The organism is Anoxybacillus sp. P3H1B (assembly GCF_001560855.1).
Classification (GTDB): Bacteria; Bacillota; Bacilli; order Bacillales; family Anoxybacillaceae; genus Anoxybacteroides; species Anoxybacteroides rupiense.
Window position 1 is genome coordinate 1 of record NZ_LPUG01000020.1, and the last position, 103,142, is coordinate 103,142.

90 protein-coding genes and 5 pseudogenes are annotated in these 103,142 nt (G+C 40.4%); 71 read left to right on the forward strand and 24 right to left on the reverse strand.

Translation table 11 applies throughout. The annotated features are described in order from the left end of the window. Positions 1 to 207 precede the first annotated feature (207 nt). Entirely contained in the window at positions 208 to 369 is a 162-nt protein-coding gene (locus tag AT864_RS17665) for a hypothetical protein (protein WP_231734649.1), read from the reverse strand. A 241-nt stretch (positions 370 to 610) separates the two neighbouring features. Here AT864_RS17665 and AT864_RS12545 point away from each other — a divergent pair, with 241 nt between their 5' ends. Then, positions 611 to 949 carry a hypothetical protein gene (locus AT864_RS12545; protein ID WP_066149342.1) on the forward strand — a complete coding sequence of 113 codons (339 nt, stop codon included), beginning with the start codon at positions 611 to 613 and terminating at the stop codon, positions 947 to 949. An 844-nt stretch (positions 950 to 1,793) separates the two neighbouring features. On the opposite strand, the gene istB is transcribed toward AT864_RS12545, so the two are convergent. From istB to AT864_RS12565, 4 genes are all read right to left on the reverse strand, one after another. Continuing rightward, a complete protein-coding gene (gene istB / locus AT864_RS12555) occupies positions 1,794 to 2,519 on the reverse strand; it encodes an IS21-like element helper ATPase IstB (RefSeq protein ID WP_066149345.1) in 726 nt (241 codons plus the stop codon). Then, positions 2,516 to 3,202 carry a hypothetical protein gene (locus AT864_RS18740; RefSeq protein WP_369815556.1) on the reverse strand — a complete coding sequence of 229 codons (687 nt, stop codon included), beginning with the start codon at positions 3,200 to 3,202 and terminating at the stop codon, positions 2,516 to 2,518. The genes istB and AT864_RS18740 overlap by 4 nt, the downstream gene beginning before the upstream one ends. A 192-nt stretch (positions 3,203 to 3,394) precedes the next feature. After that, a complete protein-coding gene (locus AT864_RS18745; protein ID WP_369815557.1) occupies positions 3,395 to 3,931 on the reverse strand; it encodes a hypothetical protein in 537 nt (178 codons plus the stop codon). A 493-nt stretch (positions 3,932 to 4,424) separates the two neighbouring features. Further along, entirely contained in the window at positions 4,425 to 5,834 is a 1,410-nt protein-coding gene (locus AT864_RS12565) for an ISL3 family transposase (protein WP_066149347.1), read from the reverse strand. A 204-nt stretch (positions 5,835 to 6,038) separates the two neighbouring features. Between AT864_RS12565 and AT864_RS12570 the strand changes: the two genes are divergently transcribed. From AT864_RS12570 to AT864_RS12590, 5 genes are all read left to right on the forward strand, one after another. Next, the gene (locus tag AT864_RS12570; protein ID WP_066149349.1) at positions 6,039 to 7,118 is read left to right on the forward strand and encodes a recombinase RecB; all 1,080 of its coding nucleotides are present in this window, start codon (positions 6,039 to 6,041) and stop codon (positions 7,116 to 7,118) included. 297 nt (positions 7,119 to 7,415) lie between these two features. Further along, positions 7,416 to 10,661 carry a type I restriction-modification system endonuclease gene (hsdR, locus tag AT864_RS12575; RefSeq protein ID WP_066149457.1) on the forward strand — a complete coding sequence of 1,082 codons (3,246 nt, stop codon included), beginning with the start codon at positions 7,416 to 7,418 and terminating at the stop codon, positions 10,659 to 10,661. Beyond that, positions 10,662 to 12,116 (forward strand): type I restriction-modification system subunit M, encoded by a 1,455-nt coding sequence (locus tag AT864_RS12580; RefSeq protein WP_066149351.1) that lies wholly within the window; start codon positions 10,662 to 10,664, stop codon positions 12,114 to 12,116. Continuing rightward, positions 12,113 to 13,594 carry a restriction endonuclease subunit S gene (locus tag AT864_RS12585; RefSeq protein ID WP_066149353.1) on the forward strand — a complete coding sequence of 494 codons (1,482 nt, stop codon included), beginning with the start codon at positions 12,113 to 12,115 and terminating at the stop codon, positions 13,592 to 13,594. The genes AT864_RS12580 and AT864_RS12585 overlap by 4 nt, the downstream gene beginning before the upstream one ends. A 110-nt stretch (positions 13,595 to 13,704) precedes the next feature. Further along, the gene (locus AT864_RS12590; RefSeq protein WP_197431020.1) at positions 13,705 to 17,247 is read left to right on the forward strand and encodes a hypothetical protein; all 3,543 of its coding nucleotides are present in this window, start codon (positions 13,705 to 13,707) and stop codon (positions 17,245 to 17,247) included. Between the two features lie 467 nt (positions 17,248 to 17,714). Here the strand turns inward: AT864_RS12590 and AT864_RS18750 are convergent, their stop codons facing one another. Next, complete coding sequence (locus AT864_RS18750; protein WP_082741696.1) at positions 17,715 to 17,954, reverse strand: AAA family ATPase; 240 nt, start codon at positions 17,952 to 17,954, stop codon at positions 17,715 to 17,717. 232 nt (positions 17,955 to 18,186) lie between these two features. Continuing rightward, positions 18,187 to 18,342, reverse strand: a complete 156-nt coding sequence (locus AT864_RS17960; protein WP_156450537.1) for a hypothetical protein — start codon at positions 18,340 to 18,342, stop codon at positions 18,187 to 18,189. 539 nt (positions 18,343 to 18,881) lie between these two features. Here AT864_RS17960 and AT864_RS12595 point away from each other — a divergent pair. The 13 genes from AT864_RS12595 to AT864_RS12655 all read left to right on the forward strand — a co-directional run bounded on the left by AT864_RS12595 (position 18,882) and on the right by AT864_RS12655 (position 34,919). Beyond that, positions 18,882 to 19,733 carry a hypothetical protein gene (locus AT864_RS12595; RefSeq protein WP_156450538.1) on the forward strand — a complete coding sequence of 284 codons (852 nt, stop codon included), beginning with the start codon at positions 18,882 to 18,884 and terminating at the stop codon, positions 19,731 to 19,733. Positions 19,734 to 19,881: 148 nt separating this feature from the next. Next, positions 19,882 to 20,034, forward strand: coding sequence for an ATP-binding protein (locus tag AT864_RS18755; protein ID WP_369815558.1), 153 nt, complete (start codon positions 19,882 to 19,884; stop codon positions 20,032 to 20,034). 25 nt (positions 20,035 to 20,059) lie between these two features. Continuing rightward, positions 20,060 to 20,227 (forward strand): ATP-binding protein, encoded by a 168-nt coding sequence (locus tag AT864_RS18760; RefSeq protein WP_369815559.1) that lies wholly within the window; start codon positions 20,060 to 20,062, stop codon positions 20,225 to 20,227. Between the two features lie 609 nt (positions 20,228 to 20,836). Beyond that, the gene (gene cmr1 / locus AT864_RS12610; RefSeq protein ID WP_066149361.1) at positions 20,837 to 21,931 is read left to right on the forward strand and encodes a type III-B CRISPR module RAMP protein Cmr1; all 1,095 of its coding nucleotides are present in this window, start codon (positions 20,837 to 20,839) and stop codon (positions 21,929 to 21,931) included. A 71-nt stretch (positions 21,932 to 22,002) separates the two neighbouring features. Continuing rightward, complete coding sequence (locus AT864_RS12615) at positions 22,003 to 22,863, forward strand: alpha/beta fold hydrolase (RefSeq protein WP_082741697.1); 861 nt, start codon at positions 22,003 to 22,005, stop codon at positions 22,861 to 22,863. 250 nt (positions 22,864 to 23,113) lie between these two features. Then, entirely contained in the window at positions 23,114 to 24,148 is a 1,035-nt protein-coding gene (locus AT864_RS12620; protein WP_066149363.1) for a CBASS cGAMP-activated phospholipase, read from the forward strand. Then, complete coding sequence (locus tag AT864_RS12625; RefSeq protein WP_231734650.1) at positions 24,123 to 25,109, forward strand: cyclic GMP-AMP synthase DncV-like nucleotidyltransferase; 987 nt, start codon at positions 24,123 to 24,125, stop codon at positions 25,107 to 25,109. Before AT864_RS12620 ends, AT864_RS12625 begins: the two co-directional genes overlap by 26 nt. Beyond that, positions 25,093 to 26,874 (forward strand): ThiF family adenylyltransferase, encoded by a 1,782-nt coding sequence (locus AT864_RS12630; protein ID WP_066149367.1) that lies wholly within the window; start codon positions 25,093 to 25,095, stop codon positions 26,872 to 26,874. Before AT864_RS12625 ends, AT864_RS12630 begins: the two co-directional genes overlap by 17 nt. 1 nt (position 26,875) lies before the next feature. Beyond that, positions 26,876 to 27,700, forward strand: a complete 825-nt coding sequence (locus tag AT864_RS12635) for a ribosomal-processing cysteine protease Prp (RefSeq protein WP_066149368.1) — start codon at positions 26,876 to 26,878, stop codon at positions 27,698 to 27,700. Between the two features lie 136 nt (positions 27,701 to 27,836). Further along, positions 27,837 to 29,384 carry a class I SAM-dependent DNA methyltransferase gene (locus tag AT864_RS12640; RefSeq protein WP_066149370.1) on the forward strand — a complete coding sequence of 516 codons (1,548 nt, stop codon included), beginning with the start codon at positions 27,837 to 27,839 and terminating at the stop codon, positions 29,382 to 29,384. Further along, positions 29,381 to 30,616, forward strand: a complete 1,236-nt coding sequence (locus AT864_RS12645) for a restriction endonuclease subunit S (RefSeq protein WP_066149372.1) — start codon at positions 29,381 to 29,383, stop codon at positions 30,614 to 30,616. The genes AT864_RS12640 and AT864_RS12645 overlap by 4 nt, the downstream gene beginning before the upstream one ends. A 36-nt stretch (positions 30,617 to 30,652) precedes the next feature. Beyond that, complete coding sequence (locus AT864_RS12650) at positions 30,653 to 33,715, forward strand: type I restriction endonuclease subunit R (RefSeq protein WP_066149375.1); 3,063 nt, start codon at positions 30,653 to 30,655, stop codon at positions 33,713 to 33,715. 70 nt (positions 33,716 to 33,785) lie between these two features. Then, positions 33,786 to 34,919, forward strand: coding sequence for an SH3 domain-containing protein (locus AT864_RS12655; protein WP_066149378.1), 1,134 nt, complete (start codon positions 33,786 to 33,788; stop codon positions 34,917 to 34,919). Between the two features lie 40 nt (positions 34,920 to 34,959). On the opposite strand, the pseudogene AT864_RS18380 reads toward AT864_RS12655, so the two are convergent. After that, positions 34,960 to 35,743, reverse strand: a pseudogene (locus tag AT864_RS18380) (IS982 family transposase); the annotation flags it as partial. A 401-nt stretch (positions 35,744 to 36,144) separates the two neighbouring features. Between AT864_RS18380 and AT864_RS12665 the strand changes: the two are divergent. The 6 genes and pseudogenes from AT864_RS12665 (at position 36,145) to AT864_RS12680 (ending at position 40,542) form a co-directional block, all read left to right on the forward strand. Beyond that, positions 36,145 to 36,471, forward strand: a complete 327-nt coding sequence (locus tag AT864_RS12665; protein ID WP_066149381.1) for a PadR family transcriptional regulator — start codon at positions 36,145 to 36,147, stop codon at positions 36,469 to 36,471. A 5-nt stretch (positions 36,472 to 36,476) separates the two neighbouring features. Next, complete coding sequence (locus AT864_RS12670; protein ID WP_066149384.1) at positions 36,477 to 37,463, forward strand: permease prefix domain 1-containing protein; 987 nt, start codon at positions 36,477 to 36,479, stop codon at positions 37,461 to 37,463. Positions 37,464 to 37,795: 332 nt separating this feature from the next. Then, positions 37,796 to 39,291: pseudogene (locus tag AT864_RS12675) on the forward strand (TIGR02677 family protein). Positions 39,292 to 39,338: 47 nt separating this feature from the next. Then, a pseudogene (locus AT864_RS17680) lies at positions 39,339 to 39,567 on the forward strand (DUF2398 family protein); the annotation flags it as partial. Then, complete coding sequence (locus AT864_RS17965) at positions 39,507 to 39,704, forward strand: hypothetical protein (protein ID WP_197431022.1); 198 nt, start codon at positions 39,507 to 39,509, stop codon at positions 39,702 to 39,704. The pseudogene AT864_RS17680 and the gene AT864_RS17965, both read left to right, overlap by 61 nt. Positions 39,705 to 39,792: 88 nt before the next feature. Continuing rightward, on the forward strand, positions 39,793 to 40,542 hold the full coding sequence (locus AT864_RS12680) for an HNH endonuclease (protein WP_066149387.1): 750 nt from the start codon (positions 39,793 to 39,795) through the stop codon (positions 40,540 to 40,542). A 709-nt stretch (positions 40,543 to 41,251) separates the two neighbouring features. Here AT864_RS12680 and AT864_RS12690 read toward each other — a convergent pair. Then, the gene (locus AT864_RS12690; protein WP_044741662.1) at positions 41,252 to 41,599 is read right to left on the reverse strand and encodes a hypothetical protein; all 348 of its coding nucleotides are present in this window, start codon (positions 41,597 to 41,599) and stop codon (positions 41,252 to 41,254) included. Positions 41,600 to 41,919: 320 nt separating this feature from the next. On the opposite strand from AT864_RS12690, the gene AT864_RS12695 reads away from it, so the two are divergent. The 16 genes from AT864_RS12695 (at position 41,920) to AT864_RS12775 (ending at position 58,164) form a co-directional block, all read left to right on the forward strand. Then, entirely contained in the window at positions 41,920 to 43,167 is a 1,248-nt protein-coding gene (locus AT864_RS12695) for an NAD(P)H-dependent oxidoreductase (RefSeq protein WP_066149390.1), read from the forward strand. A 36-nt stretch (positions 43,168 to 43,203) separates the two neighbouring features. Further along, positions 43,204 to 43,629 (forward strand): transcriptional regulator GutM, encoded by a 426-nt coding sequence (locus AT864_RS12700; RefSeq protein WP_231734651.1) that lies wholly within the window; start codon positions 43,204 to 43,206, stop codon positions 43,627 to 43,629. Positions 43,630 to 43,654: 25 nt separating this feature from the next. Further along, positions 43,655 to 44,182 (forward strand): PTS glucitol/sorbitol transporter subunit IIC, encoded by a 528-nt coding sequence (locus AT864_RS12705; protein WP_044741664.1) that lies wholly within the window; start codon positions 43,655 to 43,657, stop codon positions 44,180 to 44,182. A 50-nt stretch (positions 44,183 to 44,232) separates the two neighbouring features. Further along, positions 44,233 to 45,264, forward strand: coding sequence for a PTS glucitol/sorbitol transporter subunit IIB (locus AT864_RS12710; RefSeq protein ID WP_044741665.1), 1,032 nt, complete (start codon positions 44,233 to 44,235; stop codon positions 45,262 to 45,264). Between the two features lie 20 nt (positions 45,265 to 45,284). Beyond that, on the forward strand, positions 45,285 to 45,644 hold the full coding sequence (locus AT864_RS12715) for a PTS glucitol/sorbitol transporter subunit IIA (RefSeq protein WP_044741666.1): 360 nt from the start codon (positions 45,285 to 45,287) through the stop codon (positions 45,642 to 45,644). 62 nt (positions 45,645 to 45,706) lie between these two features. Further along, positions 45,707 to 46,636, forward strand: a complete 930-nt coding sequence (locus AT864_RS12720) for a sugar-binding transcriptional regulator (RefSeq protein ID WP_231734652.1) — start codon at positions 45,707 to 45,709, stop codon at positions 46,634 to 46,636. Positions 46,637 to 46,935: 299 nt separating this feature from the next. Beyond that, on the forward strand, positions 46,936 to 47,916 hold the full coding sequence (gene pdhA / locus AT864_RS12725) for a pyruvate dehydrogenase (acetyl-transferring) E1 component subunit alpha (protein WP_044741667.1): 981 nt from the start codon (positions 46,936 to 46,938) through the stop codon (positions 47,914 to 47,916). 15 nt (positions 47,917 to 47,931) lie between these two features. After that, entirely contained in the window at positions 47,932 to 48,915 is a 984-nt protein-coding gene (locus AT864_RS12730; RefSeq protein WP_066149393.1) for an alpha-ketoacid dehydrogenase subunit beta, read from the forward strand. A 17-nt stretch (positions 48,916 to 48,932) separates the two neighbouring features. Then, the gene (locus AT864_RS12735) at positions 48,933 to 50,270 is read left to right on the forward strand and encodes a dihydrolipoamide acetyltransferase family protein (RefSeq protein WP_066149396.1); all 1,338 of its coding nucleotides are present in this window, start codon (positions 48,933 to 48,935) and stop codon (positions 50,268 to 50,270) included. A gap of 14 nt (positions 50,271 to 50,284) precedes the next feature. Then, positions 50,285 to 51,667: a dihydrolipoyl dehydrogenase gene (lpdA, locus tag AT864_RS12740; protein WP_066149398.1), complete on the forward strand. Its 1,383-nt coding sequence runs from the start codon at positions 50,285 to 50,287 to the stop codon at positions 51,665 to 51,667. Between the two features lie 302 nt (positions 51,668 to 51,969). After that, the gene (locus AT864_RS12745) at positions 51,970 to 52,917 is read left to right on the forward strand and encodes a sugar-binding transcriptional regulator (RefSeq protein ID WP_044741671.1); all 948 of its coding nucleotides are present in this window, start codon (positions 51,970 to 51,972) and stop codon (positions 52,915 to 52,917) included. 952 nt (positions 52,918 to 53,869) lie between these two features. Continuing rightward, positions 53,870 to 54,337 (forward strand): PTS sugar transporter subunit IIA, encoded by a 468-nt coding sequence (locus AT864_RS12750; RefSeq protein WP_044741672.1) that lies wholly within the window; start codon positions 53,870 to 53,872, stop codon positions 54,335 to 54,337. A gap of 36 nt (positions 54,338 to 54,373) precedes the next feature. Then, complete coding sequence (locus AT864_RS12755) at positions 54,374 to 54,649, forward strand: PTS sugar transporter subunit IIB (protein WP_044741673.1); 276 nt, start codon at positions 54,374 to 54,376, stop codon at positions 54,647 to 54,649. Between the two features lie 21 nt (positions 54,650 to 54,670). Next, positions 54,671 to 56,002 carry a PTS galactitol transporter subunit IIC gene (locus AT864_RS12760; RefSeq protein ID WP_044741674.1) on the forward strand — a complete coding sequence of 444 codons (1,332 nt, stop codon included), beginning with the start codon at positions 54,671 to 54,673 and terminating at the stop codon, positions 56,000 to 56,002. 727 nt (positions 56,003 to 56,729) lie between these two features. Continuing rightward, positions 56,730 to 57,275, forward strand: coding sequence for a hypothetical protein (locus AT864_RS12770; protein WP_044741675.1), 546 nt, complete (start codon positions 56,730 to 56,732; stop codon positions 57,273 to 57,275). A gap of 28 nt (positions 57,276 to 57,303) precedes the next feature. Next, positions 57,304 to 58,164, forward strand: a complete 861-nt coding sequence (locus AT864_RS12775) for a fructosamine kinase family protein (protein ID WP_369815560.1) — start codon at positions 57,304 to 57,306, stop codon at positions 58,162 to 58,164. A gap of 70 nt (positions 58,165 to 58,234) precedes the next feature. Here the strand turns inward: AT864_RS12775 and AT864_RS12780 are convergent. After that, a pseudogene (locus tag AT864_RS12780) lies at positions 58,235 to 58,743 on the reverse strand (alpha/beta hydrolase); the annotation flags it as partial. 152 nt (positions 58,744 to 58,895) lie between these two features. Between AT864_RS12780 and fumC the strand changes: the two are divergent. Next, the gene (fumC, locus tag AT864_RS12785) at positions 58,896 to 60,284 is read left to right on the forward strand and encodes a class II fumarate hydratase (RefSeq protein WP_044741677.1); all 1,389 of its coding nucleotides are present in this window, start codon (positions 58,896 to 58,898) and stop codon (positions 60,282 to 60,284) included. A gap of 300 nt (positions 60,285 to 60,584) precedes the next feature. Here fumC and AT864_RS17685 read toward each other — a convergent pair whose 3' ends face one another. From AT864_RS17685 to AT864_RS18390, 5 genes are all read right to left on the reverse strand, one after another. Continuing rightward, positions 60,585 to 61,037 (reverse strand): VanZ family protein, encoded by a 453-nt coding sequence (locus AT864_RS17685; RefSeq protein WP_082063418.1) that lies wholly within the window; start codon positions 61,035 to 61,037, stop codon positions 60,585 to 60,587. Beyond that, a complete protein-coding gene (locus AT864_RS12795) occupies positions 61,006 to 61,398 on the reverse strand; it encodes a DCC1-like thiol-disulfide oxidoreductase family protein (RefSeq protein WP_044741679.1) in 393 nt (130 codons plus the stop codon). Before AT864_RS12795 ends, AT864_RS17685 begins: the two co-directional genes overlap by 32 nt. A 152-nt stretch (positions 61,399 to 61,550) precedes the next feature. Then, a complete protein-coding gene (locus AT864_RS12800) occupies positions 61,551 to 62,822 on the reverse strand; it encodes an MFS transporter (protein WP_044741680.1) in 1,272 nt (423 codons plus the stop codon). 12 nt (positions 62,823 to 62,834) lie between these two features. Continuing rightward, positions 62,835 to 63,338, reverse strand: coding sequence for a SagB/ThcOx family dehydrogenase (locus AT864_RS18385; RefSeq protein WP_052660899.1), 504 nt, complete (start codon positions 63,336 to 63,338; stop codon positions 62,835 to 62,837). A 56-nt stretch (positions 63,339 to 63,394) separates the two neighbouring features. Then, positions 63,395 to 63,997: a hypothetical protein gene (locus AT864_RS18390; protein WP_231734653.1), complete on the reverse strand. Its 603-nt coding sequence runs from the start codon at positions 63,995 to 63,997 to the stop codon at positions 63,395 to 63,397. A 403-nt stretch (positions 63,998 to 64,400) separates the two neighbouring features. Here AT864_RS18390 and AT864_RS12815 point away from each other — a divergent pair, with 403 nt between their 5' ends. Next, a complete protein-coding gene (locus AT864_RS12815) occupies positions 64,401 to 64,877 on the forward strand; it encodes an N-acetyltransferase (protein ID WP_044741682.1) in 477 nt (158 codons plus the stop codon). A 344-nt stretch (positions 64,878 to 65,221) separates the two neighbouring features. Here AT864_RS12815 and AT864_RS12820 read toward each other — a convergent pair. Further along, positions 65,222 to 65,842, reverse strand: a pseudogene (locus AT864_RS12820) (IS256 family transposase); the annotation flags it as partial. Positions 65,843 to 66,357: 515 nt separating this feature from the next. On the opposite strand from AT864_RS12820, the gene AT864_RS12825 reads away from it, so the two are divergent. The 5 genes from AT864_RS12825 (at position 66,358) to AT864_RS12845 (ending at position 70,985) form a co-directional block, all read left to right on the forward strand. Next, positions 66,358 to 67,470: an NAD(P)/FAD-dependent oxidoreductase gene (locus AT864_RS12825; protein ID WP_044742073.1), complete on the forward strand. Its 1,113-nt coding sequence runs from the start codon at positions 66,358 to 66,360 to the stop codon at positions 67,468 to 67,470. Further along, the gene (locus tag AT864_RS17695) at positions 67,464 to 69,101 is read left to right on the forward strand and encodes a nucleoside recognition domain-containing protein (protein ID WP_197431021.1); all 1,638 of its coding nucleotides are present in this window, start codon (positions 67,464 to 67,466) and stop codon (positions 69,099 to 69,101) included. Before AT864_RS12825 ends, AT864_RS17695 begins: the two co-directional genes overlap by 7 nt. A 268-nt stretch (positions 69,102 to 69,369) precedes the next feature. Next, on the forward strand, positions 69,370 to 69,849 hold the full coding sequence (locus AT864_RS12835; RefSeq protein ID WP_044742075.1) for a DUF2975 domain-containing protein: 480 nt from the start codon (positions 69,370 to 69,372) through the stop codon (positions 69,847 to 69,849). 10 nt (positions 69,850 to 69,859) lie between these two features. Next, the gene (locus AT864_RS12840) at positions 69,860 to 70,081 is read left to right on the forward strand and encodes a helix-turn-helix transcriptional regulator (RefSeq protein ID WP_044742076.1); all 222 of its coding nucleotides are present in this window, start codon (positions 69,860 to 69,862) and stop codon (positions 70,079 to 70,081) included. 133 nt (positions 70,082 to 70,214) lie between these two features. Further along, the gene (locus AT864_RS12845) at positions 70,215 to 70,985 is read left to right on the forward strand and encodes a DUF817 domain-containing protein (protein ID WP_044742119.1); all 771 of its coding nucleotides are present in this window, start codon (positions 70,215 to 70,217) and stop codon (positions 70,983 to 70,985) included. Between the two features lie 560 nt (positions 70,986 to 71,545). Here the strand turns inward: AT864_RS12845 and AT864_RS12850 are convergent. The 5 genes from AT864_RS12850 to AT864_RS12870 all read right to left on the reverse strand — a co-directional run bounded on the left by AT864_RS12850 (position 71,546) and on the right by AT864_RS12870 (position 77,022). Beyond that, on the reverse strand, positions 71,546 to 72,352 hold the full coding sequence (locus AT864_RS12850) for an ABC transporter ATP-binding protein (RefSeq protein WP_066149406.1): 807 nt from the start codon (positions 72,350 to 72,352) through the stop codon (positions 71,546 to 71,548). After that, positions 72,353 to 73,357, reverse strand: coding sequence for a FecCD family ABC transporter permease (locus tag AT864_RS12855; protein ID WP_369815561.1), 1,005 nt, complete (start codon positions 73,355 to 73,357; stop codon positions 72,353 to 72,355). 23 nt (positions 73,358 to 73,380) lie between these two features. Continuing rightward, complete coding sequence (locus AT864_RS12860; RefSeq protein ID WP_066149410.1) at positions 73,381 to 74,421, reverse strand: iron ABC transporter permease; 1,041 nt, start codon at positions 74,419 to 74,421, stop codon at positions 73,381 to 73,383. Then, entirely contained in the window at positions 74,414 to 75,427 is a 1,014-nt protein-coding gene (locus tag AT864_RS12865) for an iron-siderophore ABC transporter substrate-binding protein (RefSeq protein ID WP_082741702.1), read from the reverse strand. The genes AT864_RS12860 and AT864_RS12865 overlap by 8 nt, the downstream gene beginning before the upstream one ends. A gap of 398 nt (positions 75,428 to 75,825) precedes the next feature. Further along, entirely contained in the window at positions 75,826 to 77,022 is a 1,197-nt protein-coding gene (locus AT864_RS12870) for an iron-containing alcohol dehydrogenase (RefSeq protein ID WP_066149416.1), read from the reverse strand. A 208-nt stretch (positions 77,023 to 77,230) separates the two neighbouring features. Here AT864_RS12870 and AT864_RS17970 point away from each other — a divergent pair, with 208 nt between their 5' ends. The 4 genes from AT864_RS17970 to AT864_RS12885 all read left to right on the forward strand — a co-directional run bounded on the left by AT864_RS17970 (position 77,231) and on the right by AT864_RS12885 (position 80,307). Next, positions 77,231 to 77,413, forward strand: coding sequence for a hypothetical protein (locus tag AT864_RS17970; RefSeq protein WP_156450540.1), 183 nt, complete (start codon positions 77,231 to 77,233; stop codon positions 77,411 to 77,413). A gap of 826 nt (positions 77,414 to 78,239) precedes the next feature. Beyond that, positions 78,240 to 78,644, forward strand: coding sequence for a hypothetical protein (locus AT864_RS12875; protein ID WP_231734654.1), 405 nt, complete (start codon positions 78,240 to 78,242; stop codon positions 78,642 to 78,644). A 310-nt stretch (positions 78,645 to 78,954) separates the two neighbouring features. Further along, positions 78,955 to 79,884, forward strand: a complete 930-nt coding sequence (gene glsA / locus AT864_RS12880; RefSeq protein ID WP_044742120.1) for a glutaminase A — start codon at positions 78,955 to 78,957, stop codon at positions 79,882 to 79,884. A 12-nt stretch (positions 79,885 to 79,896) separates the two neighbouring features. Then, positions 79,897 to 80,307 carry a cytosolic protein gene (locus AT864_RS12885; protein ID WP_066149419.1) on the forward strand — a complete coding sequence of 137 codons (411 nt, stop codon included), beginning with the start codon at positions 79,897 to 79,899 and terminating at the stop codon, positions 80,305 to 80,307. 133 nt (positions 80,308 to 80,440) lie between these two features. On the opposite strand, the gene AT864_RS12890 is transcribed toward AT864_RS12885, so the two are convergent. Beyond that, positions 80,441 to 80,845 carry a (deoxy)nucleoside triphosphate pyrophosphohydrolase gene (locus tag AT864_RS12890; protein ID WP_066149422.1) on the reverse strand — a complete coding sequence of 135 codons (405 nt, stop codon included), beginning with the start codon at positions 80,843 to 80,845 and terminating at the stop codon, positions 80,441 to 80,443. Between the two features lie 369 nt (positions 80,846 to 81,214). On the opposite strand from AT864_RS12890, the gene AT864_RS12895 reads away from it, so the two are divergent. Next, positions 81,215 to 82,264 (forward strand): hypothetical protein, encoded by a 1,050-nt coding sequence (locus AT864_RS12895; RefSeq protein WP_044742084.1) that lies wholly within the window; start codon positions 81,215 to 81,217, stop codon positions 82,262 to 82,264. Between the two features lie 346 nt (positions 82,265 to 82,610). On the opposite strand, the gene AT864_RS12900 is transcribed toward AT864_RS12895, so the two are convergent. Continuing rightward, positions 82,611 to 83,504: a LysR family transcriptional regulator gene (locus tag AT864_RS12900; RefSeq protein WP_044742085.1), complete on the reverse strand. Its 894-nt coding sequence runs from the start codon at positions 83,502 to 83,504 to the stop codon at positions 82,611 to 82,613. Positions 83,505 to 83,662: 158 nt separating this feature from the next. Between AT864_RS12900 and hpaI the strand changes: the two genes are divergently transcribed. The 16 genes from hpaI (at position 83,663) to AT864_RS12980 (ending at position 100,420) form a co-directional block, all read left to right on the forward strand. Further along, complete coding sequence (gene hpaI / locus AT864_RS12905; RefSeq protein ID WP_066149425.1) at positions 83,663 to 84,592, forward strand: 2,4-dihydroxyhept-2-ene-1,7-dioic acid aldolase; 930 nt, start codon at positions 83,663 to 83,665, stop codon at positions 84,590 to 84,592. Positions 84,593 to 84,646: 54 nt separating this feature from the next. Then, positions 84,647 to 86,167: a 5-carboxymethyl-2-hydroxymuconate semialdehyde dehydrogenase gene (gene hpaE / locus AT864_RS12910; protein ID WP_066149428.1), complete on the forward strand. Its 1,521-nt coding sequence runs from the start codon at positions 84,647 to 84,649 to the stop codon at positions 86,165 to 86,167. Positions 86,168 to 86,235: 68 nt separating this feature from the next. Beyond that, entirely contained in the window at positions 86,236 to 87,708 is a 1,473-nt protein-coding gene (hpaB, locus tag AT864_RS12915) for a 4-hydroxyphenylacetate 3-monooxygenase, oxygenase component (RefSeq protein WP_066149431.1), read from the forward strand. Positions 87,709 to 88,025: 317 nt separating this feature from the next. Next, positions 88,026 to 89,009, forward strand: coding sequence for a 3,4-dihydroxyphenylacetate 2,3-dioxygenase (gene hpaD, locus AT864_RS12920; protein WP_044742089.1), 984 nt, complete (start codon positions 88,026 to 88,028; stop codon positions 89,007 to 89,009). A 43-nt stretch (positions 89,010 to 89,052) separates the two neighbouring features. Continuing rightward, positions 89,053 to 89,517 (forward strand): flavin reductase family protein, encoded by a 465-nt coding sequence (locus AT864_RS12925; RefSeq protein WP_044742090.1) that lies wholly within the window; start codon positions 89,053 to 89,055, stop codon positions 89,515 to 89,517. 154 nt (positions 89,518 to 89,671) lie between these two features. Next, positions 89,672 to 90,568 (forward strand): cytidyltransferase, encoded by an 897-nt coding sequence (locus AT864_RS12930; protein WP_066149434.1) that lies wholly within the window; start codon positions 89,672 to 89,674, stop codon positions 90,566 to 90,568. Between the two features lie 102 nt (positions 90,569 to 90,670). After that, the gene (locus AT864_RS17975; protein ID WP_156450541.1) at positions 90,671 to 90,829 is read left to right on the forward strand and encodes a hypothetical protein; all 159 of its coding nucleotides are present in this window, start codon (positions 90,671 to 90,673) and stop codon (positions 90,827 to 90,829) included. A 27-nt stretch (positions 90,830 to 90,856) separates the two neighbouring features. Next, the gene (locus AT864_RS12935) at positions 90,857 to 91,201 is read left to right on the forward strand and encodes a DUF485 domain-containing protein (RefSeq protein ID WP_231734655.1); all 345 of its coding nucleotides are present in this window, start codon (positions 90,857 to 90,859) and stop codon (positions 91,199 to 91,201) included. Positions 91,202 to 91,203: 2 nt separating this feature from the next. Beyond that, a complete protein-coding gene (locus AT864_RS12940; protein ID WP_066149436.1) occupies positions 91,204 to 92,760 on the forward strand; it encodes a cation acetate symporter in 1,557 nt (518 codons plus the stop codon). 317 nt (positions 92,761 to 93,077) lie between these two features. Further along, positions 93,078 to 93,875, forward strand: coding sequence for a fumarylacetoacetate hydrolase family protein (locus AT864_RS12945; RefSeq protein ID WP_066149439.1), 798 nt, complete (start codon positions 93,078 to 93,080; stop codon positions 93,873 to 93,875). Continuing rightward, a complete protein-coding gene (locus AT864_RS12950; RefSeq protein WP_066149441.1) occupies positions 93,872 to 94,615 on the forward strand; it encodes a fumarylacetoacetate hydrolase family protein in 744 nt (247 codons plus the stop codon). Before AT864_RS12945 ends, AT864_RS12950 begins: the two co-directional genes overlap by 4 nt. A gap of 240 nt (positions 94,616 to 94,855) precedes the next feature. After that, positions 94,856 to 95,242, forward strand: coding sequence for a 5-carboxymethyl-2-hydroxymuconate Delta-isomerase (locus AT864_RS12955; RefSeq protein WP_044742096.1), 387 nt, complete (start codon positions 94,856 to 94,858; stop codon positions 95,240 to 95,242). A gap of 599 nt (positions 95,243 to 95,841) precedes the next feature. After that, a complete protein-coding gene (locus AT864_RS12960) occupies positions 95,842 to 97,347 on the forward strand; it encodes a malate:quinone oxidoreductase (protein ID WP_066149443.1) in 1,506 nt (501 codons plus the stop codon). 458 nt (positions 97,348 to 97,805) lie between these two features. Further along, positions 97,806 to 98,291, forward strand: coding sequence for a YfmQ family protein (locus AT864_RS12965; protein WP_082741701.1), 486 nt, complete (start codon positions 97,806 to 97,808; stop codon positions 98,289 to 98,291). A gap of 344 nt (positions 98,292 to 98,635) precedes the next feature. Further along, positions 98,636 to 98,830: a hypothetical protein gene (locus tag AT864_RS12975; RefSeq protein ID WP_044742100.1), complete on the forward strand. Its 195-nt coding sequence runs from the start codon at positions 98,636 to 98,638 to the stop codon at positions 98,828 to 98,830. Between the two features lie 144 nt (positions 98,831 to 98,974). Continuing rightward, a complete protein-coding gene (locus tag AT864_RS12980) occupies positions 98,975 to 100,420 on the forward strand; it encodes a PLP-dependent aminotransferase family protein (protein ID WP_066149445.1) in 1,446 nt (481 codons plus the stop codon). Between the two features lie 334 nt (positions 100,421 to 100,754). Here the strand turns inward: AT864_RS12980 and AT864_RS12985 are convergent, their stop codons facing one another. Next, positions 100,755 to 101,708, reverse strand: a complete 954-nt coding sequence (locus AT864_RS12985) for a carbon-nitrogen hydrolase family protein (RefSeq protein WP_066149449.1) — start codon at positions 101,706 to 101,708, stop codon at positions 100,755 to 100,757. A 385-nt stretch (positions 101,709 to 102,093) separates the two neighbouring features. Between AT864_RS12985 and AT864_RS12990 the strand changes: the two genes are divergently transcribed. Then, entirely contained in the window at positions 102,094 to 102,243 is a 150-nt protein-coding gene (locus tag AT864_RS12990; RefSeq protein ID WP_231734656.1) for a hypothetical protein, read from the forward strand. Positions 102,244 to 102,386: 143 nt separating this feature from the next. Continuing rightward, a complete protein-coding gene (gene fosB / locus AT864_RS12995; protein WP_066149454.1) occupies positions 102,387 to 102,809 on the forward strand; it encodes a metallothiol transferase FosB in 423 nt (140 codons plus the stop codon). The last annotated feature ends 333 nt before the right edge of the window (positions 102,810 to 103,142 follow it).

A 103,142-nucleotide genomic window follows, 5' to 3' on the forward strand; every position in this document is an offset into this window, starting at 1 on the left:
TGTCCATAGGCTTCATCCTTTATATTGGATTTGGACAGGGACCACCTGTACCATCCATTATAAAGGATTTTTTATGGACTTTTTTCAATTCGGAATTTTCGAATTAAATTAATGCAACGCTAGTGATCTAATATATAAAATCAATATGGATTTATATTCTAAAAATATATTTTAGAGGAGTTGTTATTCAATGTGTGGGATTTGTAACTAGACACAAAGAAGAAATAATAGTTGAAAAATCGATAAGCAAGAATAACCACAAGCCTTGATAATTCCAGCTTTTCTTAAATGTTTACCAATTTGTAATTCAGAAAATCCGTCTTTTATTTCTTTTGGTAATTGCGCAAAACACTCTTTTTTCGTTATCATAATGGTGACACCTTTCTTTCTTTGGTTTTTGGTTTGGACACCAATAGTTACCAAAAGAAAGAGGTGTCTTTTTGTTTTTTAGACGAATTTTTTCAGTGTCAAGTGAATATGAGATACCCAAAGAAACCTATCAAATCAAGGATTATTCATAAATTTTTCACTGCGAAAGTTGAGGTAGTAATTTATTATGGCTTCTCATCTGCATAAACATATATGTGAAATTCTAGAGAGGAAGATATATATGAAAAAGAGACAGCTAATAGTTGTTTTAATTACATTAACTATAGAAACTGTCTTGACATATCTGATTTCCCTAAAATTATCCATTCGATTTATAGAACTTATGTTTCCTGTGGGACTTGCTTGCTCGTTTTTTATTTTTTGGTTCTCAAGTAGTGGAGGATTGATTACCAATTTTATTAATAGCAAAATTAGTGCATTAACTCTCTATATTCAAGAGAGGGAAGAGCTTCAATTTCATAAAGGACCAGCATTTTATGCTTCGTTATTATTTTTATTCATAGGGCTGATATTCTTTATCCTTCTGGTCTCAGGAATAATACCACCTGCAAATAAGTAAGATTTATTGCCACAAAATATGCCTAACAAACGGTTATTGCTTTGAAATGAGGGCTCCGCATTAAGATGTATTTAACTTTTGTTTCTTAAATGCATAAATAAGTTAACAACCTACTTTTGCTGAAAAATCAATTACATTGCTTGGTCAATATCCGCAATTATAGAGGGACTTTAATAATTTGAATGTTTAATGTGAAAATTACATAACTATTTTTCAACACCGTTCGTATTTCCGAACGGTGTTATACATGTTTTGAACTCCAAAATTACACCACTTTTTTACAATTGTTAAGAAGATTTAGAGGATTTTTGCTAAAAGTTGATGAAGCTAAGCGGTTAATTGAAGAAGTAAAAGGGGCTTTTGGACTGCGACGAGCAACGATTCTGAATAAGGTGTTGAAGAGAAGTTTTATAGAAAAGGAAATAAAATCAATTGATTAAAAAGGGTAGGCATTCTTATTGAATATAATACCATTGTTGCTATTAGTGAGCTCCGTTCTTTTATTTATTTCTTCTGAAGGTTTTAATTTTTTTCTTATTATTCCAATCGCGGCAGTTGGATTCATTTGGGGAAATTTTTCTAAAAAACAATCAAAAGAAATGGTTTTAAAAATTGGTATTTGGGGAAACGCGATATGGCTTATCTTTCTAATTTGCTGGTACTCATTTATTTTCTATAGTTGGCATCAACAACCTTAAAAACAAAATGTATATAAGTTGGTGAATTCATGACAATCGCTGAGATTCACGGGAAGCTTCTAGAATATGAAGGGATGGATGTATTTTGCAATAGAAAAGTGCAGAAAAATGCAATCAAAAACGCAGAGTGTTGCCACCCTTATAGGCTACTTTCTCTTAGAAAGAGCGTTAGCCAACCTATAACTTTCTCCGTGAAATGAAAGTATATGAGCGTGATGGATTAAGCGGTCAACTAGTGCTGCTGTTAACCTCGAATCTGTAAAGATTCTATTCCATTGGCTAAATTCTAAATTAGAAGTGATAATTAAACTCTTCTGTTCGTAAAACTCTGAAATGAGTTGAAAGAGGAGCTCTGCTCCTTCTTTACTAAAAGGTAAATAACCCATTTCATCTAAAATAACCAAATCCACTTTCTCCAGTCGTTTTCTGAATGCTGATACACGATGAATCCTTAAAGCACTTTCTAACTCCTCTACAAGATGAGCTACCCGATAAAAGCGTACTTCATAGCCCTCCTCACAAGCTTTCCTTCCTAACCCTGTTGCTAAATGGGTTTTTCCTGTACCAGGTGAACCAACCAGAACTACGTTCTGCTTTTTTTCTATGAATGCTAAACTACACAAGTCTTCTCTAGTTAGCTGAGCAGGAAATCGTATTTGTTCTGTCCATTCATAATCATGTAAGCTTTTTTTATCTAAGAATTTGGCCTTTTTGATCAAACGCATGGATTTTGCTTGCTCTCTAAGGCGTATTTCCTCACGGAATAAATCTTGTAAATACTGTTCAGGATTCATAAAATCAATGTGTTCATATACATTTGCTACATAAGCCAGTCTTAAAGATTTACATATCTCTTTTAAGTCCGTTGTCATGATGTAACCTCCTTATCAGGAGCTAACGAATCATATTGACTCCAATCGATTTCATATGGGTTGTTTTCCACTGGAAGCTTTTCTTGAGATATTAGTTCGTAGAACTCTTCATTAATTTTTTTCATGTCATGAGTGACTAGTAGTGTCGCTAATCCCTCTAAACGTTTTCTACGAATCAATAAATTATCAACGAATAAAAAATCTTTAATCCTCCCCGGTAAATAGTCTCTATAACGAGAGTATTCGATAACTCTTGGCTTATGGATCCATGTCTTAATAATAGAGAGCCAAGGGAGAGCCTTCCGTTTCTTCATATAAGGACGAAAATCTTCAAGTAAGATATCTCCATCTGGAGAGGTAATTTTCAACTGATCCCATGTTAACGTTGCATACAATTGGCTATAGTTAGATGCTTTAGGTACATGTATGAACATATGATCGATTTTTACTTCGTTATACTTATTTACTCTTACGAGCTCCGTTTTCCATACTGGATAATCCTTTTCTGGTAAAGCAAGCAAATGGTTCTTTTCGTCTAACCACAAGTCTTCCATTCGTACCTGTTTCTCATAATGCAACCGGTCTCTATCTTTATTTAATTTTTGAAAGAGTTGATCTGTTAAATCCTCATAACTATTCATAACCGGCGCTTGATTAAAAAAGTTGTAACGAATATACCCCACTTTGTTCTCCACATTTCCTTTTTCGTGCCCACTATGTGGATTACATACTTGAACATCGAATCCATAATAACTTTGAAAACGTAGGAATTCCTCTGTAAGTTCTGCTTCTTCATCAATGGATCTGGTCTTTTTAACAGCTGGGGTTAAGTTATCTATTCTAATTCGTCTAGGTATTCCACCTATTTGATGAAATCATTGTTTTAGACCATATAAAAAACACTCTTGATTTTGGGAAGGTAAAGGAACGGCAAATCCAGCATTACTATAAGGAAAAGACATGACTAAAGTATGTATATCTACTAATTCCCTATCCTGTACGGCTTCCATTACACCAAAGTCTACTTGTGCGTCACTGGGTGGGTGCTCAAGCCTTTCGAAGCCCTTATCTTTACTTTCCACATGTGAGTTTTCCCACTCTGAAATAAAGTAACAAACGGTCCGATAGGACCCCTTAAATCCTAATTCTACTAAATCATCGAACATTTTCTTTTTTGTCCTTCTTGATTTCTTTTTTAACTTAGAGTCTTCAAATAGCCAAGTTGAAACGATTTCACCCCATTTTTCTTCATACATCATACCTTTTTTCTGTGGGCTTTTTTGTTCAGGTAGTTGATCTTCGTCTGCATATTTTTTAGCCGTTCTCCAATTGATTTTTAGTGTACGCTGTATTTCAGAAATAGAAAGACCTTTGTTGTTTCTTAAGAATTTGATACAATGAATTTCAGACATTGCTAGCATCCTTTCTAAACCTCCACTATGAATTGATTCGACACCAATTACAGTAGAGGGACTTGGGGTGGCTGGCAAGTCTTTTTTTATTTAGTCATAAAGTGCAGTTCTCTGCATTTTTTCTTTGCAAAGCTCTGCACTTTTATTTTGCAATAAACAACATCTTAACCTTGTTTTAATATGTTTTCCTTACCTTTTTTCTTATTCCAGTAACAATTTTATTAGTCTAATAAGGAAAGATTAGAAGATTTAATTCTGGTGCAAAGAACCTTATGTCAACAACGATTTAAAATTGGTTCTCCCACAATTTTGGTGAAGAAATCAAGGATAGATTCATGTGGTTAACTAATATTTTTTTAGAAAAGTATTAAGCGAATGGGTAAAGGACTTTTTTGCTCAGTAAATCGAACTTGGCTCGCCCATACATTTGGCGTTTGATGACCTTTAGACGGTTTACTTGTCCTTCTACAATGCTATTGCTCCAAGAGTAGGATCATGCGTGTTTGACCGATTCTATATCTGATTGTATGTATTTGATAAATTGTTGTACTTCATGTATCTTACTGTCTTCAGCCTGTAAGAGTCGTTCCTGAAGTGCTTGTTTATTCTTTTGTTCGTTCATCAGCTTCTGGAAGGCCTGAATAACGGATTTTAGCCGATGCAAAGCTTGATGTTGTTTGAAGCACTTGTCAAAGAGGATTGGTTCCTCCTGCGTAGGGAGAAGTTGGGACCACAAGTATGCTTGTAGTTTATATCTAGAAATACGAATGTTGTTTGTGTTTTTTTCATTCATCTCCCGCTTTCTTAGCCTTTCAATATAGTCCTGTAATGTAGACAATGACTGATCATATCCCTGTTTTTGTATCACAGAAAAGATATGATTGACCGTTGCTTGTGCTTGTAGAAGCTCTAGGATTTCCGAACGGTAGAGATCGGCACGATGTCTACCACGCCGTATAGGCTTCGGGGGCTTTTTCAGCTGTAAGTATTTGTCTAATGTTTTTCTATCCATGCCAAACTCCCTTATGATGTCTGCTTTACGTTGTCCTTCCTTATACCGTAGTTGTACTTGCTGAATCAGCGCCCATCTTTTCTTCTCACTAGCAGTGAGAGAATGGCACTCTTGTCTAGAAGGTCTGTAGTCATCCGACTCTGCAACACAAATAGAAATATGACGTAAAAACTGCTCCACCTTTTGCGTTAAGTTGTGAAAGAGATGCCAGCGGTCTGTAATCTGTACCGCATGAGGGCATCCTTCACGAATTCCTTTCGCGTATTCCGTGGAACCATCACGAGTTACAACTTGAATAGAAGGATACTTTCGCAGCCAGTTAGACACCTCTTGTACCGTTCGATTTTCCAATAACGCCATCGGCTTTTGGGTTTGTAAGTCACAAACGATACTTCCGTATCGTTGCCCTCTTTTCATGGCCCAGTCGTCAATTCCAATGGTAGTAGGTTCTGTAATAGGAGGTATTTCTTCCTTACGAATCAAATACAGAAAACTATCTGCACTTGTAGGAATCCCATACTGCTTAGAAACTTTACTAGCAGTCTCTGCACTTAGGGTAAAGGCAAGATGCTTGAGAAAGGCGGTCAAGCGACTGGTACGTCTAGCATAAGGAGACCACCAATCTGGAGTTCGCTCCGTAAAAATACGTTGTGAACAGGCAGAATGATCACAAAAGAATTTCCTTGCACGTACATACAGAAATACTTGTAACGATAAAATAGTTACATCTTGAATCACACGCCAGTATCGGCTGTGGACACGCGAAGAAGGCATGTTACATGATGGACAAAGATTCAGTTTTTGTTGAGATTGGACATACAACTTGACGCACGAACGATCAACAGAATAAAATAGCAACTTCCAATCCTTATAGAATGTTTGCAGTTCCAAAATAAACCCTCCCGTGATAATAGTTTACTACTATAATGACTACGAGAGGGTTTCACCAAAATTGTGGCAGAACCATTTTATCACCGTTGGTGACGATAGTGCATACAAAATCGTTCTTCAATATAGTTAACTATTGGATTTTTATGTTAAAATCTTAGGGAAAAACATAGAACAATCTGTTTAAATGAATTGGAGGGAGACAGAATGCCGATTGAAGTAGGGATTTGGAAGATCGATAATGAAGTTAAAAAGTTGTCTTACTCACCAATAGAATCAGAAAAAAAGCTAGAAGATATATTAGAAAAAGATTTATCGATTCTTTCGGATGATTTGCTTTTAATTGGTCGGCAAATTCAGACTGATTACGGGAAATTTATTGATATGTTTGCATTGGATCAAGAGGGAAACATCTCAATTATCGAACTAAAGAAAAATCGTACCCCAAGAGAAGTTGTAGCCCAAGCTCTTGACTATGCTTCTTGGGTACAAAATTTATCTTACGAACGAATTTTAAAACTTTTTGAGGATAAACAAGGGATTCCTTTAGAGGAAGCATTTGTAGATAAATTTGGAACTGATTTGCCGGAAAAATTAAATGAGTCCCACCAAATAATTATTGTTTCGTCGCAATTAGATGCAGAAACGGAAAGAATTATCAACTATTTGTCCGATAATTTTGGTGTTCCGATTAACGCTGTGTTTTTTAGATATTTTAAAGAAGGAAACCAAGAGTTTATTACGAGAAGCTGGTTAATTGACCCGAATGTTGTGGAAGAAAAATCAAGTAATACAAGGAATGAGAGCAAAACAGAGAAATGGAACAAACAAGACTTTGTCGTTAATTTTGATGACGGACAGTATCGAAGCTGGGAAGATGCGACTAAATATGGTTTTATTTCTGCTGGAAATGGCAAATGGTACAGCAGGACTCTAAAGCAATTATTTGTAGGCGCAAGAATATTTTGTATGATCCCGAAGCATGGATATGTAGGAATCGGAAAAGTGGTAGAAGAGGCAAAGCCGATGCGGGATGTCGAGATTGAGATTAACGAGGAAAGGAAAAAACTTATTGATTTACCGCTAAACGCCCCAAATATGAAACATGATTTAGAGAACGATGAACTATGTGAACATGTTGTACGGGTCGAATGGGTGGAAACTGTTCCAAAGGAGAAAGCATATTGGACAAAGGGATTAAAAGCGAATCAAAACAGTGCATACAAATTAAGAAGCCAGTATACAATTGAAAAAGTTTTAAAATTCTTTGGATTAGAGGAAAGTTAAAAGACGATCCATTTGATTTGGAACGTCTTTGTAATTTTTTCACGATGGCAGCAACTTAGGGAATATATGATGACTTCAACATACATGAAGTTTCGAATCCAATTGATTGGTGTAAGGTGAATAACCTGGCAATGTTTTATTTAGGTTTTTTGCGTTGAATTCCATTGGAAATGATTAAGGTATACTGTTAATTTTGTGGTAAAATAGAACTAAGAATCTCTTAGAAAAATAAAGGTATTTCTTATCATTGTGATTAGAGTAATAGAGATAAGGAATATGCAAAAACGAGGTGTCCATATGCCGCACAACTTTCATTTTCTTGAGGAAAAATGGGAAGTTCTCGCCAAGGTGGGGGAAACGGCGGAACGGAATGTGTATCAAAATCCAAACGTCGCTATTAGCGAACTGAGAAAATTTGCGGAAACGATTACAAAATATATTTTAGCGTTGGAAGACATTCGCGAAGAGCGGGGAACGGACCAGCAAGAACGTCTAAGAGCGCTCTTTTACGATCAAATCATCCCAAAAGAAATTTATGATTTGTTAAACGTCATTCGCCAAAAAGGGAATAAAGCGGTGCATGAACCAAGTTATGGAGAAGTGCATGAAGCGAAAGCATTATTGCAAATGGCGTTTAGAATCGGCGTGTGGTTTATGGAAGTGTACGGCGATTGGTCGTTCCAGGCTCCCGAGTATATCGAACCGGCGCCGCAAAGTGCGATTTCAGCCGACGAGTTAAATGAAGTCGTGAAATCATATGAAGAAAAATTGGCACAGCTAGAAACAGAGCTTGAGAAAATCAGAAAGCAACAAATTTATACAAGCAGCGAAGAAAAGCAAAAACGGCGTGAGTACTCGCAGCGCGTTGCCGCGAATTTGGAATTGACGGAGGCAGAAACGCGGCTTCTCATTGACCAGCAATTGCGGGACGCCGGCTGGGAAGCAGATTCGGAAACGATTCGTTTTTCTAAAGGAGCCCGTCCGGAAAAAGGAAAGAATATGGCGATTGCCGAATGGCCGTTAAAGAAAGGCTACGCTGATTACGCTTTATTTGTCGGACTCGAGCTAGTGGGCATTATTGAAGCGAAACGCGCCAGCAAAGACATTCCGTCCGACATTGAACAAGCAAAAGAATATGCAAAGCTCGTCGTGCCACATGGCAACGAAGTGATTCACGAGCCGTGGGGCGATTATTTCGTGCCGTTTTTATTTGCGACAAACGGCCGCCCTTACTTCAAACAGCTCGAACAAAAATCAGGCATTTGGTTTTTAGATGCCCGGAAATCCACGAACCATCCGCGCCCGTTGCAAGGATGGTATACGCCTAAAGGACTGCAAAAACTATTAGAAAAGGATGTCGAGCGTTCCGAGCAATTTTTGCGCGACGAAAAATTTGATTATTTGAAACTAAGAGACTATCAAGTCAACGCGATTCAAGCTATCGAAAAAGCGTTGGAAGAGAAAAAGCGCAGCATTTTAGTCGCGATGGCCACCGGAACAGGAAAAACGCGAATGGCGATCGGCCTCATTTATCGCTTGCTTAAGGCGAAGCGCTTTAACCGCATCTTGTTCCTTGTCGACCGGAAAGCGCTTGGCGAACAAGCCGAGAGCGCGTTTAAAGAAAGCAAGATGGAAAGCTTCCATACGTTCACCGAGATTTACAGCTTGCAATCGCTATACGAGCAAAAGCCGGATCCGGAGACGAAAGTGCACATCGCAACGGTGCAAGGAATGCTCAAACGCATTTTTTATAACGACAAAACAGAGGACATTCCGCCAATCGACCAATATGATTGCATTATTGTCGACGAGGCGCATCGCGGTTATACGCTCGATAAAGAAATGAGCGAGATGGAAATCGAAATCAGAGACCATCACGATTACGTGAGCAAATACCGAAAAGTGCTCGATTATTTTGATGCCATCCGCATCGGGCTAACGGCTACGCCTGCGTTGCATACAACCGAAATTTTCGGGCCGCCAGTTTTTACTTATTCTTATCGTGAAGCCGTCGTTGATGGCTATTTAGTCGACCATGAACCGCCGTATCAATTTGAAACGGTATTAAAAAGGGAAGGAATCACTTGGGCGAAAGGCGAAAAGGTCGACGTATACGATACGGTTTCTGGCACCATTTCACAAGAATATCTTGAAGATGAAGTGAATATTGAGGTGGCGCATTTTAATACAAAAGTGATCACAGAAAGCTTTAATCGTGTGATTATACGAGAGCTGACGAACTATATTTCTCCAGATGATGAGGGAAAAACATTGATATTTGCAGCGACAGATGACCACGCCGATTTAGTCGTACGTCTTCTAAAAGAAGAGTTTGCTCATGTATACGGTGAAGTCGAAGATAATGCCATTATGAAAATTACCGGCTCAATCAAAGATCCATCTGCTGCGATTCGTCGTTTTAAAAATGAAAAATATCCAACCATTGTTGTTACAGTCGATTTATTAACGACAGGTGTTGATGTCCCATCGATTACCAATCTCGTGTTCTTGCGACGCGTCCGTTCTCGGATTCTTTACGAGCAGATGCTGGGTCGAGCAACGAGACGATGTGAAGAAATCCGCAAAGATCACTTTAATATTTTTGACGCGGTCGGCATCTATGAAGCGTTAAAACCATATACAAGCATGAAGCCAGTTGTCGCCCGTCCAAATATTTCTCTAGTGCAATTAGTTGAAGAATTAGAAGGACTTGAAAAAACGGAACATCTTCAACATCAGCGAGAACAAATGATTGCCAAAATCCAGCGAAAAAAACGCCAATGGTTAGATAAGCAATATCAAGATTTTAAAGTGTTATCTGGTGGCAAAACGGTGGACGAATTTATTGATTGGGTAAAATCCTTGAGTCCTACGGAACTGTCTGTACAATTAAAAGAGTATATGTCGATGTTCCGCTATATCGATGAAAATCGTGATCGAGAAAACAAACAATATATTTCTACACATGAAGATGAGCTGATTGGGGTCAAACGCGGATATGGGAACGCAGAGAAACCAGATGACTATTTACAATCATTTGGAGAATTTATTCGCAGCAATATGAACCAAATTCCTGCTTTGACGATTGTATGTCAGCGTCCAACTGAATTAACGAGAGAAGAGTTAAAAAAGCTATTGCTTGAGTTAGATCAAAAAGGCTTTTCTGAGAAAAAGCTGCAAGCGGCATGGCGCGAGGCGAAAAACGAAGACATCGCGGCCGATATCATCGCCTTCATCCGTCAGCAAGCGCTCGGCGATCCGCTCATTAGCCATGAAGAACGGATTAAAAATGCGATGAAGAAAATCTACCAAATGAAAGCATGGCCACCTGTGCAAAAGAAATGGCTCGAACGCATCGAAAAACAACTTTTGCAGGAATCTGTTCTCCATCCGGATCCTGAAAAAGCATTTGAATACGAACCATTCAAAAATCATGGTGGATTTAAACAGTTGAATCGAATTTTTAACGGAGAGTTAGCGGAAATTGTCCGGGAAATTAATCATAACTTGTACAACTATCATCAACAGAAGGAGCAAGCGTAGATGAACAACAGAGAAATTGTCCAAAAACTATGGAATTTATGTAACGTTCTTCGTGATGACGGCATTACATATCACCAATACGTCACAGAGCTAACGTATTTGCTGTTTTTAAAAATGATGAAAGAAACGGGTTATGAGTATGTCATTCCAGAAAAGTATCGCTGGGACTCGTTAGTACAAAAAGACGGAATTGAATTGAAGGAACATTATCAACAGCTGTTGCTTGATTTAGGAAAAGAAGAAAATGAATTATTAAAACAAATTTATACAGATGCGACCTCAAATATTAGAGAACCAAAGAACTTGGAAAAAATCATACAATCCATCAATAACTTAGATTGGTACAATGCGAAGCAAGAAGGATTAGGGGATTTATACGAAGGATTGTTAGAGAAGAACGCGAGTGAAATGAAATCAGGAGCGGGGCAATATTTTACGCCTCGCGTCCTCATCGACGTCATTGTTAAGCTTGTCAATCCGCAGCCGGGGGAGCGCTGCCACGACCCGGCCGCCGGAACGTTTGGCTTTATGATCGCGGCCGATCGCCACGTTCGCGAGCAAACCGATGATTATTTCGATTTATCCGAAGAAGAAATCGAGTTTCAAAAATATAAAGCTTTTTCCGGCGTCGAGCTTGTGAAAGATACGCACCGTCTTGCGACGATGAACGCGCTTCTTCATGACATTCATGGGGAAATTTTGTTAGGCGACACGCTATCATCGCTAGGCGAAAGCTTGAAAAACTACGACGTCATTTTAACGAACCCGCCGTTTGGAACGAAAAAAGGCGGCGAGCGGGCGACAAGAACGGACTTTACGTTTACGACATCGAACAAACAGCTGAACTTCTTGCAGCACATTTACCGCGCGCTTAAAGCAAATGGAAAAGCCCGCGCGGCCGTCGTTCTGCCGGATAACGTCTTGTTTGAAGGCGGGGTCGGTGCCGATATTCGCCGCGACTTAATGGACAAATGCAATTTGCATACGATTTTGCGTCTGCCAACGGGCATCTTCTACGCCCAAGGGGTAAAAACGAACGTCTTGTTCTTCACGCGCGGCACTAGCGATGTCGGCAATACGAAAGAAGTATGGGTGTATGATTTACGCACGAACATGCCATCTTTCGGCAAGCGCAACCCGCTCACCGCGGAACATTTTGCCGGCTTCATTCAAGCGTACACCGCCGAAGACCGCCGCCAAGTGCAAGACGAGCGCTGGAACGTATTCACGCGCGAAGAGATTGCCAAAAAAGGCGACAGCTTAGACATCGGCTTAATTGCCGACGAATCGCTGTCGATTTACGAAAACTTGCCAGACCCGATCGACTCGGCCGAAGAAGCGGTCGAAAAACTCGAATTAGCGATTTCTTTATTAAACGAAGTCATCGCCGAATTAAAAGCAGCGGAATCAAGCTCAACATCCAAAGAAGAAACAGCTGAGGTGCTGAAACAATGAGCAAAACAAAACAAAAATCAATCGACGAACTATTGGAAGAAGCGCTAGTACCGGAAGACGAACAGCCGTATCAAGTGCCGGGGAATTGGGTGTGGGTGAGACTAAAATCTATTAATAAAAACGAAAAAAGAAATATCGAACCCCGTAATTATGAAGAGGAAGTTTTTGAATTATATAGTGTACCAAACTATGATTTAGATGAACCGGAATATATCAAAGGGAAGGAAATAGGATCTAACAAACAAATCGTAAAAGAAAACGAAATTCTTCTATGTAAAATCAATCCGAGAATTAATCGAGTATGGATGGTTTCAAATAATAAAGGAAAGTACAGAAAATTAGCTTCTACTGAATGGATTGTAATCAGTGAGAATGAAGCAATATATCCAAAGTATCTACTATTTCTTTTAAAGGCCCCTTATTTTAGAAAACTAATAACTTCTAATGTATCAGGAGTAGGTGGTTCTCTAACCAGAGCAAGACCTAAAGAGGTTGAATTGTATCCAATAGCCTTACCACCTTTAAATGAACAAGAACGCATTGCCGAGAAAATCGAGCGGCTTTTTGCGAAAATTGATGAAGCGAAGCGGTTGATTGAGGAAGTGAAGGAGTCGGTTGAGCTAAGACGGGCGGCGATTTTGGAGAAGGCGTTTAGGGGGGAGTTGACGAAGAAATGGCGTCAACAAAACAATGTACAGCAAAGTGCGGAAGAATGGCTGGAAGAAATTTTGAATCTAAAAAATACAAAAACCAATAAATTTAATGATCAGTTAGATCCTGCTATTCTAGACAAACTTTTTGAGCTGCCCGAAGGATGGAAATGGATAAGGCTAAACGATTTGATAGAATCTTCTGTATATGGGACATCGGCTAAAGCAACTGATGATAGCAGCGGAATACCTGTTTTAAGAATGGGGAATATTGTTGATGGCTCTATACAGTTTACAGATTTGAAATATCTATCTAATGAACATATTGATGTTCAAAAACTTGGGCTAGAAGTTGATGACCTTCTTTTTAATCGTACCAATAGTTACGAATTAGTAGGAAAAACTGCCTTAGTAGATGAAAGTATTGCAGGTCAAGCCACTTTTGCATCTTATTTAATTCGTGTTCGTTTGTTTTATAAGGATATATTAGCATTCTATGTATGTCACTATATAAATAGCCACATTGGACGGAATATATTGCTTTCAATGGTGACACAGCAAGTTGGACAGGCGAATATAAACTCGCAAAAACTTGCCTCTTTACCTATTCCTCTCCCTCCAAGAGAAGAGATAGTGGAGATTTCTAAATATCTTAGCTATTATAGGGAAAAAGAGGAACAACTAAAAAATATATTAAGTATTGAAGCCAAAATTGAGTCACTAAAACATTCAATCTTGTCCAAAGCCTTCCGCGGCGAGCTTGGTACAAATGATCCGAACGATGAACATGCGATTGAGTTGTTAAAAGAGGTGCTAAAATCTAAATAAACTACAATGTAGAAGCCCACTCAACAAATATAGAGTGGGTTCTTTTGCACATAAGTGACGTTTTAAATTGTTTATTCTAATAGATAACAGTTTTAAAGGGGGATTGTGTTATGGATAACCTCATGAAACAAATTAGCAATCCTTCATCAACTGGAGGGATCGGTATTCATTTTGAAAATCGTGTTCAGGCATCGTTTGTGCTTCTAATGCTTACAGGCGGTTTTGCTCCTTGTTTGCCGACATGGCCTATTTGCAAAATTAAGTTTCAAGGGAAATATCAAAACTTTGATATTGATGATTTCATCGTTTACACGAAACAGCTAGAGACTAACAAAGAAGCAAAACTTTTATGCCAAATTAAACGTTCTATTGGCATTACTAGCGGAAGCCGTGAATTTGGTGAGGTTATGCAGGCAGCTTGGAGCGATTTCAATAAAAAAGGTCTGTTTATTGAAGGGACAGATGCTATAGCACTTATTACAGGTCCGCTTAGCGCTAAAGATACCCGCAGTGTTCGTGATTTGCTTAGACAGGCTCAAAACTCGGAAAGCGCAGAGGATTTTATTCAGAGGGTAAAGCTTTCTAAGTTTTCAGGAAAAGACCAAAGGGATAAGTTCGAGGTTTTTAAAAGCCATTTAAAAGCTGCCAATAATCATAATGATGTTACAGACGAGCAGTTATGGAGATTTTTGAAAAGTTTTCATTTACTTATCTATGATCTCGATATTGAAGGGGTAACGCTCTCGTTGTTGCACTCCCTAATAGGACAGTATTCGGTAGACCGTGTTCAAGATATTTGGGCAAGGATTGTGAATTTGGTGGAATGGAAAAACGAAAATGCTGGTTTTGTAACAATCGAATGTATCCCTGATGATATTCGTACATTATTTCAAAAGCCGATTCCAAGAATGATTCCTAATAATTTCTTGGCGCCCGCTGTGTTGCTAGCTAGAGAGAAAGGATGGGGGCGTCTTGAATATGCGTCATCCTTAGCCTTTGCGAACCTTGTTGGTTCATGGAACGAAAAGATTGAGGGAGATCTTCAAATCATTTCGAACCTTACTGGAGAGATGTATCATGACTGGATTAATAAGATTCAAGATATTATCCATGAGCCCAACGCTCCTATTGTTTTGAAAAATAGGGTATGGAATGTTACTAAGAGGCAGGAATTATGGGAGGAGTTAGGTCCTCGAATTTTTGACCGCCATTTAGATAATTTTAAACAATATGCTGTGGCTGTTCTTGCTGAGCGACACCCCAAGTTTGAATTGCCGCCAGAAAATCGGTTTGCTGCGAACATTTACAATAAAGTACTGAAGCATTCAGGTTCTTTAAGAAAGGGAATCGCAGAGACGCTTGCGCTTCTTGGAACTCATGCGGATAATTTGTCTAACTGTTCCTTAGGTAAAGCAGCTGCCGTTGCAGCAACAGTAGTCAGAGAAATCCTACAGGAGGCAGATTGGGTGCTTTGGGGAAGCTTGAACGATTTGCTTCCATTGTTTGCAGAAGCGGCACCGGATGAATTTTTGGAGGGTGTTGAGAACGCATTACGACAAACTCCTTGTCCATTCGATGAACTTTTCTTACAAGAGGGAAACGGAATTACGGGCGGCAATTATCTGACGGGATTACTTTGGGCATTGGAAACACTCGCTTGGGATGAGCAGTTTTTAGTTCGAACTTCTGTCATTTTAGGTGAGCTCGCATCCCGTGACCCTGGTGGCACGTATGAAAATCGCCCTATAAATTCGTTGACAACTATTTTTTTGCCTTGGCTTCCGCAAACAACTGCATCGATTGAGAAGAGAAAGATAGCGTTTCAAGTACTTCAGCAAGAAATTCCTGATATTGCATGGAGAGTATTGTTAAACTTGCTTCCGAATCAACGCACAACGTCTGTAGGTTCTCATCAGCCTCTTTGGCGTAAAACCATTCTGGAGAACTCAGAAAATAAAGTGACTCGTGATGAATATTGGGAACAAGTTTCTATTTATGCGGATTTTATTGTTGAAATGGCCAAAAGCGATCCTTCTAAATGGGGTGAACTTATTGAACACCTTGATCATCTTCCGCCGTTCTCTTTTAATAAAGCATTAGAGTATCTTTCGTCCAAAGACATTATAGATAACATATCTGAAAATGATAGGACCCATATTTGGACAGCACTAGTCAAGTTCGCTCAAAGACATAAAACTTTTAGCGATAAGGATTGGGCGCTTAGCCCCGACTTGGTGTCTCAAATTGAAAATGTCGCTGAGCTACTTGCTCCAACGAATCCAATCGATTTGTATCATTGGCTGTTTAACGATCGGGATTTTATTATATTTAGAAGAAAGGGCCAAGAATCAGATGTTGAAAAACAACGTCAACAGGCAATAAAAGATGTACTAGAATACGGTGGAATAGATGCGGTATATGAGCTTGTGAAAAAGGTAGAATCACCGCTAAAAGTAGGAAAAACTCTTGGTAGCATCGCGGGAACGGAAATCGATTCACTCATTCTGCCAAATGTCTTGGATAGCGATGATCTGTATCTGGTCCAGTTCGTGCGTGGATATGTTTGGCAGCGACAATCAAAACAAGGATGGGCATGGGTTGATAAGCTAGATTATACAAATTGGACACATGTTCAAATAGGTTATTTTCTTTCGTACCTTCCTTTTACCGTCGAGACATGGAATCGTGCAAATGCATTACTTGGTGATCATGAGATTGAGTATTGGAGCAGGGCAAATACGAATCTTCACCGATCAGATGGTCATCTTGAAATGGCCGTACGAAAATTAATCAAGTACAGGAGACCTCTAGCAGCTATCGACTGTTTATATTATGGGGGTATTCTGGAGAAGCAGCCTTTGAATCAAAAATTAGCCATACAGGCACTTTTAGAGGCTATTTCTTCGACTGAACCTTTGTATTCTACAAGCAGATACGAAATTGTTGAGATGATCAAAGCGTTACAAAATGATCCTGAGACTAACAAAGATGATCTTTGCAAAGTCGAATGGGCGTATTTGCCGATTTTAGATTCAAGTGATGAAGTTCCACCAAGGACACTTGAAGAAAAACTATCACTCAATCCGCAATTTTTTTGTGAAATCATTGCTCTTATTTATCGATCAAAAAAGGAGACTAATCGTAATCATATAGAACCGACCGAACAACAAAAGTCTATGGCTTTAAATGCGTATCGATTACTTAATATGTGGCGAACTCCTCCTGGAATGAAGTCAGATGGTAGATTCTCAAAAGAAGACTTCGCTTGGTGGTTAAAGCATACTAAGGCAGCGTGTACAGAATCAGGTCATTTTAAGGTTGCGATGCAACATGTTGGAAAAGTCCTTATGTATTCCCCAACAGATCCCGATGGATTATGGCTCCATAGGGCGGTAGCCGAGGCTTTGAACAGTAAGGAAGGGGAGGACCTAAGAAAAGGTTTTTGCATGCAACTACTTAATTCCCGTGGAGTATATTGGGTAGATCCGACAGGAAAGGAAGAACGAGAACTTGCGGCAAATTATAGGCACAAAGCTGATAGTATAGAGAATGCGGGGTATTACCGACTTGCCGCAGATCTTAGAAAATTGGCGGAGTTTTATGAACAGGAGGCAGAAAGAGTGGTTATGGAGCACCAAGGGGAAGATGTATGATTCAAGAGCCCATCTATAGGAAACTACGAGATGGACTTTATTAAGTTGACGATTTAGATTAAAAACCGACATATACAAACATTGGTATCATTTAAAGTATGTTGAGGTTATTTTATATATGTCGGGGTTCTAATGTATTAGTAGGATAGATTGGTGAAATTATTAATCTAAACAATTTAATCATTGCGAATAATCACTATGATAGCGTTAATAGGGAATATCGCATCATCAAAACAGAAGGGGGTGTCTAATAAGTCGATTTATCGGCTTATAGACACCCTCTTAATGTTTTAGAGACGTTGATATATCAATGCTCGCTTTGCAAACTTCTTTTAAACGTTTCACACTAGTCGTTCTGACGATTGTCTACATTTTTGCAAGGAATCGAAAATCTATAGTAATAATCGTTCTGCAACCTCTCCCATGCTCATTCTAACTTTGTACATGCTAATAACGGTTTTCACAAGCTACTCATCACGACGTTGATACGGATCTACGCTTATTTCTTTATTAAAATCATCAACGGCTAATCTTTTTGATGACCCAAAACTCAGCACTGGTTCTAAAGTTCTCAACACATTAGATTTCCCCAAGTTATTATGGCCAATTAGTACGTTTATGCTTTCATTGAATTCAATCACATTGTTAATGTCTTTAAAATTACGAAAATTATGTATTTTAATTTGGATATGTACATGATATGACACTCCTTAGCTTGAAACATGTTTATAGGGTGCTGAAAAAAATCTTGCGTTTCGCTTAACTTTTTAATGGCAGAAAACAATGTGAGTCACTCCCCCTCTGACAATCGTAAGGCCAACCAACCTATCATGCCTGAGCCCTCCGTGTAAAGAGCTTTCAAGATCAGCCTACACTTTTACAACGAATGCTTTCATAGTTTGTTGTTGGAGCGCCTCTATAAATTCATAGGGTGACAGATCATACAAGCTGCCATTGCTGGTTGAAGAACAAATAATACTCTGAAACCGTTTTATATAAGTCTTGGAAGCTCTCAAACTCATGCTTGCTCAGACAATCTTGTTCAAAACGATGACGGATGAACTGCGGTCCACTGTCCGTGCGGATCACAGGCATTTCCGGATTCCCGAAGAACTGTTTTCAAACCACCGTCAATCAAGTTGCCAATCTCATACTATCGAACCATTGACGAGCTTTGACTAGTTGGAAGCTGATACAACGACGGCAAGCAGAGGAATGTAACAGTCGGAAGAGTAGTAATTGTGTTTACAAGTGCTAAAAGTCCTTAGAATGATACCTCCCAAGTGATTTTTTCAAGAGTCCGTTTATCAGGCAAAATGCATCCCTCGGTCATCAAAATTTTTGCAAATTATTTGTTTTGGCGACAATATTCGACAGACTTTTTCTAATTGTGTAGTAGAATAGAAGGGGGTACAAAGGTTCTATTAATATTTGCTGCATTGACCCAAAAAAACAGTAAGACCCGTACATGTCGGAATTTTTAGGTGAAGTGGTCATTAAACTGTAGTTCCTCGTGTTGAATTTTGAATACTGCCTGAGGTTTCTTACGGTTTTTATGTAGCACATGCACATGCCATAGCATGCTTCTTTCAGTAAGCCTGCATAAATCATCAGAAGAAGTACAGTAGTGAAGGGTGGAGATTAAGATAGAAAACTTTTGGTATGACCTATTACTAACTATTATCTCGGCAGTTTCAGGAGCGGTTTTAGGTGTGATTTTACCTAAATTACTAAAAAATAATAAAGATGATAGTATAATTCAAGTTAATAAACAACTAATTTTTTCACAGATACATATCGAGCAATATCATTATAACGATACATCCGTAACACCAAAGGGGACTCCTCATAGTTCCTCAAAAGAGCGAAGCATGAGTGATGGAGAAATCTTTTTTGTATACATATTAGGCTCCCTAATTTTAACATTTGCTTTCTTGAAATTCGAATCAACAATAAGTAATTTAATTCTAATTTTAATAGTTTTACTTGAAAGTACCTTTCTGACAACATCGTATGTAGTTACAAAAAAATATTGTGTTGATAAATCAATAAGAAGTATATTGGTGTTCAATACTATTTCTACATGTCTTTCGCCAATTCTATTGTACCTTATGAAAAATCCTCTTAAAGGTCCGTTCGTGAACAAAGAAGAGATTTTAAACACAATAAGCAAAGACGGTATATTATTCTTATTATCTAATGTAAATACGTTTGCATTCTTGTTCTATCAGGCAATAGGGATAATAGTATTATTTTTATTTTTGTTATTTACTTTGATTGGTACGGTTCATATTTTGTCCATGGTTAATCTAGCACTACAAAATCGATTGTCAAAAGTTTGGAGCTGGTTATTCAAGAAAACTTTTAGATTTTGTAAATCTGCCACACATTATATTTGTGTTGGAATACTACTTCTACTAATGAGTTTTTTACTTGTATCGGGAATATTGGTAAGTTTGATAACAATTGTTACCGCAGGATTGTAATTAAGTGGCCTAAAATTACCAGAATGAAATGCTCTACGCCTTTTAAAATACCACCAAGTGGTTGTACAAGTAGAAAGCCAAAATGTGGATTGATTTACATTATCCATCTAAACTCATGCTGGATGAGTTCATGGTTGAGGGCCTTACCATGCGGAGGTGTTGGGGAAACGAATTCGAGAACAAGGCTACGTTGATTGTGGATGAGGTTGGTTATACGCCACTTGATCCCATTGCCGCCAATCTCTTATTCCATGTCGTCAGCGCTCGTTACGAACGTGGAAGTATGGTGATAAACCAGTAACAAGAGTTTTGGCGAATGGGGAGAGTTGTCATGGGGTCGCGTACTGGCCACAGCCGTGCTGGATCGGTTGGTGCAACGCGCACACATTTTGAACATCCGAGACAACAGCTGCCGAATGAAAGGAAGCTGCCGCTTCCCCCAAGCACAGACGGGGCACAGGTGGGTCAATTTAAATTCGACCTTGACACTTTGAAGAACCTCTTGCTTTTAAACCAAGTACTGACAAGCTGGAAAAGGTTTAGATAATGTAACGACGGCAAACAAAGGGGTAAACAGCCAGAAGAGCAGTGTGTTTCAAGTGCCAAAAGTCTGCAGGAATGATGATAGTCCGAGTGATTTTTCTTGAGAGTCCGTCCATCAGGTGAAAATGCGTCCCTAGTTATCAAAAAAATTTTCAAATTATTTGTTTTAGCGATAAAATTCGACAAATTTTTTCTGATTGTATAGTAAAATAGAAGTGAGTAAAAAGGTTCTATGAAAAGTTCCGGTATCAAGGTTCAAAAGCAACAGCAGACCACATATATCAGACCTATATATTTCTTAATATTCAGATAATTTAAATCGTCGTTAAACTGCAGTTACTTTGCAGTTCAACGTGTGGCAGTTGCCGATTGAAGAACCTGCAATACACTACAATGGTTCTTAAGAGAAATCGAATCTGCCAAATGAGAATTATTACAATAAAAAGTTATGGAAATATTTAAAAATGAGCAGTGTAAAAATGGGCATCTAAACATTACTCTGGCTTATAAAAGAATTACGGCAAGAAGTATAGCCATTTTAGCGTCTCGAGGTGATAAAAATGATAGAGAAAGAACCGTTTATGCGTATTAGCCTGCAAACGTTAACCCCACTTTGGACAGGAAATGCTTACAGAAAAATCACAGATATTAAGACAAGCAGCATATGGGGAAGTATCCGGTGGTGGTATGAGAATGTTAGTCGTATGTATTCAGAAAAAGTATGCAACCCCATAGCGAAAGAAAAGTGCCAGTTAAACCAGAAGGATTTTTTTGGTGACCTAATAGCGGGAAAAACAGCGGATGAAGCTTTAGATAATCAGAAGATCTGTTCGGTTTGTAAGCTATTTGGCTGCACGGGTTGGAGTGGGAAACTCAAATTAGTTATTGAAGAGATGGGAGGATGTGATAGCGAACGTATTGTAGTTCGAAGCAGAACAAATTCGAATCATAGCAGGGTTCTGACAGGGAAAATGTTTACAGGAGAAGATCGCTTGATACTCCATTTTTACGAAAGAAAGGAAATATCACCTCAAGAAAAGGATATGTTACGGCTAACCATCAGAATGATATCAAATTTTGCGGCGATAGGTGGAAGAACAGCACAAGGAAACGGAGTAGTACAAGTGATGGCGGAAGATGAGGGGAATTTAGCGTTTGAAGACCCGCAATATCTAAAAGCGAATTTGAAAAACTTTAACTCAACAAAGAGTTTCTTAAAGTTTAACCTTGTTTTTAATGAAAGCATAGATACGATCATTAAACAAAAAGGTTTCTGGGGGTTAAATAATGTCGAGAAATCGGCGTGGAAAAATAATTGGGAGCAGTACGGTTTTATTCCAATTGGATTCCATATTAGAGACACTATTCGGAGAATGGAAAGGGATAAAAATTTAAGACACAAGTTGTTTGGAGAAAGAGGTCAAGGATCAAAAATATTGGTTTCCCATGGCTATAGAGTAAACGAACATGCGGTGCAAATACGAGTTTGGGGTTATAGTGAAGATGCAATTAAACTGCTCCCAAATGTGGAGACACAAATTAGAAGTAGTTTAAATGCAAATCTATCATGCGGCAAGTATAATTTTCAGCTTAAAAATTTCACAAACACCACGGCTTGCGACTTAATCAATCAATATATTGCTGATCGTATTTGAATCATTTTTTGTGTAAAAACGACAGGGATCCATTTTGGATTAGATCAATGAAAGCCGAAAGGAGAATGGCAATGCCGGAGGAGAAGGGGCATACGTTGAGCATAAGCCGTTACATGCACACTGCGGATGGACGGAAACTGTATTACATGGAACAGGGAACAGGTTCGCTTACAGTTGTCTTTGAAGCAGGGATGGGCATGTCGCGCTCGGCGTGGGGACTTGTTCAGCCACTTGTGGCCGATTTTGCCCGTGCGGTGGTGTATGATCGAGCAGGGTCGGGAAGAAGCGATCCCGACGCGGCGCCGCGAACGCTCGTCAGAATGGCTGAGGATTTGCTCGCGCTACTCCGCCATCTTGAGAGCGAAGTGTTTATTCTGGTCGGTCACAGTTGGGGTGGACCAATCGTGCGTATGGCGGCTTCGCTTGCACCTGCACAAGTGCGCGGGCTGGTATTGGTCGATCCCACAGATGAACACTGCGAGCTTTATTTTCGTCGCCTCTCGAAAATACATTTTGCTTTGATGAACATAGTGACGCCAGTATTGGCGCGCATCGGCATGTATCGTCGGCTGGGTAGTGGAGCCGGCCGCGTATTGCCAGAGGATGTCTATCAAGATCATTGCCGTGAGGACTTCACCATCCAGGCGGCTAGAACCATGGCGGCTGAAGGAAAAATTTTTCTTGAAGAATTAAAAACCTTGCGCGATCGACCGCTGCAACTGGCAGGGATCGAGGCGACTATTATTTCGGGAACGCATGTGACCCGCATGGAACGCGGCATTCGTCCTTTGTTGATTGCGGCGCATCAAAAGTCGGCGGCGATCAATGGATGGCACTGGGTTGCGGCTGAGAATTCTGGTCATATGGTGATCTATCAGCAACCGCAACTGATTGTAGACGAAATCAGGCGCATGATCGTGTCCGGTGAATAGACTCCTCTTTAAGTCATGATGCAATGTATTTGTCCGCATTGCTTGATGACAAGTTATTTTCAATCACAACGGATAGATCATAGAAAAGCTGTCCATTTATAAAGATTAGAGGTGGAGAAAGGTTGGATAAATCGAGTGAATGGAAGTTTGAAATCATTCTAAATGATGACTCGTGTAAAAGAGACAGGTATTTTATGTCCAAGAATTTTGTTAAGAATAAATTCGTTAAGGAAAAAAGTGAGGAGGAAATATGGAGGAAAAAAGACCATTTCAAATTCTATCAATTGATGGTGGGGGAATAAAGGGACTATACTCTGCAGTTATTTTGGCCGATTTTGAGGAACGATATGGTCAGTTATATAAACATTTTGACTTGATTTGCGGTACTTCTACAGGCGGGATTATCGCTCTAGCATTAGCAGCAGGCATTCCAGCGAAAGAAATTGTAAATCTTTACGTAGAACACGGTTCTGTGATATTTCCTTATAAGAATCGAATCTACCGTGGAATCCAAAAATTAAAACAAATTTTTCTGGTGTCTAAGTATAATGACAAAAATTTAAAAAGTGCTCTTCAGAGTGTTTTTAAGGATAAGCGAATAAAAGATTGTAAGACCCGTGTTTTAATACCTACCTCAAATATTACGACAGGAGAGCCGTGTATTATAAAAACTGACCATGCCGATAGACTAAATCGAGACAGTAATCATTTACTAGTTAATGTTGCTTTAGCAACTGCCGCTGCACCAACTTATTTTCCGATACAAAAAATTCCGACAATGCCTAATTCTGATGATCAATTTGTAGATGGTGGTTTATTTAGTAATAATCCCTCATTACACGGCATACAAGAAGCATATCAATTTTTTATTGGAAATAAAGACTACAATTATGAAAAATTTAATCTTTTGTCAGTATCTACATTGCACCAAAATTTTGCATTTCAAAAGGAACTTAAAATTCGTCATCGTTCGTTTGTTCTGTGGAATGCTAAGTTGATTTCTTTAATGATAGACTTGCAGTCTATTTCTACCCATAATCATATTGAGTATTTAAACAAGTCATTAAAAGGTCATTATGTAAGGATTAAGAGTGAAGAACTTATGGAAAAGGAAAGCAAATTAATTGATCTGGATATGGCCTGCGAGGAGTCTATCGACCTTTTGATAAAAAAAGGTCATGAAGCAAGCAGTAAGTGGGTAGATGATCTAAGGTTGCAACGCTTTTTTGAATTAGACAATCAGCAAACAAAGTTAAGGGGTGAGCCAGTTGGCACAATGCAATGATCTATTTCTAAAATTTGATGAGAAAATTAAATTAAAGCCGGAAAAGAAGGAATCTTTACGCACATCGAGAAATGCACTGAGGGAAAAAATTAAGGGTTATTTTGAAGAAACGTTAAAAGTATCTAAACCACAATTCTGGGGACAAGGCTCTTATATGATGAATACCACAATTGAACCGATTGAGGGAGAATATGATATTGATGATGGTGTATACCTCATGCATTTGGCCGACAAAAAAGAAGAAGATTGGCCAGCCGCCAGTACTGTTCATAACTGGACAGTGAAAGCAGTTGAAGGGCATACAAGTACGCCTCCAGTCAATAAAAATACATGTGTACGCGTTATTTATAAAAACAATTACCATGTTGATCTTCCTATCTATATAAAGGCTGAAGATGCAGAACATCCTAAATTAGCGCATAAAACAAAAGGGTGGATTGACAGTGATCCAAAAGCGTTGACAAATTGGTTTAATGATGAAGTTAAGAATAAGGGGGCTCAACTAAAACGAATCGTACGGTACTTTAAAGCATGGAAAGATTATAAAAAAGGGGACGATAAGTTTCCGAGTGGTATGATTTTTACCATTCTGGCTGCCAATCACTTTGTTGAAGGCTATGAAGAAGATGATGACTCAGCATTTGTTGCTACTGCTCAAGAAGTTTATGACCAATTAAATTCATCCTTTAGCCTTAAGAGACCTGTCTTTCCGGAGGAAGAATTGTTGGATGGATGGTCAGAAGCCGCAAAAACTAAATTCCTTAATAAACTATCTAATCTTATCACACAAGGCCAGAAGGCGCTGGAAAAAGAGGATAAAAAGGAAGCCGCTGATATCTGGTGGAAAATATTTGGTGATCGTTTTCCAGAATATACTCTACCTGAAGAAAGAGTGGACAAAGGGTATGCACTACAAACATCAAAACCGGCGGTGTTAGGAAACCATGGACGGTCATCTTGATTTACTAGACGTCTATGCTCAGATACGAAACGAATCCGTTGAATATCTAATGGATAAATATCACGCTATTATTGTAGATAAAAACGAAGGAACAAATAATCATCCTATCACCCTACAGATTAAAACTATTGTGGCAGACTATGAAGTCAATTTATTGATTAGTCTGCCTTTTAACTTTCCGGATTCGTTTCCAAAAGTTAAATTAGACGAACACAGTTTTAAGAAATTATATCCTTTGCCACATTTGAGTAAGTATAAAACACTTTGCCTTTTTGATAATGTATTAGCCAGTCCCAATCCGGCTAATCCTTTAGGTGTTATAGACGCAACAATTCAGAAAGCCAAGGAAGTTTTGACAAAAGGGGTATTAAAACAGAACTTTCAAGATTACATAGATGAATTTGAAACTTACTGGGGTGAAGACAGTAAAGGAAGTTATTTGTCGATTGTAGAGCCGTCTGAGGCACCAAAAGAAGTTTATTTAGTCCCATTTACGTACGCAAATTGGCACCAACAAGGAATTTTTGCAAATCAAAAAAGCGATGCTATTAGCTGGGTTCAAAATTTAGGTGGAACGGTAAGAGGAGAGGAGATTGCAAAAGTGTTGTATATACCTTTATCTAAGCCTATGCAGTTTCCTTTTCCAAAAAACAATAAAGATATTTACCATTTATTAAAAGACAATAAACTAGCCATACAGGCTCTTTCAGAATATTTGACTAAGCGTAAAAGGCCGACAAAAGTATTGTTTTCTATGCAATCTGACGGTGATTATTCATGGGGGGGATGGGAACATCTTCCCCCAATGAAAAAAGTAGTATTAAAATATAAAGGTCGGAAACGAATAAAAACTAGTATGAACGGCTTTAGAAAGGATAGTCAGCATGGGCTGCTTGAGTTAATAAGGGAGTTTCCTAAGAGAGAAATTGCTAAGTATTCTGTGGAAGATGTTAGAGCAGTACGCCTGAAAAAACGTGGCGGTGATGGTAAAACCGAGAATCATGGATTAAAAATAGTCATCATTGGCTGTGGAGCACTTGGGAGTCATATTGCACAAAGTATGCTTGATATCGGGATAGAGCATTTACTATTGGTTGATTATGACATTTTAAGTTTTGAAAACATCAATAGACATCTATGTGGGGCTAGTGATGTAGGTCAGTATAAAACAGAGGCCGTTAAAAGCAAACTGAGAAAACATTATCCTACTAGTCAAATACATGTTTATAACGGGAATGTTTTATCATTGTTAGCATCTAGTCCGAACGTTTTAAATTCTTATGATTTAATTATTGTAGCGATTAGTCACTTTCCAACAGAGTTGAGATTAAATCAATTACAAATGCAAAGTTTAATCAACAAACCTATGTTACATGTATGGGTAGAACCTTATTTGGCCGGTGGACATGCTATTTGGATTAATCCAGAAGACAAAATTCATCTTAAAACAACATTTGATGAAAGTGGTGCTTATAAATATCAAATATTGAAGGATGGGAACAAGTATACTAAAAAGGAACTTGGCTGCAATACATCGTACGTTCCATATGGTGTATTAGAGTTGAAAAGATTTATATTCGACTTAATGCTGTTTATTAAGCAGCAATTAAATACTGAACCACGTAGGAGCAAGGTTTTTACATGGCTAGGAAATATAACTGAGCAAAGAAAAAGCAGGAGGTTATTAGCACCGAAATGGGTAGGTGCCACTGATTTTTCTACAAGGTTTTATGATTTAGAAAATAACCAAGAAAGTGTTGATTAATGTGATATATAAATTTGGTGAAAAACATGTAGTTTTTACTGAAGAAATAGTAAAAACGTTTGAAAAGTATAAACAAATAAGAAAAGAACAACATGAGTCTGGTGGGATTTTGCTCGGAAAAGTGTACAACGACACTATTGTAATCGACATGATTTCTGAGCCATCAAAAGAAGATAAATCAGGACGTTATTTTTTTGAGAGAAATGTTCGCAAGGCTCAAAAGATTATTGAAACGGCATGGAGAGAATCGAATGGAGAAAGGATTTATTTAGGTGAATGGCACACACATCCAGAGCATACACCTACACCTTCAAGTGATGACAAAAAGTTAATAAAAAACATGTTAAATGATTCTCGTATGGAAATAGACTTTTTATTTATGGTGATAATCGGGATTACCAACAATTACGTTGCGATAAAACGGAAAGGACAAAAGCATATGGAACCACTCAAAAAAGTTAGTGCCAAAGAAGGACTGGAAATAACACTTTACGAAAATCCAAAAGGTAAAATATATGGATTTAAAGTTGCGGGGTATACAAACTTTTCTCCAAAGAGATACGATATCTACAATGCTGCGTTTTCACAAATTTTTTTCGGCACAATTAATTCTATTGTTGCTCTAACTGGTGTATCTGATTATATTTTGGAAGAAGCAAAGGCTTTCATAAGGTTCGTTATTCCTCGTCTCCAAGATAATGATGATGAGAAAATTTTTATTCTCTTTGATTCAATGGCAGTTCAGATACAAATGGTGTTAGAAGAAATGAAGCAAAAGGGACTAACAATTGTGAATGTAAAAGTCGAGAAATTTATTCATTCTTAGTGAATAAGAAAATCATAATGGTAGGGGATCGGAGAGGGTTCCTTACCTTTTATATTCCTCAAAATCTAATATTTAATAAACAAATATATGCTAAAATGAATAATGAAAATGGAAGATTTATGGAGGATGAAATAGCATGTCAGTTAAAGCCGATATTGATTTTCAGAAAGAACTATTTGAGGCAGCCAATAAAATGCGTGGGAGTGTTGCTCCTGCTGATTATAAACACTATGTTCTTCCATTAATCTTTTTGCGCTATCTTTCTAATAAGTACGAACAGCGCCGAAAAGAATTAGAACAAATCGTAAAAGACCCAAACAGTGATTGGTACATGGAAGATGCTGAAATGCAGCAAGTGATTATCTCTGACCCAGATCAATACAAGGCTGAGAACGTCTTTGTGGTTCCTGAAGAAGCAAGTTGGTCTTATATTATGAAAAACGCCAAGCAGCCAAATATTAAAGAAATTCTTGATAATGCGATGAAGCGTCTTGAAGAGGAGAACCCAGAATTAGAAGGCATGTTGCCTCGAATTTACCAAGGTTCGAACTTACCTGCTGAAAATGTGGCGGGCTTAATCGAAATCTTTTCTCGCGATGTATTTAGTGCCAATACTCATGAAAGTGTAGACGTATTAGGGCGTACATATGAGTATTTTATTAGTTCTTTTGCTGCTTCTGAAGGTAATAGAGGTGGAGAATTCTTTACACCGTCAAGTATTGTTAAGTTGCTTGTTGCTATGCTTGAGCCGAAAAGTGGTATCGTTTTTGACCCTGCGTGCGGTAGTGGAGGTATGTTCATTCAAAGTGAAGAATATGCTCCGAACAAACATGCACTTTCGTTTTATGGACAAGAAAATGTGGTAACGACCGTACGTCTTGGAAAAATGAATGTCTTGCTGCATGGCATTAATGCAGAAATTCGCTTAGGAGATTCGCTTTTAAATGACCAGTTTCCTGATTTGAAGGCAGACTACATTATTGCTAACCCGCCATTTAACCAAAAAGATTGGGGAGCAGACCGTTTATCAAAAAAAGACCCGCGCTTAATGGGACCTGTTACAAACAGCAATGCGAACTATATGTGGATGCAGCATTTCTTATATCATTTAAACGAAACAGGTACAGCAGGGTTTGTGATGGCAAACGGAGCAATGACAACGAATGTCAAAGAGGAGAAGGAAGTTCGCCAAAAATTAGTGGACGAGGGGTATATTGACTGTATTGTCCAACTGCCTGAAAAACTGTTCTTTACGACAGGTATTCCATGTTGCTTATTCTTTTTAAGCAAAAACCGTGACGGCAAAAACGGCTATCGCGCACGAAAAAATGAAATTTTGTTTATCGATGCCCGCAAAATGGGAAACCTCGTTAGTCGCAAACAAAAAGCGCTGTCTAAAGAGGAAATCGATAAAATCGCCGCCGTTTATCGTGCTTACAAATACGAAGAGGCAGAAGAATATGAAGATATTGCCGGGTTCTGTAAAGTTGCCACACTTGATGAAGTACGAGTCAATGACTACAAACTAACACCGGGGATTTACGTTGGGACGGAAATATCCAATGAAGACGATGTACCGTTTGAAGAAAAAATGGCTGAATTAACTCAGCGTCTTTTAGAACAGTTTGAAGAGTCTAATTGCCTTCAAGAAAAGATTAAGAGGGACTTGGAGGAATTGATGTGAGTAAATGGATTGAAGGAAAATTAAAGGACTTAGTCGAGGTAAACCCCACTGTAAAACTTAGAAAAGGTGAAATATATCCATTTGTGAGTATGGATGTTATTCAACCTTTTTATAAACCAGTAGAAGCAAAGGAAGAAAGAGAATTTAAGTCTGGCGGAGCAAAATTTGAGAATGGTGATACACTTTTTGCGCGAATAACACCCTGCCTTGAGAATGGCAAGATTGCACAGGTGAAAAACCTTAAAAATGGGAAAGGGTTTGGTTCAACCGAGTTTATCGTATTACGTGGTAAAGAGGGTATCACAGATACAGATTTTGTGTATTATCTTGTAACTAACAAGTCATTTCGCGAAAATGCTGAAAGGTTGATGGTAGGTACATCGGGGCGACAGAGGGTAGATAAACAACAATTCGAGAATCAGATCATTTCAATACCTGATCTTGAAACGCAAAAAAGAATTTCATCCATTCTTGGTAGTATCGATAAGAAAATCGAACTCAATATAGAGATGAATAAAACCCTCGAAGAAATGGCCATGACACTTTACAAGCATTGGTTTGTTGATTTTGAACTGTTTCAAGATGGAGAGTTTGTGGAGTCGGAATTAGGGATGATTCCAAAGGGATGGAAGGCTAAGAAATTGGGAGATTTATATGACACCTCTTCAGGAGGAACACCTAGTAGAAGAAAAACGGAATATTATCAGGACGGGACGATCAACTGGCTAAAAACAAAGGAACTTAATGATAATTTTATATTTGAAACGGAAGAGAAAATAACAGAGTTAGGATTAGAAAACTCTTCAGCCAAAGTCTTCCCTAAAAATACAGTAATTATTGCAATGTATGGCGCAACTGTTGGAAAGTTAGGTATTCTTTCTGAACCATCTAGTACCAATCAAGCATGTTGTGCTGTTATTGAAAAAAATCAATCATTTAGTTATGTTTTAGCATATCTATATTTGTTATTTAACCGTACAAAGATAGTAGGTCTGGCTAATGGAGGAGCGCAACAGAATATTAATCAGCAAATTATTAGAGATTTACCAATAGTAGTTCCAACCGAAAAGGCCTTAAATATTATCCAGCCCAAGTTATTGGAGTTATTTGAATTAATTCGAACTAATGAACAGGAAAATCGTTATTTAATAAATTTAAGGGACTATCTCCTTCCCCGCCTTTTATCAGGCGAAATTGATTTATCTCAAGCAGAAAAACAAGTAGAAGTTTAAATTTGGATATAAATTCGACTAGGAGGTGCAAGCAGCATGACGAGACCTCTAGGTGAAACGGAATTTGAAGAAACGACGATTGAACGTTTAAAGCGGTTAGGCTATGATTATCTTCATGCACAGGAATTGTTTCAGCGTGAAGAGCGTGACAGTCTTCACGAAGTAGTTCTTTATGGTCGGTTGGAAGTCTTCTTAAAGAAGGCTTATCCGGCCATACCTGAACATGAAATAAAAAGACTTGCTCAAGTATTAACAGCGCCAGATGGTGTAAAATTGATAAACCGCAATATGCATTTTCACAGAATGTTGACGAAAGGACTTGAGTTCTCTTATGAGGTAAATGATAAAAGATACACACCTCATGTTTTCCCGATTGACTGGGAACATCCAGAGAACAATGACTTTTTAGTAGTTAATCAATTATCGATTGAAGGACGTATGTCCCGCAGGCCAGATATCGTTATATATATTAATGGTTTACCGTTGATTGTATTTGAGTTAAAAAATCCAAACAACGAGCAAGCGACTGTTTATGATGCATATACCCAAATTCAAAACTATACGTATGATATCTCGCAATTATTTAACTACAACGCTTTTGCTGTCATTTCCGATAACGTGGAAACGAAGCATGGAATGCCGTTTGCCGATTACGATTTCTTTGCTTCATGGAAATCAATTGATGGACGAAATATTGATAACAACCGTGCCAATACGATGCGTACGCTGATTGAAGGATTATTCCCGAAAGATCGTCTACTAAATTATATTCGTAATTTCATTGTCTTTTTAGAGGAAGGTAGTAAAATTACAAAAGTTGGTGCAAAGTATCACCAGTTTTTTGGTGTGAACTTTGCTGTCAATGAAGCGATACGTGCGACACGGCCTGACGGAGACCGGAAAATCGGGGTTATGTATCATACAACGGGTTCTGGTAAATCGCTAAGTATGTTATTTTTCGCGGGAATTTTGTCTCGTCACCCTGAAATGGAAAATCCATCTATTGTTATTCAAGTAGATCGTAATGATTTAGATGAACAACTCTACGATACTTTTGTTCAGGGAGAATCATTTATTGGGAAAGTAAAACGTGCAAAAAATGTTGAAGAGTTGCGTACATATCTCAGAGCAGAGGCAACTCCTGTTATATTCTCTACGATTGAAAAATTCCGTAAAAAAGAAGGAGAAACTCAGCATCCGGTTTTATCCGAAAGACGAAACATTGTAGTGATTGCTGATGAGGCACATCGCACACAAGCCGGATTTGCAGGTGGATTTGCCGCACAATTGCGTTATGCTTTACCGAATGCTTCTCATATTGGATTTACAGGAACTCCAGTCGACTTTGTTGGGAACCATACCGAAGAAATTTTTGGACATATTATCCATCGTTATGATATGGCTCAGGCAGTGGCAGATAAAGCGACATTACCAATCTACTATGAAAGTCGCTTAATCCCGCTTGATTTATCTGCTGAGGACATTGATGAAAAATACAAGGAAATTATCGTAGATGCTGGGGGAGACGATGAAGAGTCAGAGAACTATAAAAGAAAATGGGCCGCTCTGGAAAAAGTCGTCGGTACTCCAAAACGGCTTCGTCGTTTAGCGAATGATATCGTATCACATTTCAACCAAGTGGCCAATCCATTTCAAAAAGCCATGATTGTTTGTATGAGCCGGCGAATTGCGGTTGATTTGTATAATTACCTAAGAGAGATTCCTGAATGTCCTCTTGTTGAAGTGATTATGACAGGGGATGTATCGAAGGATCCTAAAGAGTGGCGCGAAGTTCAGCTGGGAGGTAAATATGCTCATATTAAATCCAAAAAAGAGCAAGAAGAAGTGAAAGACCAACTTCGTGACCCAGAAGATCCTCTTAAATTTGTGATTGTCGTCGATATGTGGTTAACAGGAATGGACGCCAAACCGCTTTCTTACCTTTATGTCGATAAACCAATGAAAGGACACAATCTTATGCAAGCTATTGCCCGTGTAAACCGTGTGTTTCCGGGAAAAGAAGGTGGGGTAGTCGTTGATTATATTGGAATTGCTACTTCACTGAAGGAAGCAACTCATAAATATACGCAAAGTGGTGGCACAGGAAGCCCATCTTATGATATTTCAGAGGCTGTTAAAATCTTTATGGGCCATCTGGAGGCAGTAAGAGAATTTATTCCAAGTGAAATTAATGTTCAAAACTGGCGAATAAAACCAAAAATAGAACGAGAAGACTTCATTGCTGACCTTGTCAGTGTTCTTTTAAATAGTGATCCAGAAGAATATATTCAAGAGGCAACAAAACTTGAAAAGTCGTATCAGTTGGTGAAAAATCAGCCAGAAGTGCTTGAACTTGCAGATGAAGTCATGCTGTATTTAATGATTAAAGCACAACTTCGCAAACATTTGCGACCACCAATTGAAAAACCGAGTGAGAATAAAACATTAGAAGAGCGATTATCTGAACTCATTGATAACAGTCTGTTAGCGAAAGAAACTGTTGATATTTTCAAAGTAGCAGGGATTGAACGCCCGGATATTAGCATATTGGACGATGCATTCTTGGCAGATTTAACGAAAAAAGAGCATGAAGATTTACGCTTAAAGTTACTGAAAAAACTTTTAGAAGATCAAATTAAAGTGACATTTAGCAAAGGAAGTCCACAGTCAAAGGCATTAAGCGAACTGTTAGAGAAAACGTTAAAGGATTATCATAATCGTGTCATTCAGGCCGCTGATGTAGTCAGAGTGATGATTAAAATACGCAAAGAGATGGAAGAGGAAATGCGTAAGCGACATGACTTAGGACTCTCAGAGGAAGAAATTGAGTTTTACAAAGCCATCACTGCTATGGAGCAGGAAGCATTCTCAAACGAATTTCTTGCAAATTTAATCCATAAGGTTGTCAAAGCCTTAAAGAAACAATTAGCCGTAGACTGGACGAGTCCTCACCGTCGAGATGTTTACGCTAAAGTGAAATTAGCCGTCAAGCATGTACTCATGAAAGAAAAAATTACGGGTCAACAATTACAATTCTTAACAAACAAATTCATGGAACAAGCCGAACAGCAATATAAGGACTGGCCAATGCATGCGTAACAACTAGAACAGATGTCTCTTATAGGGGAATCTGTTTTTGTATAAATGGTTATGAAGGGAGAAGAAGCAGATGCAGACAGGAATGGATAGAGCGATTACTACAATTCTTACAAGGGAATCAGAGAGGATGTCACGATTAGAAAAAATATTTGGATACCAATCAAAAATAATGAAAGTAAGCAATGTAGGTTTAAATTTAGGAAGGAAATTTGATTTGAGTATGTATCAATCTGAACTTTCGAGAACATTCAATATAGTAGCCTCACAGTTAGAGATTATACAATTACATACGCGCTCCATTGCTGCATCATTAGAATTAACCAAAGCGTTAGGTAATAATCGGATCGGTCAAATGTATAGGATAACTGACTCTATGCAAGCGGCTTTGAATGCATCCAGACAACTAGGTTTGTCATTTACCAAGATTTACAATAGAATAAATAGTCCGATTGCAGAACTCCAATGGACAATTAATCAAAAATTAGAATTATATAAAATTAATTTGTCACCAACGATAAAAGCATTAGAACAATGGCAGGTTCAATTTAAAGAATTACAAAAAGTAAATTTTTCAAAGATTGAGGAATTACTTCGAAACGTAGAACTCACTGTTATTGAGCAAGACGAGAAAGAAAATTGGATTTTGGACGGCGAGTTTGTAAGAAGAGAGGAATTAGAAGAAGCAGTTTTAGAAGTATTAGGGCGTCAAGATGTATTAGTAAAGCAACGACCAATTGTTACACTTTTTAATAGCATAGTTGAACGTTTAGACAAATTGGAGAAGACTCAAAAATTGGGAAGGGCTCAAAAAATTAAGCAATTTGTTTGGGCAACTATCATTTCTATTCTGATTAATATACTTTCGGGGTACTTTGAACCTTTTTTTGAAACAAGCCAGAAAATATTTTACCAAGAAGTAATGAAACATAAAAATATCCTTTTAAAACAAGTACGTAAAGAGTATAAAGACAAAAAGTATACATTTGAAGAATTAAAACCATTCCGTATGGTATCAACAAGTCAATTACCTGTTCGCCAAACTAACAAAAGAAATACAAAGGTGGTTGATACATTGCATTTTGGACAAGTTGTGCGGGTGATAGAAAAAAGAAAAAATTGGACTTTCGTTGCTTATCAAAAAGAAGATGGGGAAGTAGTAAAGGGGTGGGTGCTAACAAGATATTTGGAAAAATTGACAAAATAAAATTACAAAGAATACCCGTGGTGCTAGTTGAAACGGAGTGCTTAACTAGCCCAAGGACAACAAGTGTGTAAGCCAATAAAATATCGTCTAATTCTGTTTTAAATCCTTCAACACTGTTTGCACGAATTGAAGTGAGATGAAATTTATCAATTAGTACTGCAAAAGAGGTTTCCACGATTTTGCGTTTTCGGCATATCCATTGTTTCCATCTTCTGAACAGGAAACACGATGATTTTTGCGAAACGGAGTCCGAAAGGCAATGCGATATCACTCATCAGTTTCTCTTGCAATAGCCTGTTGACATACCCTTTGTCCCCGAATGTATACGAATGTGGAAGTTGAGCCATGACTTTTTCTGCAGTAGTTCGGTCATGATAAGAAGCAACGGTGATCACATATCCGATCGTAAGTAAATGGTCGGTAAATCTGGATATACATCTTAAACCCATAGAAGAACATCTTCTTCGAAGCACAATATCCGATATCCGACACATCTCGAAAAACGCTTCACGTGTGAGGCACGCACATAGTGGCGTAGCTTGATCAGTAAACTGTCCACCACTGCGTAGGCATGATGCTCCCCGCGTTTGGCAATCTAGTGCCTAATCCATTTGATCGCCCAGTGTAAAGAACGGCAACGACGGTTGTATCGAGAACGTTCAGGGAACAAGGCTTTGGGAAACAAATTTCCGATCACAAACCGGTGTTCTAAGCCCGCTTGGAAGTGAAGCCAATAACTTCCCAAGGACATGGACGGTGATGATGACCTCGTTTTTCTACTTCAACAAATGACCATTTCGGCGTTGAAAATGAAGTCCCAGATTGCCTTTTAAACTAAAATTAAACATGCATTATAATACAATATATTCAAAAGATTCCTTGCTTAACCAATATCGAGATTAAACTCATGTTATAGCTATTAGAAAAAATTTGTTCAAATGGAAAAAATACATTATTTTTGTTTAATATAATTAGGAATGTATTTAATAAAAGAGGCGTTTTATTCGGAGATAAAATGATCATTTATACCATGAGGATGAAGAACGCTACGCCACATCACCACTTGGATGCAAGAATCATTCAGTGGCTTCTATGTCCTGTGTGGAATATATGCGAAGGTTTAGCACGATTAATGTTTTTCTTACAACAAAAATACTTTACCTGTCGTAGTATGTGTGTTATAGTTACTACGACAGACAAAGTATTTAAGGCGGAGGCGGATAAGTTGATCAGCAGTGACGTCATACGAGGGTATAATGATACGATCATTTTGTGTTTGCTGCTTGACGGAGCATCTTATGGCTATGAAATTTCCAAACGGATCCGGCAAATCACAAAAGAAAAATATTTGATTAAGGAAACCACGCTTTATTCGGCTTTTGCCAGATTGGAACGGAATGGTTTCATCGAATCGTTTGACGGGGATGAAAGTTCGGGAAGGAAGCGCATTTATTATCGGATTACGCCGAAAGGAAGGGCTTATTATCGCGAAAAATGCGAAGAATGGCGGCTTACACAGGAAGTGATCAATCATTTTATTAAGGAGTGGTGAGGAAGTTGGAAACCATTTTAGTCTTTCTCGATCAAATGTTTGCCAGCATGCCGAAAACGGAAGAGGTGCTTCGGCTCAAGCAACAGATTTTGCAAGGGATGGAAGAGAGATATGCGGAGCTTAAGCAGGCGGGGAAGTCTGAGCATGAAGCGATAGGCATCGTGATTTCAGAGTTTGGCAATGTGGACGAACTGGCCGCTGAACTGGGCATCTCCACCTCGGGCGAAGTGCAGGATCAGCCTTTGCCAGTACGGAAACTAACGGAAACAGAAGCATACGATTACATGAAAGCTCGTAGAAAAACCGGCTTGTGGACAGGACTCGGCATCCTGTTGTGTGTTTGCGGTGTGTCCTTCCTGTTAGTTATGCTTGCGATATTTGAACAATCGTCGCGTAATACGGTTTATAACGGAGGCATAGAATTAGGAACGATATCGGGATTATTAGGGATGTTTCTGTTGGTGGCATTAGCGGTGGGACTTTTCATCTACAGTGGCATGCAAATGAATCGCTTCGAGTGGTTAGAGGAAGGATTCCAGCTTCCAAACACGTTGAAACTGGAATTGCGATACCGCCAGGAACGTCAGGGACCGGCCTTTCGTATGGCGGTTATCTCCGGAGTTTGTTTGCTTATTCTGTCGCCAATCTGGATTTTGGCTGCCATCTATTTTTCCGAAGAATATACACTTTACGGTGTAGCCTTCTTTCTGATTATGGCAGGAATCGCGATATTGTTACTAGTTTATTATGGAAATATTCGAGGTGCCTATACAAAGTTGCTGAAGGAACCTGTCGTCATAATTGAACAAAAGGAGGAGGATCGTGTTATCGGTATGGTGGCTTCCATCATTTGGCCACTGGCGACGGCGCTATTTCTGTTTACAGGATTCGTGTTTGATCAGTGGTATATCAATTGGGTAATATTTCCGATTGTAGGCATTCTGTTCGGAGGGTTTTGCGGTGCCTATACAGCCAGTCGACGCAAGGCATGATTTTCTGTTTTTAGCACGGGATGCCGGATCCATCCGGCATCCCGTGTTGGTGTTGGATGAATGTTGCCGAGCCAAAGATCATTTCTTTGTCTTTGGCGATGTTCGTTGTTTCTGAAAAGCCCTTTAGGATGAAGAGGAACTTCGGCCGCTATTTGTCCTCTACTATGCAAAGCGGGAGACCATCAACATTTCAATATATGAACGGGCCGTTTGAAAAAGCACTCATGATGATGAACTGCCGATATGAAAAATGTAAAAAAACCTTAAAAATTTTTCCTTCTCTTCTCTAGAAATCTATTACAATAAGAACATCATTCATAAGGGGATGGACAATGGATTCTTCATGGCTGAAGCCGATTTCTGAGGCAAAGTATTTGGCAGCGGACAATGCTTATCGCTATCGGGCGATTTTGCGATATTTTTATTGGCAACATGAACGAATGAGACAATACTTGTTTCCTGAAGAAGTATTGGCTTTTTTAAAAGGACATGAGCCGTTTCAGAATTATACGGAAGAGGATCTTCAGCAGGATTTAGATCAGCTTGTCAAATGGAAAAACTTAATTGCTCGGCAAGAGACGGTGCATATTCGCACAATTGAAGAATTTAAAAAGAAACGGTTTCGTTATCAATGTAGCCCTTACACGGTTGAAATTGAGAGGATGATCCGCACCTTAGAAAAGCTGGGGGATTCATTCGGAGGATCTTTAGAAAAAACGCGTTTTGACCGTTTATACTCTTCACTTGTCCGCATCGAAAGTATGATAAAAAATAATTTCCAAGAAAAACGAGAAGAGATGAATCAAATTTGGGAAGAAACCTTCGATTATTTCAAAAAAATCATTCAAACTTCGGCCGATTACATCGCATATCTTAACAGTGAGAACACGGAAGAACAGATGATGTCGGAAGCCTTTCTTGTCTATAAAGAAAAATTCACGACATATTTACGAGATTTCATCGTCGCTTTACAGAAAACATCGTTAAAATTGAAAAATTGTTGGAAGAGATCGCAGAAGATGATGTTCATAAACTAGTCGCAGTCGTTGCTGGTTATCAAATGACGATTCCACGATTAGAAGAAATGGAAGTGACGAAAGAACAACTGGAAGAAGATTTATTAGAAAAATGGAAGGGCCTAAAAGAATGGTTTTTAGGCAGGGAAGGACGGGAAAGTGAATTATATTTTCTGCAGCACCAGACGAATGAAGCGATTCGCCGCATGACCCGGGTCGTGCAAAGATTGGGGGAACGTCATCACAATTTTCGCAGCCGCAAGAAAGATTTTCTTCATTTAGCCAAGTGGTTTTCCGAGCTTCCAAGTTTGGAAAATGCCCATCGATTTTCCTCTGTCGTTTTCGGCTGTTTCCATACAAAGCATCTCATAACAGAGAACGACGCAACAGAAAACTTTTATCGCGACATTTGGGAAGAAGCAGCAACAGAATGGACGGTAAAGCCTCGCGTTCGCCATTACCGTGAAAAGAAAAAACCGGAAGCGATTGAAACTCATGAAAAAGAGAAACAGGAGATGAAGGAGAAATTTTTGCTGGAGAAAAAACAAGAGAAGGAAGAACTAGAGAACCTTATTCAAGGCAATAAAATTGTATTGCGAGAGTTGCCGGTAATTGAACCGCATATTCGAAAAACTTTGTTAAGCTGGATCGCAAAATCAATGACAAAACAAGATGGAGTCGTAAAAACGGAAAATGGGTGGAAAGTGAAAATCTTGCAAAAGGATGCGTCTCTGATTGAATTAAAAGCTGCTGACGGTACACTTACGATGCCGAATTATGAGCTTTATGTCCTCGAAAAGGGAGAGTTGTGACAGCGGAAAAGACGGAGCAAGGGTTTGATGAAAAAGCAAAAGAAGCCATGACAGCCCTGTTTGAAAACTTCTGGATTGTCCGGGACAGAGCTTTATCAAAAGATTAGAGAACGTGAAAAAGTATTGAAACGTTACTTGCAAGAAAAGTTTGGATATCGGCTCATCATTCACCGTTATTTTGAGAATCTTTATAAAATTCTGGCTGAGCCAGAATCGTGGATGGGTATTCAAGATTTTCAAGATCTATTGGATTATGCCTTGTTTTGCTGTCGCTTGACCGGGTAGAGAAACTAGAGACGGTTACGCTTGAAGAATTGCAGCCGATCAAAGAGAAGATGCGAAAAATAAAAAAAGCCGGGTATCAAGAAGAAATCTTGCAGAAGCTTTATGAAGGAATTGGTTACCATATGTAGGAGAAGGTGAGGACAAGCTTTCATTTAGGAGATGGGGAAGTCGCTAGCAAGCATGTCGTTTGTTTTCTAGAGAGAGGGGGAGAAAAGAATGAAGGTATATAATGATCCACTTGATATTTCCGTTCATCAGTGGCTTCAATTGTTGAAAGACCCGGAAGTTTTTCGCACAGAAGATATAGTGCTCATCTTGACGGTTTATAAACAGAAGGATTCAAAAGCGACAGGCAGACAAGTAGCAAAACTTTTAAACAGAGTAGACCATCGGGGATTTAATTCTCAATTGGGTCGTCTTGGAAGGAGGATACGCAAACGATTGCCAGGGATAACGTTTCCGCAAAGAGAAGATGGTACGATTCGATGGTGGCATATTCCCTTTTTAGGAGAAGAATATCGGAATCAATGCTTTTGGCAAGTGAGACCTGAATTAAAAGAAGCGGTCCGTCTTTATGAGTTTGAGGAAGAAACGGAGCAGAAGAAAATGTTTCTGATGCCAGAAGAACAGGAATTGGACCATGTGGAATTATATGAAGGCAGTAAAAAATTAGTAGCCGTCAATCGCTATGAACGGAATGCGAAAGCAAGACAGTTGTGTTTATCAAAGTATGGATACCGATGTTCGGTTTGTGACTTTGATTTTGAGGAGTTCTATGGAAGGATCGGTAAACACTTTATCGAAGTTCATCATCTCAAACCACTAAGTGAAATCAATGAAGAGTACAAAGTTAATCCTTTTGAAGATTTACGGCCGGTATGTCCGAATTGCCACGCCATGTTGCATAAAGCGAATGTTTCGATTGAAGAATTAAGACGCATGATTTTGATCCGTTCGTTAAGATAAATATGGTCTTTCTCTAAGTTGAAATATGATGATGTAAAACAATAGTTTCCCCCAACTAAAAAGACACGATGTATCTAGATACAATTAAAAACAGGATGTTGATGCATTCATACTATTTATTTTTTGTATTAAAAATGGACAAGCGTGAATATATGAAATTTAGGGAAGACAAAAGCTGGAGGGGATAGAAATGGATTTTGCTTTCTTCATTATTACTTATGTTTTATCTGTTTTCCATTTTGCATATGGATATAAAGAAGCTATAAAAATAAGTGCAGAAACCGGAAAAGTCAACGGTTGGTCTGTTATTTTTTCGTTTCCACTCGGATTGATATTTGCATTTTTTACAAACTTTTTTTATCACAAAATATATTGATCAATTCAACCAACAGATTGTTTCAGCGCCTGTCACCATTCGAATGGTGCTGTTTAAGGATAAAAGATCTTAAAACAGATAAAATGATTTCAGAATATGAATATCCAACACTTGTACCTCGAAGAAATGTTTCAATAAGGATTTTAGATCCTATTATGGATATATATTTAACACTCTGCTTGTATTTAATCGTATCTACTAAATACAGTTGTTAGACAAATGCGAAATTTCCTGTTTGGTAGCCGTGGAGAATACCTTTACCTTGCAGGAAATTTCGCTTTTTCTTTTTATCGAGAAGGTCAGCAGGAAAGAGGGAGATGAAGATTGAACAAGCTACTTTTCTCGTTTCTGCTGCTCTTTAAAGGCTTTAAAAACATCTCTTGTTTGCTTCATATATTTATAAATGCTGTAAGGCTTTTTTATGATTCGGACAGGAAGGGAAAGCAAAAATTTACTGAGGTCGCTTCGATATTCCTCTGTGATCTCTGCCGGTTTATGAACAATTTTTTCATATACCTCATGATAAAATTCATGTAATAAATCAATCTTTATTTCAACGGAGTGATGGCAGTGAACACATTCAATCTTTGAGATTTTATCGTTAATGTAAGTAATGACGTGGTCTTGCTCCTCGTTGCAATGAATGCAAAACAACACCGCTTCTATTTCTTTAATTTCCACGTTCTTCACCTCTTTTTATGAAGGATCAAATCCTTCTCTATATTAAGTATATTATTCAAGTCTGGCTTCTTTTCCTTCTGTAAAATGTTTCCGACACTCACAATTGATAAAAACTCCTCGAGGATTGAAATCATTATAACCAAATTTCAATAGGTATTTCAAAGTATAAAAAGTTTGAAAAATAATTTTAAGAATTTATTGACTTTTTGAACAACTAGGATATAATGATGATAATAATCTATTAACAAATGTTATTAGTCGTAACAAATGTTACGAGTGCGTGCACATACGTTAAAAAACGCTTTGAAGGAGCTGGAAACATGTCCGTTTATCAAGAATTGCTTGCACGGGAACGTGACGGTCAGCCGATTAAAGTAGGGGTGGTTGGCGCAGGTCAAATGGGATTTGGGCTGATTTCGCAAATCTCGCGCATACCTGGCATGGAGGTTAGAGGAATTTGCGATGTCAATATGGAGGCAGCAGAAAGAGCCAGCAGCTATTATCAATCGAAAGTAACGAAAAAACATCCTGTTCTTGTCAGCAGTGATTACCGCAAAGTCATTCAATCGGATGAAGTGGAAGTGATTGTCGATGCGACAGGGATTCCTGAAGTCGGCGCCAATATTTCGCTGGAAGCATTGAGATCGAGAAAACATTTAGTACTGCTTAACGTCGAAGTAGATATTACAATTGGTTCTATCATGCACAATTGGTTTACGTCAGCTGGGTTGGTTTATACAGGATCGGCGGGAGATGAGCCGGCAGCCACGCTTGAACTGTATGAGTTTGCGAAGACGATGGGCTTTGAAGTACTGGTTGCTGGAAAAGGGAAAAACAACCCGTTTATTCCAAACGCCAATCCGGATACGTGCAAGGAAGAAGCTCTTCAAAAACGGATGAGCGCCCATATGCTTGCGGCGTTCCAGGACGGCACAAAAACGATGGCGGAAATGAATTTGTTAAGCAACGCTACAGGCCTTATTCCAGATAAAATTGGGATGCATGGCGTGGAGGCCCATTTGGAAACGGTTGCCGACAAGCTGAATTTACAAGAAAACGGCGGTGTTTTAAACCAATTCGGAGTCGTTGAATATGTAAAAGGGTTAGCACCGGGCGTATTTGTCATCGTGAAAAGCGAATTAGAACCTGTGGATGCCGAATTAAGGTATTTGAAAGTTGGCAAAGGTCCCCATTACGTTCTTTACCGGCCTTATCATCTCGCAAGTTTAGAAACTCCGATCACCATTGCCAAAGCCGTATTGCATCACGATACGTCGATTCATCCATTAGGCGCGCCCGTTTCAGAAACAGTCGCTGTCGCCAAGCGCGATATCCAGGCAGGGGAAGCCATTGATGGCATTGGCGGCTACTCGGTAAGAGGCGTGCTTGAAACTCATCAAGAGATGAAGAAAGATTCGCACATCCCCATCGGTTTAATCAGCGGAAAAATTATCGCCAAACGCCCTATTAGACAAGGCCAATTTTTAACATTGGATGATGTCGAGTTAGATCCATCCACCACTGTTTGGAAATTAAGAGCTCTACAAGATCGTTTGTTTTCAAACTAAAAATGCATGTGTCAAGCGCAAAGGAGGTGATTCTTTTTGAAGCTTGCCATCATTTTATCGATGATTTTGCTGATTCAATATGTGGCAACGATCATACAAGTCAGACATTATCAAAAATATGTCGGCAAAATTGTAAGCCGTTACAAAGGCAAAGAAGGCTATTTTTTGTACTCTGGCATGAACAGACGAAAATTGAGTCCCGGCGCTGTGGCTATGATTGTGGTGAACAACGATTATGTGATAGAAGATTGCTATATTCTCAAAGGGGTTTCCGTTTTTTCGAAGTTTAAAAAATATGAAAAATACATTGGGCATCACGTAGCGAAAATTTTGGATGATCATCATGAATGTGTAGAAAAGACTGGAGGAAGGAAGAAGCAAATCCCTTCATTTTTGGCGGCTTTGTCAATGGCAGCCGAAAACGCGATGGTTTCCATTTCTAAGAAAAAGCTTTCCATATAAAATGCCCGGAAAGGAGAAGTGAAAGATGGAATGGTTAAAATGGATTGGTGAACATTTTATCGGAATGTTTCAGGCCGGCGGAGAGACGTTTATGGGAATGTTTACAGGAATTATCCCGACTTTAATTGTTTTACTTACATTCACTTATGCCGTTATTAAATTTATTGGGGAAGAGCGGGTCAATCGAGCGATCCAATTTGCCTCAAAGTATATGCTGTTAAGATATACGGTCATGCCGATATTGTCCGTATTGCTATTAACAAACCCGATGTGTTATACGTTCGGACGATTTTTGCCAGAAAAACAAAAACCGGCGTTTTATGATTCTGCCGTATCATTCGTTCATCCGGTAACAGCGCTATTCCCATATGCGAACGCAGGCGAGCTATTTGTCTATTTAGGAATTGCCAATGGGATCAAAGAGGCCGGCTATTCGATGTCAGAACTTGCTGTCCGCTATTTTCTCGTAGGGATTGTTGTCATTTTATTGCGAGGAATCATTACCGAATATATTACCAAATTCTTGGCGCGCAGAATGGAAGCAAAATCTTAACATAGGGCAAAGATGAAAGCGAATTCAAATGTTTAAGAGGAGGAGAAATGATGTCAAAACAAGCTGTTTTTGTTGCCAAAGGTTCAGGCGGCTGGGGAAAAGGCTTGCGCATTGAGCCGCAAGGAAAAAAACAAAAAGTTGTATCGATTACGGGCGGCGGCATCCATCCTGTAGCAGCGAGAATAGCAGAGTTAACTGGCACGGAAGCGATAGACGGCTTTAAACATTCCGTTCCAGAAGATGAAATGATGTGCGTGGTGATTGATTGCGGCGGAACAGCGAGAATCGGCCTGTATCCAATGAAAAGAATCCCGACCGTTGATATTCTTCCGTCTTCTCCTTCTGGTCCGTTAGCGAAACACATTACAGAAGATATTTTTGTATCAGGCGTTACCGTGAAGGACATTTATCGAGCGGATGAAGCAGAAGAACAAGCGGTTCAGGCGGATGCTTTGGGAGCAGAAAACTTGGAAGAAAGACCGGCATTCGATGTGAAGGATAAGGAAGCCTTTCGCTCTCAATATGAACAAGTGAAAAAAGAATCCCGTGAGCATAATGAAAATCTATTTATGAGGTTTTCAAGGGGAATAGGAAAAGTAACCGGCACTTTTTATCAGGCGGGCCGCGATTCTGTTGATATGCTGATTAAAAATATTATTCCATTTATGGCTTTTGTCAGTATGTTAATCGGCATCATCAATTATACGGGAATCGGTGATGTGATTGCCAATACTCTTTCTCCTCTCGCCAGTTCTTTATGGGGATTGATCATCATTGTTATCGTATGTACCATTCCGATTCTGTCGCCGGTATTAGGTCCCGGAGCGGTGATTGCGCAAGTCGTTGGGGTGTTAATTGGAAGCCAAATTGCAGCAGGCCATATTCCGCCGCAGTTTGCTTTGCCGGCTCTATTCGCTATTAATGGCCAGGTGGGTGCGGATTTTGTCCCTGTCGGTCTGTCTCTTGGCGAAGCAAAGCCGGAAACGATTCAATACGGCGTGCCAGCGGTCTTGTACAGCCGCTTAATCACGGGAGTTCTTGCCGTTTTAATCGCATATGCCGCAAGCATTGGCATGTATTAATCATTCAAGGAGGATAAAAGATGTCAAAAACCATTATTCGTGAAATCGGTGCACTCGTCTCATCATTTAAAGAAGAAAACCTATTAATTCTCTTTGGACTTCACGCTCCTCCAGAGCTAAGAGAGATATCGGTTATTCACGAATTTGCCGGTGAAGTGCCAGATGAGCCTCTAATTGAAGGCGGGAAAATCATTTGGAACGATCAAGAATATTCCATCACGGCGGTCGGATCAGCAGCAAACAAAAATTTAAAAGAACTGGGCCATATTTCTATCTATTTCTCCGAGCCGAATGAACATGTGCTTCCTGGAGCGGTTTTTGTTGAGCCTTTCGCCTTCCCATCGCTCGAAGTCGGGAAAGAAATTCGCTTTGAGAAATAACCAATTCTTTCGTTGATTATAACAAAATACAGTCTAATTTTTGATAGAAAGAAGGGGGACTGTTGGAAGATAGAAGGCTGCTTGTGAAAATATCCCATATGTATTACTTGGAAGGAGCGACCCAATCAGAAATCGCCAAAGTGTTCGGTGTAAGTCGATCATTAATCTCAAAATATTTATCAAAGGCGAGAGAAGCAGGAATTGTGGAAATAAAAATTCATGACGGCTCACACCATCCTTTTATGAATATAGAAGCAAGGATTGAGAAAAAGTATGGGCTTCGGGAGGTCATTTGCGTTCCTAACCTGGGAAATGGCACAGATTTAGACAGTATTGGAACATATGCAAGCCGTTATTTATTAAGGATCTTGAAAAATGGGCAAATTGTCGGAGTTTCTTCTGGCACCACCTTGCTCTCCTTAGCAAAGCAGCTGTCAGCCAAGCTCCCTTATGCCTCTACCACCTTTGTTCCGATCGTAGGAGGCATGGGAGATGAACGGGTAGATATCCATGCCAATGTTCTTGTTTCTATGTTTGCCGAAAAATTAAAAGCCCATTATAAATTCCTTCATGCTCCGGTAATAGCCGACAGTAAAAAAGATAAGGAATTGTTTATGTCCCAATCATCGATACAAAGTGTTTTTGAACTTGCTGAAAAAGCGGATATCATCCTTGTGGGAATCGGCGGTTCACCTAAACACTCCACCATTACGAGATCAGAGATTGGCAAAAAGTATCGGCAATATTTTAATGAACTCGATGCGGTCGGTGATATTTGCTATAAATTTATCGATGAAAATGGAAATGCTCCTTCGAATAGCTGGAATGATAAAATTATTTCTTTCGACATTAAAAAATTAAAAAAAATCCCGTTTGTGATCGGAGTAGCAGCGGGGGTGGAAAAAGTCGAAGCCATTAAAGCCGTTTTAAATGGGAAATTAATCAATGTGCTGATCACAGATGAAAAAACAGCAGAAATGCTCGGGTCCTAAAACGCATCCTCTGTGTAAAACACGAGGGTGTCCAACACATCAATTTTATATGCTTTTCATCTTTGCTCAGTAGCTGTGCTGTCGTAACTGCAAACATGACAGCCGCTTTTTTTTTTTTGCACGAAATATGATAACAGATCTCCTGATTTTTTCAGCGCGAAAAAACAAGCTCAAATACGTTTTCTATTTTGAAATTTCTAGTAAAACTCACGTAGATATTCCTTGACTATTTTCAGAAAAAACTTTATATTTATTACAAAAGTAAATATAAAGAACAAATGTAAAGGGAGAGTGTAAAAATGAGCAATCATGCACTTCCAGCATTTATAACAGATGAAAAATTAGTTGAATTGTATAAACAAATGTGGCTCATTCGATATTTTGATGAGAAGGTGGACCAATTTTTTGCTAAGGGGATGATTCATGGAACGACACACCTTTGCGTCGGACAAGAAGCGACGGCAGCTGGATCCATTGCGGTTTTGCAAGAGAAAGATAAAATTACGAGCACGCATCGAGGCCACGGTCATTGCATTGCGAAAGGGGCATCCGTCGATAAAATGATGGCCGAACTGTTTGGCAAAGTGACCGGATACTGTAAAGGAAAAGGTGGCTCTATGCACATTGCCGACGTGGAAAAAGGAAACCTTGGCGCAAACGGAATTGTCGGCGGCGGCATCCCGTTGGCCGTCGGCGCGGCATTAACTTCCAGGATGAAAAACGAAGGCTATGTTGTCTTGTGCTTTTTCGGAGATGGTGCAGCCAATGAAGGAAGCTTCCATGAATCCCTAAACCTTGCTTCCATTTGGGATCTTCCCGTTGTGTTCATATGCGAGAACAATCAATATGGAATGAGCGGGTCTGTCAAAGATATGTTCAATATTGAACATATCGCCGATCGGGCACAGGCTTACGGCATTCCCGGCAAGGTCATCGACGGAAATGACATGCTGGAAGTGATGAATGCCGTTTATGAAGCGGTTGAATATGCCAGATCAGGAAAGGGGCCTGTACTGATTGAAGCCAAAACCTATCGATGGAAGGGCCACTCCAAAAGCGACGCCAAAAAATATCGCACTCGCGAAGAAGAACAAGAATGGAGAAAAAAAGATCCGATCAAAAGATTCAAAGAGTACTTGATGGAAAAAGGAGTATTAACAGAAGAAAAGGCCGAACAGCTGCGCGAAGAAGCGTTCCGGGAAATTGAAGACGCTGTCGCGTTTGCCGAAAAAAGTCCAGAACCGTCGCTCGATACATTGTTGGAAGACGTTTATGCGTAAAGGGGGAGAAAAGCGATGCGAGAGATCACGTATTTAGAAGCCGTTCGCGAAGCGATGAGTCAGGAAATGAGAAAAAATCAAGATGTTTATTTATTAGGAGAGGATATCGGGGTTTACGGCGGCGCATTTGGTGTCACGCGAGGAATGATTGAAGAATTTGGACCGGAACGTGTGAGAAATACGCCGATTTCGGAAGCAGCTATTGCCGGTGCGGCCGTCGGATCAGCGTTGACAGGGATGCGGCCGATTTTGGAGCTGCAATTTTCCGATTTTATCACGATCGCGATGGATCAGCTTGTGAACCAAGCGGCCAAACTCCGATACATGTACGGAGGAAAAGGGAAGGTTCCGATGGTGGTAAGAACTCCTGCTGGATCAGGTACAGGCGCAGCTGCCCAACATTCCCAAAGCCTAGAAGCATGGATGGCTCATATTCCCGGGCTAAAGGTCGTACAGCCGTCAACCGCTTATGATGCCAAAGGATTGTTGAAGGCGGCGATTAATGATGATAATCCCGTGATTTTCTACGAACATAAGCTCCTTTACAAAACGAAAAGCCACGTTCCAGAAGAACCATACTCCATTCCATTAGGAAAAGCAGACATGAAACGGGAAGGAAAGGACGTAACCATTGTTGCCACAGCGATGATGGTGCATAAGGCATTAGAAGCGGCAAAAGAGCTTGAAAAGGAAGGGATTGACGTCGAAATTGTCGATCCGAGAACACTTGTCCCGCTTGATGAAGAGACGATCGTCGAATCGGTGAAAAAGACAGGACGAGTGGTCGTTGTCCACGAAGCGGTCAAACGTGGAGGATATGGCGGTGAAATCGCAAGCATCATTGCAGAGAGCGAGGCTTTCGATTATCTCGACGCCCCTATTAAACGGCTTGGCGGGCTGCCTGTTCCGATTCCTTATAACCCGAATTTAGAAAAAGCGGCTGTCCCGCAAGTACCAGATATTATCAAAGCCGTAAAAGAAACGGTCCAATTTAAATAAAAAGGGGGGAAGAACCGATGGCCAAAGAAATTTTTATGCCGAAGCTGAGCAGTACGATGGAAGTCGGCACACTCCTTCAATGGTTGAAAGAAGAAGGTGAACCTGTTGATATCGGCGAACCGCTCTTTGAAATTATGACCGATAAAATCAATATCGAAGTGGAGGCCTATGACAGAGGAATCCTGTTGAAAAAATATTTCCAAGCCGATGATCAAGTCCCGGTCAATCAAGTGATTGGCTATATCGGCGAACGAGGGGAGGCTGTTCCTGAAGAGCCGCCGATTTTATCAGAAGGAGCAACCGAACCATCTGGTCAAAAGACGGAACCGTCTGCAATAAGCGAGGACGCTGTCGAAGGGAAAAGCAATGAGAATGGAAAGGTACGAGCCACACCTGCCGCCAGACGCTTAGCCAAAGAAGCGGGAGTCGATTTGCCAACGATTTCGGGAAGCGGTCCCAAAGGCCGCATCCACCTGAAAGATGTGCAGCAATATTTAGAAACGGAAAAGGAACAGCCAAAAGCATCGCCGCTGGCAAGAAAAATGGCCGAACGTGAGAATATCGATTGGAAGACGCTTCAAGGATCAGGAGCAGGCGGCAAGGTGATGAGCCGGGATGTGATCCATGCTGTTCCAGCTCAAGCGTCAGGACAAAAGCAGGAGCAGCATGAAGTCCGGAAGAAGCTATCTGGATTGCGGAAAGTGGTGGCCGACCGCATGGTACAAAGCGCCTTTACCGCTCCCCACGTTACATTAACCAGCGATGTGGATATGACAAAAGCGATCGAAATGAGAATAGCCCTCCTTCCGACTGTCGAAACACAAACAGGATTTCGTTTAACGTATACGGACATTCTCATCAAAGCGGTTGGTACGGCTTTATCACGCTTCCCTGAAGTAAACGTCCATTTGGAGCATGATGAAATCATTTATAAAAAGAATGTCAATGTTGGAGTAGCCGTTGCGGTCCAAGACGGTTTAATAGTGCCGGTCATTAAACAAGTGGAACAGAAAGGGCTGGCGGCCATTTGCGCGGAAGCAAAAGATTTAAGCAAGCGCGCGAGGGAACAAAAACTCCGGCCCGATGAGCTGAAAGGCTCTACTTTTACGATTAGCAATTTAGGCATGTATCCGATTGATGCATTCACGCCGATTATTAATCAGCCGGAAATCGCGATTTTAGGCGTAGGCAGAACCCAAGAAAAACCTGTGGTTGTCAATGGGGAAATCGCCATCCACCCAATCATGACCGTCAGCTTGTCTTTTGATCATCGTGTCATCGATGGCGCGCCCGCGGCGGAATTTTTAGCTGAAGTCAAACGCATTCTCGAAAACCCGTATGAAATGATTTTATAAGGAGGAGGTTCCATTTGGCACAATCGTATGATATCGCGGTCATCGGCGGCGGTCCGGGAGGCTATATGGCGGCTTTTCATGCTGCTCGTCTTGGAAAAAAAGTCATGCTGGTGGAAAAGGAGTTTTTAGGCGGCACCTGTTTAAATAGAGGCTGCATTCCTTCTAAAACATGGTTGAAAAACGCTGAAATTATAGAATCCATTGAGTTGTCCAAAGAATGGGGCATTCAAACGGGCAACCTCACGATTTCCTTAGACAAGATGAAAAAGCGGAAAGATGACGTCATCTCCCGTCTCCGCCAAGGGATTGCGCTTTTGTTAAGGCAAGGAAAAATTGACGTATATCAGGCAGAAGGCTTTTTAGAAGAAGGAAATACGGTTCAATTGATTGCAGATCAAAAAGAGGAACGTGTTCAAGCGGGTAAAATCATTGTGGCGACCGGCTCATCTCCCTCCATTCCTCCGATCGCCGGGCTAAACGATGTTTCTTTTTATACAAGCGATACCATTTTTGAAATCGACAAAATCCCAAGCTCCCTCACCATTATTGGCGGCGGCGTGATTGGCGTGGAGCTGGCGACGGTTTTTTCTCGTTTTAAAACACGAGTGACCATTATTGAAATGGCTGGACGGATGATCCCGACCGAAGATGCGGACGCCTCCAAAGCGCTTGCTCAATCGCTGCAAAAAAAAGGAGTACGAATGTTAACAAATGCGAAAGTGACACGTGTGCAAAAAAATGGAGACAAAATCATGACGGAATGTCTCAATGAAAAAGGCGAATCCGTGTTGGTCGAAGGAGAGGCGCTTTTAGTAAGCGTTGGCAGGAAGCCTAATTTATCTGCGGTTCAGGGGTTAAAACTGGAGCAAAACGGACCTTTTATTCAAGTAAATGAAAAAATGGAGACGAGCGCTTCCAACATTTATGCTGTCGGCGATGTCATAGGGGGATACCAGCTGGCGCATGCAGCCTATATGGAAGGGATCGTTGCTGCTTCGAACGCAGCGGGATACGAGCGGAAAATGGACAATCAAGTGGTTCCGCGCTGTATTTTCACACTTCCGGAAGTGGCCAGTGTCGGATGGACGGAAGAAGAGGCGAAACGGAAAGGGCTTGCGGTGAAGACGGAAACATTCGATCTTGCCGGAAATGGGAAAGCGTTGATTTCCGGCAACACATCAGGATTTGTCAAAATCGTCTATGACATGAAATATGGAGAAATCATCGGCGTCACCATGGTCGGCCCTCACGTAACGGAAATGATTTCCGAAGCGTCTTCTTTCATATTTCTAGAAGGCACGGTCGAAGAAATGGCCCGTATGATTCACCCGCATCCAACGATTTCTGAATCGTTTTTTGACATCGCAAAAAACATTATAGATAAAAGTAAAAAATAATAGTGTGGTGTAAAAAGGGATTATTTACAATTGTTCTATGGATCGAACAAAATGTAAATAAGCTCTTATTTTTTTGCTTTTAAAAAAGTAAATGGAACATAAAAGCTTTTTATTCATCTGATGATATGTTTATTATAGAATTATGTAAGTAATCAGATAGATCAAATGACATCGCAAGTGTTGATAATCCATTATTTTATGAAAAATGTGGAATGATTGAGCTAGGAATCAAGCAATGTCAACGGGTTTTTTATGGGTCATCAACACACCTGAAATGGTATGAAAAAAGAAGAGGTGAGGAAATGTTAGAGTGGGAAGAAAGAAGGCAGCTTGTTAAAGTGGCTACATTGTATTATATGGAAGGGTGGACGCAAGAACAAATCGCGAAAAAAATAGGAGTGTCAAGACCGATTATTTCCAAAATGCTGCAGCGTGCGAAAGAAGTGGGAATCGTAGAAATATTTATTAAAGATGAAAGTGCCCATACCGTTGAATTGGAGCAAAAATTGGAGAAGCATTACGGATTGAAGGATGCGGTTGTCGTACCGACAGTAGGATTGACACCTGATATGGTGAAGCGGGCTGTAGCGCGTGCGGGCGCTTATTATCTCTCTAAAAATTTAAAGTCGGTGAAAAGGTTAGGGATTTCGTGGGGAACGACGCTTGCAGAACTAGTGAAAGAATTTCCGTATATTCGCAAAGAAGAGTTAAAAATTATTCCGCTTGAAGGAGGGATGGGAAGAAAATTCGTTGAAATTCATGCGAACCAGCTTGCCCACGAATTGGCTAAAAAAATGAGCTGTACCTGTCTTTATTTATATGCTCCAGCCATTGTTGAGACAGAAGAATTAAGGGAAAGATTGTTATCCATGCCAGATATCGAAGCCGTGCTTGAAGAAGGTCGGAATATCGATGTTGCCATCATTGGAATCGGCAATCCGCATAAATCCTCCACCTTGCGTAAGCTAGGTTACTTGAAGGATGATGATCTGCACTATTTGCGTAAGCTGGGTGTCGTGGGTGATATCGGATTTCGATTTTTTGATGAATCTGGTAATGTCATTATCAATTCATTCACCAATAAAGTGATTGGCGTTTCCTTAAGCGAATTAAAAAAGGTGAACCGAGTGATAGCGGTTGTTGAAGGAATTCATAAACTTGAAAGTATAAAAGGAGCACTGAACGGAGGCTTCATCAATGTTTTAATTATTGATGAGCAGACTGCTGCAGCGATTGTTGAAAATTGGTGAAAAATTTCATGGAAAACGATTTTTACTTGGGTCCATTCATTAATATACATTTACAAAAAACCTTCATAAAGTAGAGATTTGACCAAACGATTGAGGAGGTTCATGTATCAGGCTTCAGCTTACTAATGATTCACCAAGTTTTTACAGATAGAAGGACCGAGACTCTATTACTCAACATGGATGATGAGGGATCACAACCGTATCATCGATGAAGGAATGGCCGGAACGCTAACGGGGGCTTCATCCGCTCAGCTTTTATCCGAAGCATTGGGCGACAATGAGCCAAAATCTGTGGGATGAAACCATTCTTCTGTAGGAAAAGGCAATAGGGGATGTTCCGTTGTCTCAATGGTCAAGCCTAAATAAAGACCTTCTTGAGCGACGATACCGCTTGATCTTATGATCGAAGGAGGCGGCTTCTATTGCTCGCATATGGTTCATTCGTTCGTCTGAGACATCTACCTGTTGGCTCATGGTTCATATGATGAAACAAGCCTCTCCATTAGTGTTTCGGCTTTACGACAAAGCTTTTAGGTGATTATGGTGTATTATGGAAAACGATCGTACGTAGCAGCTTGCTTAAAAAGAGTTGTCATCTCCATGTTCAAGAGCGATCGCCTATTTCTATTCAAAAGGCATCAAAAATTTGGCGATCAGACTGGCATTCTGTCGTGAGGAAAAGAGCTATTGCCCTTATGAAATTTATGATAGCGAAGCGAAACAAGCGAGTCCTATTGATATCAGCAAAAAGCTGTTCGATGTAACAGATGCAACCAACATACGAATCTATCGTTTTTTTTACATTTCAACCGTGAATTTGGTTTTATGTATTGACACGAGAAAGCGATTACAAATATAATTAAAACAAAATTAACTAAATAGAACAAATGTAAAAAGTCAGAATTATCATTTTTTGCGCGATTGTGTTTCAACCTAACTAGGGGGAAGGTTCATGAATTCGATTGAAAAAATCATTCACGAAAATTGTGTGTTGTTAAATGTCGAAGCGTATGATCAACATGACATTCTTTCTCAACTCTCGGATGCTTTATATAAACAAGGTTTTGTTAAGGATACCTTTAAGCATGCTGTTTTAGAAAGGGAAGCCGAATTTCCGACTGGATTGCCATTAGTTTCAATCGGTGTTGCCATTCCGCACACAGATGCTTACCATGTTGCTCGAACGGGCATAGGAGTTGCCATCTTAAAGAAACCTGTAGAGTTCTCTGTAATGGGAAGTCCTGATGATAAAGTACATGTATCTATTATTTTGATGCTTGCGATGAACGATGGCAAAAAACAAATCGAACTCCTGCAACGTTTAATGGAATTTTTTCAAAAAGAAGAAAAATTGCTTGTTTTAAAAGACATGAAAAACGAGAAAGAAATCGCTGCCTATTTAGAAACTGAAATATTTTGAAAATAGAAAATATTGATGATTAAGGGAGGAATAAAAATGAAAAAGGTGCTTGTCATTTGTGGAACTGGAGTTGCAACATCAACAATGGTGATCAATAAGCTAAAGGAATTTTTTGCAGAAAAACAAATCGATGTTCAGCTTTATCAATCAAAAGTTTCGGATATTTTATCAACCGGAAATGATTATGATGTCATCATATCGACAACCGTTGTTCCGCCAAGCATTAAAACAAAGGTTGTTAATGCCGTTCCTTTACTAACAGGAATAGGAAAGGAAAAGGTATTTAACGATATATTAGAAGCATTAAAATAATCAATGAGGGGATGGGAGTATATGGATTTCATCCAAAAGATTGTTGATTTAGGCCCTACAGTCGTATTGCCTGTCATCATTTTTTTATTCGGTCTTGTTTTAAAAATGAAACCGGGGCGTGCCTTTCGGGCAGGTTTAACCGTCGGAATTGGCTTTATCGGTGTGAATTTAATTATCGGCTTGCTCGTGGATAATTTAGGACCTGCCGCAAAAGATATGGTTGAAAGGCTAGGGATTGATTTAAGTATTATTGACGTGGGTTGGCCAGCTACTTCTGCCATTGCCTTCGGATCAACTGTAGGTGCCTTGGCAATCCCTATCGGATTAATTGTCAATTTCATTTTACTCATTGTAGGCTTGACAAAAACGCTGAATATTGATTTGTGGAATTTATGGCATATTGCTTTCACAGGTGCGCTCGTCAGCATTATGACCGACAGCTTTGCGATGGGAATTGTAACCGCCTCTGTACATGCCATTGTCCTCTTAGTCCTTGCTGATATGTCACAAAAACATGTAGAGAAATTTTATGGCTATCCAAACATTTCTTTTCCCCATGGAACGTCTACACCGTATATTTTGTTTGCTTGGCCTTTAGAAAAGCTCTTCAACATGATTCCCGGGTTTAAAAATTTAAAAGCTGATCCTGAATCGATTCAAAAAAGATTAGGAATTTTAGGTGAATCGACAGTATTAGGGCTGATATTAGGTCTTATTATCGGTATTTTAGCAGGATGGAATGCAAAAGAAGTGTTGAATTTAGGAGTATCGACTGCAGCTGTTATGCTTCTTTTACCGCGGATGGTCTCCATTTTAATGGAGGGACTTGCGCCCGTTTCAGAATCTGCCAGCGAATTTGTAAAATCAAAATTTCCTGGCCGCGAAGTATTCATAGGGATGGACAGTGCTTTGGCAGTAGGACATCCAGCAGCAATCGCCTCATCTTTGATCATGGTGCCGATTGTCTTATTACTAGCCATTATTGTACCTGGCAACAAAGTATTGCCATTCGGTGACTTGGCAACGATCCCATTCATTGTCAGTATGATGGTTCCGATTTTCCGGGGAAATGTTATTCGAACCGTGGTAGCAAGCACGATTGCATTAGGGTTTGGTTTATTGCTAGCAACCTATATTTCCCCTCTTTTCACACAAGCAGCCAAAAATGTAGGTTTTTCTTTCCCAGAAGGAACGAACTCCATATCCTCGCTTGTTGACGGGGCGGTTCCAACGACTGCGATCTTCTTATTCGGGGCAAAGCTAGGGTACATTGGCTTGATTATCATTGCATTAATTGCTCTAGCAACCGCTTATTACATCAATAAAAGGCCCAATAAAACAAACGAATCATAAATGGGGTTCATCCTTTGCTTTTTACAGCAAACGAAAACATGCAGCTTCAACTTCCAAACGATTCAGTTTCGAAGTTGAAGTTTTTTTTTTGCGGAATGTTTTGGCGGTTTCTATGTTGCTGCTCAATTAAAAAACAATCAGCATAGAACGTTTTGCAACAGCTCATCAAAAAGCAGTTACATATGATAACAAATGAATGGATAGCGAAGGAACCTATAAGCAGACGGACAATGGATTGAAAGACATATGTGCTGAACGGATGATGCGGGGTGGAAAACTTTCTGTACCCCATTTCAAAAGTGACAGTGAGCAACATTCTTGGGGGGAAGCTATTTTTTTATGCCTTTTATCAGTAAACCCTCTGTAATCCAATCTCTCAATTTAATATTGGTTTCTTTTCAAATGATTGTAGCCTCATTCGTTGAGAACTCTCCCGCCTCTTAACGGGGCGAAGGTGAGGAAGCTGCAATAAATAGATGTTCTGCATGTAAGCGCTCATTTTCTCTTCTAGAGATCACCTTTTCTTCTTCATCAAAAAGGCTATTGACTCCGAATGTATGTTGATGGAGCAGTCGATCTCGTTTTTTATCGCGTTCTTCGGACATTTGTTGGTTCATGTGTTCCAAACGTTTTTTTATGAAAATGGAGAAGGCTTCCTGTCATGGTCTTCAAACCATTTGCTTAATCTGTACTTTTTTAGTACGATTGTATTAAAAAGGAGAAACAGATGAATTGGATCGCATGGTTCATTATTGCCTGTGAAATCGGATTTTGGGTATTCATTATTGCTGGCCTATTTGCAAGATATGTTTTTAAGCAACAAAAGCTAGGAATCTATCTATTAGCGATGTCACCTATCGTCGATCTCGTTTTACTTATCGCTACGAGTTTTGATTTATATCGTGGAGCAACAGCCACCATTGCCCACGGTTTGGCTGCCGTATACATTGGCGTTTCGATCGCTTTCGGGAAAAGCATGGTACGCTGGGCGGATGAGCGATTTCAATATTACGTGGCAAAAACAGGGCCAAAACCAGTGAAGCGTTACGGTCTCGACTATGCAAAGCATTATTTTAAAGGCTGGATTCGGCATGTTTTATCTTATATGATCGGTTGTGGTATGATAGGAATAATTGATTGGTTGATTGACGATATCGAACGAACGGCTGCCCTCGTTCAAATTGCAAAAGTTTGGACAATTGTGCTCATCGTCGATTTTCTCATCTCGATCTCCTATTTTATCTTTCCAAGAAAAAAGCCTGAAGAAGGATAAATCGTGAATAGCAAAGGATATGGTCCATATGCATTCTATGTTATCCAAAGCCATCCAAACGTATTTCGATACAAGCGAAATCGTTACATGGAAACAAGTTTATGGCGGCGATATCAATGAATCTTTTTACATTCGGACAGCTTCCGGCTCCTATTTCATAAAAATTCAAGCAGCGCCGCCTCCACGCTTTTTCCATTCTGAAAAAAGCGGATTAGATACGATTCGTTTAACGAAGACGATTTCTGTTCCAAACGTGTTTCATGTTTATGAAGATGGCGAAATTGGCTGTTTAATTTTAGAATGGATATCCGGGAAGAAAACTGAACAAGCCGCCGAAAAACTTGGAAATCTGCTCGCCCTCATGCACAACCATACAGGAGAAAAATTTGGTTTTGCGAACAATGGTTACATTGGAAAGCTGCCGCAACCGAATCAATGGTTGGATTCATGGATCGATTATTATCGAACATGCAGGCTGCAACCTCAAATTCGTCTTGCTGAAGAAAAGGGATTGTTACCCCTTTCCATTTTCAAAAAGTTAAATAAGCTGATGCAAGAGTTAGAGCAATGGATACCAGAAAAACCAAAAGCCTCTTTGCTTCATGGAGATTTATGGAGCGGAAATTGGATGGCGGGGGAAAATGGCGAACCGTATCTCATCGATCCTTCTGTTTTTTATGGACATGATGAATTTGAGCTCGCCTTTACCGAATTATTTGGCGGGTTTCCAGCCGGCTTTTATCATGCTTATCAAGAAGTAAATCCTTTATCCAAAGATTATGAAGATCGTAAAGAACTTTATCAATTATTTTATCTGCTTGTTCATCTCAATTTGTTTGGAAAAAGCTATGTAAATGCGGTAGAAAGAATCGTTAACCGTTATGTTTAACCGTGTTCACCTAACAACATTTCGTCAACGATTTCATTCTACCTTTCTTATTTATTGCTTAACCGTATGTTTATACCCATTCAGCAGCCTGCCGGACTTCTTGCCATGTAAGCTGATGGGCCGGTGTTCATCCAATGAATGGTTACCTTGGACTTTGCCTTCTAGTTCCTCCGTTTCTGACCGGAGGCAGAGCGGATTATTCACACCCGCGGCAATAAATACGGACGTACCGGTTAAATCAGGAAGTTTGTTTCCTCTTCTTGGCATCATTGGATGATGCAGCAAGACCCCTTTTAAAGTCCCTTTAAAATGAAACAATAAACTTCCTGCTATATTAGCTCCGTTGGAATATCCAAATGCCACGATATTTCCGCGGTTCAATTGATAGTTTGCCTCTGCTTCATCTAAAAAGTCGTTTCGTTCTTTCGTCCGCTTAATCAAATCGGCCTCATCAAAAACTCCTTCCGCCAAGCGCTTAAAAAATCGCGGCATTCCGTTTTCTAAAACATTTCCTCGAACACTGAGTATGTTCGCTTGTGGATCGATATGCTCAGCTAATGGCAGGAGAGCTTGTTCGTTAATTAAAATATCTCAAATTCAGAGTAATATTGACGGATTATTCCCTATTTGTCAAATTGTTTTGTAAGCTACATCTTAATCATTTGAAACCAGAGGCTCATTTCCTTTATAGTAAACATAGAAATCATCAATATATGGGAGGAATTCGATCGATGGAATATCGGATAGAAAGAGACACAATGGGTGAAGTGAAAGTTCCAGCGGATAAATGGTGGGGAGCCCAAACACAAAGAAGTAAGAATAATTTTAAAATTGGAACAGAAAAAATGCCAATCGAATTAATTCGCGCTTTCGCCGTGCTAAAGAGAAGTGCCGCCATCGTTAATGAAAAACTAGGAAAACTAAGCAAACCTAGAAAAGAGGCGATCGTTTTTGCTTGCGATGAAATTTTAGCTGGGAAATTAAATGACCATTTTCCGCTTGTCGTTTGGCAAACCGGTAGTGGAACGCAGTCGAATATGAACGTGAATGAAGTGGTAGCGAATCGCGGAAATGCCTGGTTAAAAGAACAAGGAATGGATGAAAAGATTCATCCGAATGACCATGTCAACATGAGCCAAAGCTCAAACGATACCTTTCCGACAGCCATGCATATTGCGAGTGTCCTTGCGATCAAAGACACTTTGCTTCCGGCATTAGAGCGCTTACATACAACGTTCGTTGCGAAAGAAAAAGAGTTTCAACATATTGTAAAAATCGGTCGTACTCATCTCCAAGATGCCACCCCGCTTACACTCGGGCAAGAAATTAGCGGCTGGGCATATATGCTGCAGCGTTCCAAAGAGATGATTATGGAATCTACTGAAAAGATGAAAGCCTTGGCGGTTGGGGGAACGGCTGTAGGAACAGGAATTAATGCTCATCCAAAGTTTGGCGAGATGGTTGCCGAAGAGATTTCGGCTTATACAAAAGAAACGTTCACTTCGTCAATCAATAAGTTCCATGCTTTAACAAGCCATGATGAAATCACCTATGCCCACGGTGCTTTAAAAGCTTTAGCTGCCGATTTAATGAAAATCGCAAATGACGTTCGTTGGTTGGCAAGCGGCCCTCGTTGCGGAATCGGGGAAATTACCATCCCTGAAAACGAACCGGGCAGCTCGATCATGCCTGGAAAAGTAAACCCTACACAAAGTGAAGCACTCACCATGGTAGCGGTTCAAGTGATGGGAAATGATGCGGCGATTGGTTTTGCCGCAAGTCAAGGGAATTTTGAATTAAATGTTTTTAAACCGGTCATTGCTTATAATTTCTTGCAATCCGTCCGTCTGTTAGCCGATGCGATGGATTCCTTTAATACGAATTGCGCCGTTGGCATTAAACCAAACGAAAAAGTGATACAAGAATACTTGAATCAGTCTTTAATGTTAGTAACAGCCTTGAATCCTCACATTGGCTATGAAAATGCGGCGAAAATTGCCAAACATGCTCATAAACATAACTTGTCCCTTAAACAAGCGGCCATTGAATTAGGAGTGCTAACGGAAGAACAATTCGATCAATATGTTCGTCCTGAAGAGATGATTCATCCAAAAGCGTGATCAAAAAGTAGCTTTCTAACGTCTTAAAAGTCCAAGCCTCACTTATTTTATCGCGTTCGCGCCAATTTAACTTATGAAAGCTCGCTCATGGTCTTTTTAGGCCATGAGCAAGCTAAAAAACTCAATCAACTTATTGCTTTTATTTTCCATAATAAAAGTCGCTCCATTTATCCATGCTTAGAATGGCGATCAGCTAATATAAAATGATCACCATATCCCCAAAAAACAAAACAGAATGATTCCAGCTTTTGTTGCAACGCTCGGATAGGGTTCAAAATTTTGCATAGTAAATCGCTGAAGTTATAAATGATGTTTTTTTAAACGGATACTCGATTGTGAAAGGATCTCTTTAAGTGGTGAATAAAGTTGAACAGCAATCCGGTATCCGATAAAAAAGCCGATTCCATTTAGCATGACATCATCAATATCTACTTTTCTTCCAGTCCCTTGAAAAATGTTTTCAATTAATTGAATCAATTCGATTAAAATAGGAATGGAAATGGAGGAAATAAATGCTGTTGTCACGCTTTTAAGCCGATCCCAGAGGACTGTCAAGTAAAAGGACAATGGGAAAAGCAGCAAAGTGTTTCCCATAATGTTTGTAACTAAAGACATATAATAGCCGTGTTTGATAGCGAATATGGCCATATCGATTAACGAAGCGAAGGGAATTATATTAATATTATGAGCGATCGGTTGACTTGTATCTATTGCTTTCGGATCAATATAAATAGGGAAAAAGAGTAAGAACATAACGTACAGACAGTAGTTCACAAAAATATATTTGCCAATATGCTAAAAAAATTAAACTCCTTTTTTCTTCTGACCATAAATGCCTGAACGACCACAAATTCACAGGTAACCAAAATAAGATCATCAACGGAAGTCTTGCTGAAATAGAAGCGATTGCGTCAATACCTTTTGTGATTTTTCCTGTTTCTACGTTTATACAATACATTTCTTTTTCAAGGTCAGTGATAGGTATATTTAGATTATTTTCTTCTCTAATACTCTTTAGTTCAATAAGGTTAAACCAATCCAGCTTATGAATATTTTCTTTAACTCTCATACAGATTGGACACCAGCTATCATACAATACTAAGATTTTACTCACCTTATGCTACTCCTTTTTGTAAAATTTTCAAATCTTATGTTTATAATAAGGGGTGATATCAAAATCATCAAATTAATTAATTTTGAAAGGATTTGAATATTCAAATACACTTATCACGCTTTACGTCTCGTTATTTTTAGCATTTGTTATACCTATAATATTGTTGATTCACGAGAACGCGATTGTCCAATTATATTGGGTAATAACATACACTGTAGGAATACTCCAACAAAAGCAAGCACCACAAAAAACGACCAAGAAAGGGGAATATTTCTTGTTAATAAATATCCTACAATGAAGGGACCGATCGCGTTACTGATTCCATAGAGAAGCTGATAGCTCGAAATGCTTTTCCCTCTTTTCTCAGCCGGACCAATTTCCCCCACAATTGTTGCAGACGCTGGATAAAAAAGTTGTTCTCCACAACTAAAGAGAAGAATTCCGACGAAAAGAAGTGGAACAAAAAAGTTCAAGTGTGCAGATACTAAAAATGTACTTCCTAAGAAAATGATATAAGATAAGCCTAAAACAACCGAACCGACGATTATTTTTTGCAAATCGTTCAAGCGATGTGTAAAAAACAACAGCGGAACCTGAAGGACAATAACGGAAAGGCTATTTACTGTAAATAACACACCAGAAATCCAGCTAAGGTCTGGACTTATCTCCTTTATAAAAGCAGGCATTGCGAAACCTAAAGCGACGTACATAAAGGTCATCGGAGCAACTGCTACCAAAAAACGCATTAAGTTTGAGTCGTATGAAAAACGAATAGCCCAAACTTTTTTGGAAATCGGTTCTTTTTTTATAATTGATTGGTTGCGCAATGGAATTTTTGCAATCAACACGGCTGCAATAAGAAAACTGAATGCATCTATGAATATTAACGTCCCATAAGCAAACGATGTATTAAATATTGCTATGATACCTGTACCTATGAGCATTCCTAAAGAATTCCCCAAATTCCGTAAACTTCGAGAACTTCCAAACCACATCGTTCGATCCTCGCTGGGGACAAGTTGTGAGATGATCGTTTGGTTCACAACTGGCCATGCCCGCTGTCCCCAGGTAACAATAGTCGCTGCGATTGTCAATCCCCAAATATTATGGAATATCAAATATCCAAGAGTTCCGATTCCTCGTAACCAAAAACTTGCAAGAGCAGCAGGCTTTGCACCTAATCGATCCACTATCATACCGCAGACAGGTATGGCAAGTAATCCAGCCAATGCACTAATCGATAGCATTTGACCTACTTGCTCCAACGAAAGACCACTCGTCTTTAGAAAAAAAAGAACTAAAAATGGCATAGTTAACCCCGATCCGAACGAATCTAGAAACAATGCCCCTAGAAAGGGCGCACTCCAAGGTTGTGAATGAACTACTTTCTTTATTTTCGAATATTGAGAAACTAGGAACTTCATGCCATCTCCACCTTACCCTAGTATCTTTTGCTCAGCTGTAGAAGAAAGAGCTTTTGGCAGGACAATTTTAAAATCTGCCGGTACGTTTTCACTTAGCTCAATGCCGGCGCGAGCATATGGACCTATTTCATCTTTTTGTCCAGCTCCTGTTACATACATGGCCACTTCATGTACTCCGTCAATACCGAGTTTTGATTCTACTAAACTTTCCTTAAAAGCTGCCGTCATGAAAACACCTAAATTATGTGCTGTTCCCGCTAACAAAAAGTTTTGCGCGTAGTGAGCGGTTTCATAATGCATAAGTCGATAAATGCGTGCGCCTTTGTATTTCCATTTAATTCGATCTATAACACTTGTATAAAAAACTGTAACTGCGGCATTCAGGAAATAATCTTGCCCATATAGGACATCGTATAGAAATGGCTTCACGTCTTCTTCTGTCTCAATAAGATGTAAAGCGTGGTGTTTTTGACAGTAATGGTACACACCGCTTCGTAAACCTTCACATGCATTCACAATCGGATATAACTCTATTGAATGTCGTCCACCCGGAGAGGGAGAGGGCTTTTTGACTACGATTCCATAGGAGTGTGTGTCATTTGTGAAAAGAATCCCTCAGTGTAAAATAGAACATCGGCTAAGTTTTGTAGTGAAATTGGTTCTTCAGAAAAACGTCGACAGGATCTACGTTTCATAAAAGAATTGACCAAAGTTTGATCTAAAAGTTTACTAGGAGTCGGTAGTTTGATGCTAGATGTTGCGCAGTTGCACTTGAAATATTGTGGTGCAGGAGATGATTTTTTTCTGAATTCTTCAACATTTTTCAATCTACCTTCTTCAGTGGTTTCAAATTTTGTATCTTTTGTTTGTAGATGAAGGAACCAAGATGATTCATCCCAATCTTGCCATTCCGCTACGATTTGCTCAATGGTCAAATTGTAATCTGTTTCCTTTTCGATGAGAATTCCATTTTTGACCAAGTGCTCGACAATACTTGTTACCATTGATTCTGAAAAAATCGGTTGTAAGCTTGTGTCTTCACTCGAAAACATGGAGATAATCTCGCATACCTTCCAATCAACTTTAAAAGTGCGTTTTACAGAAGGTAGATGCAAGTGCGGTTGTCCATCAGGATAAGTAATGACTAAATCAGGTGCTAAATAATAACGGTTCAATCGTGACATTTTCTCAAACCATTTCCCAACAGAATAAAAGTAAGAACCACCTGATTGAGTTTCAGATGGTTCCGCTCATGCCAATTCTTAGTCGGCCGGGTGCATAATAGGTATCAGTGCTTCCTGTTCTTCAAAAATAAATGTTTCTTCTTTTACTGTATTATTTTTTACTGAATTATCTTTTAATTCATCATCCAATTTTTCCACTTACTTACATTGCTTAAGTTTATATTAAATTTGATTGGCAATTTATTCAAGTTAGAAATTTGAAAATTATTATAAATATGATAATATTAAGTTAATGTTAGTAATAATTTTCCACTAAATTGCTGTGTAAATCTGCATTTGAAGCCGACACCATAGTCTATTTTGGCCGGTAGGAATTAATCTAGGAGGAATATCCATGATAACTTTGGTTCGAATGAACGAAGAACAATATAAAAGGTTCTTCGAAGAGACAGTCAGAGAGTATGCCGAAGAAAATGTAAAGGAAGGCAGATGGACACCATCAGAATCGATTGGACGAGCGATCAAAGAAACAAATGAACTATTATCTAAAGGGATTCATACGAATGGTCATTTTTTGTGTTCATTGCATCACGAAGTAGTAGGCGCAATAGGCACGATTTGGTATGAAGTCAAAGAAAATAATGGCGAGAAATCAGCTTTTATATACAGCATTAAGATATACGAAGAATTTCAAGGCAAAGGATATGGAAAGCAGTCACTTATTGCATTTGAAACTGACCTTGCCTCGATGAATGTAAGTTCAATCGGGTTACATGTTTTCGGGCACAACAAACGTGCATATCAGTTATATACCAAGATGGGGTATATTCCAACAAGCATTAAAATGAAAAAATATCTCAGAAGCAAATGAAAACTAACTCGTATCTCGATTTTACTAGACTTTAGCACTTGAGAAAGGCTTTCTTTTTATGGGTTCAGGAATTATTAATAATATGCTAAATTTGGTATAATTTAGTTATAATACTAGGTAACGTCAAGAATTTTGTGTAATGCAACATAGATAGGGTATCTCTGAAATGGATTTGGAATGGATAGGGGATTAGTTTCCTCTATAAAAATGACAGAATATTCAGTTTTTTTGTGCAGAAAGGGAGAATCCCCTTATTTTATTGGTTTGGCATTTACGGTATTTGGTTAATTGTAACGTTCTTCAAACATTCGTTGAAGCGCCTCCTGTGCTTCAGCAAATCCTCGTCACTTTCGCCCTGCCCATTTCTCATTAAAATCTTGGATGGTCAAATACACGACTTTTTCAGCGGCTTCTAAGCTACTCAAACTGTTCATCGGCTTGAGACGTTTCCGAATCTCTTTGATCGTTCGTTCAATGGCATGGGTCGTGTAAATCACACTTCGAATACGGCTTGGATACTCCATAAATGTAAGGAGGACATCCCACTCATTATCCCAAGATTGAACTTCTCTCGGATACTTGCTGGACCATTTCGACTCAAACTGTTGAAACATCTGTAACGCCATCTCCTTATTCGTTGCGCAATAAATCAGCTTGAGACCCTCTGCCACTTCAAATTGGTCTTTTTTCCGAACACGATGTAAGGTATTACGTACTTTGTGAACGACACAACGCTGCACATCGGCTTTCGGATAAACCGTCTTAAAGGCTTCCTCTAAACCCGGTAGTCCATCGAATACGCCTAGAAGGACTTCCTTGACGCCTCTGTTGTATAGTTGTTGAAGAATCTCCTGCCATACATGGGCGCTTTCCTGTCCTCCCACAAAGAAATCAAGAATTTCACGAAACCCTTCTTCGTTTACACCTAACACGACATAAATGACCTCTTTTTCTACCGTATCTCGACTGTTTAGTGCAAAATAAAAGTAGCCGCTTAAAACAGTTACAGGTATTTTTTGATTCATTAGTCATTTTCCTCCCCGTTATTAAAAATTCTTTTTTAAATTCTCCGTCCTGATTTTGATAACACTCTTAAAAGATAAGAAAATAAAACGAAAATAGTAATCATTACGATTTAAATAATATTTAAACATACTTCGCTTGTAAATGCAAAGACAAACTGGGGAGTATATATATTGAAGTCTGGAATGGGAAAAGATGAATGCTGGACGGGGAAGGAAGCTTTTAGAAAGAACTTCATAAAAAGGGCTGTTTGGATGATTCGTCTATCATCGCTAAAAGAATCGCACAAGGAGGGGGGGACTATACAGACGAATCCTTATTGAACGTTTGTGAAAAAATATGAAATTAATACCGACAATGTTTTGATGTATTCCATTCTATAGAATTCACAAATTCCTTTTTGTGTGGTATAGTTTATAAAACGTAATGATTACTATTATCGAGAGGTGAAGAGGAAATGAACCCTTTTATTCTAATCATAGGGGCGGGACCTGCTGGGATTGGAATGGGGATATTATTCAAGCAATTAGGAATTAAGAATTTCGGGATTTTAGAGCGTGATCGCATTGGTTCGTCATTTATGCAATGGCCGAAAGAAATGCGCTTTATTACTCCGTCATTTACAGGACAAGGATTTGGCGCATTAGATTTAAATGCTGTTTCCCCGACAACATCGCCTGCATTCACACTGCGAAAAGAGCGGCTAAGCGGCGAAGATTATGCACTATATCTTGATTTATTGGCTGAACATTATGATTTGCCGATTCGAGAAGAAGTAAATGTGACTAGCGTTGAGAAAAGGGGAGACCGCTTTGTTTTAAAAACAAATGAAGGCGATTATGAAGCAGATGCTGTCATTTGGGCGACGGGGGAATTTCAGTTTCCAAATGTACGTCCATTCCCGGGGGCGGAACATGCGTTACATAACCGATATATTGATAGTTGGAGAAAGCTTGAAAAAGGTCACTATGTGGTCATTGGCGGTTATGAAAGCGGGATGGATGCAGCTGTGAATTTAGTGGCTTATGGCAATGAGGTGACTGTGATCTCAGCTCAAGAGCGAAATGGAAAAAAAGAAGCGGACCCGAGTTTGTCGCTGGCCCCATATACATGGGAGCGCTTGCGAATAGCCGAGCGCACCAAGCGGCTAACCGTTATCGAAAAGACAAAAGTGGAAAAGATTTATAAGGATAACAACGGTTATACGCTATTTCTTTCGAATGGCAAGCAAATGCTGACTCAACCCCAACCGATTCTAGCCACAGGATTTCGTTCAGGTGCGGAACAAATTCGTTCATTGTTTGAATGGGGGGAAAATGGAAAAGCGAAACTGACGGTTCATGATGAATCGACCATTACGCCGAATTTATTTTTAATTGGGCCAAGTGTTGCTCACGATCAGGCGATTTTCTGCTTTATTTATAAATTTCGGCAGCGTTTTGCTGTTGTGGCCAAACAATTGGTTGACCGTTTCAGACTGTCTCATGATGAAGAAATATTCACTCACTACGCCAACAATCAAATGTATTTAACGGACTTATCTTGTTGTGAGGTGAAATGCGAGTGCTAGCCGAACAAGCGAAACGAAAACGGCTTTTGCTCATCGGGCTTGAATCCGTTGGAAAGACAACGTTATTTTCAAGATGGACGCAGTTTGGCATTGGTGAAGAAACCAATGTGAAGGGAACGACGTATACGATTCGTTCCCATCCCCTTCGTTGCTTGGATGGATGGGAGATTGTCGATACACCGGGATTGCGCAGAGGAGATGAGCTTGGCAAGCGGCAACTGGAAAAAGAAGTGGAAAAAGCCCATCATGTGATGCTTATTATACGGGGCACCCATTTTCAAGAGGAATTAGAAGAACTATTGTCCATTGTTTCTATCGATCAAATGGACGTCTCCATTGCCGTTACATTTGTAGATAAAATGAATGAACAAGCGAAAGCAGTATTAGAAAACGCCCAAAAGCAATACAAATTCCCGATCTTTTTGACAAAAGGAAGGAAGGAGACTGATGGTACGCTTCCGCCGTTTATGCAAGGAAGAAAATGGACAGAAGAGGATATGAAGCTATTACAGGCGCTTCGTTTGCCTAAACAAGAGCCTGTTTCGCTTTTATTTGAACGCCCCGTCGTAGGGCCTCTCGCTTCAGTAGCAGCGATTTTGATGATGTTTCTCTTTCCGGTTTATATCGCCTATAAAATCGCAGAGTGGGGACAGCCGTATTTAGAAGCGGCGTTAGCTGGAGTTATTCAGGCTCTTGAAGGGAAAGGGAGACTGGTTGAAGCGTTACTTGTTGGAGATTATGGATTGCTTACGTTGGGAGCGTATTCCTTTTTATGGGCGTTTCCCGTTGTGTTTTTGTTAAGTGTTATGATGGCGATCACGGACGAAACAGGGATTAAAGATCGGATCATGGATGCCCTTGATCCATATTTGCGAAAAATCGGATTAAATGGCCAAGATCTTATACCAGTATTAACTGGATTTGGATGCAATGTGGTGGCCGTTCAACAGAGCAGATTATGCAGTGCGTGCACACGAAAATCGTGTGTTTCTCTTATTTCGTTTGGTTCGGCTTGCAGTTATCAAATTGGTGCAACGATTTCCATTTTTCATAGCGCACAAAAGCCGTCTTTATTTTTGCCGTATTTATTTACTGTTTTTCTTGTTGGAGCACTTCATACGAGAATATGGCATCGGCGGGCATTCGCGCATATAGGGATGATCCGCCCGCATCGGACATTTATTCAGCTGCCAGCATGGTCAGGAGTATTATACCGGGTTCGTGCAACGGTCTCACAATTTCTAACACAGGCGATGCCAATCTTTTTTACGATTTGCCTAATTGCTGGATTGATGGACGTGTTCGGATGGATGAAAAAAGCGGTTGGAGTGTTTGCGCCGCTTGTTCAATGGCTGAATTTGCCGCATGAAGCCGCTGTTGGCCTTGTTTTTTCGATGATTCGTAAAGATGGCATTTTATTGTTTAATGAAGGGAACCAGCTGCTGTTAACGGAGATGTCGACATTTCAATTATTTCTTAGCGTTTATCTTGCTTCTACTTTAAGTGCGTGCGCGGTTACTTTATGGACGGTTGCAAAGGAATTAGGGGTGAAAGAGGCCCTGTTATTATCCGGGAAGCAGATGGTCACATCTCTTACGTCCGCCCTGCTGCTTTCGCTGTTGTTCCAATAAAATACTGGATGCCATTCCAAGAAGCAAATCATAAAAGATCTAAGGAAGTCCAAAGATTAATAAGCAAAAAGCGCAGAGAAGCTGGAGGCTTGGATATAAAAGTGACAGAGCATTTCTCTATAATGAGAAATGCTTTTTTGTGTCTGTTTTGAACAAAGAAGTATATTTTTTTGCAGCAAAAAAATAATAATAAACGATAATAATTTATTGAAAAACGATAAAAAATCTATTAAAATTAAATCGACAATAAATAAGCGAGGTGCTTTTTATGAAACCAGAAACTCTCTTTTTAAAGATTGTTGTTATTCTTATAGGGATTCCAGTTCTTGCTTTGTGCATCTTTTTGGTACCTGTGCTAGGGAATGTTGCAGCAAAATTGCTTCCGGAATTTGCTTCTATTAAATATCTCGTTTTCATTGTTTTTTATGCATCCGCGGTACCGTTTTACTTTGCTTTGTATCAGGCTTTTAATCTTTTACGCTACATTGACAAAAATGAAGCTTTTTCCGAGTTATCTGTCATCGCTTTGAAAAAAATCAAATACTGTGCCATCACCATCAGCAGTTTGCATGTGCTCGTCTTACCGCTTTTCTATCTCTTTGCGGAGAAAGATGACGCTCCAGGTGTCATCTTGATCGGATTGGTGGTTCCTTTTGCATCAATGGTGATTGCCGTTTTTGCTGCCGTTCTGCAAAAACTTTTAAAAACAGCTATCGATATCAAATCAGAAAATGATTTAACGATCTGAGGTGGACAATATGCCAATTATAATCAATCTTGATGTTATGCTGGCGAAAAGAAAAATGAGCGTTACAGAACTTTCGGAGAAAGTTGGGATCACAATGGCGAATCTCTCCATATTGAAAAACGGAAAGGCAAAAGCGATTCGTTTCTCCACTTTAGAGGCGATTTGCAAGGCATTAGAATGTCAGCCAGGAGATATTTTAGAATACCGAAGTGATGAAGAGAGTCAAGATTAGGCTCATAGAACTATGTAACGTGAAGTGGAAAGGAAGAGGAGCATTTCGATGATTCAAATTCATCAAAAAGGAGTCGCTCATGAATTTAACCATTCAAAAGGATACCCAGAAAAAAATGATAAAGGCACAAATTATGAGAGCATGCAAACAACTCGTGCGTTTCGGTTGGGAGCAGGCCCTATCATGTTTGTTTCCCGTTGTGATTTTTGCCTCTTTGGCCTTTACAAAAATCGTGCCGCTTCCCTTTCTGCCGCGATATGACTGGCTGCTCATTATTTGCCTTCTGATGCAGTGGTGGATGGTGCGTTCTAGGCTTGAAACAATGGATGAACTAAAGGTGATCACATTGTTCCACCTTATCGGCCTTGCTCTTGAACTTTTCAAGGTGCATATGGGTTCATGGTCTTATCCAGGGGAAGGATATTCTAAATTTTTCGGAGTGCCTTTATATAGCGGATTTATGTACGCAAGTGTAGCGAGCTATCTTTGTCAGGCGTGGAGGAGGCTGAAGGTGGAGCTCGTTAAATGGCCGCCGTTTTTCGTCGTTGTGCCTCTTGCTGCCGCGATTTATTTGAATTTTTTCACCCATCATTATTGGATGGACGTTCGTTGGTGGCTGTCAGGACTTGTCATGATCGTTTTTTGGCCATCATGGGTCACGTACGAGGTTGGCGGCACTCGTTACCGCATGCCGATCGTCCTTTCCTTTGTGCTTATCGGATTTTTTATATGGATCGCTGAAAATATCGCAACGTTTTTTGGAGCTTGGCAATATCCAAATCAGGCCGAGGCATGGAGTCTTGTTCATCTTGGAAAGGTGAGTTCTTGGTTCTTACTAGTGATTGTGAGCTTTTTGATCGTAGCGACGTTAAAGCAAGTGAAGGAAAATCTTCCATCAGAATAGAGGCTTGTCCTCGCGAAACTTGAAATTATATGTGATCGAAACGAATCCTTTCCTTTTCCAACGATCAAAGTTCATTCTTATGACATTTAGAGGTAACTTGAGAGATTAGCATTTACGCTAAAATATGAATTTTAGCTGTCTCATACCGATTGCTTCTATTCACTAGTTTATTTGTGCAGAGTGGTGGAGAAATTTTGCTATTTAAACATGCCGTTGTGTCAAGGGGAACGATTGACGAGAAAATGATGAAGCTTCATCCAGAGAGCATAGAAAATCCAAAGAGACGAGAATGGCAGGATTAATTCGATAGATGATGCATAGCGGAAATCCTTACCGTAATTTTTCTAGTCAACTATTATGATACTAGGGTTTTTGCTTTTTTATATTGATGGAAATTAGATAAGCAATTCCAAGTTATGATGTTGACAATCTGTTTGTTTCATGTAGTGATTGCTGTTAATGGAATTTCTTCTGCTCATATTCTGTTAAGAGGAGGCAGACTTCTCGATAGAATGTATTAGACAATAGTAGGCGTTCCCCTTAAGACAGGGGAACGCCTACTAATGGACATGAACATGATGTCGACCTTTCGGCACCACCATTGGTGAGCCTGAAAGAGGGTCTTCAATTACTGTACAATCGAGGCCGAAGATTTCTTTGATCAATGTGCTCGTAAGCACTTTAGGTGGCTCCCCTTCGGCCACAAGCCTGCCCTTGTGGAGCGCAAAAATATGATCGGCATAGCGTGCAGATAAATTGATGTCGTGAAGGACCATGACAATCGTTGTTCCATGTTTTCGGTTTAAGTCAGTAAGCAAGTCGAGAATTTCGATTTGATAGGTAATATCTAGGAATGTTGTTGGTTCGTCGAGAAGCAAAATGTCCGGTTGTTGTGCAAGAGCCATAGCAATCCAGACGCGCTGTCTTTGACCGCCTGAAAGTTCATCAATAGGATGATTGGCGAACTCGATAATATTCATAAATTCCATGGCTTCTGCAACAGCTTCATAATCTTTTTTAGTCCATCCGCTAAGCCAAGATTGATGTGGAAATCTTCCACGCCCCACCAGATCTGCAACCGTAATTCCCTCTGGGATGACAGGAGATTGCGGCAGCAATCCTAAAATTCGAGCCAATTGTTTTGGTGGAAATTGACTGATCGGTTTTCCGTCGAGGATGATCTGTCCAGATGTAGGCTTGATCAGTCTGGCCATCGTTTTTAGAAGAGTCGATTTCCCACAGCCATTTGCTCCGATCATCACACTTATTTTGCCACTAGGAACAACAAGACTAACATCTTGAATAACGGTTTTATGATCGTACCCTGCCACGACTTGCTCGACTTTGAAAAGATGCACTGGTTTCATTTATAAACTTCCCTTTCGATTCATTCGGATCAGCAAGAAAATCAAATATGGCGCTCCGACTATGCCAGTGATGACGCCGACAGGAAAACGGGTTTCAAAAGCAAACTGTCCAATCAGATCTCCTCCGAGAACAAGATTCACACCAACAAGCCCCGCAGGAAGGGCATTGGAAAAACCAGATCCAACCAATCTTTTGGCAATTGGTCCCGAAAGAAATGCGACAAAGGCGATGGGTCCGGTGACAGACGTAGCCACAGCAAGCATACAGACTGAACTTAGAATAAGTATGACTCTGACTGTATTCGTACGTACGCCGAGAGATGTCGCCGCTTGTTCGCCAAGCTCCAGCAAACTGAGCTGTTTTCCCAATACGATAATGATAGGAGTGCAGATCAAAACCGTTATCATCAGTGGCGGAAGCTCATGCATCTGGGAGCCATTGAGGCTCCCGCTCAGCCATCTGAGTGCTGCGGGAATGTCTTGTTGTGCGCCAATGAGAAGCAGATAGGATATGGCGGCGTCAAGCATCGCTTGTATGCCGATTCCAACCAAGATTAATCGCCCAATTGAAAAGGGCTTTCTGCTAGATAAGAGATAAATTATCATGACGGTGGCAAGACCAGCCATCACCGAAGCTAAAGAAACGACCGATTCACTAGTTTGAAGCACGATGATACAGAAAACGGCCGCCGCGCTTGAGCCGGTAGTAATTCCAATGACATTCGGGTTGGCAAGAGGATTGCGCAACATTGTTTGGAAGATACTGCCGGCAAGACCGAAAGCAAATCCGGCAAAAAGTCCTGCCACCATTCTCGGTAAGCGGATCGTATTCACCGCAAATGACGCACCTGGAATCTGCTCGCCTGAAAGCGCCCGGATGACTTCTGTAACCGGATAAATCGTGTTCCCAAGCAACAGCATCGCGCAACAAAGTATACACGCCAATAACGCAAGCAATCCAGTAACAAGTATCCATCGGCGACGTCTTTGGCGTCTGCCTGCCATAATCAATTCAACAGATGATTTGATCATAATGAACTCACTTTCGATTTTATAGCTAATAGAATGAGTAACGGCGCTCCGATAAATGCAGTAACAACACCAACCTCAAGTTCACCAGGGCTGCCGATGAGCCTGCCACATACATCTGATATCGTCAAGATAATGGCGCCTGCTATAGCAGACATCGGTATGACAAAGCGCAAGTCAGGGCCAAGTAGAAGTCGCATAACATGAGTGGATAAGAGCCCGACGAAGGCGATAGGGCCGGCCAGCGCCGTAGTTGCCCCGCACAATATCACACTTGCGAGAGCGGCAACTAGTCTCAAGATTTCTGTTCGAACCCCCAGTCTGGTAGCAACGTCATCTCCAAGTACGAGAGCGTTAAGGGCCGGAGCCGTTATCATAGCGATCAATATCCCGACGATAAGAAAAGGGATAAAGATGGCGATAGCGCTCCAAGTCCCTGATCCAACACTTCCGACCTGCCAAAACCTAAATTGGTCCATGGCATAAGAGCGCGGAAGTATGATCATGACGACGAGGGAAGAGAGAGCCGCGCTTGTAGCGGCTCCCGCCAAGATCAACTTGAGGGGAGTAGCCCCTCCTTGTCCCATGGAACCAATACCGAATACGAGACTTGCTGTTATCACCGCTCCAGCTAAAGCTAGCCAAATATATTGGTTGGCTGCATTGATATGCAAAAACGCGATCCCACAAACAACAAACAAAGCGGCGCCCGTGTTCACACCCAAAATGCTCGGGTCCGCAATGGGATTTCGCGTGACAGATTGCATAAGCGCTCCGGAAACCCCAAGCGCTGCCCCGCAAAACAAACCGAAAATCGTTCGCGAAATTCGCTTGCGAACCACGTTGGCTCCATAAGAATCAACATCAGGGTGAAACAAACCGTCTACTAATTCTTGAAGGCTCACTAATCGGGAACCCAAGGCCAGGGAAGCAAGGATACACACGCCGAGCAAGAGAATACAAATCACCAAAATCATTGTAAAGTTTTTCGGCGTATGTAAACGGATTCGTTTGTCATGAGTAGCAAAAAAACTATTCATTTACTTTGCTAGCGGCTCCTCCAATTAATTCTAAATAATCATCAATCGTATATTCTATGGAAAGCGGAGTCGGAGTGGCAGCTGCAACCAAAGGTGTACTGCTGTTGATGAACGCGACAGAACCTCTCTGGATCGCTGGAATTTTGCCAAGCACAGGATCCGCTTTGAGGGCATTATATAATTCTTCGTTGCCATATCCGACGATGATATCCACGTCGTTAAGAGCCTCGGCGTTCTCGGCACTTAAATCCAAGTAAAAACTTTTAGGATCTTTAATAAGTTTCTTTACACTTTCAGGGTATTCCAATCCAAACTCATGTAGAAAGGCCACGCGGGTGTCTACCGGCGTATAGATATGGAGTTTCGACAAATCATCAGCCGAAAAATTAGCCCATACAAATTTCTTGCCTTTAATTTGCGGATAGTTGCTTAATTTTTCTTGGATCAATTTTTCCATATCCTTGACCAGTTTCTCGCCTTCTGTTTTCATGCCCATTCCTGCTGCATTCATGAGAATTTGGTCACGCCATGGAGTGGCCCATGGTGCTTCCGGATAAGCAACGACCGGAGCAATCTGGCTGAGCATATCGTAGTCTTCCTTTGTTATACCGGAGTAAGCAGCCAGAATGACATCGGGTTTTGCGTCGGAAATCGCTTCAAAATCCAATCCGTCTGTATCGTGGAACACATTTGGTTTCGTTTCACCGAGTTCTTTGAGCTTTTTCGCAGTCCAAGGTAGAAGACCGCTATCATCTTGGACGCCAAAGTTTGCCGCCGAGAATCCTACAGGAATCACACCAAGAGCGAGTGGAATATCTTGATTCCCCCATTGGATCGTAACGACTCGTTTCGGTTTGCTTTTTATCACCGTTGTACCAAAAGCATGTTTGATCTCGATCGGATATTTTGTGTCATCACCAGTGGCTGTTTTAGTATTTGTCGATTTCTCTTCATTTGATTTGGAGGTAGAAGGAGAACTGCTCGAACAACCAACTAATGCGATCATGAGCGCTGTCAAAATAACAAGTAGTTTAAATGAGAAGTTTTGTTTTGCAATCAATTTATAGCCCCCTTTTTATATTTAATCATAGATTTATGATAGGCAAATCCTATTAAATAGAAAGAAAAAACCTTGACAAATGATTTGTTTCCACACATTTGCTACTAGCAGGCGTTTTGCCTATCATTTTTCACAACGGCCAATCTGTGTCTACCTCCTATCTTGATCACAATCTATGAGATGGACAGCAAGAAAATAAATGCTTTTTGTCCACCAACATATGATAATGATTCCCAATCTCATTCTATGTTTTCAGAAATCAGTTGTCAATAATGAATGAGCGCCATCTTATATTTTTAACACTCCTCTGAAAAAAGCCCCCCTCTTAACGGAGGGGAGGAGGTTCATAGTGAAGAATTTTCCGTAGAAAAATCGTAATTGTAACAAACTTTGTAAAGCTCTTTTATTTCTTCTTTTGATGGCACTCTAGGGTTGTTTTGTGGACTTCCGCTGGCAAGCGCATCAGTCGCCATTTTTTCGATAGCGTTTTCAAAATCATGTTGATCAATGCCCCAATTTTTTAAATTAGGAATATTTAAATCTAGGCAAAGCTTTTTTACAGAACGAACGGCGATTTTTGCTGCTTCATCGTTGGAAAGGGTTTTTGCTGTTGGATCAAAATATGTTCCTAATACAGCTAAGCGATCGGTACAAGTTTCGTAACTAAACTCTAAAACGGCCGGTAGTAGCATCGCATTTGAAATTCCATGCGGGACGTGGAACAGCGCACCAATTGGCCTTGACATACCGTGCACTAGACAAACAGAAGAATTGGTAAAGGCCATACCTGCCTGTAATGCTCCCAGCGCCATTCCTTCTCTTGCTTCAATATTGTTTCCGTCCTCATATGCCTCTTTTAAGTGTTTCACGATTAATTCCATTGCGGAAAGTGCTAGAACGTCTGTCATTGGATGAGAACGTTTAGAAATGTAAGCTTCAACAGCATGACTTAAAGCATCAATTCCAGTGGCCGCCGTGACAGCTTTAGGAGAAGATAAAGTGAAGAGTGGGTCGACAATGGCGACGTCAGGCATGAAGGCAGGTTGTTTGATCATCATTTTTACATCATTAGCAGTATTGGTTATGACTGTTACATCCGTAGCTTCCGATCCGGTTCCGGCTGTTGTTGGAATGGCAATGTGCGGGATGGATGGATTTCCTGCGACTTTTTTTCTTCCTATATAATCGCCAATATAACCACCATTTGTTGCAACCACAGCAACGGCTTTGGCTGTATCAATACAACTTCCTCCACCTAGCGAAATCACTAAATCGCACTTTTCTTCTTGAAGAAGATGTAATGCTTCTTCCACGTAACCATCATTTGGTTCTGAATCCACACCTGAATAGACAACGCTTACAATTTCTTCTTTTAAAAGCTCATGTTGAAGTTTTTCAATATTCCCTAAGCTCTCCATAATTTTGTCGCTTATTACTAAAGCTTTTCTGCCTCTTAATGCTGCTTCTTTGCCTACTGTTTGAAAGGCATTGCATCCATAGGATATGGTTTGGGGTGTTTGAAACAAGGCATAATCTCTCATTTGGTACACTCCTTTCTTTTTTCGCCATATAAATACGCAAGACGTATGCCAATTATTAAATGCAATTACCATAAGATCCTTTAGTGCGCGATATATAGACAGACAAGTGTTTCAGATCATAACGATCTATATAAATACAGATGAATGTTCCAAAAAAAGCCCACTGCTTTCCTCATTTTTTAGCCGAAAGTTCAGGGTGGATGGAGAAGTGTTAATGACGTGTCTCGGTTATTCCAAAATGTTCCAAGTGCTGAACAACGAGCTGCTTCTAAACAAGTTCATTTGTCTAGAAGTCGGCTGGTTCGGTCGCCCGGCTGTCAAAGCGTTGATCTATTTTGCTAGAGTAAAAAGTTTATGGAGTGGAATCTTGAAAGAAGCAGGAGAATGGTAATATTTGTGCAAATAGAATTAAGGTGTTTATTTAAAAATGATTTAAAACTTTAATTTTCCCTTTGTTTGAAAAATGAGGATAATAACAATAAACCAATGCCAATCATTAAATACCATCCCTTGACGTCATATGAAATCATAAGGATTAGTTCCTAAATATTTGCTGGACCTGAATTAGGACTGTTGTTAAACGGATATTTCAATATAAAAGGTAATATACCTAAAAGCGTTAAAATAACTCCTAAAATCATGAACAAAACAGAGAAAACTTTCATAAACAATCCTCTTTTCATTTGTGTTATTTTATCGTAATTCAGAGAATGAAAATCATTTTATGGCGTATTTTACTTGCTGAGCCTCTCCCACCTGCATTTCGTTAAGAGGCGGGAGATTTCTTGAAAAAATAACAAACTTTGCGACAACCGTCTTGATTTATAAGCAACAATGCCAGTAAAGTCTGGACCTTCTGACCCGCTTTATATTAAGAAAAATAATAAGGGTGGGAAAAATTTCTGTTTCATATCGTTTCCCTCTCATTCGTCATATAAGAATTTTTGCAACAGAACTTATACATGCAGAAGCCCCTTGCCAAACACGTTATCATCTTCCCGTGATTGCTTTTTTGTGTCCAAACATTTCACATCAACTATCGTTGTTGCTGTTATAAGAAATAAGCCTTCAGAAGTAGGGAGAATGAAAAACGCGGCCCATATTGTATTGCCATTATTTTTCCCCCGTTATAATGATGAATAGTGCGAAGATAGAGAAGGTTTTTGATCGGTGTAAAAAACGCGTAACATACAAGCGATAAAGAGGGGGACGGAATATTGAAGAAAATAGGACCTAATGGCATGAAATGGCTGAAAATCATCCATGTTTTTTTAGTGGTTTTGTTTTTTGGCGGCATTTTGAGCTCGGTAGCATTGAATTTCTGGATTGATTTTACAAAATATGATGAAGCCTACCACGGTTATAAAAACATGGTGACGATAAGTGATCATGTAGTCAGATGGGGAGCGGTTGGAACTTTGTTTAGTAGGCTTTATTTACGGATTTTTCACCCATTGGGGATTTTTTTAGCATTGCTGGGTCGGCGTCAAATTTGGTCTTTATATGATCCAAACCGTTGTTGGCATTTTTGTCGTCGACCGTTTGATGATTGCCAATATGGAATTATTGGAAACGCAAAAGGAACTAGCTTTAAGCAATCCGGCTTTTCTTCAAAATCATGAAATAAGGCAATACGCGGTATATTTTCAAGTGGCCGTCACCGTTTTTATTTTTATTATTTCATATTTAAAACCTTGGAGAAAGAAAAAACTTCAACCGAAATAAACAAATTAGTAACTGTGAGTGTGCCAACATAAAAAGCGCGGTTCAATGGTCATTCATTCGGCACTTTTTTGTTAATGATTATTTTGCGCCTTAGAAATTGAAAAATCAAACAGAAATCCTTAGAGCGAATCATTAGAGAAAAAGATCAATGAGCGATAAACAAAGGGTCATATATGCTGAAAAAATGGACGATACTAACAAACGGTGATGCTTGTGTATAAAAAAGAAGAGCTTGTCCGTTTTGTCGAAGAAGCGAAGCCGTACGCCCGCGATGGAAAGGTGGCCGATTATATCCCCGCGCTGGGAAAAGCGAATCCGAATGAATTGTCGATCGCCATCTATATGCCGGATGGTCAGGTGATCGATGCTGGCGATGTAACAGTCAAAGTGACATTGCAAAGCATTTCGAAAATTATTGCGCTTGCGCTTGTCTTGATTGACTGCGGCGAAGAGAAAGTATTCCGCAAAGTCGGCATGGAGCCGACGGGAGACCCGTTTCACTCAATCGCCAAGCTTGAAGACATGCAGCCAGCCAAACCGCTTAATCCGATGATTAACGCTGGAGCGCTGGCGGTGACGCATATGATCCGCGGCGGTTCGGTCGAGGAACGGCTTGTCCGGCTGTTGGCATTCGTCCGCCGCCTCGCCGGCAATGAAAGCATTTCCTACTCGAAAGAAGTGGCTCAATCTGAGTTTGCGACCGCCTTTTTAAATCGTTCGCTTTGCTATTTCCTGAAGCAGCATGGTATTATCGATGAAGATGTTGAAGAACTAATGGATTTGTATACGAAGCAGTGTGCCATTGAGATGACGTGCATCGATTTGGCGCATATCGGCCTTGTATTGGCGCTTGATGGGCGAGACCCGCAATCGGGTGAACCGCTCATGCCGCCCGATGTCGCCCGTATCTGCAAAACGTTTATGGTGACGTGCGGTATGTACAACGCTTCAGGGGAGTTCGCGATTAAAATTGGCATTCCCGCGAAAAGCGGTGTTTCAGGCGGTATTCTCGCGGCTGTTCCTAAACGGTGTGGAATCGGCATTTTCGGTCCGGCGCTCGATGATAAGGGAAATAGCTTAACGGGAATGAAATTGCTTGAGCTGCTGTCAAAAACATATTCACTAAGTATTTTCTAGGAGGAGACAAACATGAAAACATTTATGGTGCAGTTTCACCGCGAAGATGATATGGAAACGATGAAAGTCGGCAAATTGAACGAAGGCGAGTTCAATGAGGTAACTGAAGGCGGGACGCGCCATTTGTTCGACTTGGATACGAACATCGGCTACTTTGTCTTTTTTGATGCCGAAGACACAAAAGGAAATGTATCCTATTTGATGCTTCAATATGAAGAAGACCAAGAAGAAGCGAGCGCATGCTATAGCTTTGAGATGAAAGATTTTTATGAATTTATGGCCCTATACTTAAGTGATCTTGAATTCGCCGATGAGGAAGAGATGGCCGGAGAAGGCGATAAAGAGGAAGCATACGGTCCGATTCACCATTTGGTCCATTTGCTCTACCATATTGTGGAGGAAGGAAAGACGGTGGAAGTGTAAGGGATGAAAGAAGCTGTTTTCAAAGGCCAGTAACATGATTTTTGAAAACAGCTTTCTTCGCTTAGCCCGGATGGAAGAGAAATCTTCTATGCGGGCTTTTTGGCGCTTAGAGGCCGTGTATGACCGTTTTTTACTAAGCATTGAGAACATTCGTTAGTAGCGCTTTTACTGTAGGAACATCAGCAGGTGCCCATTCAAGGGATGTTAGATCTTGAAGCGGCACCCATTTTAATTCTGCATGCTCTTTCGCCTTTGGCTCCCCTTCCGCAATTTTTGCTTTATACGTAAGCAAATGGACGATCACATCTGGATATTCATAATGCACTTCTTCCATTTTTTCATCTACTTTAATTGTGCAGCCTAATTCTTCGAAAATTTCTCTTGATAATGTTTCTTCTGGCTTCTCTCCTTCTTCCATCTTGCCGCCAGGGAATTCCCATACATTCGGTAATGTCATTTGAGGAGAACGAAGAGCACACAAAATACGATTTTGCTCATCTTCAATAACGGCGCCGATGACACGAACGGTCTTTTTCATGATGTTATTCTCCTTTTTGTTCGCATTTTTACTTTATTTTATCACAAAATATTCGATGCAAAGCTTAGTTGTTTTTTTGATTTCTGGAAAAACGCTGAAGAATCTTTGAGTGATAAATTTTGGTATGATATAAGAGCGGGACAATCTATTTGTCTGGATACTAGTCCAATGTGTGTCGCATAGATTCGTTTTCATGCAAAGAAATTATGGTGTTTTGGTAAAAAAACTAAAACCAATTGACATTGCTTGTGTCTAGCTCAATCATTCCATATTTTTAGTAAAATAATGGATTATCCACACTTTTGATCTTATCCTAATGTTTAGTTGGTCTTGTTTCAGATGAACACTGATTTACAAGGAGACTTGTATATGAGGAAATTTGTCATTTTTGCGTATTTTATTTGTTGCTGTTTTATTTTCGGATGTGAAAAATCGAAAGAAATAAACCACGCAAGATATCCAACTTTTGTCGCACTTGCCGATGGAGATAGTAAGTTGATTTTTCTTGATAAGAAGATGAATATAGTGAAAGAAATTAATAATAAAAACAAATTTCAAAGTTTTTCTATAGACGGAAATCGTGTTTATGCTTTAGAGGATGGTACGTATACGGGAACTAAACCCTCGATGCTCATCATGAATCTTTCGAATGGTTATATTGAAAGAAAAATAAAACTGCCACATATACCAGCGGCCTTTGTGGTCGTGAAGCAAAAAGCTTATATTGCTTCATCTGAAATATTTAGAGAGGGAATGCCTTTTTTTATTGTTAATTTGTCTAATGGGAAAATAGAAAAATTGATGTTTACCAAAGGAATGGTTAATACAATTAAACATTATAAAGATGAAATTTTCATTTCTATAAATTCTGGGGGGAGCATGAGCCAGCACAGTAATGTATATAGAATACAAACTAATGATGCATCCCTTTCATTTCATCCTGTTATTCAAGATCATCTTGAATTACCTCCAAGTGATTTTGTAATTGAAGATAACAAAATGTACTGTGTTTTTACAGGTTTTTCTTACGGACCACGGCCTGAGTGGGTGAAAGATCCTGAAAAATATACAAATAGGTTTATGGTTATCGATTTGAATAATGGGAAAATCATTTATGAGAAGAAATTGTCTAAGCCTTTCCCGCAAAAAATAATTAGCGTGGGGAATAAATTCTATATTAATAATTATACGGATATGGACATGAAAGGAAAATTTTTAACAATAATTAATAAAAAAGATTTTGGTGAATCATTTTTACCTATAAAGAATCCAGCCTATTTTGACTACAACAAACAATTAAAAGGATTTTTAGTGTCTAATCCTCAAAACGGAACATTACAATTTATGAAAAATGGTAAAATAGTTAAGAAACTTAAAGTTGGTGAAAATAGTAGCATAGTTAAGTCTGTGCAAAAATAAAACTTTGGCTATCTGTTTGAATGAAGCTAAAATCAGCCAGTATAAAAAAAGAACTTTTTTCCTCGAATAAAAGCTGTTCCCATAAAAAGTTGATGACTCTTTATTTGGAGTTCAGGGGTTATCTAATAGGGAAAAAGGTCAACTTCAGTCATTTGAAGAATTGAACGAACGATGCCCGTAAAAACACGGCTGAAAGGCAAGTGCACACACTTGCCTTTTCGTCATGTGAATGCGTGATGAAGGTCATGAACCCCCCCGCTTTGGTTCTGTGAAGCGGGGGTGTTCGTCCTCTATTAAACAAAAAAGCCATCACTTTTCAGCGCATATTACAACTGCTGCCTCCAAGTTACTCAAAGACTGGTGCCATATATTCATACTCAAAGGTTTGGAGGAATTGGCGAGCTGCTTTTGACAGACGGCGGTTTTTAAGCCAAATCACGGCAGATTCTGATTCAATCTTGCAATCTTCAATTTCACTAATTTTTAAATCGGTTAAAGGGAAGGAGCATAATGTCGACTTCGGAAGCAGCGCCACTCCTACTCCTGCTCTTGCAAGAGAGAGGAGCATGGCGGCATCAGGGCCTTGACAAACAACATTCGGTTCAAATCCATGCTTTCGACATGTATCGATCACGAGCTCATAAAGGCCGACACCGCTAACTCGGTGTAATAGGATTAATGGAATATGCTTGAGTTCCTGGATTCGCATCTTTGGGCTGACAGGCCAGTGTTTCGATGAGATCACGACAAAATGATCCGCGGGCAACATAAGCAGCGAAAAGTCATGCAGGTCTAAAGGGAGGCGGACGATGGCAAGTTCGATTTCGCGGTTTCGTAAATTCTGCGCCAGACGGAATGAATCTCCCTCATATAACCGAAAACGAACCTTTGGATATTGTTCACGAAACTGCCGAATGCGTTCCGGTATGTAAGCAAAGCATGTTTTGACGGATCCGATCGATAAGATTCCCTTAATGCCTTGCCCCACTTCTTTTACTTCTGTAATGGTATCATCAAGTTGATGCAGCAGCTCTTTTGCTCGTCTATACAAAATTTCCCCGGCTTCTGTCAGCTCCATATTTTTTCCGTTCCTTTCCATTAAAAGAACGCCTAGCTCATCTTCGAGAGATTTCAATTGGTAGCTTAGCGGAGGCTGGGCCATATGGAGCTTTTTGGCTGCTCGAGTAATCTGTCCTTCCTCCGCAATGGTTGAAAAATAACGAAGCTGCTTAATATCCATTACAGTCTCCATCCTTTCCATTAAGTATATTTTTTTTGTATAGAGCATTAATTTTTTTAGTATTTTTCATATAGATTAACACATGATACATTTGATTTGTAAGATATTTCAGATAAAATGAAATTTTCTAACTAAAAGAAACGAGGGAGAGCGAGAAGATGGGAAATTTGGAAGCGGTTAAGAAAAAATTGCGAGGTTCCATTGCTCCGATTATAACCCCGTTTAACGAGGATGGTTCGATTGATTTTGAAACGCTGGAGCAATTGATCAACTGGCATATTGAGAGCGGTAGCCATGCGATTTCTGTAACGGGAACAACGGGGGAGCCGAGTTCATTGACGCTTGAAGAGCGCGTACAAGTGATGAAAGCAGCGGTTAAAGCGGTGAACGGTCGCGTTCCTTTCGTACCGGGTACAGGTTCGACTAATCATGCTGAAACGCTTTATTTAACAAAGATAGCACAAGAAATTGGCGCCGATGCGGCATTAGTAATTGTTCCATATTATAATAAACCATCTCAGCATGCCCTTTATAAACACTTTAAAGCGGTAGCTGATTCCGTGGATATTCCGATTATTGTCTACAATATTCCAGGAAGAACAGCGGTCAATCTTGAAGTGAAAACACTTGCGAAATTGCGGGAAGATTGTCCAAACATTATCGGGGTGAAGGAGTCCAACAAGGATTTTGAACATGTAAACCGAGTGTTGCTGGAATGCGGAAGAGATTTTCTCCTTTATTCAGGCATTGAACTGTTATGCTATCCAATGTTGGCGATTGGCGGGGCGGGATATATAAGCGCTACAGCTAATGTCGAGCCGAAGAAGGTAGCCGAAATGTACAATGCTTGGAATGCAGGCAACGTCCAACGCGCATTGGAGCTTCATTATGAGTTAATGCCATTAAATGATGTGCTCTTTAAAGACACGAATCCCGCTCCTGTAAAGGCGGCATTAGGCATGATGGGGAAAATTAAACCGGTTCTTCGTCTGCCAATGGACTTACCGACACAGGCTTTGCAAGATGAAATCCGCAAAGTTCTCAAGAGATACGTAGATTTGCCGGAGGAAGTTTCATCGAACTCATGAGACGGTCCTTTTCCATAACATCATAAAAAATAGGGTAAAGGGATGTGAAAAAAGATGGAGAATCAAGGAATAGCCGTTCAAAAATCGGCTCATAAGCAAGTAGACGATGTCCAGCACTATATAAACGGGAAATTTGTAGAGGGCCGGTCAGGAACCAGCTTTGATAACATCAATCCTTTTACAAATGAAGTGATCAACCGTGTAGCAGAAGGCCGCCAGGAGGATGTAAATGAAGCGGTGATGGCAGCGAAAAGAGCGTTTGAGCATGGCCCGTGGGGAACGATGAAAGTGGAAGCGCGAATGAAGTATATAAATCGTATCGCTGATCTGATTGATGAAGAAATTGAGGAAATTGCCTTTTTAGAAGCGCTGGATACGGGACTTCCGATAAGTCAAACGAAAAAGATGACAGCACGGGCTGCGGAAAACTTCCGCTTTTATGCAAGAATGGTTCAAGCCAAATTGCACGGCGAGTCCTACCTGGTTGATAAAGAATTCATCAACTATACCATTTACAAGCCGCTTGGCGTGATTGGACTGATTACACCGTGGAATGCTCCTTTCATGCTGGAAACGTGGAAAGTCGCACCGGCATTAGCAACAGGCAATACAGTCGTATTGAAGCCCGCAGAGCTTTCACCGTTAACAGCTAATAAACTGGCCGAAGTGATTCATAAAGCCGGTCTTCCAGAGGGGGTATTTAATGTCGTCCATGGTTTTGGAGAAACGGCAGGAGCCGCTCTTGTTGCGCATCCAGATGTGAAAGCGATTTCTTTTACAGGTGAAACTACAACAGGCTCGATCATTATGAAAAATTCAGCGGATACATTAAAAAAAGTATCGATGGAGCTTGGCGGCAAATCGCCATTCATTGTATTTGAAGATGCTGATTTAGAGAGGGCGCTTGATGCCGCCGTATGGGGAATTTTCTCGTTCAACGGTGAACGCTGTACCGCAAACTCTCGCGTTTTTCTTCATAAAAACATTAAGCCTCAATTTGTAGAAGCATTAAAAGAGCGTGTAGCCAACATCAAAATAGGAGATCCTTTAGATCCTGCTACACAGCTGGGACCTTTAATTGAAAAAGCCCATTTTAATAAAGTGCAGAGCTACATCGAACTGGCAAAAGAAGAAGGATGTGAGGTGGTACAAGGGATCGTGCCTGAGGAATTAAGGGAAGGGAACTTTGTCCCGCCAACCTTATTATTAAATGCCAAAAATGAAATGAGAGTATGCCAAGAAGAAATATTTGGCCCTGTGATGGCCGTTATTGAATTTGAGACAGAGGAAGAAGTGATTGCAATGGCCAACGATGTAAGATATGGACTTGCAGGCTACGTCTGGACAAACGATATTAAAAAAGCGCATCGTGTGGCACATGCGGTCGATGCCGGAATGCTATGGATTAATGCTCAAAATGTAAGAGATCTTCGCATTCCGTTTGGCGGTACGAAAGATAGCGGAATTGGCCGAGAAGGCGGACATTATGCCATTTTCGAATTTTACACGGAGCCGAAAGTGATTCATGTAGCAATTGGGGATCACCATATACCTCAATTTGGAAAAAAGAAATAGAGAATCAAAGAAGCAGATAGAATAACAATGGATCGGTGATGAAGGGAATTTCCAAAGGAGAGAGTGAGATGCCAGCTAAAACAGGAAAACAATATATTGAGAGAGTGGATGAGGCGCAGGCAGTTGTCTGGATTAATGGCGAACAAGTAAGAGGAAAGATTTCTGAGCATCCTGCTTTTAAAGGAGTCATGAAAACGCAAGCAGAGATGTATGATATGCAACATGATCCCGCCAAGCGAGATTATATGACATATGTATCGCCAACAACAGGAGAACGTGTAGGGACTTCATTTATCCAGCCAAGAACAAAAGAAGATCTTGTGATGCGCCGCAAGATGATGCAAGAATGGGCCAAATATAATGGAGGAATGATGGGACGTTCTCCAGACTATCTTAACGTTGGCATCATGGCTTACGGCGCAGCTGCCAAAATGTTTGGGAAACAAGATCCGTTTTACGCTAAAAATATGGAAGAATATTACGAGTATTGCAGAGAAAATGATATTTCTCTCACTCATACGCTCATTCAGCCTCAAGTCAATCGGGCGGTCAACGCCGCACAGCTGCCAGATCCTTATATTGCCGCTCGGATTGTGAAGAAAACATCGGAAGGAGTGGTGATTCGCGGAGCGCGTTTGCTTGCAACGCAAGGGGGAATTACAGATGAAATTATGGTATTTCCTTCGACTCTATTAAAACAATCCGAAGAAGAAAACCCATATGCTTACGCATTTGCAATTCCCAATAACACCCCCGGGTTAAAATTTATTTGCCGTGAATCATTCGATTACGGAAAATCCCACTTTGACCACCCGCTGGGATCACGCTTTGAAGAAATGGATACGGTTGTTGTTTTTGATGATGTGGTGGTGCCGTGGAACCGCGTATTTGCACTTGGTGATGTAAGCGTTTGCAACCAGGCGTACAACGAAAGCAATGCCGTTGTTCATATGACGCATCAAGTAGTCGCTAAAAACATTGTGAAAACGGAATTTGTGTTAGGAATTTTACAGCTAATGGTGGAAACGATCAACATCGGACAGTTCCAGCATGTCCAAGAAAAAATGTCCGAGGTGATTATCGCGTTAGAAACGATGAAAGCCTACATGACAGCAGCGGAAGCGAACGCAAAAATAGATAAATGGGGGATTATGACGCCTGATTTTACGCCACTAAATATTGCTCGCAATTATTATCCAAAGATTTACCCTCGATTTAGTGAAATTATGCAGCTATTAGGTGCTAGCGGTTTAATGGCTATTCCGTCAGAAGCAGATTTTAAGTCAGACATTCGCCCAGATTTAGATAAGTATTTGCAAGCGGCTAATGGAGAAGCTTACCATCGTGTGAAATTGTACCGTCTTGCTTGGGATGTTTGTATGAGTGCATTCGGCACAAGACAAACCTTATATGAGCGCTTTTTCTTTGGCGATCCTGTCAGAATGGCGAGTGCTTTATATAACGGCTATGATAAGCAAGAATATGTAGATCGTGTGAAAGAGTTTCTCGACCGTTCAGAACAGATGATTCAAAATAATTAAATTCTTTGCGATAGAGGGTTGTGAGATGGTTTTTCAGTTCATCATCTATTGACGAGTTGCCGCAACTAGATCATGAAAGCTAGCAAGAAATCACGGGAAGCCTATATAGATACGACTAAGGAAAAGTACAGCCCATTCAAGAAGAATTTCTATAAGTCTCGACGGTTGGCAAAAAGCGGCTGGGTACGTCAAAGTATGGCCGAGTCCCAAACAACCAATCGCTTACAGGTGTCAATAGGCGAGGGTGGTCGGTTGTCCGACCGTCGAAAAGTGTAGTGAAGGTATTACCACATTCAATAAGTGGGGGAGTTGGTAGGATGGAATTTAATATTATCCGCATTGCGAGAGTAGTGATTAACGTCACGGATTTAGATCGTTCGAGAGATTTTTATGTAAACGCTTTAGGTTTTGTTGAAACAGAGTGTGACGGAGAACATATTTATTTAAGAGGATTAGAAGAGCATACGCATCATAGCTTAGTGTTAAAAAAATCAGATCAACTTGGTGTTCATGCCCTTGGATATAAAGTGGCGTCAGAAGCCGATTTAGATAAATTAGCCGCGTTATTTCAAGCAAAAGGCTTGAAAACGAAATGGTTGGAAGAAGGAACGCAATATGCGATCGGCAGAGCATTGCATGTCCATGATGTATCCGGGATGCCATTGGAGTTTTTCTGCAAAATGGATCGGGTGGAGCGGATGCTTCAACGTTATGATCAGTATAAAGGGGCGAGAATCCAGCGCATTGACCATGTAAACTGCATGGTTCCTGATGTAGAAAAAGCCTATGACTTTTTTATGAAAGAATTAGGATTTGCTTGCTCTGAGTACACCGTGACAGAGAAAGAGCGGATTTGGGCAGCATGGCTCCACCGAAAACAAGGGGTACACGATCAAGCTTTTATGAACGGAGAAGGTCCGCGCCTTCATCATATCGGCTTTTGGCTGCCAGATCCATTAGCATTAATCCATTGTTGCGATATACTGGCTTCTATCGGATATGCAGAAAGTATTGAGAGAGGACCAGGGCGCCACGGACTTTCCAATGCCTTTTTCCTTTATTTAAGAGATCCGGATGGTTATCGAATTGAGCTTTACAACGGGGACTACTTGACAAGTGATCCCGATTTTATTCCGATTCGTTGGGAGTTAGATGACCCGAGACGTCAAACATTTTGGGGGCATAAAGCTCCAGAAAGCTGGTTTAACGAAACGTTTCCGTTTTTAGACATTGATACAGGAGAACCGATTCCTGTCTCCAAAGCGACTTTAGAAAAAATTAAACCAGAATTTATCCTATAGCTGCTTGTCCATGGGATCAAACAGAACGAAGGGGGGATGAGCAGTGGATGATCGGACATTTAGAAATGCAATGGGAAAATTCGCGACAGGAGTAACGGTAATCACAACGGCAGTAGATAGGGACGTTCATGGAATGACAGCCAATGCATTTATGTCGGTTTCTCTTAACCCTCGATTAGTGCTCATTTCGATTGGGGAAAAAGCGAAAATGCTAGAAAAATTGAATCAGTCAGACGCATTCGCTGTCAATATCTTGTCTGAAGATCAGAAGGAATTATCCATGCAGTTTGCAGGACAAATACAAAAAAAGCGCGAGGTAACATTTGAGTGGCTACATGGTATTCCTATTTTAAATGGTGCTTTGGCCAATATTGTCTGCCATGTTTATAGCAAGCAGCTGGCGGGAGACCACACGTTATTTATCGGGGAAGTCATCGATGTGGTTGTGGGGGAAGGGACGCCGCTAACCTTTTTTGCCGGAAAGTATGGAAAAATTGCAAATATATAAAATCGCATGTAGCAGGAGGATGGCTTTTACTCGAACAACCAACCGCTTCTTTAGACGAATGGTGAGATCTGGAAGCGGTATTGTTCGAGAACGCTGAAAAACGACAGGGCGTTAAAAAAATTAAGGTTGATCTGGAGAACAGGGAGGTGTAGCGATGGAAACCGTTTATATCCGGCATCCGATTTCCGCATCCGTCACAGCTCAAATGAGGCCTTGTGTTTTGGCGCTTGGCTTTTTCGACGGCGTTCATCTTGGACATAAAGAAGTTCTAGAGGCTGCCAAAGCAGCGGCGAAGCAAAAGCAGCTCGCCTTTGGCGTTATGACCTTTTATCCTCATCCTAAAGATATTATCCAAGCAAATGAAGAGCCGAGAAAGTATTTAACTCCTTTGCCGATAAAGGAAGAACGGTTTCGAGAGATGGGGGTGGAAAAATTATTCGTGGTCCATTTTACTCCTGAATTTGCGCGTCTCCGGCCGAAAGATTTCGTCGTCCAATATATCGTAGGCCTTCGTTGTAAGCATGTCGTAGCCGGATTTGATTATCATTACGGATATAAAGGCAAAGGAACGATGGCCACTTTGAAAAATGAAGGGGACGGAAAGTTTCAAGTAACAGTGATCCATCCGATCAAACGCGAGCAGGAAAAAATCAGTTCTACTGCTATCCGCAATCTGCTGTCTGTTGGGAACGTAGCCTTGATTCCTAGTTATCTTGGTGACTTCTACGAAATAAGAGGGAAAGTCAAAAAAGCGTCGATCTATTATAAAAATAATCAATTTCTTCATATTCTAGTAGATGAAGAATATATGCTGCCAACGCCCGGTATATATAAAGTTTATGTGGAAATAGATGGGCAACGATATAAGGGGATTTGCCAGCAAATTTCTAGCAATGGTAACCAATCATTCCTTTTAGTTCAGCTGACAAATTGCCTCATCAACACGTATGAGAAACGGGTTAAGGTAAAATGGCTTCAATTCTCTTTGCGCAAAGCAAAAGAGGATCACGACATCTATCAATATATGGAGGGAGAGCGAAGAATTATTTAGTCCTGTCTTGATGAAGATTGGATTGAAAAAGGTCTTAACCAATCAGTTCCGTCCTCTGAAAATAATGGAACAAGTCCATCATTTGCAATAGGGGACGCAGGAATGGATACGAAAAATAGCTTGTTTCAGAAAATGGTATATAAGCAAAATCACGAAACCTCTCGCATGCCATATAGCAGAGTAAAGGAAAGCTGTTTGGAAAAGAGTTCATCTGCGTTTGAAGAGATGGCAGAACGGAAACGAGTCGGACGTAAAAAATGAACGACAAAAAAGTGGAGGATTGGTGATATGATGGGACAAAATGAACGGGTCGTTGTTAACCATCAACAGCTCCATTATAAGGAGCTTGCTGCATCGGAGAAATTCAAACAGCTTTTAGCTGTAAAGAAGCGCTTTACCATTTATGTAACCCTATTTTTTCTTATCTTCTCTCTTTTGCTCCCCATTTTGGCATTCTACACTAACATCTTAAAAAAGCCTGCCATAGGCGCTATTTCATGGGCTTGGATATTCGTTTTTGCCCAATTTGTGATGACATGGATCATCTGCCACTTGTATGTAAAAAAAGCGGCTGAATTTGATGACATGGCGGACCAAGTGCTGCTGCATCATCAAGAAGAGGGGGAAAGATGAACATGGATGTAAAAGTTGTGACCCTTTTTACTCTCATCGTTGCCGTCACGCTTCTCATTACTTACTATGCTTCCCAAAAAACAAATAGTGCAAGTTCTTTTTATACGGCAGGCGGGGGGTTAACAGGCTGGCAAAATGGTTTTGCTATTGCAGGGGATTTTATGTCGGCCTCTTCATTTTTAGGGTTGATTGGCGCCATTTCCCTCGTCGGCTATGATGGGATCTTTTTAATGTATGGAGCGCTTGTTTCTTATTTAGTGGTTCTGCTTTTAGTAGCTGAACCTCTGCGAAATCTTGGGAAATATACATTGGCAGATATGATTGTAGAGCGTTTTCAAGCGAGAAAAGTTCGCGGGGTCACAGCCTTTAATGCGCTAACGATTTCTATCTTTTATATGCTGGCCCAACTGGTGGCAGCGGGTGATCTTTTTAAGCTTTTATTGAATATTCGTTATGAAATATCCGTTGTGTTAGTAGGTCTTGTCATGCTAATTTACGTGATTTTTGGAGGAATGACGGCCACAAGCTGGGTGCAGATCACGAAAGCTTTCCTGTTGTTAGGCAGCACATTTGTCATTTTTGTGATGGTGATGGCGAAATTTGATTTTAACTTTTTGCGAGTATTTGAGGAGATGCAGACAGCCACGCCTCTTAAGGAAGCCTATTTAGCTCCGGGGGCGAAATATGCGAACGGTCTTGATGCTTTTTCGTTAACGCTTGGCCTAATATTGGGCACGGCTGGGCTTCCGCACGTTCTTAGTCGCTTTTTAACCGTTCCAAATGCGAAGGTAGCAAGAAAATCTGTCGTTTATTCCATTTGGATTATCGGTTTGTTTTATGTGATGGTGATCTTTTTAGGATTTGCGGCCGCTAAATTTGTAGGGGTGCAAGACATTGTGGCTGCTAATCCAGCCGGGAATATGGCCGCGCCGTTGCTCGCTAAAATATTAGGGGGAGATCTGCTATTTGCTGTGGTATCAGCGGTAGCATTCGCCACGATTTTAGCGGTTGTGGCAGGAATTGTGATAACAGGCGCTACAGCATTTTCACATGACTTTTATAACGAAATTGTCAAAGGAGGGAAGGCGACAGAGAAAGAACAAATTCGCATGGCAAGGTTCGCATCGATCGGAATTACAGTCCTTTCTATTATCCTAGCTTTATTCGTCCAAAAAATGAATGTGGCGTTTTTAGCTTCTTTAGCATTAACAGTAGCAGCCAGCTCGAATTTGCCTGTTATTTTGTATACCGTTTATTGGAGGCGTTTTAACATAACAGGCGCGATTACAGGGATGCTCGTAGGATTGATTGGAACGATTCTCCTTGTTGCATTAAGTCCCAATGTGTGGAGTCCTGAACAAGGGAAGGCTCTTTTCGTTGGCGAACCGATTTTCCCATTAGCGTCACCAGGAATTGTATCGATTCCTCTTGGCTTTTTAGGAGCCTATCTTGGCACAGTCTTTTCAGCGAGAAAAGAGCAGAACGGCAATTTCGAGGAAATATTAGTTAAATCAAATACAGGGAGCGACATAAAAGGAGTTAGTCATCATGGAGTGTAAGGAGAGACCATTTGTACAATCAGTAAGAGGTATCTTTAACCTGCGTAAAGATGAATACAAGGTTTTATCACTATTGAAACGATGGTCATGATGACATTTTCTATAAGGCTCCCTTGTTGGTGAATGGATGCATTTCCGGCCTTATCCTAAAAACGAGGAGACGATTGCGGCGGTCGGACGACCGAGCAACCCTGTTCATTGACAAATGAAACAGCCGGTTGTTCGGTTTAAGCGCGACGAAAAAATAGGATTCTGTTTTTGCGTTGGCTATGTAAGCTCAACTTTCTTATAGAAAAATAAAACAAGGAGCGAGGGATATGAGTAAAGTCAAAGTCAGGGTGAAATTCCGCGGCATCCTGCAAGAGAGGGAAGCGGTCGCTAACTTGGACGAGAATAGGATTGAATTGCAAGGAAGGCATTATCGGGTAGATCAGCTGATGTGGGATGCTCCTATATCAGGTGCTGTATACGGAACGCTGTTCAATTATAAAGGAGCGCTTGCCGCTTTGGGAGAGACTGTATATGAAGCTCCTTATCATGGAGAACCAAAAGCTCCTGTTTTATATATTAAACCGAGAAATACAGTCATTGGTTATGGAATGCCCATTCCATTGCCGGCTGATGCCAGAGAGCTTGAAATCGGCGCGGCGCTCGGAGTTGTGATGGGCCGTACGGCAACTCGTGTGAGCGAGGAACAAGCGCTTGAATTTGTAGCGGGTTATACGATCGTGAATGATGTGAGCATTCCGCATCAAAGTTTTTATCGTCCGGCCATCAAGCAAAAGGCTCGTGACGGTTTTTGCCCAGTCGGCCCTTGGATCGTTGAACAGGATGAAGTACCCGATCCGGATGCATTGGGAGTGCGTGTATGGATTAATGGGGAGTTGCGACAGGAAAATACGACAGCAAATCTCATTCGATCTGTGAGCAGGCTTATTGCTGATGTTACGGATTTTATGACCTTATATGCTGGTGACACGCTGTTAGTAGGAGTGCCGGAAGGAGCGCCGGTCGCAAAGGCAGGAGATCATGTTCGCATTGGAATTGACGGGATTGGCAGTTTGGAGAATACGATTATTCATGAGGATGAATTAGCAGGGGGGCAACGATTATGAAGCGAGCACGAATCGCGTATGCCGGAGCCATTCATCATGCCGTTGAAGAGAATGGCTGTATGAAGCTGGAAGATGGCCGTATCGTTGCTGAACATGAAGTGGTTTGGCTGCCGCCTGTGCAGCCTCGTACAGTGTTTGCCCTTGGGCTTAATTATGCCGATCATGCGAAGGAGCTGTCATTTCAAGCGCCGACAGAACCGCTTGTTTTTTTGAAAGGCCCCAATACGTTTGTTGGTCATCGTGCACAGACGCGGCGTCCCAAGGATGTTGTCAACATGCACTATGAATGTGAACTGGCGGTCGTGATTGGCCGTCCAGCTCGTAGAGTGAAACGAGAAGAGGCATATGACTATATAGCGGGTTATACCATTGCCAACGACTATGCGATTCGCGATTACTTAGAGAATTATTATCGCCCTAATTTAAGGGTGAAAAGCCGGGATACATGCACGCCGATTGGACCATGGCTGGTAGATGCTAAAGACATAGCCGATCCGATGAATTTAACGTTAAAAACATATGTCAATGGCAAGCTGACACAACATGGGACGACAAGGGATATGATTTTTGACATCCCTGCTCTTATTGAGTATTTAAGCAGTTTTATGACATTGAACAAGGATGATGTGATTTTAACCGGAACTCCTGAAGGGCTAGCCGATACAGCTGTAGGTGACGAAGTGGTCGCTGAGATCGAAGGAATTGGCCGACTTATGAACACCATTATAGCTGACGAATAAAGCGGCTGCTGATGTTGCTTATCGTTCTCGTGGTAATCATTTTTATAAAGAGAAAAGGAACGATGAAGTTTTGGCTGGGGTTCAGATGTTCGGAGTGCTCGAAAGACCGATTCGTTGATCCTAAAAAGCTGCTAGTCATTCAGCTTTTGGAGCGTGCTTGCACGTATGACAGGTTTTCGATCTTGGCTATCCAAAAAAGGCTTTGCCTCATTTTCAAGTGATAGAAAGAGAGGAGAAATCATGCCACATCTGATTATTGAATATACAGACAATCTGAAGGAGACGATTCATATTTCTGATTTATTGGAAAAAGTGAATCAAGTTCTGATCTCTAAAAGCGATATTTTCCCGATTGGAGGTATTCGTTCGCGGGCCGTTGAGCTTCATCATTACCGGATTGCGGATGGAGCTGAGGACGATGCGTTTGTTCATGTGACTTTAAAAATTGGCGCCGGGCGGTCTGAGAAGGAAAAAAAAGAAACCTGTGATCAGCTTTTTGAGGTAATAAAGGATCATTTTGCGGCCGAATTCGCCAAACGTTACTTAGCATTGTCTCTGGAATTAGTGGAATTCAGCGAAACGGGCACCTATAAGCATAACAATATTCATAAACGTTTTAGAACATAGTGTGGGAGATTTGTTCATTAAGCGAGAGCGGATGCAAAGCATCCGTATTTTTTTATGCAGTGTGGTTCAAATAATAAATGAGCAGAAAATGTGGTTTTAACATATCCGAAAAGTTCTGTTACGTTTGTTTTTTGGATATTGAGAAATGCAATAGCCTGATGGGTTTTTTATAGAAAATAATTCATTCCATTTTCATTGTATAAGCGACAATGCCAACACCGAATTGCATGAACCGTTGCACCTGCACTTCGCTGAGAGGCGAGAGACTTTTCGGAGGGGCTATGTTAGCGCGGAAAAACGAATCAGCAACGGTTTTGTTACCTATGTATATTTATGCGTTTTTTGATTTTTTCATTCAGATATATGTGCCCATCTTATTGAACAAATGGATGAGGATGTCATAAATGATTTCATTAATGACTGTAATATTATAGAAAATATTTTAAATTTATAAATAATAATGCTATACTATAATTAATAATGATATCTCATTCAGAAAAGGTGGATCAGCTAGGCTAGGTTATCGTCTAGTTTGTTGGAGCGCCTAAGGGGAGCGCTTACAGGTTTTCTTTAAATCTTAGGGTATAAGGATGGTAAAGATGAGCAACAATCGGATGAGAACAGATGTGATTTTAATTGGTGCTGGAATTATGAGTGCGACGTTGGGAACGTTGTTAAAGGAATTAGCACCAGACTGGGAAATTACAGTATTTGAGAGGCTCGCAGATGCAGGGGATGAGAGCTCTAATGAATGGAATAATGCCGGAACGGGACATGCCGCACTGTGCGAGCTTAATTATACGGTCGAAAAACCGGATGGATCGATCGATATTAGCAAAGCGATCAAAATTAACGAACAGTTTAATGTTTCGTTGCAGTTTTGGTCTTATCTTGTCAAAAGCAAGCTGATTGATCATCCGCAGGATTTTATTATGCCATTGCCTCATATGAGTTTAGTGCAAGGGGAAAAAAATGTCGCGTTTTTGAAAAAACGTTTTGAAGCGCTGGCTAGCAACCCTTTGTTTGAGGGAATGGAATTTTCTGATGATCCGAAAAAATTGCAGGAATGGGTTCCGCTCATTATGAAGGATCGGACGCTCAATGAACCTATAGCGGCCACAAGAATCGAATCAGGGACCGATGTCAACTTTGGTGCGTTAACACGCATGCTGTTTGACCACTTGAAACGCAAACATGTGGATATAAGATACAAACATCATGTTGATGATATGAAACGAACTAGCGACGGCTCATGGGAATTGAAAGTCCGAAACCTCGATAGCGGTACGGTCGAGCGACATGTCGCAAAATTTGTCTTTATTGGAGCTGGAGGAGGCAGCTTGCATTTGCTGCAAAAATCCGGTATTCCTGAAGGAAAGGGAATTGGCGGATTTCCGGTAAGCGGAATATTTATGGTGTGCAATAATCCTGATGTTGTAGAGCAACATCATGCCAAGGTTTACGGTAAAGCGAAGGTGGGAGCGCCTCCGATGTCGGTTCCGCATCTTGATACGCGGTTTATTGACAATAAAAAATCGCTGCTATTCGGGCCGTTTGCCGGCTTCTCGCCAAAGTTTTTGAAAAACGGCTCCATGCTTGATTTAATTACTTCTGTAAAGCCGCATAATCTCTTAACGATGCTGGCGGCTGGTGTTAAGAACATGTCGCTGACGAATTACTTGATTCAGCAAGTGATGCTATCGAAAGAGCAGCGCATGGAAGAGCTGCGGGAATTTGTTCCGAGTGCCAGAAGCGAGGATTGGGATTTAATTGTAGCGGGTCAACGTGTGCAAGTGATCAAAGATACGGAGGCTGGCGGAAAAGGAACGCTTCAGTTTGGAACGGAAGTGGTAAGTGCCGCTGATGGTTCGATCGCAGCGTTGCTTGGCGCATCTCCGGGAGCTTCTACCGCTGTACACGTCATGCTCGAAGTGATCACAAGATGCTTCCCTGAACGCATGACAGAGTGGGAGCCGAAAATTAAAGAAATGATTCCTTCCTACGGTGTGCCACTTATGAAAAACCCAGGCCTTCTGCGCGAAATTCATGCTTCAGCTGCAAGAACGCTTGGTTTAAGCGAGGGCATGCCGCTTCCCATGGCCTAAAGTGAACGATAAGAATAAGAAACGGTTTTAAGAATATCGTTTGTTATGATGATTGATTCGTATATAGGGCTGGTTGAACATCGCTAGGGCCCATGTTTGGATCAGCCCTTTTTGTCGCTGCTGATATAGACGGAATGCAGCACATGAGACGGTCGGATGCTCGAACCATATCGCTTTTAACAGCTCATTGAATGGGTTGGAAATGATATGGTTCGGGCTTTTTCTATGTAAAGTTGAAATGAAGCGGTCTATTTTATTCCTAAATTTAAAAAAAGAATGGCACAACGCATATAGCCTATGAATATTTTCGGATGATAGATGGCGGCGTGATGAGGTGTTGGCTGAGGCGGCTCCATGCCAAAGTGGATGGCTTATTTTTAGGGGAAGTGGCTGGTTCATAATTGATCCATGTGCGTTATGATGGAACTATAAAAAGCATGAAACGGAGATGATGTAAAATGTCATGGACTGTATTGCTTTGTATCGTCATGGGAAGTTTATTAAAAATAGTGATCACTTCCCTTCCCTCTGGGGTTGTTGAGTGGATGACCGATAAATTTCAAATTCATTCAAAACTCAATCAGGAGAATAGCATTGTGACGATGGCTAATCAGAGACTGGAGGGGGAAGAAAAGGCAAAAATAATCCGTTACTTTAATGACGCCTCGTTTAAAGAACGGCATTATATATGGCCGGGCACGGAACAGAGCTATTTGCATCCGACAGATAGCGGAACGTTGATTATCGTTGATACGAAAAGTTCTAAAAAAGATGTAAGACTATTCATTTATTGCTACAACGACCGCGTGGAGGTTATCAAACAGTATAAGAAAAAAATGCTGGCGTATCGTCTTTTTCCGGGAAATTTAGTTCGTTATGCACAGCGGCTCGCAACGGATATTTCTGGATCTGAAAATCCTCATGTTTGTGCTAGTGGCGAATGAAAAAGAAGACAGATGCTCGTGGCTAACGAATTTGGTCAGCTTCATAAACGAAATGGAAAGCAGGGAAAAAGGCGGCTGTTCATTCGTTGTCAGATTAAATGGATTCACTTATTCTTGTATTGTCACCAAACTGTAAAGATGGAAAAAGGAAAGCAAGTGGTTTGTCCGCATGACAAAGGCCGGAGCAACAACGCTTTCGGCGCCGTTGTTGCTGACTTTGTGAAGTGTTGAACTCGATATCTACAAAATGGTAACGTCAAGTTAGAATGGGGCGTAAGTATCACGGTAACACCGTATGAATAAATATTCGTTTCATTTTGATGAACTTAGGAAGGAGAAAATCGATGAAATTTGCCATTATGCTTGTTTTGCTGATAGGAGTGGTCTCCCTTATAGGAACCATATTAGTGGCAAGAACGGTGGAGACGAACTATGGGAAATCGATTAAGCGGAATATCGGGAATTTGACGATTATCTATGTGATCCTAATTTTGGGACTTCTTATCGGGCTGGTCTGGTATGCATTTGTTGCTTTATAGCTTGACTAGCGGCCTAGCTGTCGTTAGACGGTGGAAATTTTTTATCATCGGATTGGAGCAAGCGAGGGATCTCTTCAACATGGCTGGAATCATCAACTTCATGAAAGTAGCCAGCCAATAAAAAAACGGTAAGGATGGGTTAAGATGGATTGGAAACCGAATCGTGCGGATAAGAAACCGATTTATAAGCAGATTGCCGATTATATTGAACAAGGAATTTCATCGGGAATATTCCCGCCGGACCGTTTGCTGCCTTCCGAACGTGCTCTTGCAAACGAATTGCAGGTGAATCGAAGCACTGTTTCTGCAGCTTATGAATGGCTGGAGTCTCTCGGAATAGTCGAGCGTAAAAAGGGAAGCGGCACACGAGTGAGTACGGATATATGGGGAATATCGCATAAACGCATCCCCAATTGGGGACGGTATGTCGAGGATGGCTCTTTTTTGCCTAATCTTCCGCTAGTGCAGCGAATTCGCACGGAAACACAAAAAAATGATTTAATTAATTTAGCAAGCGGCGAATTGACGCCAAGCTTGTTCCCAGCTGAACAATTTAAGAAAATTTTTGCTGAACAGCTGTTTACTGGACATCTCGGCTATGACCATCCCCAAGGAAATGAAGTGTTGCGGGAAACTATTGCTTCTCATGTGAGAGAGTACAAAAATATTGAGACGAGCTCTTCTTCTATTCTCATTACATCGGGAGCGCAACAAGCTCTTTATTTGATTGTTCAATGTTTATTAAAGCCAGGAGATGCGGTTGCCATTGAGGATCCGTCCTACTGTTTTTCTCTCCCTGTTTTTCAGTCTGCCGGGCTAAGAACGTATTTTTTGCCTGTAGACAAGCACGGCATGAATCCTGACGATCTTCTGTCCTTGCACAAGAAGCATCGGATTCGCATGGTTTTTTTAAACCCTGAACACCATAACCCTACAGGAACGGTCCTTTCTTTAGAGCGCCGAAAAAAAGTGCTGGAGCTATCGGCTGAATTCGGTATCCCCATCATTGAAGACGATCCTTATAGTTTAACGACCTTTGATGGAAGAATCCATCCCCCTTTAAAATCGATGGATGATGCGGGGAATATCTTGTATATTAGTTCTCTATCCAAAATTGCCGCATCGGGATTGCGAATTGGATGGGTGATTGGCCCGCCGAAGGTGATTCAGCGACTAGCCGATGCGAAACAGCAAGTGGATTTTGGACATAGCATTTTTCCGCAGTGGATCGCCAATGAATTTTTAGCGTCCTCACATTTTCATACACATATAGCGATGCTGCAAAAGAAATTAGAACAACAAAGAGATGTGCTGATTTCCAGCCTTGCCGACCAATTGGGCAGCCAAGTGGATTTTTTTATCCCAAAAGGAGGAATCCATCTATGGTGCAAACTAAATCGCCCGATGAATGAGCATCATTTACTTGAGGAAGCAATGAAAAGAGGAGTGGCGTTCGTTCCGGGAAGCATTTTAGGTTCAAAAAAAGGATATGTACGCTTTACGTTTGGACGAGAAGAGTCACGCCTCATCCGGGAGGGAGTTTCCCGATTTGCAGAGGCGTTTAAAAGCATTCAGTCGGTTCTAAAGTAATCGAATCATTTCTGCCTTTGGGATGCAGGCCCCACTATTTTCAAGGTAGTGAATCGGGTTTTTGTTGAAGGAAGATAGAATGAGAAAATGGGGGCGCCCCAGCTTTTGGGAAGAACCTTGATCAATGGATTGAGCGACCAAGATCGAGTAAAGACATATTAAGATAACTGAAAGTTTCATGATTTTGTGAAAAAGCTTAAGAAGTTCATTGTGCAGAAGCGTCTCATGATAGCGGTTGGACAACATGATAAGATGAGCGTTAAACCTGTTTCTTTTTTTGGTTTGCCCCAAAAGCGAACGCTAGACCAATGCTTTTGGGGTTTCTTGCTTCTACTTACTTTTTCCATTTTACGCTTTCTTGTTTCTCCTCATTTACTAGGAGCTGGAAAACATCCGGCCTTGAATAATGACCTACTACATCAAAGTCAAATTGACTGTAAGCAATATCCCGCAAATCAAGATCTGCGATAAGCATCTCTTCTTTGCCAAAAACAGGTCCCTTTATATATTCACCTAAAGGTCCAACGATCGCACTGCCTCCTAAACACATTTCCTCTGGAGAAGAGGATAAATCATCGTAGCAAGCTAGATCGGTAGGATACATGTCCTTGGTCACATATTGGTTGCAAGATAAAACGAAACATCTGCCTTCTGCGGCGATATGCCGAATCGTAGATTGCCATAGCTCTCTGGAGTCTGCTGTCGGAGCGATATAAATTTGAATTCCTTTCGCATACATCGCTACTCGGGCCAGCGGCATGTAATTTTCCCAGCAAATTAACGCCCCTATTTTGCCATAAGGTGTATCAAAAACGGGAAGAGTGCTTCCGTCTCCTTCTCCCCAAATGAATCGTTCTGAACCAGTGGGTTTGAGCTTGCGGTGCTTTCCCAGCAATTTTCCGTCTGGTCCAAAGAATAATACGGAGCAATATAAAGTGCCCTTGCTAGATTCATTGTCTCTCTCAATGACGCCAATAACGAGATACACCCCAGCTTTGCGTGCTGCTTCTCCTAATTTCTCAGTAGTTTCGCTAGGAACAGGAACGGAGTTTTCCCAATAACGAAGCCAATCCTTCCGCCCTTCTGGTGAACGGCTCCCGACAGTTGTCCCGAAGCTGAGTCCCCTTGGATAGGCTGGAATAAACGCTTCAGGGAATACAACGATGTTCGCTCCTTTTTCCCCTGCTTGCTGTATGAACGAAATGGCTTTTTCGGTGCTCGCTTTTCGATCCATAATGACAGAAGCTGTTTGCACAACCGCTACTCGCACATGATGTTGCTGAACCATGAGAAATCCTCCTCTTTTCAGTAGAATAAGTCTATCATTGTTATGATAATGGAAAATCTATGCTTTGTGCCCAGCCAATAGAATCTATAATGTCCCATCCATTTTCCCTTAACACAATTGGGCGAGGATGGTTCTAGCGATCAACGCAGCTTTTTGGCGCTGCCGTTTCTGTCTTAGGTTGGAGTGTATGTTGTTTTTCGGTTATCGGACGACTAACGGTCACTATATATAAATCAAATGAAAATAAAGGACAAAAGCAAGAATTTGGCTATAATTTTGGAATTTATGTAAAATAATTTCTTTATGTGGTATAATGCATACAGATTAGTAAAATACGTGGTCTATACTGGTTATGATCTTATACGAAAGGAGAGGAAAAGAGCATGTGGTGGTTGATTGGGCGTATAAAAGAAAAGGCATCCATGATTTGAACCCTGAAGAAAATGCCAAGCACGTTTCATGGTCAGAACAGGCCTATATGGAAGCCCATATGCAGAATATGAGAAATGATCATCATGATAACGGCCCGATTTAGGGTTCCACGATAAGAAAACAGTGAAGATGTATCGATTCTATTTTGCCTCTTGACAAAAGCTACTCTGTATCTACTCCCCAGTCATTTTACTCAGCATGAATCGTCATAATCAATGTTAAAACGAAACGGAGAGGAAGATCCACTTGCCGATTGGAAGCATTAATCACCTAACGTTCTCTGTATCCGATTTAGAAAAAGCCGTTCGCTTTTACCAGCAAGTATTCGGTGCAAAGCTATTGGTCAAAGGACGAAATTTAGCCTATTTTGATCTAAATGGAATGTGGCTTGCTCTGAATGTCCAAAAAGATATTCCGCGAAACGAACTCCGGCACTCATATACTCATATCGCGTTTTCCGTCAAAGAAGAAGACTTCGATGATCTTGTTCAAAGGCTGAAAGAGCTAGATGTGGCCATAATTCCAAGCAGAGAAAGAGATGAAAGAGACAAGCGCTCTGTTTATTTTACGGATCCTGACGGGCACAAGTTCGAATTTCACACCGGCAGTTTGAATGATCGGTTGGCTTATTACAAAAGCGAGAAGCATCATATGCAGTTTTTTACTTAATATCATCATGCGATGAAGAGGAGAGTAAATACATTCATTCTTTTCAGAGAGCTCCGGTAGCTGGGAAGGAGTAAGAATGGTTTATTGAAGCAAGCCTTGGAGCATCGCACGGGAACCGAAAAAAAAGGGGATCGTGTGACAGGTGGCGCCTGTTATAGAGCTAAGGTATTCGTGTACCTACTGAGTTTAACATCTTTCCGAAATTCATCTCCCACTTCTAAACGAAGTGAAAGTGGGAGATGAATTTCGGTTAGGCGTAGCCTAAAGTGGTCTCTTTTTTTGTGTGTTATGATATAATTAGTTTTAGAAAAATGAAAGGCCGTTGTATCAATG

Coding starts and splice junctions, on each gene's coding strand:
- AT864_RS12585 (WP_066149353.1), top strand. CDS start 12,113: ATGAGCAAAACAAAACAAAAATCAATCGACGAACTATTGGAAGAAGCG.
- AT864_RS12855 (WP_369815561.1), bottom strand. CDS start 73,357: ATGGCAGGCAGACGCCAAAGACGTCGCCGATGGATACTTGTTACTGGA.
- AT864_RS12940 (WP_066149436.1), top strand. CDS start 91,204: ATGGATGTAAAAGTTGTGACCCTTTTTACTCTCATCGTTGCCGTCACG.
- fumC (WP_044741677.1), top strand. CDS start 58,896: ATGGAATATCGGATAGAAAGAGACACAATGGGTGAAGTGAAAGTTCCA.
- AT864_RS12715 (WP_044741666.1), top strand. CDS start 45,285: ATGTCAAAAACCATTATTCGTGAAATCGGTGCACTCGTCTCATCATTT.
- AT864_RS12860 (WP_066149410.1), bottom strand. CDS start 74,421: ATGAATAGTTTTTTTGCTACTCATGACAAACGAATCCGTTTACATACG.
- AT864_RS12870 (WP_066149416.1), bottom strand. CDS start 77,022: ATGAGAGATTATGCCTTGTTTCAAACACCCCAAACCATATCCTATGGA.
- hpaB (WP_066149431.1), top strand. CDS start 86,236: ATGCCAGCTAAAACAGGAAAACAATATATTGAGAGAGTGGATGAGGCG.
- AT864_RS12630 (WP_066149367.1), top strand. CDS start 25,093: ATGGACGGTCATCTTGATTTACTAGACGTCTATGCTCAGATACGAAAC.
- cmr1 (WP_066149361.1), top strand. CDS start 20,837: ATGATAGAGAAAGAACCGTTTATGCGTATTAGCCTGCAAACGTTAACC.
- AT864_RS12775 (WP_369815560.1), top strand. CDS start 57,304: ATGCATTCTATGTTATCCAAAGCCATCCAAACGTATTTCGATACAAGC.
- AT864_RS12640 (WP_066149370.1), top strand. CDS start 27,837: ATGTCAGTTAAAGCCGATATTGATTTTCAGAAAGAACTATTTGAGGCA.
- istB (WP_066149345.1), bottom strand. CDS start 2,519: ATGACAACGGACTTAAAAGAGATATGTAAATCTTTAAGACTGGCTTAT.
- AT864_RS12620 (WP_066149363.1), top strand. CDS start 23,114: ATGGAGGAAAAAAGACCATTTCAAATTCTATCAATTGATGGTGGGGGA.
- AT864_RS12825 (WP_044742073.1), top strand. CDS start 66,358: ATGAACCCTTTTATTCTAATCATAGGGGCGGGACCTGCTGGGATTGGA.
- AT864_RS12755 (WP_044741673.1), top strand. CDS start 54,374: ATGAAAAAGGTGCTTGTCATTTGTGGAACTGGAGTTGCAACATCAACA.
- hpaD (WP_044742089.1), top strand. CDS start 88,026: ATGGAATTTAATATTATCCGCATTGCGAGAGTAGTGATTAACGTCACG.
- pdhA (WP_044741667.1), top strand. CDS start 46,936: ATGAGCAATCATGCACTTCCAGCATTTATAACAGATGAAAAATTAGTT.
- AT864_RS12960 (WP_066149443.1), top strand. CDS start 95,842: ATGAGCAACAATCGGATGAGAACAGATGTGATTTTAATTGGTGCTGGA.
- AT864_RS12800 (WP_044741680.1), bottom strand. CDS start 62,822: ATGAAGTTCCTAGTTTCTCAATATTCGAAAATAAAGAAAGTAGTTCAT.
- glsA (WP_044742120.1), top strand. CDS start 78,955: ATGCTTGTGTATAAAAAAGAAGAGCTTGTCCGTTTTGTCGAAGAAGCG.
- AT864_RS12845 (WP_044742119.1), top strand. CDS start 70,215: ATGAGAGCATGCAAACAACTCGTGCGTTTCGGTTGGGAGCAGGCCCTA.
- AT864_RS12955 (WP_044742096.1), top strand. CDS start 94,856: ATGCCACATCTGATTATTGAATATACAGACAATCTGAAGGAGACGATT.
- AT864_RS12965 (WP_082741701.1), top strand. CDS start 97,806: ATGTCATGGACTGTATTGCTTTGTATCGTCATGGGAAGTTTATTAAAA.
- AT864_RS12985 (WP_066149449.1), bottom strand. CDS start 101,708: ATGGTTCAGCAACATCATGTGCGAGTAGCGGTTGTGCAAACAGCTTCT.
- AT864_RS12680 (WP_066149387.1), top strand. CDS start 39,793: ATGAAGGTATATAATGATCCACTTGATATTTCCGTTCATCAGTGGCTT.
- AT864_RS12545 (WP_066149342.1), top strand. CDS start 611: ATGAAAAAGAGACAGCTAATAGTTGTTTTAATTACATTAACTATAGAA.
- AT864_RS12815 (WP_044741682.1), top strand. CDS start 64,401: ATGATAACTTTGGTTCGAATGAACGAAGAACAATATAAAAGGTTCTTC.
- AT864_RS17975 (WP_156450541.1), top strand. CDS start 90,671: ATGGATACGAAAAATAGCTTGTTTCAGAAAATGGTATATAAGCAAAAT.
- AT864_RS12840 (WP_044742076.1), top strand. CDS start 69,860: ATGCCAATTATAATCAATCTTGATGTTATGCTGGCGAAAAGAAAAATG.
- AT864_RS12760 (WP_044741674.1), top strand. CDS start 54,671: ATGGATTTCATCCAAAAGATTGTTGATTTAGGCCCTACAGTCGTATTG.
- AT864_RS12935 (WP_231734655.1), top strand. CDS start 90,857: ATGATGGGACAAAATGAACGGGTCGTTGTTAACCATCAACAGCTCCAT.
- AT864_RS12730 (WP_066149393.1), top strand. CDS start 47,932: ATGCGAGAGATCACGTATTTAGAAGCCGTTCGCGAAGCGATGAGTCAG.
- AT864_RS12865 (WP_082741702.1), bottom strand. CDS start 75,427: ATGATCGCATTAGTTGGTTGTTCGAGCAGTTCTCCTTCTACCTCCAAA.
- AT864_RS12655 (WP_066149378.1), top strand. CDS start 33,786: ATGCAGACAGGAATGGATAGAGCGATTACTACAATTCTTACAAGGGAA.
- AT864_RS12750 (WP_044741672.1), top strand. CDS start 53,870: ATGAATTCGATTGAAAAAATCATTCACGAAAATTGTGTGTTGTTAAAT.
- AT864_RS12835 (WP_044742075.1), top strand. CDS start 69,370: ATGAAACCAGAAACTCTCTTTTTAAAGATTGTTGTTATTCTTATAGGG.
- AT864_RS17960 (WP_156450537.1), bottom strand. CDS start 18,342: ATGCCTGTGATCCGCACGGACAGTGGACCGCAGTTCATCCGTCATCGT.
- AT864_RS18745 (WP_369815557.1), bottom strand. CDS start 3,931: ATGTCTGAAATTCATTGTATCAAATTCTTAAGAAACAACAAAGGTCTT.
- AT864_RS12890 (WP_066149422.1), bottom strand. CDS start 80,845: ATGAAAAAGACCGTTCGTGTCATCGGCGCCGTTATTGAAGATGAGCAA.
- AT864_RS12975 (WP_044742100.1), top strand. CDS start 98,636: ATGAAATTTGCCATTATGCTTGTTTTGCTGATAGGAGTGGTCTCCCTT.
- AT864_RS12945 (WP_066149439.1), top strand. CDS start 93,078: ATGAGTAAAGTCAAAGTCAGGGTGAAATTCCGCGGCATCCTGCAAGAG.
- AT864_RS12745 (WP_044741671.1), top strand. CDS start 51,970: ATGTTAGAGTGGGAAGAAAGAAGGCAGCTTGTTAAAGTGGCTACATTG.
- hpaE (WP_066149428.1), top strand. CDS start 84,647: ATGGAGAATCAAGGAATAGCCGTTCAAAAATCGGCTCATAAGCAAGTA.
- AT864_RS17665 (WP_231734649.1), bottom strand. CDS start 369: ATGATAACGAAAAAAGAGTGTTTTGCGCAATTACCAAAAGAAATAAAA.
- AT864_RS12770 (WP_044741675.1), top strand. CDS start 56,730: ATGAATTGGATCGCATGGTTCATTATTGCCTGTGAAATCGGATTTTGG.
- hsdR (WP_066149457.1), top strand. CDS start 7,416: ATGCCGCACAACTTTCATTTTCTTGAGGAAAAATGGGAAGTTCTCGCC.
- AT864_RS12850 (WP_066149406.1), bottom strand. CDS start 72,352: ATGAAACCAGTGCATCTTTTCAAAGTCGAGCAAGTCGTGGCAGGGTAC.
- AT864_RS12580 (WP_066149351.1), top strand. CDS start 10,662: ATGAACAACAGAGAAATTGTCCAAAAACTATGGAATTTATGTAACGTT.
- AT864_RS12590 (WP_197431020.1), top strand. CDS start 13,705: ATGGATAACCTCATGAAACAAATTAGCAATCCTTCATCAACTGGAGGG.
- AT864_RS12950 (WP_066149441.1), top strand. CDS start 93,872: ATGAAGCGAGCACGAATCGCGTATGCCGGAGCCATTCATCATGCCGTT.
- AT864_RS12980 (WP_066149445.1), top strand. CDS start 98,975: ATGGATTGGAAACCGAATCGTGCGGATAAGAAACCGATTTATAAGCAG.
- AT864_RS17685 (WP_082063418.1), bottom strand. CDS start 61,037: ATGTTCTTACTCTTTTTCCCTATTTATATTGATCCGAAAGCAATAGAT.
- AT864_RS12900 (WP_044742085.1), bottom strand. CDS start 83,504: ATGGATATTAAGCAGCTTCGTTATTTTTCAACCATTGCGGAGGAAGGA.
- AT864_RS12710 (WP_044741665.1), top strand. CDS start 44,233: ATGTCAAAACAAGCTGTTTTTGTTGCCAAAGGTTCAGGCGGCTGGGGA.
- AT864_RS12695 (WP_066149390.1), top strand. CDS start 41,920: ATGTCCGTTTATCAAGAATTGCTTGCACGGGAACGTGACGGTCAGCCG.
- AT864_RS12930 (WP_066149434.1), top strand. CDS start 89,672: ATGGAAACCGTTTATATCCGGCATCCGATTTCCGCATCCGTCACAGCT.
- hpaI (WP_066149425.1), top strand. CDS start 83,663: ATGGGAAATTTGGAAGCGGTTAAGAAAAAATTGCGAGGTTCCATTGCT.
- AT864_RS12570 (WP_066149349.1), top strand. CDS start 6,039: ATGCCGATTGAAGTAGGGATTTGGAAGATCGATAATGAAGTTAAAAAG.
- AT864_RS12705 (WP_044741664.1), top strand. CDS start 43,655: ATGGAATGGTTAAAATGGATTGGTGAACATTTTATCGGAATGTTTCAG.
- AT864_RS12885 (WP_066149419.1), top strand. CDS start 79,897: ATGAAAACATTTATGGTGCAGTTTCACCGCGAAGATGATATGGAAACG.
- AT864_RS12615 (WP_082741697.1), top strand. CDS start 22,003: ATGCCGGAGGAGAAGGGGCATACGTTGAGCATAAGCCGTTACATGCAC.
- AT864_RS12650 (WP_066149375.1), top strand. CDS start 30,653: ATGACGAGACCTCTAGGTGAAACGGAATTTGAAGAAACGACGATTGAA.
- AT864_RS12895 (WP_044742084.1), top strand. CDS start 81,215: ATGAGGAAATTTGTCATTTTTGCGTATTTTATTTGTTGCTGTTTTATT.
- AT864_RS18755 (WP_369815558.1), top strand. CDS start 19,882: ATGCGGAGGTGTTGGGGAAACGAATTCGAGAACAAGGCTACGTTGATT.
- AT864_RS12735 (WP_066149396.1), top strand. CDS start 48,933: ATGGCCAAAGAAATTTTTATGCCGAAGCTGAGCAGTACGATGGAAGTC.